Annotated in this window: 106 protein-coding genes and 1 tRNA gene (2 of these 107 cut by a window edge); 73 read left to right on the top strand and 34 right to left on the bottom strand. The window is 34.5% G+C overall.

Annotation, left to right across the window (positions count from 1 at the left end):
- From HQN85_RS14160 to HQN85_RS14145, 4 genes are all read left to right on the top strand, one after another.
- Nucleotides 1-2,263: the 3' portion of a SusC/RagA family TonB-linked outer membrane protein gene (locus HQN85_RS14160; protein ID WP_246249820.1), read on the top strand. Its footprint begins 776 nt before the window's first position; 2,263 of the gene's 3,039 nt are visible here — the last part of the coding sequence; its start codon lies beyond the left edge, outside the window; the stop codon is at nucleotides 2,261-2,263.
- A gap of 16 nt (nucleotides 2,264-2,279) precedes the next feature.
- Entirely contained in the window at nucleotides 2,280-3,575 is a 1,296-nt protein-coding gene (locus tag HQN85_RS14155) for a RagB/SusD family nutrient uptake outer membrane protein (RefSeq protein WP_173273410.1), read from the top strand.
- Nucleotides 3,576-4,210: 635 nt separating this feature from the next.
- A complete protein-coding gene (locus HQN85_RS14150) occupies nucleotides 4,211-7,636 on the top strand; it encodes a SusC/RagA family TonB-linked outer membrane protein (RefSeq protein WP_173273407.1) in 3,426 nt (1,141 codons plus the stop codon).
- 10 nt (nucleotides 7,637-7,646) lie between these two features.
- Nucleotides 7,647-9,503: a RagB/SusD family nutrient uptake outer membrane protein gene (locus HQN85_RS14145; protein ID WP_173273404.1), complete on the top strand. Its 1,857-nt coding sequence runs from the start codon at nucleotides 7,647-7,649 to the stop codon at nucleotides 9,501-9,503.
- A 63-nt stretch (nucleotides 9,504-9,566) separates the two neighbouring features.
- Here HQN85_RS14145 and HQN85_RS14140 read toward each other — a convergent pair whose 3' ends face one another.
- Nucleotides 9,567-10,313 (bottom strand): DeoR/GlpR family DNA-binding transcription regulator, encoded by a 747-nt coding sequence (locus tag HQN85_RS14140; RefSeq protein WP_173273401.1) that lies wholly within the window; start codon nucleotides 10,311-10,313, stop codon nucleotides 9,567-9,569.
- A gap of 238 nt (nucleotides 10,314-10,551) precedes the next feature.
- Here HQN85_RS14140 and HQN85_RS14135 point away from each other — a divergent pair, with 238 nt between their 5' ends.
- The 10 genes from HQN85_RS14135 (at nucleotide 10,552) to HQN85_RS14090 (ending at nucleotide 29,129) form a co-directional block, all read left to right on the top strand.
- Nucleotides 10,552-13,644, top strand: coding sequence for a SusC/RagA family TonB-linked outer membrane protein (locus tag HQN85_RS14135; RefSeq protein ID WP_173273398.1), 3,093 nt, complete (start codon nucleotides 10,552-10,554; stop codon nucleotides 13,642-13,644).
- Between the two features lie 18 nt (nucleotides 13,645-13,662).
- Nucleotides 13,663-15,243, top strand: a complete 1,581-nt coding sequence (locus HQN85_RS14130) for a SusD/RagB family nutrient-binding outer membrane lipoprotein (RefSeq protein ID WP_173273394.1) — start codon at nucleotides 13,663-13,665, stop codon at nucleotides 15,241-15,243.
- A 10-nt stretch (nucleotides 15,244-15,253) separates the two neighbouring features.
- Nucleotides 15,254-16,066, top strand: coding sequence for a hypothetical protein (locus HQN85_RS14125; RefSeq protein ID WP_173273391.1), 813 nt, complete (start codon nucleotides 15,254-15,256; stop codon nucleotides 16,064-16,066).
- 205 nt (nucleotides 16,067-16,271) lie between these two features.
- Entirely contained in the window at nucleotides 16,272-19,424 is a 3,153-nt protein-coding gene (locus HQN85_RS14120) for a SusC/RagA family TonB-linked outer membrane protein (protein ID WP_173273388.1), read from the top strand.
- Between the two features lie 18 nt (nucleotides 19,425-19,442).
- Nucleotides 19,443-21,437: a SusD/RagB family nutrient-binding outer membrane lipoprotein gene (locus HQN85_RS14115; protein WP_173273385.1), complete on the top strand. Its 1,995-nt coding sequence runs from the start codon at nucleotides 19,443-19,445 to the stop codon at nucleotides 21,435-21,437.
- Nucleotides 21,438-21,547: 110 nt separating this feature from the next.
- Complete coding sequence (locus HQN85_RS14110; protein ID WP_173273382.1) at nucleotides 21,548-21,763, top strand: hypothetical protein; 216 nt, start codon at nucleotides 21,548-21,550, stop codon at nucleotides 21,761-21,763.
- A 56-nt stretch (nucleotides 21,764-21,819) separates the two neighbouring features.
- The gene (locus tag HQN85_RS14105) at nucleotides 21,820-23,511 is read left to right on the top strand and encodes a S41 family peptidase (RefSeq protein ID WP_173273379.1); all 1,692 of its coding nucleotides are present in this window, start codon (nucleotides 21,820-21,822) and stop codon (nucleotides 23,509-23,511) included.
- A 234-nt stretch (nucleotides 23,512-23,745) separates the two neighbouring features.
- Nucleotides 23,746-26,916: a SusC/RagA family TonB-linked outer membrane protein gene (locus HQN85_RS14100; RefSeq protein WP_173273376.1), complete on the top strand. Its 3,171-nt coding sequence runs from the start codon at nucleotides 23,746-23,748 to the stop codon at nucleotides 26,914-26,916.
- A 12-nt stretch (nucleotides 26,917-26,928) separates the two neighbouring features.
- The gene (locus tag HQN85_RS14095; RefSeq protein WP_173273373.1) at nucleotides 26,929-28,380 is read left to right on the top strand and encodes a SusD/RagB family nutrient-binding outer membrane lipoprotein; all 1,452 of its coding nucleotides are present in this window, start codon (nucleotides 26,929-26,931) and stop codon (nucleotides 28,378-28,380) included.
- A gap of 77 nt (nucleotides 28,381-28,457) precedes the next feature.
- Nucleotides 28,458-29,129, top strand: coding sequence for a hypothetical protein (locus HQN85_RS14090; protein WP_173273370.1), 672 nt, complete (start codon nucleotides 28,458-28,460; stop codon nucleotides 29,127-29,129).
- 2 nt (nucleotides 29,130-29,131) lie between these two features.
- On the opposite strand, the gene HQN85_RS14085 is transcribed toward HQN85_RS14090, so the two are convergent.
- On the bottom strand, nucleotides 29,132-29,458 hold the full coding sequence (locus HQN85_RS14085; protein WP_173273367.1) for a 2Fe-2S iron-sulfur cluster-binding protein: 327 nt from the start codon (nucleotides 29,456-29,458) through the stop codon (nucleotides 29,132-29,134).
- A 2-nt stretch (nucleotides 29,459-29,460) separates the two neighbouring features.
- On the bottom strand, nucleotides 29,461-30,471 hold the full coding sequence (locus HQN85_RS14080) for an NAD(P)/FAD-dependent oxidoreductase (RefSeq protein WP_173273363.1): 1,011 nt from the start codon (nucleotides 30,469-30,471) through the stop codon (nucleotides 29,461-29,463).
- 209 nt (nucleotides 30,472-30,680) lie between these two features.
- Between HQN85_RS14080 and HQN85_RS14075 the strand changes: the two genes are divergently transcribed.
- The 3 genes from HQN85_RS14075 (at nucleotide 30,681) to HQN85_RS14065 (ending at nucleotide 32,866) form a co-directional block, all read left to right on the top strand.
- Nucleotides 30,681-31,421 carry a UDP-2,3-diacylglucosamine diphosphatase gene (locus HQN85_RS14075; protein ID WP_173273361.1) on the top strand — a complete coding sequence of 247 codons (741 nt, stop codon included), beginning with the start codon at nucleotides 30,681-30,683 and terminating at the stop codon, nucleotides 31,419-31,421.
- A gap of 203 nt (nucleotides 31,422-31,624) precedes the next feature.
- A complete protein-coding gene (gene prfA, locus HQN85_RS14070; RefSeq protein WP_173273358.1) occupies nucleotides 31,625-32,698 on the top strand; it encodes a peptide chain release factor 1 in 1,074 nt (357 codons plus the stop codon).
- Nucleotides 32,699-32,792: 94 nt separating this feature from the next.
- A tRNA-Asp gene (locus HQN85_RS14065) sits at nucleotides 32,793-32,866 on the top strand.
- Between the two features lie 202 nt (nucleotides 32,867-33,068).
- Here the strand turns inward: HQN85_RS14065 and HQN85_RS14060 are convergent.
- The 4 genes from HQN85_RS14060 to HQN85_RS14045 all read right to left on the bottom strand — a co-directional run bounded on the left by HQN85_RS14060 (nucleotide 33,069) and on the right by HQN85_RS14045 (nucleotide 34,731).
- Nucleotides 33,069-33,242 carry a hypothetical protein gene (locus tag HQN85_RS14060; RefSeq protein ID WP_173273355.1) on the bottom strand — a complete coding sequence of 58 codons (174 nt, stop codon included), beginning with the start codon at nucleotides 33,240-33,242 and terminating at the stop codon, nucleotides 33,069-33,071.
- Nucleotides 33,243-33,363: 121 nt separating this feature from the next.
- Nucleotides 33,364-33,678: a recombinase family protein gene (locus HQN85_RS14055; protein ID WP_173273352.1), complete on the bottom strand. Its 315-nt coding sequence runs from the start codon at nucleotides 33,676-33,678 to the stop codon at nucleotides 33,364-33,366.
- Between the two features lie 134 nt (nucleotides 33,679-33,812).
- A complete protein-coding gene (locus HQN85_RS14050; RefSeq protein WP_173273349.1) occupies nucleotides 33,813-34,364 on the bottom strand; it encodes an ImmA/IrrE family metallo-endopeptidase in 552 nt (183 codons plus the stop codon).
- 4 nt (nucleotides 34,365-34,368) lie between these two features.
- The gene (locus tag HQN85_RS14045) at nucleotides 34,369-34,731 is read right to left on the bottom strand and encodes a helix-turn-helix domain-containing protein (protein ID WP_173273346.1); all 363 of its coding nucleotides are present in this window, start codon (nucleotides 34,729-34,731) and stop codon (nucleotides 34,369-34,371) included.
- A 448-nt stretch (nucleotides 34,732-35,179) separates the two neighbouring features.
- On the opposite strand from HQN85_RS14045, the gene HQN85_RS14040 reads away from it, so the two are divergent.
- The 5 genes from HQN85_RS14040 to HQN85_RS14025 all read left to right on the top strand — a co-directional run bounded on the left by HQN85_RS14040 (nucleotide 35,180) and on the right by HQN85_RS14025 (nucleotide 39,935).
- On the top strand, nucleotides 35,180-36,352 hold the full coding sequence (locus HQN85_RS14040) for a multiubiquitin domain-containing protein (RefSeq protein ID WP_173273342.1): 1,173 nt from the start codon (nucleotides 35,180-35,182) through the stop codon (nucleotides 36,350-36,352).
- A 3-nt stretch (nucleotides 36,353-36,355) separates the two neighbouring features.
- Nucleotides 36,356-37,753: a HesA/MoeB/ThiF family protein gene (locus HQN85_RS14035; RefSeq protein WP_173273339.1), complete on the top strand. Its 1,398-nt coding sequence runs from the start codon at nucleotides 36,356-36,358 to the stop codon at nucleotides 37,751-37,753.
- Nucleotides 37,734-38,057: a DUF6527 family protein gene (locus HQN85_RS15940; protein ID WP_394353093.1), complete on the top strand. Its 324-nt coding sequence runs from the start codon at nucleotides 37,734-37,736 to the stop codon at nucleotides 38,055-38,057. Before HQN85_RS14035 ends, HQN85_RS15940 begins: the two co-directional genes overlap by 20 nt.
- Before the next feature lie 150 nt (nucleotides 38,058-38,207).
- On the top strand, nucleotides 38,208-38,384 hold the full coding sequence (locus tag HQN85_RS14030) for a hypothetical protein (protein ID WP_162796139.1): 177 nt from the start codon (nucleotides 38,208-38,210) through the stop codon (nucleotides 38,382-38,384).
- Nucleotides 38,385-38,393: 9 nt separating this feature from the next.
- Nucleotides 38,394-39,935, top strand: coding sequence for a hypothetical protein (locus HQN85_RS14025; protein WP_173273336.1), 1,542 nt, complete (start codon nucleotides 38,394-38,396; stop codon nucleotides 39,933-39,935).
- A gap of 290 nt (nucleotides 39,936-40,225) precedes the next feature.
- On the opposite strand, the gene HQN85_RS15935 is transcribed toward HQN85_RS14025, so the two are convergent.
- The 3 genes from HQN85_RS15935 to HQN85_RS14010 form a co-directional block, all read right to left on the bottom strand.
- The gene (locus HQN85_RS15935) at nucleotides 40,226-40,345 is read right to left on the bottom strand and encodes a helix-turn-helix domain-containing protein (protein ID WP_173273549.1); all 120 of its coding nucleotides are present in this window, start codon (nucleotides 40,343-40,345) and stop codon (nucleotides 40,226-40,228) included.
- Nucleotides 40,346-40,931: 586 nt separating this feature from the next.
- Nucleotides 40,932-41,354 (bottom strand): hypothetical protein, encoded by a 423-nt coding sequence (locus HQN85_RS14015; RefSeq protein WP_216847293.1) that lies wholly within the window; start codon nucleotides 41,352-41,354, stop codon nucleotides 40,932-40,934.
- Nucleotides 41,338-41,757 carry a DUF5655 domain-containing protein gene (locus HQN85_RS14010; protein ID WP_246249818.1) on the bottom strand — a complete coding sequence of 140 codons (420 nt, stop codon included), beginning with the start codon at nucleotides 41,755-41,757 and terminating at the stop codon, nucleotides 41,338-41,340. Before HQN85_RS14010 ends, HQN85_RS14015 begins: the two co-directional genes overlap by 17 nt.
- A 153-nt stretch (nucleotides 41,758-41,910) precedes the next feature.
- Between HQN85_RS14010 and HQN85_RS14005 the strand changes: the two genes are divergently transcribed.
- A complete protein-coding gene (locus HQN85_RS14005) occupies nucleotides 41,911-43,260 on the top strand; it encodes a Gfo/Idh/MocA family protein (RefSeq protein ID WP_173273333.1) in 1,350 nt (449 codons plus the stop codon).
- Nucleotides 43,261-43,299: 39 nt separating this feature from the next.
- Here HQN85_RS14005 and HQN85_RS14000 read toward each other — a convergent pair whose 3' ends face one another.
- Together HQN85_RS14000 and HQN85_RS13995 are read right to left on the bottom strand one after the other, a co-directional pair.
- Nucleotides 43,300-44,322 (bottom strand): LacI family DNA-binding transcriptional regulator, encoded by a 1,023-nt coding sequence (locus HQN85_RS14000; RefSeq protein WP_173273330.1) that lies wholly within the window; start codon nucleotides 44,320-44,322, stop codon nucleotides 43,300-43,302.
- A 98-nt stretch (nucleotides 44,323-44,420) separates the two neighbouring features.
- Nucleotides 44,421-44,768 (bottom strand): hypothetical protein, encoded by a 348-nt coding sequence (locus HQN85_RS13995; protein WP_173273327.1) that lies wholly within the window; start codon nucleotides 44,766-44,768, stop codon nucleotides 44,421-44,423.
- Nucleotides 44,769-44,894: 126 nt separating this feature from the next.
- Here HQN85_RS13995 and HQN85_RS13990 point away from each other — a divergent pair, with 126 nt between their 5' ends.
- Complete coding sequence (locus HQN85_RS13990; protein ID WP_173273325.1) at nucleotides 44,895-45,428, top strand: ExbD/TolR family protein; 534 nt, start codon at nucleotides 44,895-44,897, stop codon at nucleotides 45,426-45,428.
- 58 nt (nucleotides 45,429-45,486) lie between these two features.
- On the opposite strand, the gene metK is transcribed toward HQN85_RS13990, so the two are convergent.
- Nucleotides 45,487-46,737, bottom strand: a complete 1,251-nt coding sequence (metK, locus tag HQN85_RS13985) for a methionine adenosyltransferase (RefSeq protein ID WP_173273321.1) — start codon at nucleotides 46,735-46,737, stop codon at nucleotides 45,487-45,489.
- A 195-nt stretch (nucleotides 46,738-46,932) separates the two neighbouring features.
- On the opposite strand from metK, the gene HQN85_RS13980 reads away from it, so the two are divergent.
- From HQN85_RS13980 to HQN85_RS13840, 29 genes are all read left to right on the top strand, one after another.
- Nucleotides 46,933-47,853, top strand: a complete 921-nt coding sequence (locus HQN85_RS13980; protein ID WP_246249816.1) for a diacylglycerol/lipid kinase family protein — start codon at nucleotides 46,933-46,935, stop codon at nucleotides 47,851-47,853.
- A 32-nt stretch (nucleotides 47,854-47,885) separates the two neighbouring features.
- Nucleotides 47,886-48,242 (top strand): translation initiation factor, encoded by a 357-nt coding sequence (locus HQN85_RS13975; protein WP_379115079.1) that lies wholly within the window; start codon nucleotides 47,886-47,888, stop codon nucleotides 48,240-48,242.
- 144 nt (nucleotides 48,243-48,386) lie between these two features.
- Complete coding sequence (gene pckA, locus HQN85_RS13970; RefSeq protein ID WP_173273318.1) at nucleotides 48,387-49,991, top strand: phosphoenolpyruvate carboxykinase (ATP); 1,605 nt, start codon at nucleotides 48,387-48,389, stop codon at nucleotides 49,989-49,991.
- Nucleotides 49,992-50,278: 287 nt separating this feature from the next.
- Nucleotides 50,279-51,160: a MotA/TolQ/ExbB proton channel family protein gene (locus tag HQN85_RS13965; protein ID WP_173273315.1), complete on the top strand. Its 882-nt coding sequence runs from the start codon at nucleotides 50,279-50,281 to the stop codon at nucleotides 51,158-51,160.
- 84 nt (nucleotides 51,161-51,244) lie between these two features.
- The gene (locus tag HQN85_RS13960) at nucleotides 51,245-51,853 is read left to right on the top strand and encodes an ExbD/TolR family protein (protein WP_173273312.1); all 609 of its coding nucleotides are present in this window, start codon (nucleotides 51,245-51,247) and stop codon (nucleotides 51,851-51,853) included.
- Between the two features lie 21 nt (nucleotides 51,854-51,874).
- The gene (locus HQN85_RS13955) at nucleotides 51,875-52,417 is read left to right on the top strand and encodes an ExbD/TolR family protein (RefSeq protein WP_173273309.1); all 543 of its coding nucleotides are present in this window, start codon (nucleotides 51,875-51,877) and stop codon (nucleotides 52,415-52,417) included.
- Nucleotides 52,418-52,445: 28 nt separating this feature from the next.
- Nucleotides 52,446-53,264 (top strand): energy transducer TonB, encoded by an 819-nt coding sequence (locus HQN85_RS13950; RefSeq protein WP_173273306.1) that lies wholly within the window; start codon nucleotides 52,446-52,448, stop codon nucleotides 53,262-53,264.
- 235 nt (nucleotides 53,265-53,499) lie between these two features.
- A complete protein-coding gene (locus tag HQN85_RS13945) occupies nucleotides 53,500-54,411 on the top strand; it encodes a PstS family phosphate ABC transporter substrate-binding protein (RefSeq protein WP_246249814.1) in 912 nt (303 codons plus the stop codon).
- Nucleotides 54,412-54,494: 83 nt separating this feature from the next.
- Complete coding sequence (locus HQN85_RS13940; RefSeq protein WP_246249812.1) at nucleotides 54,495-56,210, top strand: tetratricopeptide repeat protein; 1,716 nt, start codon at nucleotides 54,495-54,497, stop codon at nucleotides 56,208-56,210.
- A 79-nt stretch (nucleotides 56,211-56,289) separates the two neighbouring features.
- Complete coding sequence (locus HQN85_RS13935) at nucleotides 56,290-56,661, top strand: NADH-quinone oxidoreductase subunit A (RefSeq protein ID WP_173273303.1); 372 nt, start codon at nucleotides 56,290-56,292, stop codon at nucleotides 56,659-56,661.
- A 107-nt stretch (nucleotides 56,662-56,768) separates the two neighbouring features.
- Complete coding sequence (locus HQN85_RS13930) at nucleotides 56,769-57,311, top strand: NADH-quinone oxidoreductase subunit B (protein WP_055131193.1); 543 nt, start codon at nucleotides 56,769-56,771, stop codon at nucleotides 57,309-57,311.
- The gene (locus HQN85_RS13925; protein ID WP_173273300.1) at nucleotides 57,311-57,811 is read left to right on the top strand and encodes an NADH-quinone oxidoreductase subunit C; all 501 of its coding nucleotides are present in this window, start codon (nucleotides 57,311-57,313) and stop codon (nucleotides 57,809-57,811) included. The genes HQN85_RS13930 and HQN85_RS13925 overlap by 1 nt, the downstream gene beginning before the upstream one ends.
- A gap of 3 nt (nucleotides 57,812-57,814) precedes the next feature.
- Nucleotides 57,815-59,029, top strand: coding sequence for an NADH-quinone oxidoreductase subunit D (locus HQN85_RS13920; RefSeq protein ID WP_173273297.1), 1,215 nt, complete (start codon nucleotides 57,815-57,817; stop codon nucleotides 59,027-59,029).
- Complete coding sequence (locus HQN85_RS13915) at nucleotides 59,022-59,534, top strand: NADH-quinone oxidoreductase subunit NuoE family protein (RefSeq protein ID WP_173273294.1); 513 nt, start codon at nucleotides 59,022-59,024, stop codon at nucleotides 59,532-59,534. The genes HQN85_RS13920 and HQN85_RS13915 overlap by 8 nt, the downstream gene beginning before the upstream one ends.
- Nucleotides 59,534-60,910 (top strand): NADH-quinone oxidoreductase subunit NuoF, encoded by a 1,377-nt coding sequence (nuoF, locus tag HQN85_RS13910; RefSeq protein WP_173273291.1) that lies wholly within the window; start codon nucleotides 59,534-59,536, stop codon nucleotides 60,908-60,910. Before HQN85_RS13915 ends, nuoF begins: the two co-directional genes overlap by 1 nt.
- 2 nt (nucleotides 60,911-60,912) lie before the next feature.
- Nucleotides 60,913-61,923: a 2Fe-2S iron-sulfur cluster-binding protein gene (locus HQN85_RS13905; RefSeq protein WP_173273288.1), complete on the top strand. Its 1,011-nt coding sequence runs from the start codon at nucleotides 60,913-60,915 to the stop codon at nucleotides 61,921-61,923.
- Complete coding sequence (nuoH, locus tag HQN85_RS13900) at nucleotides 61,923-62,960, top strand: NADH-quinone oxidoreductase subunit NuoH (RefSeq protein WP_173273285.1); 1,038 nt, start codon at nucleotides 61,923-61,925, stop codon at nucleotides 62,958-62,960. The genes HQN85_RS13905 and nuoH overlap by 1 nt, the downstream gene beginning before the upstream one ends.
- Nucleotides 62,961-62,969: 9 nt before the next feature.
- On the top strand, nucleotides 62,970-63,470 hold the full coding sequence (locus HQN85_RS13895; protein WP_173273282.1) for a NuoI/complex I 23 kDa subunit family protein: 501 nt from the start codon (nucleotides 62,970-62,972) through the stop codon (nucleotides 63,468-63,470).
- A gap of 120 nt (nucleotides 63,471-63,590) precedes the next feature.
- Nucleotides 63,591-64,097: an NADH-quinone oxidoreductase subunit J family protein gene (locus HQN85_RS13890; protein ID WP_131551941.1), complete on the top strand. Its 507-nt coding sequence runs from the start codon at nucleotides 63,591-63,593 to the stop codon at nucleotides 64,095-64,097.
- Nucleotides 64,090-64,419, top strand: a complete 330-nt coding sequence (gene nuoK, locus HQN85_RS13885) for an NADH-quinone oxidoreductase subunit NuoK (protein ID WP_173273279.1) — start codon at nucleotides 64,090-64,092, stop codon at nucleotides 64,417-64,419. Before HQN85_RS13890 ends, nuoK begins: the two co-directional genes overlap by 8 nt.
- Nucleotides 64,420-64,430: 11 nt before the next feature.
- On the top strand, nucleotides 64,431-66,332 hold the full coding sequence (gene nuoL / locus HQN85_RS13880) for an NADH-quinone oxidoreductase subunit L (RefSeq protein WP_173273276.1): 1,902 nt from the start codon (nucleotides 64,431-64,433) through the stop codon (nucleotides 66,330-66,332).
- Between the two features lie 19 nt (nucleotides 66,333-66,351).
- Nucleotides 66,352-67,815: a complex I subunit 4 family protein gene (locus HQN85_RS13875; RefSeq protein ID WP_173273273.1), complete on the top strand. Its 1,464-nt coding sequence runs from the start codon at nucleotides 66,352-66,354 to the stop codon at nucleotides 67,813-67,815.
- Nucleotides 67,816-67,817: 2 nt separating this feature from the next.
- Nucleotides 67,818-69,191 carry an NADH-quinone oxidoreductase subunit N gene (locus HQN85_RS13870; RefSeq protein ID WP_173273270.1) on the top strand — a complete coding sequence of 458 codons (1,374 nt, stop codon included), beginning with the start codon at nucleotides 67,818-67,820 and terminating at the stop codon, nucleotides 69,189-69,191.
- A 46-nt stretch (nucleotides 69,192-69,237) separates the two neighbouring features.
- Entirely contained in the window at nucleotides 69,238-69,912 is a 675-nt protein-coding gene (locus HQN85_RS13865) for a DedA family protein (RefSeq protein WP_173273267.1), read from the top strand.
- Entirely contained in the window at nucleotides 69,909-70,457 is a 549-nt protein-coding gene (locus tag HQN85_RS13860; protein ID WP_173273264.1) for an inorganic diphosphatase, read from the top strand. The genes HQN85_RS13865 and HQN85_RS13860 overlap by 4 nt, the downstream gene beginning before the upstream one ends.
- Nucleotides 70,457-71,770 (top strand): hemolysin family protein, encoded by a 1,314-nt coding sequence (locus HQN85_RS13855; RefSeq protein WP_173273261.1) that lies wholly within the window; start codon nucleotides 70,457-70,459, stop codon nucleotides 71,768-71,770. The genes HQN85_RS13860 and HQN85_RS13855 overlap by 1 nt, the downstream gene beginning before the upstream one ends.
- Before the next feature lie 10 nt (nucleotides 71,771-71,780).
- A complete protein-coding gene (locus HQN85_RS13850) occupies nucleotides 71,781-72,482 on the top strand; it encodes a 16S rRNA (uracil(1498)-N(3))-methyltransferase (RefSeq protein ID WP_173273259.1) in 702 nt (233 codons plus the stop codon).
- A gap of 122 nt (nucleotides 72,483-72,604) precedes the next feature.
- Nucleotides 72,605-73,189, top strand: a complete 585-nt coding sequence (locus HQN85_RS13845; RefSeq protein ID WP_246249810.1) for a DUF4159 domain-containing protein — start codon at nucleotides 72,605-72,607, stop codon at nucleotides 73,187-73,189.
- A gap of 1 nt (nucleotide 73,190) precedes the next feature.
- Nucleotides 73,191-73,691: an acetyl-CoA carboxylase biotin carboxyl carrier protein subunit gene (locus HQN85_RS13840; protein WP_173273253.1), complete on the top strand. Its 501-nt coding sequence runs from the start codon at nucleotides 73,191-73,193 to the stop codon at nucleotides 73,689-73,691.
- Nucleotides 73,692-73,736: 45 nt separating this feature from the next.
- Here HQN85_RS13840 and HQN85_RS13835 read toward each other — a convergent pair whose 3' ends face one another.
- Nucleotides 73,737-75,326, bottom strand: a complete 1,590-nt coding sequence (locus tag HQN85_RS13835; protein WP_173273250.1) for an SUMF1/EgtB/PvdO family nonheme iron enzyme — start codon at nucleotides 75,324-75,326, stop codon at nucleotides 73,737-73,739.
- Nucleotides 75,327-75,656: 330 nt separating this feature from the next.
- On the opposite strand from HQN85_RS13835, the gene porV reads away from it, so the two are divergent.
- Nucleotides 75,657-76,838, top strand: a complete 1,182-nt coding sequence (porV, locus tag HQN85_RS13830; protein ID WP_246249804.1) for a type IX secretion system outer membrane channel protein PorV — start codon at nucleotides 75,657-75,659, stop codon at nucleotides 76,836-76,838.
- On the top strand, nucleotides 76,838-77,317 hold the full coding sequence (ispF, locus tag HQN85_RS13825) for a 2-C-methyl-D-erythritol 2,4-cyclodiphosphate synthase (protein WP_173273240.1): 480 nt from the start codon (nucleotides 76,838-76,840) through the stop codon (nucleotides 77,315-77,317). The genes porV and ispF overlap by 1 nt, the downstream gene beginning before the upstream one ends.
- A gap of 47 nt (nucleotides 77,318-77,364) precedes the next feature.
- Here ispF and HQN85_RS13820 read toward each other — a convergent pair whose 3' ends face one another.
- The 9 genes from HQN85_RS13820 to HQN85_RS13780 form a co-directional block, all read right to left on the bottom strand.
- Nucleotides 77,365-78,240 carry a pirin family protein gene (locus tag HQN85_RS13820; protein WP_173273237.1) on the bottom strand — a complete coding sequence of 292 codons (876 nt, stop codon included), beginning with the start codon at nucleotides 78,238-78,240 and terminating at the stop codon, nucleotides 77,365-77,367.
- Nucleotides 78,241-78,268: 28 nt separating this feature from the next.
- Nucleotides 78,269-78,799: a YceI family protein gene (locus HQN85_RS13815; RefSeq protein ID WP_173273234.1), complete on the bottom strand. Its 531-nt coding sequence runs from the start codon at nucleotides 78,797-78,799 to the stop codon at nucleotides 78,269-78,271.
- A 111-nt stretch (nucleotides 78,800-78,910) separates the two neighbouring features.
- Complete coding sequence (locus HQN85_RS13810; RefSeq protein WP_173273231.1) at nucleotides 78,911-79,498, bottom strand: Crp/Fnr family transcriptional regulator; 588 nt, start codon at nucleotides 79,496-79,498, stop codon at nucleotides 78,911-78,913.
- Nucleotides 79,499-79,500: 2 nt separating this feature from the next.
- A complete protein-coding gene (locus tag HQN85_RS13805) occupies nucleotides 79,501-79,665 on the bottom strand; it encodes a FeoB-associated Cys-rich membrane protein (protein ID WP_173273228.1) in 165 nt (54 codons plus the stop codon).
- A 109-nt stretch (nucleotides 79,666-79,774) separates the two neighbouring features.
- Nucleotides 79,775-80,965: a hypothetical protein gene (locus HQN85_RS13800; protein WP_173273225.1), complete on the bottom strand. Its 1,191-nt coding sequence runs from the start codon at nucleotides 80,963-80,965 to the stop codon at nucleotides 79,775-79,777.
- 72 nt (nucleotides 80,966-81,037) lie between these two features.
- The gene (locus tag HQN85_RS13795; RefSeq protein WP_173273222.1) at nucleotides 81,038-81,865 is read right to left on the bottom strand and encodes a type 1 glutamine amidotransferase; all 828 of its coding nucleotides are present in this window, start codon (nucleotides 81,863-81,865) and stop codon (nucleotides 81,038-81,040) included.
- Complete coding sequence (locus tag HQN85_RS13790; protein WP_173273219.1) at nucleotides 81,866-82,969, bottom strand: carboxylate-amine ligase; 1,104 nt, start codon at nucleotides 82,967-82,969, stop codon at nucleotides 81,866-81,868.
- 27 nt (nucleotides 82,970-82,996) lie between these two features.
- Nucleotides 82,997-84,052, bottom strand: a complete 1,056-nt coding sequence (locus tag HQN85_RS13785) for an ATP-grasp domain-containing protein (RefSeq protein WP_173273217.1) — start codon at nucleotides 84,050-84,052, stop codon at nucleotides 82,997-82,999.
- A gap of 76 nt (nucleotides 84,053-84,128) precedes the next feature.
- Complete coding sequence (locus HQN85_RS13780; RefSeq protein WP_173273215.1) at nucleotides 84,129-84,833, bottom strand: esterase family protein; 705 nt, start codon at nucleotides 84,831-84,833, stop codon at nucleotides 84,129-84,131.
- Nucleotides 84,834-85,000: 167 nt separating this feature from the next.
- Between HQN85_RS13780 and HQN85_RS13775 the strand changes: the two genes are divergently transcribed.
- From HQN85_RS13775 to HQN85_RS13765, 3 genes are all read left to right on the top strand, one after another.
- Nucleotides 85,001-85,819: an alpha/beta hydrolase gene (locus HQN85_RS13775; protein WP_173273212.1), complete on the top strand. Its 819-nt coding sequence runs from the start codon at nucleotides 85,001-85,003 to the stop codon at nucleotides 85,817-85,819.
- A gap of 185 nt (nucleotides 85,820-86,004) precedes the next feature.
- Nucleotides 86,005-87,807: a translational GTPase TypA gene (typA, locus tag HQN85_RS13770; RefSeq protein WP_173273209.1), complete on the top strand. Its 1,803-nt coding sequence runs from the start codon at nucleotides 86,005-86,007 to the stop codon at nucleotides 87,805-87,807.
- Nucleotides 87,808-88,034: 227 nt separating this feature from the next.
- Nucleotides 88,035-88,961, top strand: coding sequence for a lysophospholipid acyltransferase family protein (locus tag HQN85_RS13765; RefSeq protein WP_173273206.1), 927 nt, complete (start codon nucleotides 88,035-88,037; stop codon nucleotides 88,959-88,961).
- Between the two features lie 47 nt (nucleotides 88,962-89,008).
- On the opposite strand, the gene HQN85_RS13760 is transcribed toward HQN85_RS13765, so the two are convergent.
- The 3 genes from HQN85_RS13760 to HQN85_RS13750 form a co-directional block, all read right to left on the bottom strand.
- Nucleotides 89,009-89,569 (bottom strand): type 1 glutamine amidotransferase domain-containing protein, encoded by a 561-nt coding sequence (locus HQN85_RS13760; RefSeq protein WP_173273203.1) that lies wholly within the window; start codon nucleotides 89,567-89,569, stop codon nucleotides 89,009-89,011.
- A gap of 89 nt (nucleotides 89,570-89,658) precedes the next feature.
- Entirely contained in the window at nucleotides 89,659-90,414 is a 756-nt protein-coding gene (locus HQN85_RS13755) for a glycosyltransferase family 2 protein (protein ID WP_173273200.1), read from the bottom strand.
- Complete coding sequence (locus tag HQN85_RS13750; RefSeq protein ID WP_246249801.1) at nucleotides 90,411-91,691, bottom strand: glycosyltransferase; 1,281 nt, start codon at nucleotides 91,689-91,691, stop codon at nucleotides 90,411-90,413. The genes HQN85_RS13755 and HQN85_RS13750 overlap by 4 nt, the downstream gene beginning before the upstream one ends.
- 64 nt (nucleotides 91,692-91,755) lie before the next feature.
- Here HQN85_RS13750 and HQN85_RS13745 point away from each other — a divergent pair, with 64 nt between their 5' ends.
- On the top strand, nucleotides 91,756-92,505 hold the full coding sequence (locus HQN85_RS13745) for a class I SAM-dependent methyltransferase (RefSeq protein WP_173273197.1): 750 nt from the start codon (nucleotides 91,756-91,758) through the stop codon (nucleotides 92,503-92,505).
- Here the strand turns inward: HQN85_RS13745 and HQN85_RS13740 are convergent.
- The 8 genes from HQN85_RS13740 to HQN85_RS13705 form a co-directional block, all read right to left on the bottom strand.
- A complete protein-coding gene (locus tag HQN85_RS13740; protein ID WP_173273194.1) occupies nucleotides 92,502-93,401 on the bottom strand; it encodes a glycosyltransferase family protein in 900 nt (299 codons plus the stop codon). The genes HQN85_RS13745 and HQN85_RS13740 overlap by 4 nt on opposite strands.
- A 17-nt stretch (nucleotides 93,402-93,418) precedes the next feature.
- Nucleotides 93,419-94,066: a class I SAM-dependent methyltransferase gene (locus tag HQN85_RS13735; protein WP_173273191.1), complete on the bottom strand. Its 648-nt coding sequence runs from the start codon at nucleotides 94,064-94,066 to the stop codon at nucleotides 93,419-93,421.
- A complete protein-coding gene (locus HQN85_RS13730) occupies nucleotides 94,063-95,391 on the bottom strand; it encodes a flippase (protein WP_173273188.1) in 1,329 nt (442 codons plus the stop codon). Before HQN85_RS13730 ends, HQN85_RS13735 begins: the two co-directional genes overlap by 4 nt.
- A gap of 20 nt (nucleotides 95,392-95,411) precedes the next feature.
- Nucleotides 95,412-95,936, bottom strand: coding sequence for a DUF1569 domain-containing protein (locus HQN85_RS13725; RefSeq protein WP_173273186.1), 525 nt, complete (start codon nucleotides 95,934-95,936; stop codon nucleotides 95,412-95,414).
- 14 nt (nucleotides 95,937-95,950) lie between these two features.
- Nucleotides 95,951-96,937, bottom strand: a complete 987-nt coding sequence (locus HQN85_RS13720) for a DUF4476 domain-containing protein (protein WP_173273183.1) — start codon at nucleotides 96,935-96,937, stop codon at nucleotides 95,951-95,953.
- A 62-nt stretch (nucleotides 96,938-96,999) separates the two neighbouring features.
- The gene (locus tag HQN85_RS13715; RefSeq protein WP_173273535.1) at nucleotides 97,000-97,689 is read right to left on the bottom strand and encodes a YjjG family noncanonical pyrimidine nucleotidase; all 690 of its coding nucleotides are present in this window, start codon (nucleotides 97,687-97,689) and stop codon (nucleotides 97,000-97,002) included.
- 77 nt (nucleotides 97,690-97,766) lie between these two features.
- Nucleotides 97,767-98,411, bottom strand: coding sequence for a uracil phosphoribosyltransferase (gene upp / locus HQN85_RS13710; RefSeq protein WP_173273180.1), 645 nt, complete (start codon nucleotides 98,409-98,411; stop codon nucleotides 97,767-97,769).
- Nucleotides 98,412-98,493: 82 nt separating this feature from the next.
- Nucleotides 98,494-99,801: a polysaccharide deacetylase family protein gene (locus tag HQN85_RS13705; protein ID WP_173273177.1), complete on the bottom strand. Its 1,308-nt coding sequence runs from the start codon at nucleotides 99,799-99,801 to the stop codon at nucleotides 98,494-98,496.
- 367 nt (nucleotides 99,802-100,168) lie between these two features.
- Between HQN85_RS13705 and uvrB the strand changes: the two genes are divergently transcribed.
- From uvrB to HQN85_RS13635, 14 genes are all read left to right on the top strand, one after another.
- Nucleotides 100,169-102,205: an excinuclease ABC subunit UvrB gene (gene uvrB / locus HQN85_RS13700; protein ID WP_173273174.1), complete on the top strand. Its 2,037-nt coding sequence runs from the start codon at nucleotides 100,169-100,171 to the stop codon at nucleotides 102,203-102,205.
- A gap of 100 nt (nucleotides 102,206-102,305) precedes the next feature.
- A complete protein-coding gene (locus HQN85_RS13695; RefSeq protein WP_173273171.1) occupies nucleotides 102,306-102,506 on the top strand; it encodes a YwbE family protein in 201 nt (66 codons plus the stop codon).
- A 1-nt stretch (nucleotide 102,507) separates the two neighbouring features.
- A complete protein-coding gene (locus HQN85_RS13690; protein WP_173273169.1) occupies nucleotides 102,508-103,005 on the top strand; it encodes a hypothetical protein in 498 nt (165 codons plus the stop codon).
- 102 nt (nucleotides 103,006-103,107) lie between these two features.
- Nucleotides 103,108-103,356, top strand: coding sequence for a DUF4834 family protein (locus tag HQN85_RS13685; protein WP_173273167.1), 249 nt, complete (start codon nucleotides 103,108-103,110; stop codon nucleotides 103,354-103,356).
- A gap of 127 nt (nucleotides 103,357-103,483) precedes the next feature.
- Complete coding sequence (locus tag HQN85_RS13680) at nucleotides 103,484-105,973, top strand: YfhO family protein (protein ID WP_173273165.1); 2,490 nt, start codon at nucleotides 103,484-103,486, stop codon at nucleotides 105,971-105,973.
- A 448-nt stretch (nucleotides 105,974-106,421) separates the two neighbouring features.
- Nucleotides 106,422-107,273: a UDP-2,3-diacylglucosamine diphosphatase gene (locus HQN85_RS13675; protein ID WP_173273163.1), complete on the top strand. Its 852-nt coding sequence runs from the start codon at nucleotides 106,422-106,424 to the stop codon at nucleotides 107,271-107,273.
- Nucleotides 107,274-107,335: 62 nt separating this feature from the next.
- The gene (locus HQN85_RS13670) at nucleotides 107,336-108,322 is read left to right on the top strand and encodes a glycosyltransferase family protein (RefSeq protein ID WP_173273161.1); all 987 of its coding nucleotides are present in this window, start codon (nucleotides 107,336-107,338) and stop codon (nucleotides 108,320-108,322) included.
- A 29-nt stretch (nucleotides 108,323-108,351) separates the two neighbouring features.
- Nucleotides 108,352-109,332, top strand: coding sequence for a DUF6427 family protein (locus HQN85_RS13665; RefSeq protein ID WP_173273159.1), 981 nt, complete (start codon nucleotides 108,352-108,354; stop codon nucleotides 109,330-109,332).
- Between the two features lie 80 nt (nucleotides 109,333-109,412).
- Nucleotides 109,413-110,150 carry a type III pantothenate kinase gene (locus HQN85_RS13660; RefSeq protein ID WP_173273157.1) on the top strand — a complete coding sequence of 246 codons (738 nt, stop codon included), beginning with the start codon at nucleotides 109,413-109,415 and terminating at the stop codon, nucleotides 110,148-110,150.
- Nucleotides 110,131-111,462, top strand: coding sequence for an outer membrane protein transport protein (locus HQN85_RS13655; RefSeq protein ID WP_246249799.1), 1,332 nt, complete (start codon nucleotides 110,131-110,133; stop codon nucleotides 111,460-111,462). The genes HQN85_RS13660 and HQN85_RS13655 overlap by 20 nt, the downstream gene beginning before the upstream one ends.
- A gap of 44 nt (nucleotides 111,463-111,506) precedes the next feature.
- Nucleotides 111,507-112,037 (top strand): hypothetical protein, encoded by a 531-nt coding sequence (locus HQN85_RS13650; RefSeq protein ID WP_173273154.1) that lies wholly within the window; start codon nucleotides 111,507-111,509, stop codon nucleotides 112,035-112,037.
- Nucleotides 112,038-112,177: 140 nt separating this feature from the next.
- A complete protein-coding gene (locus tag HQN85_RS13645; protein ID WP_173273152.1) occupies nucleotides 112,178-114,271 on the top strand; it encodes a peptidylprolyl isomerase in 2,094 nt (697 codons plus the stop codon).
- A 64-nt stretch (nucleotides 114,272-114,335) separates the two neighbouring features.
- Nucleotides 114,336-114,851 carry a DUF2480 family protein gene (locus HQN85_RS13640; RefSeq protein WP_173273150.1) on the top strand — a complete coding sequence of 172 codons (516 nt, stop codon included), beginning with the start codon at nucleotides 114,336-114,338 and terminating at the stop codon, nucleotides 114,849-114,851.
- A gap of 33 nt (nucleotides 114,852-114,884) precedes the next feature.
- Nucleotides 114,885-115,343, top strand: the 5' portion of a protein-coding gene (locus tag HQN85_RS13635; protein WP_173273149.1) for a DUF3108 domain-containing protein. 315 nt of this gene lie beyond the right edge of the window; only the first 459 of its 774 coding nucleotides appear in the window; it begins with the start codon at nucleotides 114,885-114,887; its stop codon lies off the right edge, out of view.

Below are 115,343 nucleotides of genomic sequence, written 5' to 3'. Positions count from 1 at the left end.
AGGTAAAGCGGGAGCTACACAAGTTAGTTTTAATACAAGTTTAATAATTAGCGAATTACGTAAACAAATAGACGTAAATCAATCTCCAACTAAGTTTGGAGGCCCCACAGATGGGTCTACAGCACAAACCCAGGATGTATTATCTCCAGCATTAACGAACACAACTCCCGTTACTAGGTATAACTATCAAGATTATATTTTTCGCACAGGTGTAGGTACCGACAATGCAGTAACTGTTGCAGGAGGAAGTGAGAATACTAAATTTTACACTTCTGCTGGCTATTTTTCTAATCAAGGTATTATACAAAATACAGATTTTAAACGAATTAACTTTAGAGCAAACCTTGATCAGGTAATTAACAAATGGGCTAAAATGACTGCCGGCTTTAATTATATCCACAGTGATGCAAATGAAAAGCCAGATGGCAATTCATTTTTCTCGCCCATGAACTCTGTAACCATCATAGGTAATTTCCACGATATTTTTGCTAGAGATGCCCTAGGCAACTTAAAAGCTATCGGCGAGCGTGGTCGTGTAAATCCAGTTTCTGTTATTGAAGATATCAAGCAACGACAATTTACAAATCGTATTATTGCAAATGCAGGATTAAAACTAACTCCAATTAAAAACTTAACCATTGATTATACAATGGGTTTGGATAACTCAATCCAAAATGGAACGACTTATATTCCTCCTTTTGCTTATAACGTAAGTACTGGTTTTTATGGTGGTGGCCCAACATTAGATCCATCGTTAAATGGTTATGCAAGTGCAGCCAATGCTACTACCACCTTGTTTAATAATGAATTAAACTTTACTTATGACACTAAAATATCTGATCTGTTAAGCTCTACTACTCAACTTGGGGGTTCTTATCAATACCAAAAAGATTTATACAGTTTAACAAACGGACGTGGCTTGGCTCCGTTCGTACAAGTTGTAAATGGTGCAAGTACAATGTTAACGGGTGCGGATAGTAGATCTGAATTTTCAATTAGCGGAGCCTATTTGCAACAGAATTTTAAATATAAAGATCATTTATTCTTAACTGGAGCAATCAGGGTAGATCAATCTACAGTATTTGGCGAGAACAATAGAACACAATTCTATCCTAAAGCTAATATTAGTTATGTATTGTCTTCAGCAGATTATTGGAAAAACTTTGGGGTTTCTTCATGGTGGAATACATTTAAGATAAGAGCGGCTTATGGTCAATCGGGTAACTTAACTGGTATTGGCGCTTATGATCGTTTTAATGTTTATTTGCCAAGCGCTCTAAACAGTAAAACTACGCTTACCTCAAGATCAGTTCTAGCAAATACAGATGTAGTGCCCGAACGTCAGGAAGAGTTAGAGATTGGTGCCGATATGTCGTTCTTTAACAATAGATTAGGCTTAACCTTTAGTTATTATAACAAAACAGTTTCAGATTTACTTTTGGAAGTTTCTGTTGCCCCTTCTACAGGTTTTTCTAGCTTGTTAGACAATATTGCAGGTACACTTAAAAATAAAGGTGTTGAACTAATGCTAACCGGTATGCCAGTTAAATCACAAGATTTTACTTGGACATCGACTTTAATTTACAACAGAAACAGGAACAAAATTGTTGGCTCTGGTGCTAGACAAACATTTTCTACAAATCCTGGAGCACCAGTATCAATTATAGATGGATCTCCAATAGGCGTGTTTTATGGAACATACTTCGAAAGAGATGCTGCAGGAAATATCGCTACAAATTCTGCAGGAATTCCTTTAACAGCTGGTCAGGCAGCAGGTAATGTGCAACGTAAGATTATAGGTGATCCTAATCCTGATTATACTGGCTCATTTGTAAATGAGTTTACCTATAAAAAATTAAGTTTACGTGTACAATTGGATGCAGTACAAGGAGGCGATGTATGGAATGCGGATTGGAGAACAAGACAAGGGGTAGGCAATGGAAAGGTTGCAGAGGCAGAGCAAAGAGGTCAATTGCCTAGAGGATATGTGGCTGGTGTTTACAACGTAGAAGAATGGCGTATTGATGATGGTTCTTTTGTTAAATTAAGAGAAATTTCTTTAAGTTATAACGTGGGACAAGTTAAGTTCATCAAAAATTTAGCTATTAATTTAAGTGGCAGAAACTTATTTTCTTGGGATAATTACAAAGGCTATGATCCAGAATTAAACTCTGGTGGCCAATCTACACTTTTAAGAAATATTGATTTCGGTCCGGTGCCTATTCCTAGAACTTTCTCTTTAGGCTTGCAAGCAAAATTCTAATTTAAAAACCTTTTTTATGAAAAATTTAAAATCAAAATATATAGGTTACACATTTCTCTTTACGGCAATCACATTTTCCGTTGCCTGTAATAAAGAGTATTTGAACCCAAATGCAGCCACGGCTGATGATGTATTAACCTCTGCAAAAGGATTAACTGGAGTAACGGTTGGTCTGCAAAAAAGTTACTCTACTACAAGGCCTAGTGTGCTTTATGCTTCTATTACTTTAAATGGGTTAACTACAAATGAGTTAATATCTATAAATACTGGTAATACTAACGAAGAAAGATTAGCTGCGGGTGGTGTACAAGTAGATGGATCAAATACGATATTAGGTAATGTATGGACTGGTGCCAATAAAATAATTTACGATGCTGATAACGTAATTAACAATGCGGCAAATTTGCCAGACAAGAACTATGCAGCTGGTTTAATTGCTCATGCTAGTATTTTTAAAGCCTTGGCGCTCGGTAATTTATCTGAATATTGGGAAAAAATTCCGGCAGGAACTGGACAGAACGTACAATTTATCAATCGTTTAGAGGGTTTTAATAAAGCCATTACAACCATAGATAATGCGTTATCAGTTATTGCCGCAAACCCAATTAGTGCATCTTTTACAGGAAACGTTCCAAATGGCATAGATATTCCAAATACTTTAAATGCATTAAAAGCTCGTTATGCTTTATTTGCAGGTAACTATGCTTTAGCATTAACCGCTGCTAATGCAGTAGATTTAACTAAAAAATCAACGTTTACCTACGATGCTTTAAACCTTAATCCACTTTTTGAAATTGCAACTTCAACAAATAACGTAATACAACCTAAAAATTTAAGTTTAGGTCAGACAGGAGTAAACGTGCCAGACGCTGGTGATTTAAGAATACCTTTTTACACAAGTGTAAATACTACAGTTCGTATCAATGGCTTTGGTGCAGGAACATTTACTCAAATTCCGGTCTATTTACCAGGAGAAATAACGCTGATTAAAGCAGAGGCTTATGCCCGTCAGGCTTCACCTAATTTATCAAGTTCATTGACAGAACTGAATAAAATTGTTACTAAAACAGCGGCTACTGATCCTTTTGGAGTAGGTGCGGCATTACCTGCTTTAACAGGCCCCTATACACAGCAGGAGCTATTAGACTTAATTTACAAACATCGTTGCATAGAGCTTTTCATGTCTGGATTAAAATTGGAGGATATGCGAAGATTTGGAAGGCCAACCTCAGAAATGAAACGAAGTTTTATGCCTTATCCATTTCAAGAACGCGATAACAATACCAACACACCTGCAAATCCAGCTTTTTAGTGCTGCGGTTCTTTAACTAAATATGCTGCTTTAAGTAGTAAAAAGGAGTAGAAAAATAATTTCTACTCCTTTTTTTGTTCAAAAATATTATCCTATTGGATAATCCAAAATGTAGCTAGTTCTGATTAGTTTTTAACTATAGATTAATAAAGCTGAAAAGGATTTAACTATAAGTTAACAAGGTAATTGACCTTGTTATGACCCTGTTTGCACCTTGTTATCACCCTGTGATCACCCTGTAAAGTTCGACTGAAAATGCCACAAAATAAATGCGGTATTAAATAATAAATTAATTTTAAGTTAATTCTTGCCTACTACTACTTAAACTTTCAAGATAGTGCATCGTTTTTCTGGTTCTGTTAATTGAACAACCTAACTCATGTTTTTATTTTTTTTAATATTTCTATAGCTTTTAGGAGTGCCGATATTAAAATTAAATTATGCTGCCGGTTTTTGCTGGTTTTTGCATAAAAACGTGTGTTTAAACATATTAAATAGTTGTTAAATTTCTTTTTTTAGTAAAAAACATTTTTGATATTTACTTGACAGTTACTGATTTGCGTGTTAGTGCGTGTTTAGTAGATGTTTAAGCAATAAATAAATAAAAAACTCATTATTAAACCAAATTCATGTTTATGAAAAAAAAATTACTCATGCTGTTTTTGGGCACGTTTTTGTTCGTTATACAAGCTATGGCGCAACAAATAACGGTTTCAGGTAAAGTAACTTCAGCAGAAGATGGATTGCCCATTCCAGGTGCTTCTGTAAAAATTAAAGGCAGCACTTCCGCTGTGCAAACAAATCCCGATGGAAAATATTCCATTCAAACTAAAGCAGGGGACGTATTACAATTTGTTTATTTGGGAATGACCACATACGAACAAACTGTTGGGTCTTCTACTACAATTAATGCAGCATTACGTTCAGACAGCAAATCTTTAGGTGAGGTTGTTGTTGTAGGTTACGGTACTCAGAAAAAGGGAAATCTAACAGGAGCAGTATCCTCAATTGACATCGACAAAACACTAAAGTCTAGGCCAATTGCTGATGTGGGTAGAGCTTTACAAGGTTCTACGCCAGGTTTAAGCATTGTTGTGCCATCGGGAGAGGTAGGTTCAGATCCAACAATTAAAATTAGAGGTCAAATTGGTTCGTTTAGAGGTACCTCTGCACCTTTAATTTTATTAGACAACGTAGAAATTCCAAGTATTCAATTAGTAAACCCAAGTGATATTGCTTCAATTACAATCCTAAAAGACGCTGCAGCATCATCTATTTATGGGGCTAAGGCTGCATTTGGTGTAGTATTGATCACGTCTAAACAAGGTTCAGGAAATAGCCAACCATCAATTAACTATAGTAATAACTTCTCTTATCAAAATCCTTCAAAGGAATATAAAATGGGAGATGTAAATACCTTGAAATACATAGTTGATGCTTACGAAAGAATAGGGACCACTACTCCAGTTGGTGCATTCTATTTTACAGACCGTGCTAGTTACGAGAAAGCTGTAGCTTGGAAGGAAAAATATGGAAATACCATTGGTGCTAATGATCCTACTGTATATGGTAGAGATTGGTATGTAAATAGTGCTGGACAGAAAATGGGTGTAAGAACTTATAATCCATACGATTATATGGTTGAAGAATGGGCTCCAACACAAACGCATAACTTATCTATTGGTGGTACAACAGGAAAAACATCTTATAATATCGGGGGCGCCTTGTTAGATCAGAGTGGTATGATGAAGCCTGCAAAAGAAGATCGTTTTACACGCTACAATGCTTCCATGAGAATAAGTAGTGAAATTAATAAATACATTACAGCTCGTGCTGGAGCAATTTTCTCAAGAAGAAATAAGGAATATGCTTATGTAACTTTACCAGCAAATGCCGATCCATGGTTGTATCTATACCGTTGGGCTCCAATCTATCCATTTGGTAAAGACGATCATGGAGATCCAATTCGTAGTCCTGCAAGTGAAGCAGCTGCTGCAAACACAGCTAATATTCTACAAAATTATATGAATATTAACTTGGGTACAACAGTAAACATTATGAAAAACTGGAAAGCTGATTTTGATTATACCTTTACTAACCAAGAGTCAATTAATAAACGTCCAGGTACTCGTTTTACAGCAAGAGATTCATGGTCTGCTCCAATTGCAAGAGTAGATGGCTCTGGTAACCCTGTATTTGTAAATGATGCAGGTGATGTTGTGCCAAGTAGTACACCTGGAGCTATAAGAGCATATGATCTAAATTATGCAACTTACACTGCTAATGGTTCAACGCCAGATCATTTCTATCGTTATTCAGAAAACTATTTTAATCACACTATCAATGCTTATACCACTTATAACTTGAATTTGAATGAAGACAATAATTTCAAATTCATTGCCGGTATAAATAGAGTGGTTTCTACAACAGAGTGGAATTCTTCACAGATTACCAATTTAACAGATATTACCAATCCACAATATGGTTTAGGCGTTGGAACAGTTACTGCTGGAGCCGATAAATATTGGGAAGGTCAGTTGGGTTATTTTGGACGTGTAAATTATGCATTCAAAAATAAATATCTATTTGAAGCCAATGTGCGTTATGATGGATCTTCTAAATTCCCTAGTCGTTTATGGTGGAGATGGTTCCCGTCAGCATCTGCTGGATGGGTTGCAAGTGAAGAGAAGTTTATGGACTGGGCAAAACCTGCCTTATCATCATTGAAATTTAGAGCTTCTTATGGAACAATTGGTGATCAAACAGTACCTAACTCGTTATACATTTCTTATGCTGACGCTCCTTTATCAACTTGGATCGGTGGTAATAATGCTAGAGTTGTTTCTGTTACTACTCCTCCATTGGTTGCAGGTGATATCGAATGGCAAAATATTACAACTGCCAATTTAGGTGTTGATGCAGGGTTTTTGAGAAATAGCTTGAACTTCACTTTCGATATTTATCAAAGAGACGCAACAAATATCATTGTTCCTAAAGAAGGTATTCCAAACACGCTTGGTATAGATGCACCTCAAAGTAATTATGGAGCATTAAGAACAAGAGGTTGGGAGTTTGGAGTAAATTACAACCATAAATTTGAAAATGGATTAGGCATTAACCTTTCGGCAAATGTTTCTGATGCAAGAACAACTATTCAAGAATATGGTACCGCAACTGGTGTTAACTCTAACTATGCAGGTAAAACTTATGGTGAAATTTGGGGATATCGTACAGATAGATTATACCAATTGGATGATTTTGAACTAGATGGTGCTGGAAAACCGCAGTTAATTACACTGACAGCTGCCGAAAGTTCATTAAATGCTGGAAAAAAAGCCTATAAGTTAAAAACTGTAAATGGTGTAAAACCTATCTATCAGCCGTTTTTACAAAATTCTACAACATTCATGTTTGGGCCTGGTGATGTTAAATTTAAGGACTTAAATGGTGATGGGGAAATTAGCAATGGGTCTGCAAATTTAAACGATCATGGTGATTTGGATAAAATTGGAAACTCTACACCTAGATATGAATATGGTTTTAGATTAGGAGCTGATTGGAAAGGCTTCGACATTAGTGCATTCTTCCAAGGCGTAGGAAGTCGTCAGATTTGGGGTGAAGGATTTTTAGCCATCGCAGGTTTTAATGCAGGTGATGGTGCAATGCCTGCTACATTTGTAGATGACTACTGGACTCCTCAAAACACTGGAGCATTCTATCCTGCAGCTTATAACAATGCTGGAAGTGGAACAACCAATAACATGCAAGTTCAAGATAGATACTTATTAAATATGGCTTACCTTCGTCTTAAAAACTTAACTTTTGGTTATACCATACCACAAGCAGTAACGAAAAGATTTGGAGTAAGTTCATTAAGAGTATATACTTCTTTAGAGAATATCATTACTTGGGATCACTTGAATGGATTACCTATAGATCCTGAAGCACTTGCAGGGAACATAAACGTATTCTCGGCAGGAAGTACTTATAATTCAGGTCGTACTGGTGTGGGTATTCCAACTTTTAAAAGTGTATCATTTGGACTTCAATTAAATTTTTAAAATTATACATATGAAATTTCATAAAATTATATATAGTGTAGCGGCAGTAACAATGCTACTAGTTTCTTGTACAAAAGATACACTAGATCGCCCGCCATTGACTAGTATAGTCGATGATAATTATTGGCGTAACGAAGATGACTTAAGGTTATTCGGGAATGGATTTTATACCAATTACTTTAACGGTTATGCAACTGGCTTCACATTAGATTACACGCCAGTTAGAGGATACACCTTTAACGACGATTTAACTGGGAAAAATGCACAATCTGCTTTTGAAAGTAGTGTTCCATCGAGTAGAGGATCTAATTCTGAAGGTGCTGCATGGCAACCACAATATGGGGGTCCAACATGGAGCTTTGCTTGGGTGCGTAAAGCAAATATTTTCTTAAATCGTATAGAAAATAAAGCCAAACCAAATCTTTCTGCGGATGCTTATAAGCATTGGACGGCAGTAGCTCGTTTTTATAGAGCGTATGAGTATAGCAGATTGGTAAGTGTTTTTGGTGATGTTCCTTATTTTGATCAAGAATTAACAACTGAAGATTTGCCAATTTTATACAAAAATCGCGATGCTAGAGGCTTAGTGATGGATAAAGTATATGATGATCTTAAATATGTAATGGCCAATATGCGTGATAACGATGGGACGCAGTATTTAAATCGATACATCGCTGCTGGTTTTATCTCTAGATTTATGTTATTTGAAGGAACTTGGGAGCACTATCATGGAATAGACGCTGCTCGTGCTAAAAAATACCTAGAATTTTCGAGAGATGCAGCCGAATACGTAATGACTAGCAATAAATGGAATTTTACAAAAGATTTCAAATCTATCTTTACATCAGAATCTTTAGCAGGACATCCAGAAGTTTTACTTTATAGAGCTTATGATGCTGCTTTAACAATTACTCACAGTATTTTATCTTATCAAAATGGTACTGAGGTTGTTGGTGTAGACGGTAATTTAAATTTGATTCGCTCATTTATTGTTAACGATGGTAAAACATTTGATAATTCTGCCGTTCCAGGTGCAAAGACATTTACATTTGCTGATTTGGCTAAGACTAGAGATCCTCGCTTTGAGGCTTCATTTATAGATAAGCCATCTAGTAACTCGGCCACTTTGTTGTATGGTTATAAATTTGCACCAAGAGAGGCGATAGCTTTTGTTGGGAAAACTTACCCATCGCAATATGGTAGCAGTACAAATACTTCTGATGCACCTGTATTACGTTTAGGAGAGATTGTGTTAAATTGGATTGAAGCTAAAGCAGTTTTGGCTCAGTATTATAGTGGAGCAGCCGTAACGCAAACTGAAATTGATAAATCTATTAATGCGCTCAGAAGCCGCCCACTTGAAGCAGCAGCAGTTGCTAAAGGTGTTCAGAAAACAGCCCCATTATTATTGTCAGATATGCCTGTTGATCCAAATCGTGATGCAGATGTTCCTGATTTGATATGGGAAATTCGTAGAGAAAGAAGAATGGAATTTGTTTTTGAACAATTCAGACTTGGAGATATCAGAAGATGGAAAAAATTGAACTATATGAATTTCAATAAACCAGAATATTTACTAGGTCCATGGGTGAATTTGCCAACAGAATTACCTACAGCTTTAACAGCAGCAGCAGCTACTGCTAAAAATGTAAAAGTGATGAAAGCAGATGCAAATGGTAACCCTAATGGAGTGGTTGTAACTTATGATGGAACAAATGCAGCATCTATGGTTGGATTTTGGATGGTAACAAATGCATCAAATAGAGCAGCTTTTACCGATAAATCTTATTTGTCACCAGTAGGACAAACTCAAATTAACCAGTATAAGGAGAAAGGATTTACCCTTAGCCAAACTACAGGTTGGTAGAAATTAGTTATAAATAGAAAAGGCCATCTTATTGATGGCCTTTTCTATTTAATGCCTTTAAACTTACAGAATTCTTAACCCTTTCACCCTATAGTTTTCTAATTTTAAGTCTTCTTGATCTAGTTCTGTAATCAAATAACTAATATTTTCTAATGATGTCACTTTAATTCTAAGTGAAATATTCAATTTCTCAGAAATGCATAAAATGGCAGATTTTCTGGATGAACTAAGCATTGTCTTTTTCAGTTGGTTAATTTCCCAATCTGTATCTGTAAGGCCATCAGTAGGATGTATAGCACTCGTGCCTAATAAACATAAATCAGCATTTATTTCAGAAAGTTGACTAATTACGTGACCGCCATATGTAATTTGTGAGTTTTTCGAAAACATTCCTCCAATCAAGATTACCTCAATTTTTCTATACTTGGCTAATTCAATGGCCACTAAGGGGCTAATGGTAAAAAAAGTAGCTGCTAAATTTTCTGGCAATTGTTTTACCAATTCAATGATAGTAGTTCCACCTCCTGTTAAAATCACCATTCCATCTTTAATTAATGGGATCGTTTTTTTTGCAATATTTATTTTAGCATCCTTGGCATATACTGTGCTGTCGTCAAAAGTAGAATTATAAGATTTAGAAAGAGCTCCTCCATGAACTTTATACAATAAATTGTCATCAGACATTTCTTGTAAATCTCTTCTTATTGTATCCTCAGAAACATTTAGCAATTGAACTAGATCTGAAGTAAGTACCCTGTTATGCAAATTAATTTGTCGCATAACAAAATCGTGCCTTTCTTTTTTTAGCATATATAGTGTTTGGAATACTAATATATAAAAAATTAAAATATTAAAAATATTATGCTGGTTTTTGCTGGTTTTTGCATTAAAAATTTCAAAAAGGTATCATTTAAGTTTAAATAATTTCTTTAAACTTAAAAATATTTATGATATTTACTTGGCAATTGCTATTTTGCGTATTAATGCGGGTTTAGCAAAAGCCAAACAATCAATAAAACAAAACTTATTTATTAACCAAATTATCTTTATGAAAAGAAAACTACTTTTACTTTTCGTAGTATGTTTTTTATGCTTAACTCAAAGTTTTGCACAACAGAAAACAATTACGGGTAAAATCCTTGACGAAGACAGGTTGCCATTGCCTGGTGCATCAGTTAAGGTTAAAGGCCTTCCGGGAGGATCAATTAGTGCTTCCGATGGTGTTTATAGCATTAAGGCCGCTCCTGGCCAAATTCTTGTATATAGTTTTATTGGAACTATTAGTCAAGAAATTACAGTGGGGACATCAAATTCAATTGATGTTGTATTAAGAACAGATGCAAATCAATTATCAGAAGTGCAAATTACGGGTGCCTTAGGTATTAAGGATGACAAAAAAGCTGCTGGAGCTTCAATTCAGTCAGTTTCTGGAGCTGTAATTGCTCAAACTCAAAGAGAAAACTTTGTGAATGGATTACAGGGTCGTATTGCGGGTCTAACTATTAACTCAACTTCTGGTGTTCCAGGAGCGTCTAGTCAGATTATTTTAAGGGGCTTTAGTTCTGTAAACAGTAATAATCAGCCTCTGATCGTAATTGATGGTATACCTTCGGATAATAGTACTATGAACACGGCAAATTTTGCTTCTAGTATGGCTAGTAATAGTTCACTAGAAAATAGAGGTACAGATTTTACCAACCGTTCATCAGATTTTAGTCCAGAAGATATTGAAGATATTACTGTATTAAAAGGACCAGAAGCAGCAGCTTTATATGGTATTGATGCAGCAAATGGAGCTATTATTATCACCACTAAAAGAGGTAAAGCTGGAGACGGTCGTATTAATTATAGCAATAGTTTCAGAATAGACCAAGTTACTTCTGTGCCAAATGTACAAGATGTATATGGCTTAGGCACTAATGGAGTGCTTGAAACTACAACAATTTCTTATTTTGGTCCAAAATATCAGGCCGGAACAAAAATTTATGATAACGTTTCTGAATTCTTTGAAACTGCCTTAACACAAAAACACAATCTTTCATTTGAAGGTGGTACTGATAAAGCAACTTACCGTGTTTCATCAACTTACACGCAGCAAAATGGTGCGATTCCTAATACAAGCTATGATCGTTTTACTTTAGGTGGTTCAACTGCAGCAACACTGAACAAATGGTTGAAAATAGATTTATCATTAAACTATAGCTACTCTAGAAATGATAAAGTTTTTAAAGGTTCTGGAGGACCACTAATAGGATTGTTAATTTGGCCAAGAACAGATGATGCTAGGGATTATTTAACACCAGCAGGTTTGAGAAGAAAGTTTTGGGATACGCTTCCTAACGAAAGTCAATTAGATAATCCATATTTTAATATCAATAAGAATAGTGCTTTTGATGTAAATAATAGGATTTTTTCGAGCACTAGTTTAATTTTAACTCCTATTAAGGATTTCACGTTTACAACCCGCGTTGGATTTGACATTGCTTCGTTCCAAAGTCAAAATGTTTACCACCCAGAGAGTTATTATGCTACTACAAGAGGAGGTGCATTTGATCAATTAACTCAAAATACACGCAACATAAACGTTAACTCTTTTGTAAATTATAAAAAAGAAGTTTTACCTAAATTTAACATCAGCGCATTAGCAGGTGGTGAGATTAAATCTGAAGATGCAAGAGCATTGAGTGCTTATGGAGAGAAGTTCTTAGAGCCTAACTTTGCTTCAATCAATAATACAGATGCATTGACAAGAAGAGCATTGAGTACTATTGTTCAAAGACGAGTTGCTTCACTTTATGGTCAAGTTCAAATGAATTATAATAAATTAGTTTATGTAACAGTAACAGGAAGAAATGACTGGACCTCTACTTTGCCAATAGCTAATAATTCATTCTTCTACCCATCTGTATCAACAAGTTTTAATTTTACAGATTTAAAAGGGTTAGAGGGACTTAAGAAAATATTAAACAGTGGTAAAATTAGAGCGAGTATTGCTCAAGTAGGTAGAGACGCACGTCCTTACAAAATTTACCCAGCATTACAATATGAAAATCTATCTGCTGGAGGTTATCGCTATGGTTTTACAGGACCAAATCCTACGTTAAAACCAGAAATAGCGACTTCATACGAATTTGGTGCTGATTTATCATTCTTAAAGAGCAGAATTAATTTAGAATTTACTTATTATAAAAAGAAAACTGACGAGCAAATTGTTAGAGATATTAGAGCTAGTTATGGTACAGGTTTCGTGTTAACTGACTTAAATGGTGGTAATACACAAAATCATGGTTATGAAGTTTTATTAACTGGTAAACCAATTTTAACTAAAGACTTTAGCTGGAATGTAATTGCTAACTTTGATTTATCTAGATCTAAATTGCTTTCATTACCTAGAGATGTGCCAGAGTCTTATAGCTCTGATACTTGGTTATATGGTAACGTTCGTGGTGGTGCGCAACCTGGACAGCCTTTAACTCAGTTTACAGGTAATTTTTATCTAAGAAATAATGCTGGGGAAATATTAATAAGTCCAGCTACAGGCCTTCCATTAAGAAGCACTGCATTTATTTCTAATGGATCAGATCGTTGGCCAGATTGGACACTTGGTTTGACTAATGAGTTTGGGTACAAAAACTTCAGATTATCTTTCTTAATTGACTTTAGAAAAGGTGGTGATGTGTTAAACGCAACAGAACATTATTTAACACAAAGAGGGTTAACTACAAGAACTTTAGATCGTGAAACACCAAGAGTGATTAAAGGTGTATTACAAGATGGATTAGAGAATTCTGCTAAACCAACACCAAATAATATTGTTGTTAATCCATACTATGATAGCAGATATTACTCTTCAATTAGTGAAGAACTATTTATAGAGAAGGATATCAATTGGATTAGAATGAGAGACATTACTTTATCTTATACACTATCATCAAAATTATTGGCTAGACAAAAATTTGTTAAATCGGCTTCATTTTTTGCAACAGCAACTGATGTATTCTTGATTACCAATTATTCTGGTGCAGATCCAATTGCTAATGGTAATAACGCGGCAACTGTGGGTGCTGGAGGTATGGCTATTGATTTTGGAAATTTCCCAACATCTTTAGGGATTAATTTCGGTGTAAGAATTGGGTTGTAAGATTAAAATCAAAAAAAAATGAAAAAATTTATATATAGTGCGGCTATACTCATCTTGATCAGTGCATCGGGATGTAAAAAGTGGTTGGATGTAAATGTTAATCCAAACAATCCACAAGTAGTATCACCCAATTTATATTTGGGTCCAATGCAAACAAACTTAGCGTTCTCACAACAATATGATGGTCGCTATATTGGTAAGTATATTCAAAACTGGGCAGAAAATACAGCTTCAGATACTTGGGATAGACATGGTTATACGTTTACTTCAGCAGATCCTGCATCTGAGCAATGGAGAACAGTGTATTTCTTATTAGGATACAATTTAATTGACATGATGCGTATTTCTGAACAAGAAGAACGCTGGGATTTATTGGGTATTGGTTATTGTTTGAAAGCTATAGGCTGGCAGCATTTAACAGATACACATGGCGAGCTAATTTTAAAGCAAGCATTTGACCAAAGTAGAAAAACTTTTGATTATGACAGCCAAGAAGACGTATATGTAGAAATACAACGCTTAGTAGACTTAGCAATCACAAATCTAAAAAGAACTGATGGTAAAGTAAACCAGGCATATTTAGCAAGTACTGATGCTATTTTTCAAGGTAACAGAGAAAAATGGTTACGTTTTGCTTATGGATTGAAAGCGTTAAATTTAAATCACCTAAGTAATAAAGGCGCAAAGTATAAACCAGATGATATTATAGCTGCTGTAGACTTGGCAATGACAGGAAATGCAGATAATGCAAAATTCAAGTTCAGTGCAGCAGGTTCTACATCTTCTAACTTCTATGGTCCGCAAAGAGGAAATCTAACTACTTTTAGACAAACTAATTTCTTTGTGAACTTAATGAATGGTACTCAATTTGGTGGTGCAGTAGACCCTAGATTAAAACGTCTACTTTTCCCATCTACAGATGGTAATGTGTACGGTATTGACCCTACTTTTGGTTACGGAACTAGTACAACAACCCAGAGACCTTTGTTGACATTTTGGGGTACAACTGCTTCTGGAGCAAATTTATCTGGAAACTACGTTTTTAATGACAAATCTAGCTACCCAATTATGACTTATTCAGAGCTACAGTTTATTAAAGCTGAAGCTGCATTTAGAAAAGGTGATAAAGTGACGGCTTTAGATGCGTATAAAAAAGGTATAGATGCACATATTGATTTTGTTAATCAAGCTAATGCGGAATCTGCAAATTCTACAGTAACACAAATTACTGCAGCAGAAAAAACAGCTTTTCTGGCGTCAGCTGCTGTGCCAACAGATCCAGCTAATTTGAAATTAGGAGATATTATGTTGCAAAAATACATTGCGCTTTGGGGTTGGGGTATTAACGAAACTTGGGCTGATTTAAGAAGGTATCATTATATTGATGCAGATCCATCTGCTCCTGCTGCTACTCAAGTTTATAGAGGTTTTGCAATTCCAGCTCCCGATCGTCTTTTTAGTGATAACAATAACAAACCTGCCTACAGATTACGTCCAAGATATAACTCGGAATGGGTTTGGAATATTGATGCATTTGAAAAAATAGGTGGTAAAAGATTAGATTATCACACTATTCCAATTTGGATTGCAAACCCTTAATTTTTAAATTATGAAAAAGAATATATTATTATTTCCAATATATCTTCTAGCGTTAGCTATGATGTTTGCATCATGTGAGAAAAACGCAGTGGTTGATATTACTACTCCATATTCAGGAGCTCAGTTTAAATACTATAACTTTGCAATTAATGGACCAACAGTCAATTTTTATGCAAATGATGTGAAAACAACTGCCACTTTAACGGCTTCTGGGGTAGAGGCTGCCACTGGAGTTAACTTTGGAGGGTTGGTGCCATTAAGAGGTTATTCTCTATCGCCAGTAGGTAGTGTTAAGTTTTCTTCTTTAACACCAAGTACTATGGTGGTAAACGCTGCTTTAGGCCAAGGACCAAACATAGAAACATCTGCTGTAACTAAAACAGTAGAAGATGGTAAAAACTATAGTTACTACACAAGTGGTATTTATGATTATGTAACTAAAAAATCTGATGCTTTTATTATAGAAGATATTTTACCAGCTCCAGATACTTCAATTGCTTATATTAGACTAGTTAATCCTGGTCATAATACAACTGCTTTATCATTAGAATTGACACAAACATTTACAAGTACTACACCAGGCGTTCCGCCACTTGTTATTGTTACAACGCCAATTACTGGTATAGTTTATAAAACAGCTTCGCCTTATATTGCGGTTAAGCAAGGTGCTTATTCTTTAAGGCTTATTGATTCTCCAAGTGGAAAATTAGTGACTAGAACCGCAACCTCATTTCTTAAAGGTAGGTTGTACACATTTACTTTACGAGGCAATTTAATTACAAATAGCCCAGCCCCTTTCCTCGATTTTACAGAGAATCGATAAATAATTTGTTAATCAAAAAAGCCCACTTGAATTTCAGGTGGGCTTTTTTGATTCTATATCTATGATGAAGCTTTATTTATAGACTCCACATAACAGTATTTAGTTCGCAATTTTCAACTTAACATACTGTATTAGAGTTATTACATAAATATTTTATCGGTTTATTCAATTATTGTATATTAGTATATACTTAACCCAATAACATATGAAAATAAAACTACTTACGTTATTTTTCGCGATGTTTCTAATGGCTACACAAGTGCTGGCCCAACAAGTTACAATTACTGGAAAAATAACTTCCACCGAGGATGGAAATCCTATTCCTGGAGTTTCGGTGAAAATTAAAGGAACCAATAATGTGGTCCAATCCGAACCAAATGGAATGTATTCCATAAAAGCAAATAAAGGGGATGTTATTCAATTTATTTATTTAGGAATGAAAACCCAAGAGCGGGAAATAAACGGTGCTGGAGCAATAAATATAGCTTTGGTATCGGATAGCCAGTCACTTGGTGAGGTTGTTGTGACCGCTATGGGTGTTAAAAAAGAGAGAAGAGCTTTAGGCTATTCAGTTACGGAGCTGAATTCAGAAGAGCTGATGAAAAACAAAAACACGAACATCATCAACTCTCTAGCGGGTAAGGCGCCTGGCGTAAATGTTACCCAATTTAGTGGTTCGGCTGGTGCAGGAGCATCAATCACCATTCGTGGAGGTAGCTCTACTGCTGAAGGCAGACAAAATCAGCCATTGTTTGTAGTAGATGGGATAATTTATGACAACTCAACTTCGGTGACTGGTAATTCCGGCACAGATGGTTTAACACGTAGTAATACTACTTATTCTAACCGTGTAATGGATATCAACCCAGAAGATATAGAAAGTTTATCTGTTTTAAAGGGAGCTGCTGCAGCTGCGCTATATGGTTCTAGAGCTGCTGATGGAGCGATAATTATTACTACCAAAAAAGGAAGTGAAGGTGTTATTCAGATAAATGTCTCTAGCAGATTAAGTACATCGCAAGCGAATAAGTTACCAGAAGTGCAAACCACTTTTGGTCCAGGTTCTTATGCTGCTAATGGTGTTTTCAGCGATTTGAATGCTTACAGTTCATGGGGTAAACCAATTGCTGCAGGTACGCCAATTTATGACAATATTGGTACTTTCTTTCAGAATGGTGCGGTATACGATAATAATGTTAATGTTTCTGGAGGTTCAAAAACAGGAAGTTTCTTTTTATCAGCATCAAATTTTGATCAATCAGGTATTGTTCCAGGAACAGGTTATGATAAGACTACTTTCCGTTTTAACGGTCAGCAGAAATACGGAAAGCTAACTGTAGATGCAAATGCAGCATATTCTGTGGCTGACATTGATAGAACCTTAACAACTTCTGGTTTGTATAGTAGTGGAGTAGGAAGTATGCAAGCCTTATATAGTTGGCCTACTATATTTGATATCAAAAATTATGTTAATCCAGATGGTACTCAATTTCGTCCTTATGCCGGAACACTTGATTTGGCCTCTGATAGAGATAATCCTTATTGGATTATTAATAAGGATAAGTTAACCTCACAAACCAAGCGCTTCACCGGAGGAGTTAGTGCTAACTATAAAATAGCGAGCTGGTGGGATTTAACTGCCCGTGTTGGTTATGATCAATATACCACCAATGATTACACCTTCATTGCTCCAGGTTCTGCACTTATTCCATTATATCAGAATGGTCGTTTAAGCAAAAATATGGTGAACTATAGTTTCATTACCTCTACAATAATGAGTAACTGGCATAAAACATTTGGAGACTTTGATGCTCATATTATGCTAGGTGGTACTACTGAAAGTAATGAAACATTACGTCAGAACCATTGGGGATATGGTTTTAATACACCAGGTACTATCAGTTTAGCCAATATCGCCAACACTAATAAGTTCTTTACAGATGCAACTGGTAAAAAGCGCTTGGTAGGTGCCTATGGAGAAGCAGGAGTATCTTATAAAAGCATTGCTTATTTAACATTTACAGGACGCAATGACTGGTCATCATCATTACCAATTGATGCCTATTCTTATTTTTATCCATCAATAAGCGGTGCATTTGTGTTTACTGAGCTACTTCCTAAAAACAATATCCTTTCTTTCGGAAAGATCAGGGCAAGCTGGGCAAGTGTAGGTAAAGATACAGATCCATATGCAACAGCAACGAATGTAAATGCACCATATACTATTGGTTCTTATACTGCTGTTGGTAACCAATGGGCTGCTGGTAATCCCAACCTAAAACCTGAAAAGCAGGATTCGTGGGAAATTGGCGCAGAGTTCAGATTCTTGAAAGGTCGCATTGGTTTAGATTATACCTATTACCATAGTGAAACAGGAAATCAGATTGGACAACCCCGTTTAGCGCAATCTGGTGGATTTATTTTTAGTACGCTAAACAGCGGTACTGTAATTAATAAAGGTATGGAGATTGCATTAACAGGAAAGCCAATTGCGAATAAGGATTTCTCATGGGATGCAACACTTAACTTCTCTTACAATAAGGGTAGGTTAGGCAGTTTTATTCCTGGAATTGCTTATTTCTATCCAACAGACGCACAGTTTGGAACAGTAAAGGCAGCATCGGTTCCTAATGGAGGTTATTTCCTTGGATTAACTGGTTCGCCATATCTTCGTGAATTAGATGCAAACAAGGCAGAAATTCCAAATGGCCGTTATCAGGTTGATCCAACCACTGGTTTGTATAAATTAAATACCAACAATCCTGTTGTAGGTAACCGTGAGCCAGATTTTATTGGTGGTTTTAATAATACTTTCCGATACAAGAACCTTTCATTTTCTTTTTTACTCGATATTCGTAAAGGAGGGGATGTGTTTAATGGTACCGAATACGCTTTGGTTGCAAATGGCTTAAGCAAACGAACATTGTTAAATGATAGACAATCGGTTACTGTAACCGGAGTGAACAGTGTTACTGGAGCAGATTTTACACAGACCTATGAAGCTGGTAAAACCTATACCATTGGAACAACTACAGTTGCAGGAACAAACATGATTCAACGCTATTGGGATAACTATGCTGCTAATTCTTATAATTTCCTTACTTCTGTAAACTGGTTAAAGCTACGTTCTGTATCATTAACTTATGATTTTAAAGATCTTGTAAAGAAAGCCAAATTTATCAAAGGATTATCTGCTTCAGTAGTAGGAACCAATCTATTAACCTGGACGAACTATAAAGGCATGGATCCTGAAGTAAGTGCGGCGGGTGGAACAGGTGGTTCTGGATCTACAGGTATAGATTACCTTGGAGTGCCGGCAGTGAGGACTTTCACTTTTGGACTAAATGTTTCTTTTTAATCAATTGAAAAATATATCATGAAAAAATTAAAATATATTATACTCGGATGTATACTCATAGGCACGGTAACTTCGTGTAAAAAATGGTTGGATGTTAACGTAGATCCAGATAACCCAAATAACCAAACGGTATTGCTAGAGAATAGATTACCTTGGATACAACACTTTTATATGTACTCAGCAGGGGTAACTAACTTCCGTACCGCTTGCCAATCGGGTGTTTATTATGCTATTGCTGCAGCTCAAAATACGTTCTCGACGACGTGGCAAGCTTCTAATTCCAATTCTACCACTCCTTACCAGACTTGGTTCGTGGCTACCTCTTCAAATGTTGAGGATATGTACAATAGTGCTAAAAAACAAGGTGCTTATCATTATATGGCTGCCGCCGATGTTTTCCACGCATTGGGTTATATGCAAATGCTAGACCTTTATGGTGAAATGCCATACAAAGAGGCAGGAACAGGAAATCCAAGTCCTAAACCAGATAATGGCAAAACCATTTATTATGGCTGTATGGCAAAATTAAACGAAGCCATTAGCTTATTTGGCAAAGCCCAGGAAGCAGGAGCACCAGCGCTTACAAGTGGAGATATGATCAATAAAGGCAATATCGACAAATGGATAAAATTATGCTGGGGATTGAAAGCACGTTACATGCTGAAACTATCAAAAAAAGCAGATGCATATAATCCAGATTCTATTTTAATCTGCTTATCTAAAGGTCCACAATCGAATGCCGACAACATAGTTGAACAAGGCCTTAACAACAGCACAGTTACGGATTATTTACTTGGAGATCCTATTGTAACAAATGGTAACTTTAATTATGCCGCTTATGGTAACAATCAGCGTATTTCGCAGTTCTACTATAATCTGTTGACAAATATGCGTGGTTCTAGTGTAACAGATCCAAGGATGACTAAAATTGTACCTGCTGCTATGTCTAACGTTAAGCTAGATGCAAACGGAAAAGTACAATCTTATGACTGGACACGTTCAGTAGGTGTGGATTCTTACGGTCCTTCAACAAGATTACAGAAGGCAGGTAGCCCTACATCTATTGTGACACCAACTTATGCTGCTGCCAATACTAATATCAAGTATACAATTTCAATTGCTGCAGATAGGGCCGATTTTATCGCATCTTTAATTGCTAAAGGAAAAACATATACTGTTAGCGGAAACGATGTGACAGTTACCTATAAGGCTGGCTCTATGTTTATCAATAGTACTAATTATGTGTTTGCTGGTGATACTACCTATGTAAGCATGCGCAGCAATTCAATCGCCACTTCTGGAAATGCAGCTCAGCCTCAAACAGATGTAAATTGGTATGTGAATGCTACCGCTTATAATGCAGGTGTAGTTGGTTCTACAGGTTCATTCCAAACTCGTCCAGTTTCTGATTTTGAAATTTTAACCTACCATGAAATGTGCTTTATAGAAGCAGAGGTATATATGAGAAAAGGTGAGACTGCCAAAGCTTATGATGCTTATAAAAGAGGCATAACAGCGCATTTGAATATGATGCAAACAAAATTGACTGAATGGCAAGGCTCTTATGGTACAACTAATCCTGATATGAGGCCAATGAATGCAGGTGATATTGCGGCTTATCTTTCAAGCAATGCGGTTGCACAGAATGCTGGGGTTTTAACTATGCAAGATATTATGTTGCAAAAGTTCGTAGCAATGGGATGCAGCCTTGAAAACTATAACGATATGCGTCGTTTTAATTTCAGCGCAGGTAATGTAGGGAACTTTGGAGTAGTTTATCCTGGTTATGATAGAGGTCCATTATTTACAGGGACTGCTCAATTAACAGGCGGTAGTAAAACTGATCCAAGATATTGGATGCGCCGTTGGGCATTGCCACCTGTATATGAAATACAATACAATTCTGTAAATACGCTAGCTTTAAATCCTCATGCTACTGACCCGAATATTTGGTCTATGCCTGTATGGTGGGATTGTGCTTCAGATGCAGAGTATCAAAATTACCTCAAATAATAGGTTAGGTATATTAATATTATATTTATAAGCCCCGTTAAAATTCTAGCGGGGCTTTTTATTGCTACTCTTCGATAAAATTTTATATTTTTGCAACAAAGTATTTAATAATGGCAAGCTTTACACTTACTCCTGAAACCTGGGAAAGGGTTAAAATTAAATTTTTAAGGAAATACCGAGATTTAACTCAAGCAGATCTTTCTTTTTCCTCTGGTCAAGAAGATCAATTAGTGCAGAAGTTAATGACCTTGGTTAAAAGAGACCAAAAATATATTGAATTTACTATTCGTAAAGCATTAGCAGATCCAAACGGCAATCGTTTATAAGCTAGTTTTAAATCCTACCACTTTTTTGTAAGTTTACCACTATTAATAAAAGGTAAATGAAGAAGGTTAAAATTGGTATCTTATTGTTTTCCATTGGCTTGTTATCATTAACATTTGCCTTTAAAGAAGATTTATTCCTAGTATCTAAAAACTTAGATATTTTCGCATCGCTCTACAAAGAGATCAACATTAATTATGTAGAGGAAACAAATCCTACAGACTTAATGCGAACTAGCATTGATGCAATGTTAGAGGGGTTAGATCCTTATACCGAGTATATTCCTGAATCTGAAATAGAAGATTATAAATTAAAATATGTGAGTACACAATATGGAGGTATAGGCGCAGGTACCTTATTTATTGAAGGAAAACTTTTTGTGAATGAGGTAAGTGAAGGAAACCCGGCTAATAAACAGGGAATTAAACCTGGTGATCAAATTGTAAAAATTAATGGAATTGATACAAAGGGAAAAGATAGAAGTCAGATTAGTCAATTATTACGTGGACCTAAAGGTTCCTCATTAAGCTTAGTTATTATAAGGGAGGGTACGGTACTTAATAAAACCTTAGTTAGAGAAGAGATTAAACAACCAAATGTATCTTATTCAGGTATTTTAGATAATCAGATTGGCTATATCCGATTGGATAAGTTCTTAGAAAATTCAGGGCAAGAAGTTGCAACTGCATTAGAAAACATCAACAAAGAAAAACCAAAAGGAATTATACTTGATTTACGTAATAATGGTGGGGGTATTTTACAAGAAGCAGTTAAAATTGTAAATCTATTTGTAGATAAAAACATTTTAGTAGTAACTCAAAAAGGAAGAAATCCTGAAAAGACAATTGCTTACAAAACAGTTAACCAACCAGTATCTCCACAAATACCATTAGTTGTTTTAGTGAATGGTTCATCAGCTTCTGCTTCGGAAATTGTTGCAGGTGCATTGCAAGATCTAGATAGAGCAATTATTATTGGACAACGTAGCTATGGTAAAGGGCTTGTACAACAAACTTTTAATCTTCCATATAATAGTTTAGTTAAGGTCACTGTTGCAAAGTATTATACACCATCTGGTCGATGCATTCAGGCTTTGGATTATGCACATAAAAACCAGAATGGTGAAGCAGAAAAGTTTGCAGATTCAGTAATGAAAGCTTATGATACAAAAGCAGGTAGAACAGTATATAATGGTAACGGAGTTTATCCAGATGTATTTGTGGCTCCAGTTAAATATAGTCCAATTACTATTTCGTTAATCAATAAAAATCTTTTATTCGATTATGCCAACAACTATAAAAAGGCAAACAAGGAAATAGAGAATGTTAAAACGTTTCAACTAAGCGATGCAAATTATACTCAATTTATTAATTCATTAGCTGATAAAGATTATAGTTACACCTCTCGAACAGAACGTTTGCTATCTGATTTACGAACAGAGGCAGAGAATGAAAATAAACTAGGTGCTGTAAGAACAGATTTAGAAGAATTAAAATCTAAAATGTTAAGTGCAAAAAAAACAGATTTGATTACACATAAAACCGAAATCAAAAGAGTTCTAGAAACACAAATTATTAGCCGTTATTATTTTGAGAGAGGTAAAATTGAGCAAGCATTCCAATACGATAAAGAAATATTACAAGCTAAAACACTATTTAATAATCAGCAACAAATGCTAGCCATTCTTAAAGGGGATGGACAGTATAAAAAAATTGGAACCCCAATAAAGTCCTCAATATCAGAAAATTAATTTGTCGCAAACTCTTGATTAACTATGTTTTAAGTTATCATTTTTGTTTTTATATGCTAAAACTTAATATTCTATTCCTGTAAGTGTTAAAAAGTGTTAAAATTTAAATTGTTGTAAATCAGGCATTTATAATTCTGAAATATTAATTTAACACATTAATGTTTTGATTCATACATACTTTTACTCATATTTAGGAATTAATTAACTATTAACTAACCTAAATTTTATTAATTTATGAAAAAACTTGTACTAAGTTTATTCATCTTGCTTACTGTAACTGTAAGTGCGTTTGCTCAAGAACGTACAGTATCAGGTACTATAAGATCAAGTGAAGACGGTCTGCCAATTCCCGGCGTTTCCGTAAGAGTAAAAGAGATATCTGGTTCTGGAGTTACAACTGGAGCAGATGGTAAATTCACTATTAAAGTTGCAGCAAATGGCAAAACTTTAGTAGTTTCTTCAATTGCATTTGTAACTAAAGAAATAGCAATTACTAGTAATGTTATTAATGTAACACTAGAAGGAGATTCTAAAGCATTAGCTGAAGTAATTGTTACAGGTATTGGTGGTTCTAGAGAAGGTAAGTCTATTGGTTATTCTGCAACTCAGATTAAAGCAGCAGATTTGACAGTAGCTAGAAATACTGATATTAGTACTGCTTTAACTGGTAAGGTTTCAGGAGTTCAATTAAATGGCTCGCCAAGTTCTACTTTTGATAATGCGTCAATTATTGTACGTGGTATCAATGGTTTCAGTGTTGGTTCACCTTTATTTATACTAGATGGAACACCAACTATTCAAGAAAACGTTAATATGGATAACGTAGAAAGTGTAACTGTGCTTAAAGGTGCGGCAGCAACTGCAATCTATGGTCAACGTGCATATAATGGTGTTGTTGTTATTACAAGTAAAAAAGGTGTTAAAGGTCAGAAACCATCAATTGAATTTAGTTCTACTTATAGCATGGATAAAACCTCTATTTTACCTGATTATCAGAACGAATATGGAGGTGGTTATACTGCTGATTGGATTAAATTTGTGTATAATCCAGCAATCCATCCAGCTTCTTGGGCTGCTTTCAATGGTCAGAACATGTTAGATTATGGTGCTGATTCAAGTTTCGGTCCAAAAATTGATGGAACGCAATATAGATCTTGGTCAAGTTGGTATCCTGAAAGAGCTAACTTTGGTAAAACTGAAGCTATAACAGCTCATCCAGACAATGTGAAGGATTTCTTGCAAACTGGAGGTAATTTTATTAATAACCTAGCATTTGCTACTGCTGGAGAAAACTCTGCTATAAGAATAGGTTATACAAACCAAAATAGAACATTAGTTCAGATTAACTCTAAACAGATTAAGAATACTATCAATGCGGCTGGAAGTATCGATTTTAATGACCATTTCAGTGCTTCAACTGATATTCAGTTCATGAAGGAATACAGAAAAGGACAGCCATACGAAACTTATCGTAATGATGGATTAAATATTGTGCAAGGTTTCAACCAGTGGTTCCAAAGACAATTGGATATGAATGAATTGAAAGAATTTCAAACTACAGCAGCTGGTACTCCAACTTCATGGAATATCGGAAACCCTAATGGTACTGGAAACATAGCATCTATCACACATCCTCAATACTGGGATAATCCATTTTGGGTAGCGAAAAGCAATTACCAAACCTATTCTAGAAATCGTATTGTTGGTAATGTTAGCTTAAAATATAAAATCAATTCTGCCTTTGCAATTAATGGAGCTGTTCGTACTGATATTAATAATGGACAGAGCGATGAAAGAATGGCTACTGGTGGTTTACAGTTAGATTATTATAAAATAAATCAATTTATAAATAATGAGTTTAACTATGAAGCAAACGCTACATATAAAAAAGTGTTTGGTGATTTTAGCGTTGATGCGTTATTAGGAGTTAACTTAAGACAAAATCATAACGAAGGTTTAAATATGAGTACTGAGGGTGGTCTAACCTTCCCTAATTATTTTAACATTGCTGCTTCATTGTCTAGACCAACTACAACAAATACGGTTTATGAGAAAATGGTAAGAAGTGCCTTGGGTAAAGTTTCATTAGGCTATAAAGGCTTCCTTTATGTGGATGTAACAGGTAGAAATGATTGGTCGTCTGTATTTGCGCCTGATTTAAATTCTTACTTCTATCCATCAGTTTCAGGATCATTTATTGCATCTGAATTCTTCCCAGCATCTTGGAAAAACACTTTCTCATTTGCGAAAATCCGTGCATCATACGCTAGAGTAGGTAATGATTTAGATCCTTATCAATTAGATCCTGCATACAATAGAAATAATCCTTATGGTACTAATGCATCATTAAATATTGGTGATCAATTACGTGATGGTAGAATTAGACCAGCATTAACAGGTACTTTTGAAGTAGGTACAGAATTGAAGTTCTTTAAAGATCGTTTGAGTTTCGATTTTGCTTACTATAAGTCAACTAACGAGGATCAGATTTTAAATGTTACTGTAAATAACGCAACAGGTTATAGCACAAGTTTAATTAACGCAGGAAAATTAACAAACAGAGGTTTTGAGTTGTCAATGAATGTAACTCCTATTGCATCTAAAAATGTAACTTGGAATTTAACAGCAAACTTAGGCTACACAAAAACTATTGTAAATAAGATTACTGATAACCAACAAAATGCTATCTATCAAACTTCAACTTTCTTTGGTAATACACTTAACTTAAGAGAAGGTAAAGAATGGGGATATGTATTAGGTCGTAAATTCAATAGAGATGCTAATGGAAATGTAATCATTAGCGCATCTGGCTTCCCTACTTTTACTACTAATCAAGAAATTGGTTATGCCCGTCCTAAATATTCAGGAGGTGGTTACAGTAGTTTAAGAGTATTCAACTTTGATTTAGGACTTTCATTCGATTGGCAAAAAGGTGGTTTATTTAACTCTACTACAAGAGCATTTAACATGGGTAGCGGTTTATCACAAGAAACTGTTGGCTTAAATGATAAAGGCATTGATTGGAGATTATCACCATCAGTAGGTGGTGGTTACAAATTTGCAGGTGTATTAGCTAATGGAACACCTAATACTAAATATGTAGAGGCAAGTGATGCCTTTTATACTGGTATGCAAAACGGCGCCGGTGAAATGTTCATGATTAACGCTTCTTATTTTAAATTAAGAGAGGTTCGTTTAGGCTATAGCATTCCACAAAGCTTCTTAAGCAAAATTAAAGGTGTTAAAGGTGCTAATGTAGCATTTACAGTAAGCAATGCTTGGTTGATTTCTGCACCTGGCAAGAAATATGGTGTTGATCCATCAGAAATAGAAAACTTCTGGCAAGAAGGTGGTCAGTTGCCTGCTTCTAGAAGTTACGGTATCAACTTAAGATTAACTTTTTAACGACAAATACAGATGAGAATTTTTAAATATCTTTCACTAATAGCAATTGGCGGTGTTGTTATGAGTAGTTGCTCAAAATTAGAAGATTTTGGCGACATGAATGTTAACCCTACTGTAGTGGCAGTACCTACTACAAGAGCTTTATTAACAAATGCTGAACAAAATATTCCCGGATTGTTTTCTGGATCGGATATTAATAGCGTAATGTTAGCTCAATACCTTTCTGAAGGTCCTTACCTTACCAATTCTAACTATGCTCCAATAAATACTGGTATAGCGTATGGTGGGTTTTATACCTCTCCCTTAATTCAGTTAAAAACTATTATTGATTACAATAATAGCGGTAGTGTTTCAGCTGCTCCTGGTGCTAACGGTTCTAAAAATAATCAGTTAGCAGTTGCTAGAATCCTAAAAGCATTTATCTTTTGGAAGTTAACCGATAGATGGGGAGATTTACCTTATGAAGAGAGTTTGCAAGGAAATGCAAATATTACACCAAGTTTCCAAAAGCAAGAATTAATTTATAAAGACATCTTTAAGGAACTTAAAGAAGCTGCTGCACAGATTGATAATGCTGGAAACGTTACTGGTGATATTATCTTGAATGGTGATATGGCGGCTTGGAAAAGATTTGCGGCAACTCAACGTTTAATAATGGCGTTGCGTATGTCTAAAGTTTACCCTGGAGCTTCAGAATTAGCAGCTCAAGAGTTTAACGCTGCTTTACCAGATGTAATTGGTTCTAACGCACAGAATATCACTTACAAATATATTGCTGGAGATCCAAATAATTATAACCCTTGGTATAGTAACTATACAGTTAGCAATAGAAATGATTATGCCATTTCGACAACACTTGTTAATATAATGAAAAACAATGGTTCTGGCACAGATCCTCGTTTACCGAAATATGGCGAGGTTTTAGCTGGCGGAGTTGTTGGTTTACAGTATGGTCGTACCACTGCTATTAACATTCCTAATGCTTTTAGTAGAGTTGGAGATGCATATAGAACTCAAAGTGCTCCATCACCTATTTTCACTTATGCACAAGTACTTTTTGCAAAAGCTGAAGCAGCAAAAAGAGGTTGGATAGCTGGTGGTGATGCAAGTGCTGCTACTTATTATAATGATGGTATAGATGCTTCTTTAGCTCAAAATGGAGTAGCGGATGCAACATTCAAAACCCAAACAGGTATAGTATATAACCCACTTACTGGTTATGAGCAAATTGCTACTCAGAGATATGTAGCTACCTATTTGGATGGTTTCGAAGGATGGGCTGAATGGAGAAGAACTGGTTACCCTACATTGGCTCCGGGACCGAATAGTACATTACCAGCCATTCCAAGAAGAATCGTTTATCCAGCTAGTGATAAAACAACAAATAAAGTAAACTACGATAAAGCAGTTGCACAACAAGGACCAGATAGTCCTGCAACTAGAGTTTGGTGGGATAAACCATAATTTAAACTTTATAATAATTTAAAAAAAGACCAGCAATTGCTGGTCTTTTTTGTTAAATTTACTTTAAAAGTACTGCTATGAAAATATTAAAATTAAGTTTAGTTAGCCTGTTTATTATAATTTCTCATTTATGCATTGCCCAAAATGCCATAATTGCTAGAATAAAAGGAACCCCTTTCTTAAATGAAAACAAGAATATTGTTGAGGGATCCCCCTATTTGTTTGATGACTTTAAAGAAGGAATTTTTTTTGTTGAGAATGGCAGAACACCGGTTAATAATCTGCAGATTAAAATTAATTTAGTTACTAATCAGGTTTCTTATAACACTGATAAAGGTGAATTTAAGCCTGATGATCCAATCAAAAAATTCATTATCAAGGAAGGTGATGAGAGTCATACTTTTCAGAAAGGCTTTCCAGAGATAGATAAGGGAGGCACTGAAACGTACTATGAGGTAATATATGATGTATCATTGCCTATAGTTCTCAAAAAATATGTTAAAACAGTATTAATGGCTAAACAATATAATTCTTCAAAAACTACTGAAACTTATTTAAATAGCATAAAATATTATGTTTTTAATTCAAATTCAGAAATGACCAGGTTTTCAACTGATAAAAAAGCATTTTCAACGTATTTCCCAAATAAAGAAAATGAGATGTTGATGTTTTTAAAGGAAAAAAAGATAAACGTTAAGTCAGATAGTGGATTAAAAGAACTATTTGAGCATTATTCAAAGATCAAATAGTATTATACTGCGTGTAACCTTACTTTAAGCCCATCCATAGATGGGTTTAATTGTAATTGGCAAGCTAACCTAGAATTGGGTAATAAATCAGGTAGCGTATCTAACATCGCATATTCATCATCGCTCATTTCATTAAGCTTTTCTTCGCCTTCCATAACATCTACACAACAGGTTGCACATAAAGCCATGCCACCACAAGTGGCTAAAATATCATATTCACTAGCTTTCAAAAACTCCATTAGGCTTAAACCCATATCTGTAGGGGCAGTTAATGTGCTAACATTACCTTCGCGGTCCTCAACTTGTATTGAAATATCGTTTGTTTCCATTCTTAAAATTCAGTTACGCCATTAACAGTAGTATATTTCATTGTGTATTTAATTCCTGGGTTCATATACTGATAAGCGCTATGGCTCATCAAAGCGGCTTCATGGAAACCACATAGAATCAACTTTAATTTATTAGTATATGTATTAATATCGCCAATGGCATAAATACCAGGTATATTAGTGGAGTAGTCGTCGGTATTTACTTCAATGGCACTTTTACTTATGTTTAAATTCCATTGCTCTATAGGGCCTAATTTAGGGCTTAAACCAAATAAAGGAATTAGATGGTCAGCTTCAAAAGAAGTAGTTTCCATGGTTCTATTATGAATCACTTCGACTTTCTCTAATTTACCTTCCCCGGTAACTGAATTCAAATTGCTATTCAATACTAGGTTTATTTTTCCGCTTTCTGCTAGTTCCATTACTTTAGCAACCGAATCGGGCGCCCCACGGAAGCTTTCACTTCTATGTACTAATGTTAACTCAGAACAAATGTCAGCTAAGAAAATAGTCCAATCTAAAGCAGAATCACCACCACCTGCAATTACCATTTTTTGATCACGAAATTTTTCAGGATCTAAAATCATGTAATTAACACCTCTTCCATTTTCGAACTGTTCTAAGCCAGCTACAGCAGGTTTACGAGGCTCAAAACAACCTAATCCGCCAGCTATAACAACTACTTTAGCTTCGATAATAGTGCCCATGTTAGTGGTTAACACAAAATCAGCTTCTCCGCGTTTTTCTAAACCTTCAATTCTTTCACCCAATGTATAACCTGGATGAAAAGGTTTGGCCTGCTCTACTAAGTTGTCAATTAATTCTTGAGCCAACACTGTTGGATATCCTGGGATATCATATATAGGTTTTTTAGGATAAATTTCTGAAAGTTGACCACCAACTTGAGGTAAGTAATCAATAAGATGGCAACGCATTTTTAATAATCCGGCTTCAAAAATGGCAAATAAACCCACAGGTCCGGCGCCAATAATGGCTATATCAGTAGAAATCATGTGTTAAAATTTGAGGCAAAGTTACAAAATCGTGAACACTATTTAGATATGTTCCAAATTATTTTAAATAATATCTATTAATTCAGTAGTTTTTATTTTATAAAAATGATATTATTTAACTGGACAGAACTATATTTTGTGTTAGTATATCATACTCAAAATAGTAAGATGCTAAAAATTAACCATTTTCCGCTACCTTTGATTTATACATGGACAAAAACATTTATTTCGCCTCTGATTTTCATTTAGGGGCACCTAATTATGATGAAAGTCGCAAACGTGAAGAACGTATTGTAAGTTGGTTAAATTTTATTGAACCAACTTGTGCGGAACTCTTTTTAATGGGTGATGTTTTTGATTTTTGGTTTGAATACGGTAAGGTTATCCCAAAAGGGTTTGTTCGTTTGCAAGGTAAATTGGCACAAATGGCTGATGCTGGGATTAAAATCTATTTCTTTAAGGGAAACCACGACATGTGGGTGAATGATTATTTTACCAAAGAAATAGGAATCGAAATTATTAGCGACCAATTAATTATTGAACGAAATGGGAAGAAATTTTATTTACATCATGGAGATGGATTAGGTCCAGGAGATGCCAAATATAAATTTTTAAGAAAGATATTTAGGAACCGATTTTGTCAGTGGTTATTTGCGGTTTTACCCCCACGTATTGGGTTATTTATTGCTAATGGATGGTCAGGGAGTAGTAGAGTTGCCAGTAATAAAAAAGAAGTATTTTTGGGGAATGAAAATGAGTGGCTAGCCATTTTTGCTAAAGAGCAACTAGAAAAGGAACACTTTGATTATTTTATTTTCGGTCATCGACACCTGCCTCTTGATATTCAATTGAATGCAAATAGTCGTTATGTAAATATTGGCGAGTGGATTAACTATAATTCTTATGGAGTTTTTGATGGAGTGAATTTAAGATTGGAATATTTTAAGTAATGGATAAAATATTTAAACTTAATAGTTACTCTTAACAGAAAACTGAAACTGAGATTTTTTCCTTATTTTTGCATCTTATTGCACAGGCTTGTGTTTAATAAACCCGATTGAAGTGGAATTTTCTTTTTCTGAAAATTTTAAACGTAAAGCGGGACTTGCTTTGTTTTTTGTAACGAAGCGTATTTTCAAAAGAATTTAAAACTATGTTAGAGAAATTAGAAGCGATAAAGGTGCGTTGGGAAGATGTAGAGGAGCAATTGAGCAATCCTGATACAATACAGGATATGAAGCGTTTTGCTGCTTTGAATAAAGAATATAAGGACTTAGGCAAGATTGTAGATGGGTATAAAATCTACAAAAATGTGATGAGTAATATTGAGGCAAACAAAGAGATTTTGAGCACGGAAAAGGATCCAGAAATGCGTGAGATGGCAAAAGAGGAGTTGGATTTATTGTTGGCACAACAAGAGAAAATGGAAGAGGATATCCGTTTGATGTTGATACCAAAAGATCCAGAAGATGCTAAGAATGCCGTTTTTGAGATTAGAGGTGGAACTGGTGGTGATGAAGCAGCGTTATTTGCGGGTGATTTATATCGTATGTACAGCCGTTATTTTGATCAAAAGGGTTGGAAGGTTGAAACGGTTGATGTAACTGAAGGGACCGCTGGTGGATATAAAGAGGTAATTTTAAAGGTAAGTGGAGAGGATGTTTACGGCCAATTGAAATATGAATCGGGTGTGCATCGTGTACAACGTGTTCCTGATACAGAAACGCAAGGTCGTGTGCATACATCGGCGGCATCTGTGGCTGTTTTGCCAGAAGCTGAAGAAATTGATTTGTACATTAATCCAGCAGATATCGAATTGCACACTTCTCGTTCTGGAGGTGCTGGTGGTCAAAATGTAAACAAAGTTGAAACTAAAGTTCAGCTAACACATAAACCATCTGGAATTGTAGTAGTTTGTCAGCAAGATAGATCGCAATTAGGTAACCGTATTATAGCAATGGAAATGTTGCGTAGTAAGCTATATGATATTGAATTGCAGAAAAAGAATGGTGATGTTGCGGCTAGACGTAAGACTATGGTGTCAACTGGGGATAGATCTGCTAAGATTAGAACTTACAATTATCCGCAAGGAAGAGTAACTGATCATCGCATTGGTTTAACTTTATATAACTTAAGTGGTGTAATGGATGGTGGCGTACAAGAGTTGATTGATGCCCTACAATTTGCAGAGAATGCAGAAAAGATGAAAGAAGGTGCTGTCATTTAATGACTTACAATTATTTTAACTTTTTTGTTGTAAAATAAATTAAAGACACTATATTTGCAATCCCAATCCGAAAGTGATTTTGTTTTGGGAAAACGGGCCGGTAGTTCAGCTGGTTAGAATGCCGCCCTGTCACGGCGGAGGTCGCGGGTTCGAGTCCCGTCCGGCCCGCTGAGCGGGAGAATTGAAAAGTTCTCCCGCTTTTTTATGCGATATTATTTTGCAAATAGTTGATTTTCATGATTTTATGTTTCGAAATCCCTGAACCATTAGGGGTTCGATGAGGAAAAAATACAATTAGCTGATTTTCAATTGATTGAAGCTTTAAGTGAAGAGAGGGTAAACGGGACTCGAACCAAGTATCTATACTTATCTAATTTTCTAGGTTTTCAAGTTCATTTTCTTTCCCATAACATTCTTCAAAAGTCATTCTAACTATTATGTTAGAAATTAACTTTATGAGTGCATCCCGTTTTTGTTTTTTGGTTTTCAATGATGAAAATTCATCATCAACCTTCTTTTTATTACTAGCTGATTTTACCTTCATAGGCAGGAAATAATAATAAATATGCGGAATAGTCTTGAAGCTAATGTTAACCCATTATTACTTTTAAGTAAGTGTTTGGCTGCTTGTCTATTGTAGTAAAACCACTATGAAAAATCAGTGGCTATTCTCCTGCGCTCCTAAAAATATCAGCAAATTCTAAAAGTTCCTTGGTGCTTCTGGCAAGGCAGGAAAGCTTAGAAAAGACAACCCTGTTGATCTTCCCGTTTCTAATGTCATTTAACATTCGTTGAGACTCGAGAAGCTTTATTACAGTCTTACCGCTTATACCGTCAAGGCGGTATATTTTAACTAAGTCCCATCCTTTACCCTTAATATATTGCCTAGCACGTAATTCGTGGTGTTCAGGGCTTTCGTCCTTGACCTGCATGTCGGTGGATACGCGAATCCAAATCCCAACTTTAATCAGTTTTTCCATTTAGGCCAAGTTATCGAATATTATGGGCCAAAAGGAATTGGTCTGGGCCTGTTCAATATCAAACTATTTTCCAATATTGGAATAACAATATTATTTGGGGAAGCGTACACACAAAGAAATGAGCTTCTAGAAATCTAACCAAATCTTAACAGGCCTGAATTTAAAATGCGATAGTACATGGCTTGTGAGGAAACATCAAAAATCTTCGCCAGGTTTTTGATATCATCTTCGCTTCCCAAATCAAAATCAATTTTTTCGATAGCTTCTTTAAGCAGATGATCCGGCATAAGAATATATGCGGCAAATGTATTTGCCTCTCGTTCCAAAATTTGTGTCTGTTCTGAAAGGCCAGAATGTGTACTTCTGAAAATTGCATTGAAACCCTTGTCCATGAACATTGATGATTGTTCTCTATGCAGCACGAAATGTCCAAATTCATGTGCAATCGTGAAACGTCTCCTCACCCGTGATTCACTTTGGTTGTATCCAATTACTCCCTTGCCATCTTGGATAACCAAAACCCCAGATATGTCATCTTCAAAATCGAAAGGAGAAACGGTCAGTCCAGCTCTTTTGGCAACATCTTCAATTTTAATAGGGAGACTATATAATTTCATTCCCTGTAAAATATCATCTACTTGCTTTTTTATAAACTGTATGGATCTGCTATGGGTGCGAGTATTCATGTAGTTATTTATTAATTTGGCTTAAGAACTGCTGCATAGAGTTTTTAACACGCTCATTAAGATTAAGCATAGAGTCCGCAACTACCGCCGAAAAGTCCACTTCTGGAACCTCAACATTTTCTTCGAGCCTTTCAATATTCAATTCAACAGGGATTAAGTCAATATAGTCTACTTTCAGAATCCTGGCAATGGTAACCAGTAAAAATATGGATGGACGTTGTCGACCCTTTTCTATATTAACAACCGAAGCCCTTGTCATGTTTAACAATTCTGAGAATACTTCCTGACTGATATTTGCATTCAGTCGAAAATTTCTAATCCTTTCGCCGATTTGTTCGTAAAAAGATTCTTCTGAGATAGCACTCATAACTTGTTGATTTTAAATATCATAATACAAAGATGATTATTATTTAGAAAATATCCAAATAATTTTGCAATATTTAACAAATAAATAATTTTATAAAATTTTACATTTTATTTGGTTTTGTAAAATTTCGGCCTATATTTGTAAAGAAATAAAAAAAGCCAAGAGCAGAGCTCTCAGCTTTGTAAATTTTTAAGGTAGTCAATTAGGCTTTGCCAGCCTCATTAAAAACCTCCTTTGATCCGTGGTTGTTTCAAAGATAGTGACTACCTTTCATATTTACAAGCAAATAGGATAAAAACCTATTGAGAAGCAATCTTGGTCAGTCATGCAAATTAAAATTTAATTCAGGCAATACTACATTTTTAATTCCGCTGCAGCAGTTGCTGCCCCAGTCTCCATGGGAGGCTCAATTAATAGTATTCTAATTAAAATTTAATTTGTTAAAAAAATGGAAGATAAATCTTTCTCGGCTGAAAAGCCCCAAGTCTATAAAGCTACAGTTAATGATAAGAAAATAACTGTAAAAACACCAAAAATTACCGGTGCTGAACTATTAAAGGAAGCTGGAATCAAAGATCCAGAATGCCATACGCTATACCAAAAGCTAAAGGGCGACTTCAAAAGAATATCAATGGATGAGATTGTTGATCTTGGTAACCAAGGTACAGAGCATTTTGTTACCAAAGAAGCTGAAGTATTCAATTACCTGGTGGATGGAGAACCAGAAACAACGGACAAGAAGACTCTGACACCAGTTCAGATCATGGAGCTGAATGCTGTCGACACCAAACAGTTCTATCTTGTGCAGCTGAGGGACAAAGATGCAGAGATCAATTATGCATTCTCACCAGAAGAGTCGATCAAGATGCACTGCAGGGGTATGAGGTTCGTTACCCGCAAATGGCTTGACCTAGTCGATATAGAATCTTACGGTAAGGAATGTAAAGAAGTTCCCCCTGCTAGAATTTATAGGATCAAGGTGGATAAACGCTACCACGATTGGAACAGAAGGTTTATTACCGTTGCTGAACTTATCCAGTTGGAGTACCCGAACAGCTCGGCCCAGTTTGAGGTTTACAAGTTTGTGAACACTAGCCCAAAGCCGATTAAGCTTGGTTTATCGGAACAGGTAGATTTGACAGAAAGATGCCTGGTCAGGTTTACCATACAGCCAAAGGAACAGACTGATGGTTTGCAGTCTGTTGAGGAAGACGTCGTTCTTCGCAGGGAATTTAACCTGCCAGAAGAGGATGTCGATTTTTTAAATGGTCTTGGCCTCCCTTGGGAGGCCATTGGCAATCGTACCACTGGCGGAGGAATGTGGATATTGCTCCATGAATTTGTGATACCTGAGGGTTATCACCAAAAACATGCCACCGTTGCGCTCATGATTGCCCCTTCTTATCCTGCCACGGAAATAGACATGGCATATTTCTTTCCAGCTTTGACTAAAATTTCAGGGAAGGGCATAAATGCGTTGGCGGCTCAGCCTATAGACGGGAAAACCTATCAGCGTTGGTCCAGGCACCGTGCTCCAGGCCAATGGCGTCCGGGGGTCGATAACATTGCTAGCCATCTATGTCTGGTTGAGAACTGGTTGATTAAAGATTTGGGGAGATAGGAAATGAACACACTTAGGATTTCAGGTCATCATTATGGCCAACTAAAGGAGCATTTGTTCCCTGGAGACAACAAGGAGGCCGTTGCAATAGCTCTTTGCGGCAGAGGAACATTCAACAGCAACGAGCAGTTTCTGATTCAGGAACTTTTGCTCGTACCATATGAAGTCTGTGACAGGAAGCACGATTATATTAATTGGCCAACCGACATTATCAATCCATTCCTAGAGAGAGCTGCAAAACGTGATTTGGCAATCGTAAAGTTTCATTGCCATCCAGGACCTGGAATACACGAGTATTTTTCAGATTTGGATGATGTTGCGGACGACACGTTGTTTAAGAGTATCCAATCTTGGCTCGACAACGAGCATAGCCACGCAAGTTGTATTATGCTTCCTGACGGTCGCATTTTTGGCAGAGTATTCAAAGGAGAGATGCAGAGCGAACCTATGCACAAAGTCCTGATTGCCGGAAGCGACGTACTGATTTGGCGCTATACAGAAGACGGATCGAAAATTGCGGAGGATGCGCAGCTACGTAATAGACAGGCCTTCGGAGAAAAAACAGTTTCCGAGCTTAACAAGATGAAGGTAGGAATAGTTGGTTGTTCAGGAACAGGCAGTATTACTATTGAGCAGTTAAAAAGACTGGGGGTAGGCGAACTGGTGCTGGTCGATCCCGACTATATCGACGGCCTTAATTTAAACAGGATAATCGGGTCTAAACGTTCAGATGCTGAAAGCAACGTGCCTAAGACCGAAGTGATGAAGAGAGAAATAGATGCTTTGGGCATAGGCACTAAAGTAACTGTTTTCTATTCGGACATATCAAAAAGAGAAGTAGTCAAAGAGCTTGCTGATTGCGACTTTCTGTTCAGCTGTGTGGATGGTGCGGAGGGAAGGCATATTCTGAACCTTATATCATCCTTTTATGTTTTGCCTTTGATTGACATGGGCGTCAAATTGAACGCAGATGGGCAAGGAGGAATCAACAACATCTTCGGACAGGTGCATTTTGTCCAGCCCGGAGGATCAAGTCTATTGAATAGGCACCAGTATGGCTTGGACAGACTCCTTTCGGAATCTATCAAAAGGATTGATGGGGAAGAACATGCAAGGAACCAGTATCTGGCAAGTGTTTCGGAAAGCAGTCCAGCAGTTATAAGTATAAACATGCAGGTTTCAGCAACGGCTGTAAACGATTTTTTGGCTCGCATCCATCCATTCAGGAACATGCCGAATTCTGAGGTAGACGTAATAAAGATAGACTATACCGATTGCGTTTCCTATTCCGAACAGATGAAAGAACCATGTGCCTTCTTCAATAAATGGATTGGGAAAGGTGATATTGAGCCGTTATTGAACAGTCCAGAATTGAGCAGGCATGTTGAGAAAGTTTATTAGTTGGATAAAAGCGTTATTCAGGAAGAAGACGCTATACGGATATAAAACGGTAGAAGATGTCCCGGATAGGATGAAAGATAAGATGGTCTACCTCATAAGCAATCAGGGATATGTCTGGCAGTGTGTTCTGCTATGCCCATGTGGGTGCGGTAAAAAGCTCTACACAAATCTGATGGATGACTTCGACCCATGTTGGAAATATGTGATAGAAGATAAAACGATTTCTCTTAAACCATCGATTGACCGATTGGTAGGTTGCAAAAGCCATTTCTTTCTCAAGCACGGAAAGATCATCTGGTGCTAATCGCGCCTTTCCGACAAAAAACAAACAATCTAGAAAAACTTTTCTGGATTGTTTGTTTTTATAGAAATTGATATTTAGATTAGTATAGCAATTTCAATCTAACGTTAGTATCTTTGCCGTCCCAAAAACGGCATGAATTAATTTTTTATTATGGAAAAACTTCAAGCATCACAGATTTTAGTGCCAGGCGCTGAAATCAAGGCTATTAGGCTAAAGCAGTCTAAAGCCGTGAAAGACGCTATCGCTGCTACCATTAAATTGCAAGAAGAAATCCTCAAGTTAAAAGATGTAGATCAAGAAACGCTAAAACTTGTAGTACAGTTATAATATAGTGTTTTGAAGATTCTCGCTTTCAATGAGGATAATCTAGCGTCCTCACTCTCAAATAAATATACAACACCGGAACAGGTTAAGATCAAGCAGCACTATAAGTATTTCTGGAAATACTTAAGCAGTAAGGAACTTGGCGCAAAAACCATCTTGATAGAAGAAGGTTATGTAAGCCGTGATTATCTCCACGACTATGCCTCCTATTATGCACTATGTTTCGAAAACTATGACAAGGTATGCCGTAGGGTACATTTTTTTGATACCAAGTTTACAAAAAAGACGTTTCAGGAAAACATCCTGAAAACAAAAGAAAATGCAAAGGAATTCTGGAGTCATTATGTAGGTTTCATTGTAATAAAGCCTATTCCCGTTAAAATGATAGGCTATTCCGTTCTGAAGACCTACTCCAATGGTGAAAACCTAAGTGACCGCAATTTTTGGGGGTTAAGAACATATAGGATCAACTTGTACGGCACCGAATTAAAACTCAGATCCCTAGCCTTTCAGGAACAGGATTCCGTTATCGCAGCCTGTGCCACAACCGCCATCTGGTCTATGTTGAACAAGGCGGCGGTAGATTTTCACACCATCCTAAAATCTCCGAGTCAGATAACTTTGGATGCGGACAATGTTTCACCAGATGGGAGCCGCCTTTTTCCGAACAAAGGCCTTAGCATCCTGCAGATTTCACAGGCCATATTGAATTCTGGCCTTGTATCCGAAATTAAGGAGGCTGACCTCCGGACCGCAGTCCATCCTTTCAAGGTTGTCAGCAACCATTATCTCAAAAAAATAATTAATGCGTATTCTGGAATAGGTATTCCAATAATTCTCGTTATCAGGGTTCCGAATGGAGGACAGCATGGTCTCCATGCCATAACGGTATCTGGTTTCAAATCTCTTGCTCCACAGCCGATAGTTCCTCAAAAGAAAATGAGCTACATGTCGGATAACATCGATAAGATATATGCTCACGACGATCAATGGGGACCTTTCGTGAGGATAAATTTTGATGGGGACCATAATCTGATAACTCCATGGACAGAAGGACATAAGCAAAAAGAACCTACTCTTGTTAAAAGTATCGTATTGCCCATATATCCTAAAGTTCGCATTTCATTTCAGGATCTTGAGGTTATTGTTGCTGGCCTAGATACCATATTGACCTTTTTCTTCGATGGCGTTATTGTAGCCGACCTTGTGTGGGATATCAAGATAGAATACAGTGAAAAATACAAGAAAATAATTAAAGGGTCCGGTCTTGAAGCCTCAAAGAAAATTGAACTACTTACTACCAGTTTGCCGAAGTACGTTTGGATCGCATCTTGTCACATTGGTGAACATAAGTTGATGTGCTTTACCTTTGACGCTACCAATATCAACCATGCGATGATTGGCCTAAGCGTAATATCTTACCTACCAGATAATATACAGGGCGAGCTGATAAAATTCTTGGAATTAAACAGAGATAATCTACAATACCTATTCAAGCATATGGCAAGTGAACGGTACTATGAATTTCTGATTAAGGAACTTTCCAAAAAATAATTGACAAGAGAGCTAGTCAACGGTCGTTTTAAACATGGCCTTTAATTGTCATTACCTGCATACGCCCAAGAATAGATTATAGGTCTAGTTTTGACAAACCTGGAGGATATTCGACAGTAATTCTAGGACGAGACAAAGTGTAATAAGAGGCTTTGGCGTAGCAAAAGGCGGCATTCATATCAAGTTGATCGAAGCTAAAAATCAGTCAACTGGACACTTTCAAGCGAAAGGGACTGCACACTTTGAAGCGGAAAAAAGTGACCACTTTGAAAGAAAACAGGTGGCCACTTTTAGGATATCCTCCATTTATTTGCCTTATCCAACAAAATTTCGAGTTTTAGCAGATGTTTAGGAGCTGGAATTCGTTTCCCATTTTCCCACTCTGTTACTGTTGACGGGTCAACTTTCAGGAGGTTCCCAAGCGCATCCTAGAAGTGGTTCCATTTCTATGTTTGTAAGCCTTTATCCTTCCTGATCGACATTGAAATACAGTTGGCCAAACAGGAAGAGATCGAAGAGTAAAACTTAATCTTGTACTGACATCGCAGGAAATCCTCGGCTTGTTTATGGTATTAACTCCATAAAGTTGCTGATTTTTAAACTTGGATTATTACAAATAATAGGTTCAATTATTTCTAAAATTAGCAATAGATATTCAAAGAGTCTCTTGAACACAATAGACCTTGTATATTTGCATTCTTGGTTAGTGAGCAGATCCAAAATCGAAGTCGCTGTAGTTAAATATAGAGGTTAGTTATACCTAACTGTTAAATTCTATTCCCGTATTTTCTTTTGGTTTTAGGTTTTGTTCTGCCTAACGGATTGGTAAGTAGTATAGAGTTCCCAACTCTATTTCCAATTGATTTATCTAACTCTATATTACCAATGAATGTTAAAAGGGGTACAAGGGGTTCGATTGTAGCCCCGTTCAGCCCGCAAAAAAAGCCTTAACGAAAGTTGAGGCTTTTTCTGTTTATGGCTTTTTGGATTCTACGATTATTTCAATCGCTTAGGTAAAAAGGTTAAAATAATACTTTTAAATTTCGCCAATACATCCCAAAACTTTCTATTGCTATCTACATCACTTTCCCCACAATCAATAATATCACTTCTATTAATAATAAAATCTGCAGCTTCCTCAACCAATTTTAAGCTGATTAGATTTTTCATCGCTTTAGCAAAATAACTAGCGTATGCGTGTGCCCATATTTCTATGATAAAGGAATCATTGTCAATTGCTAGTTCTTTCCCGAAATAGCTCAGGTAATCTGTTTTAATGCTATTTACCAATACTTCAGAACGCTGCTCGATATCGGTAGTCAAAAATTTTTGTAATGCTTTAGGTCTTTTAATTCTGATGAGTTTATTTTCAAAAAAGACAACTAATTTGCAATCATTTAGCTCATATATCTTTTCCATTTATATAAGCTTTTTTCATGTAGGTTAACACTTCATCATTTACATCTTCTGGCAAATAAATTCTTAAATGGTGGTTGTAATCATTACTTCCTGGAACTGCTGCTATTTTGCGGAAGCAATAATTATCTTCAAAGGGTTCTTTAAAAGGAAATACAATATCAATAAAATCTTTTCCTAGTTTAATAATATAAGCAAATCGTTTATTAGCCGATAGCGCTATCATCGTTTTTGTCGCGTGTAATTTTATATCTCCTACTTCTTTGTATTTAGTAATAAAATGATTGAACAAATCAATTGTTTTATCACTTTTTCCAATAAGGAAGTCATCAATTGTTTTATCTCCACAATAATGGATTTGATTAGGATTCTGAAAAGTTTGATTGCATAAAACGCAAGTCCACATATTGAATGAGCAAATAAAGTTATGCTAAGTTAAATATTTGGAAAGATTATCAAACGTTTGCGTTGCATAAAACATAACATCTGTATCGCTTAAAAGGTTAATTTTTATAATTTACAATTGAATTAAGAATAACCTGAAACCAAAAAACACAAAATGGAAAGAAGAGATTTTATTAAAAATGGTGCTGTTGCAGCAGCAGGTATAAGCATTTTACCTACCGGAACTTTATTTGCAAAGGATAATGGTAGAGTAAGATTAGGCTATATTGGCGTTGGCGCCAGAGGAATGAGTCACATTAGCGAAGGTGTATTAAGAGATGATGTAGAAATTGTGGCGATTTGCGATACTCAAGAAAGTTCGTTAAAAATATGTAGGTCATTTATTGCTAAATCTGGAAGACCGGCAGCTAAAGAATACACCGGCAGTCTTGATGCTTATAAGGCACTATTAGATAGAAAAGATATTGATGCAGTAATTATAGCTACACCCTGGCAATTTCATCATCCACAGGCTATTTATGCAATGAAAGCTGAAAAATACGTGGGTTGCGAGGTAATAGCTGGTTTAACAGTAGAGGAGCATTGGGATATTGTTAAAACCTCAGAAAAAACTGGAATGCCATATTCTACCTTAGAAAATGTTTGCTATCGCAGAGATGTAATGGCGGTTTTAAATATGGTTAGACAAGGAGTTTTTGGAGAACTAATTCATTTAGAAGGTGGTTATCAGCATAATTTAAGAAATGTGCTTTTTAACAACGGTAAAAATTATTATGGTGGAGGCGTAGAATATGGGCCTAATGCATTAAGTGAAGCGCAATGGCGTACTCAGTTTAATATTGATCAAGATGGGGACTTGTACCCAACCCATGGTGCTGGCCCAATAATGCAATATGCAAATATTAACAGAGGAAACCGATTTACAAACTTGGTTTCTTTTAGCTCTAAAGCACGTGGTCTAGCGAGCTATGTAAATGATCTTTCACCAGGCCACCCTAATTCAAAAATCAATTATAAAAACGGTGATGTAACTACTACATTAATTAATTGTGCTAACGGGGAAACGGTATTGCTATCCCATGATACACATTTGCCAAGACCATATTCTTTAGGATTTAGAGTGCAAGGAACTGAAGGTATCTGGATGGATGTAGCTAAATCTATATATATTGAAAAACAAGCCAAGAGAAATGATGCTTGGGAACCGGTAAAAGAATGGTTTGATAAATATGATCATCCGGTTTGGAAAAAATACGCAAAAGATGCTGAAGGCGCAGGACATGGTGGAATGGACTGGTTTGTATTTAATGGCTTTATTCAGGCTGTAAAAGCTAAAAAACAAACACCAATTGATGTTTATGATTCTGTAACAATGAGCGTAATTACACCTCTATCTACAAAATCCTTAAAAGAAGGGAATAAACCACAAGAGTTTCCAGATTTTACAAAAGGAGCTTGGAAAGATAGAAAAAATGTATTCGCACTTGATGATAGTGGATTTTAAGATTTAAAGTGGGCTGAAAGAAATTTCAGCCTTTTTTATTTAATCTTTATGGGTTTCAATAAGCTGCGATTCAATTATTGTTTTATAATATCCTTGGGTTTCTTCGTTCACATCGCTATTTAATAAATCTAATAAAGTATCAATAGCTTTTTGTCCTTGTATAGTAGGAAATTGCTCAACCGAAGCTACTGGAGGATGCTCCATAAAACCTATAATTGAAGAATTTGCATAACTAACAAATTCAATTTCCTGATCCGTATTTAAGTTAAAGCGTCTTAAAGATTTAATCGCAAAAGCAGATACATAATCATTGAATGTTACTATAGCTGTGGGTTTGCGTTTATGATTTAATAGGGTCTCTAATGCTGTTTTGGTACCGGCTTCTGTTAAATCACAATCTACAATTAAAGTAGGATCATATTTTAATCTATTTTTATAGAGTGCTTTTATATAGCCTTCTTTTCTTTGTCCGCTAGCAACAAGCGTGTTTGGTCCGTTAATTAAGCCAATGCTACGATGACCTCTTTTTAATAAATAATTAACAGCCTCAATACTTCCTGTTTCTATATTGCAAGCCACATAGTGAATGTTTTTAATTGGAGGAATTCTATCAAAAAATACAACAGGAATTTGATGTTTTCTTAACAATTCAAAATGATCAAAATTAGAAGTTGTTTTAGCTACAGAAACCAGTAAGCCATCAATTCTATGGTTTTTCATTTTTTCTACTAATTGTTTTTCTCTTCCTTCCTCATCATGAGATTGAGCCAATAAAACAGTATAATTTTTTTTATAGGCAATATCTTCAATTGCACTAATTGCAGAAGCAAAAAATGCTTCTGCAAGCTCTGGTAAAATTACACCTATTGTATACGTTCTCCCTTTTTGAAAAAAAATAGCAGTTTGATTAGGCTCATATTCCATTTCTTTAGCCATAAGTTTCACTTTTTGTTGTGTACTTAAGCTAATGCTTGGATGGCCATGTAATGCTCTAGAAACTGTAGAAATAGACAAATTTAGTTTCTTCGCGATTTCTTTAATGGTAATTGGTTTCTTAATCATCTGTCTGTTGCGCCAAACGGCTTTCGAAGATAACTATTTTATACTACATATTGATATCAAACGTTTGTGCTAAATTAATTATTATCTGGTCATTTAACCTAGCTAAATAGCTCTTGCTCATCACGATCTGCTACAGGTATCTTCTTTAAAAAATCGTCGAAAGTAGGGCCATCGTTATCGGAATAAATGCCATAAGCATCTAAAATGTAACCTATGTTTTTTTCGTTATCCTCTACTATATAAAGAACAGAATTATCTGCAGGGTCAGACATTCCTTCAAATCGATATGTTTTTACAATTGTTAATTCCTCAGGTGTATATATTTTATTGAAATTAACCGATTGCATTTTTCCATGATCTGACATTCTAATTTCATTGTCTTTTCCTTTAAGTCTTAGTTTCTCTAATATTTGGCTCAAAGTGTTCATTTCTACTGGCTGTTCCATGATTTTTAATGTTTATGTAACGTAAAAACAACGACAAATGAAATTGGTTTTTTATTTTAAATAGATAATTTAAAACAGATTATGAAATATGTGATCAAATGTCATCCTATTAAAAACTAAGCAAGTATGGCATCACTTAACATTCCACAAAACGGCAAGGCTGTAAATGGGAGAACCAAAAAACCTCTACCAAGTGTAGATTTAACTGCAATGGTAGATTTAGCATTTTTGTTAATTACATTTTTTATGCTAACAACTTCTTTAGCTAAAATGAAGGCTCTAGAAATTGCTAAACCAGTCCCCTCAAAACCAATTGATTATGCCGATTATCCAGCATCTCGAACAATGACTATCCTTTTAGGAAAAAATAACCAGGCAGTTTATTATACGGGAGAAGCGAAAAATGCTGCAATGCAAATGATTAATTTGACTTCTATCAAAAAAGTGATCCTCCTGAATAAACTAAGAGTTGCTAAGAATCACACCACTGATCGAGAAAAGGAAATGTTGGTAATTATTAAACCAACTAATACTTCAACCTATAAAAACTTTGTAGATATAATTGATGAAATGAATATTTCGAATATTAAATCTTACGCTATAGATGATAAATATATTGCTGATCAAGAAAAAGTGTTTTTAAAAGAAAAGGGAATATAATAACAAAAAAGCCTTCTAGTATAACTGGAAGGCTTTAATATATTTAATGTACTAATGATTATAAACCAAATGCAGCCTTTACTTTATCTACGAAATCAAGTTTTTCCCAAGTAAATAATTCAACAGTTACTGCTCTTTCTTCACCATTTGGTGTTTTAAAAGTTTTTGTAACCGTTTCAGGTGTACGCCCCATGTGCCCGTAAGCTGCAGTTTCACTATAAATTGGGTTTCTTAATTTTAAGCGTTGCTCGATGAAATAAGGGCGCATATCGAAAATCGTTTCTACTTTTTTACTGATTTCACCATCAGTTAAATTCACTTTAGAAGTGCCATAAGTAACTACATTTATTGAAGTTGGTTTTGCAACTCCAATGGCATAACTAACTTGAACTAAAATCTCATCAGCAATGCCTGCAGCAACTAAGTTTTTAGCAATATGACGAGTCGCATAAGCCGCACTTCTATCTACTTTACTTGGATCTTTTCCAGAAAATGCACCACCACCATGAGCGCCTTTTCCTCCGTAAGTGTCAACAATAATTTTTCTTCCCGTTAGGCCAGTATCGCCATGTGGACCACCAATTACAAATTTTCCAGTTGGATTAATGTGATAGGTGATTTGATCATTAAATAAATGAGCGTACTGAGGATATTTTGCTTTAATTCTAGGAATTAAAATAGAAATTAAATCAGATTTAATTTTTGAAAGCATTGCCGATTCCTCATCAAAATCATCATGTTGAGTTGAAATTACGATTGCATCAATTCTTTGTGGTTTATTATCATCAGAATATTCTAAAGTTACCTGAGATTTTGCATCTGGACGTAAATATGTAATTTCAGAATTTTCTCTTCTTAAATTAGCTAATTCGATTAATAATGCATGAGATAAATCAAGTGCCAAAGGCATATAGTTTTCAGTTTCGTTAGTTGCATAACCAAACATCATTCCTTGATCTCCTGCACCTTGCTCTTCTTTTGTAGTTCTATCTACACCTTGATTAATATCTTGTGATTGTTCATGAATAGCTGATAAAATTCCACAAGAATTTGCCTCAAACATGTATTCACTTTTCGTGTAACCAATTTTTTTGATTACATCTCTAGCAATTTGTTGTACATCTAAATAAGTTTTAGATTTAACTTCACCTGCTAAAATAACTTGGCCTGTTGTAACTAAAGTTTCACACGCCACCTTAGATTCACTATCGAATGCTAAAAAGTTATCAATTAATGCGTCTGAAATTTGATCTGCAATTTTATCTGGATGACCTTCAGATACAGATTCTGATGTAAATAAATATGACATTTTAAATAATTAATCTTTAATAAACTTATTATGTAAAATGGATTTTGATCCTGTAAACAGGCAGTAAAAGGAAGTGTGATATTGGTTAGCACTTTTTTTTACGTGGTTGCAATCCCGCTAATATTTCATAGCATCGCAAATCAGTCCACTTTTAACACCGCAAAATTACTATAATATTATTAATAGTCAAAAATTATGAAGTATTTTGTGCAACCAAATCTTTATAAATTGTCAAAAGAAAATATTTTATTTATTATTAATCCAATATCTGGAGGTAAAAAAAAACAAAAAATACCCGGATTAATTGATACTTATTTAGATAAAACTAAATTTAATCCAAATTATAGCTTTACCGAATATGTTGGTCATGCAGCAGAATTAGCAGAAGAAGCAGCTAATAAAAATTATGATGTTATTGTTGCAGTGGGGGGAGATGGAACAATAAATGAGATTGCGCCTAAGGTAATGCAGCTGAATAAAACTTTAGGCATAATCCCTTTTGGTTCTGGTAATGGCTTAGCTCGTTTCTTGAAAATCCCTATGGATTCTAAGAAAGCAATTCAGTTAATTAATGCGTTTAACACACAAGTTATAGACGCAGCCAAATTAAATGATAAGTACTTTTTTAATATGGCAGGGATGGGCTTTGATGCTCATATAAGTTCAGTATTTGCAGGAAACAAGAGCAGAGGACTAAAAGGATACATAGAAATGGGGTTAAAAGAAATGATTAATTACAAACCTCAAAACTATCAAATTGAAATTGACGGAAAGAGCTACACAAGAGATGCTTTTGTAATTAGTATTGCGAATTCATCTCAATACGGTAACAATGTTTATATTTCGCCTAAATCCTCTTTAACTGATGGATTATTAGATGTTTGCATTGTTAAACCATTTCCTCTATATAAAATTACACTTTTAGCTTATCAAATGATAAAAGCAACAACAGATAGATCTCGATTAGTGGAAATTATTAGAGGTAAAAATATTAAAATTACCAGAGTAAAAGAAGATTCTATTCATTTAGATGGTGAACCTTATTTTATGGGAGAAAATTTAGAAATCGAAGTGATTCCAGCAGCTTTAAAAATAATTACTGGAACAAGTAAATAAAATTGAACATTCGAGAAATTAAATACAATATAGTGGCAAAAGAGAAAAAAAAGATTATTAACGATTTTGGTGGAATTATGTATTCAACAGACCCTTCATTTGTTTACGAAGAAGAAACAATTGCAAATGATGAACCAATTTCAAATGCGCAACAAGATTTAAGAGTAACTTTAGACAAAAAGAATAGAGGAGGTAAAGCAGTAACATTAATTACTGGGTTTAGAGGAGGTGATGAAAAATTAATGGATTTAGCAAAAATGCTAAAAACAAAATGCGGAGTTGGTGGAGCAGCCAAAGATGGAGAAATATTAATACAAGGAGATTTTAGAGATAAGGTGATTTTAATCCTCCAAAAAGAAGAGTTTAAGGTAAAAAAATCTGGAGGTTAATATAGTGTTAATTTTTATATTAAACATCTGATTTCAAACACTTTACGCGTTAGTGTATTTGCCACAATAAGTAAAATTTTTCCTGAAAAAGCATGTTTTTTGCGTTAATATCTGCTTAGCTTTGCCTGATATTAAACCAAACACATGAGCAATAAAAATGTAAAGCAACCTAATTTAGGCTATCTAAATTTAAGTGCCAAAACAATTAAATATCAATTAAGTGTAGCAGAATTAGTTGAAGAAGCTTTAAAAAATGCAGAAGGAACTTTAGCTGATAATGGTGCACTAGCAGTTGATACAGGTAAATTTACTGGACGTTCACCTAAAGACCGTTTTATAGTTTGCGATGAGGTAACCGAAAATACAGTTTGGTGGGGTGATATTAATATTAAAATTAGCCCAGAACACTTCAATCAATTGTTTGATAAAATAACGAATCATTTAAATTCTAAACAGGTTTATGTTCGCGATGCATATGCATGCGCAGATGAAAATTATAAAACGACTATTCGAGTAGTTACAGAAAACGCATTTCAAAACCTATTTGCAAATAACTTATTTTTAAGATTTCCACAGGAGGAGCTCCCAGAACAACCAGAATGGACAATTATTGCGGCACCTTCATTTTTAGCCGATCCGTCAACAGATGGAACCCGGCAGTCTAATTTTTCTATTCTAAATTTTTCAAAAAAGATAATTCTAATAGGCGGTACAGCTTATACTGGCGAAATTAAAAAGGGCATTTTCTCTGTATTAAACTTTGTATTGCCAGAACAAAAAAATACCTTATCAATGCATTGTTCTGCTAATGTTGGCGAAGATGGGGATACCGCTATATTTTTTGGATTATCAGGAACAGGAAAAACAACCTTATCTGCAGATCCAAAAAGAGCTTTAATTGGTGATGATGAACATGGTTGGGGAGAAAATTCAGTTTTTAATTTTGAAGGGGGTTGCTATGCAAAATGTATAGACTTAACACCTCAAAATGAACCTCAAATTTACAGTGCGATTAAATTTGGCTCTTTATTAGAAAACACTAACTATTTTCCAGATACTCGCAATGTAGATTTTTCGAATATCGATAAAACAGAAAATACTAGAGTTGCTTATCCTATAAACTATATAGATAATGCAATAGAACCTTCGGTTGCGCCCATTCCAAAAAACATTTTTTTCTTAACAGCCGATGCATTTGGGGTATTACCTCCAATTTCTAAGCTTACTCCAGGTCAAGCAATGTTTCACTTTATATCTGGTTACACCGCAAAAGTTGCAGGTACAGAAGCTGGCGTTACAGAACCTCAATTAACATTCTCTGCTTGTTTTGGCAAAGCATTTTTACCCTTACATCCTGTGAAGTACGCAAAATTATTGGGAGAAAAAATGGAAAAAAACCAAGTAAATGTATGGTTAGTCAATACTGGATGGAGCGGAGGACCTTACGGAATAGGAAGCAGAATGAAGTTGAGCTATACTCGAGCAATGATTAGCGCAGCCTTAAATGGTAGTTTAGCAAAAGCTGATTTTATAGCACATCCTGTATTTGGTTTGTTAATGCCTACAAATTGCCCGGATGTTCCCACGGAAATTTTAAATCCTAGAAATACATGGTCAAATCAACAAAATTATGATAGCAAGGCTAATGAATTAGCAACTGCATTTTTAAAAAATTTTAAGCAATTTGAAGATTTTACAAATGAAGAAATACAAAATGCACTTCCAAAAGTGGTTGAAAACGTACATTAGTGTATTTTTTTTGCGTAAAATTTGTTTTTAATTAAATTTTTAGTTTTAATTGTGGAAGATTGTCTCGAACAAAGACAATCTTTTTTGGTTATACACTTAGCTCAAAAAGAAAAGGGGCTAGCGTAACGAATTAATTGTATAACGATTATTTAATTTGTAATTTAAAATCAATTTATAAATTTGCTAAACGCAACAATTGATTTCATTAAACGTTGTGTGTATTACTATATTATTTAAATAATTTTTTAAATTAAAAACAAGTACTAAAACTAAAAAACTAAAAAAAAATGGCAAACGCACCAAAACCAACAACAGTTAAAAAAGAGAGCTCAACTGCATCTAATTTATTTGCAACTCTTGTAATTCCAATTTGTATCCTTATTGGGATATCACTTTTCATCTTTGTTTTAGGTAAACCATCAAACTTCACAATTGATGATTCTATTGCAAAGGCAAATAGTCAAGTTTCATTGGCTTTCTTTAATGATGATACAACTCACATTTTACCTAAAGTTGGTAATTATGGTGGTATGGCTTACAAAGGTGGATTTATCGTGCCAATTTTGATGGGTATGCTTTTAATGGTGTTCGTATTCTCAATTGAGCGTTTAATTGTAATCGGTAAAGCAACAGGTAAAGGAAGCTTAGATGCTTTTGTTAAAAAAATTCAATCACTTTTAAGTTCAGGTAATATTTCAGGAGCTGCTGCAGAATGCGATAAACAAGAAGGTTCAGTTGCAAACGTAATTAAATCTGGTCTTAAAAAGTATGGCGAGATGGAAGATGAGAAAAACATGGATACTGACCAAAAATGTTTAGCTATTCAAAAAGACATAGAAGAAGCTACTTCATTAGAAATGCCAATGTTAGAGCAAAATTTAACAATCATTGCTACTTTAGTATCAGTAGGTACATTAATGGGTCTATTAGGAACAGTAACAGGTATGATTAAAGCGTTTGGTGGTTTGGCTAACTCTGGAGCTCCGGATCAAGCGGCATTGGCAACTGGTATTTCTGAGGCTTTGATTAACACAGCTACAGGTATTGGTACTTCTACTTTAGCGATTATCATGTATAACATCTTGACTTCGAAAATCGATAAATTAACTTATGCTATTGATGAAGCAGGTTTTAGCATCATCCAAACTTACGCTTCTACACATAAATAGAAATTATTTTAATTTTTTTTTACCGGCTTTATGGAAAACCGGAAGAATTAACATCATTAATTAAAATATTATAATTTTTATATTATGCCTAGAGTAAAAGTTCCAAGAAAGAGTACCTCAGTAGACATGACCGCAATGTGCGATGTGGCCTTCTTGTTGTTAACTTTCTTTATTTTAACGGCAACTTCACGTCAACCAGATCCGTTGGATATCAAAACTCCATCGTCTACGGTTCAATTTAAAGTGCCTGATAAAGATTTGGCAATATTGAGTATCGGTAAAGGAAAAGTTTTTATGGAGATCATTGGTCAAGACGTAAAAAAACTGACTTTACAGAAAATGGCTACATTATATGGTACGTCATTTACTGAAGATGAAGCAAAACGTTTTGGTGTAATTTCATCATTTGGCGTTCCATTTGGTAACCTAAAGCAGTTTATTAATTTAAATGGCGACGATCGTGCAAAATTTGAAGCGAAGCTTAATGGGATACCAACAGATTCTACCACTAATGGAGAACTATATAGATGGATAGAGCAATCTCGTAGAGCTACTGCAGAATTGCACAATACTGAAATGAGAGTAAGTATTAAAGGAGACTCAAAAGAAGAATATCCTACAATAAGAAAAATTGTAGATGTACTTCAAAAACAACAAGTTAATAAATTTAGTTTAATTACAACAGCCGAATAAGCTGCTAAATAAAATATAGATATGGCAGAATTAAATACAGGCGGGGACGGTGGCAAAGGCGGCAAAGTAAGGAGTAAGAAACAATCAACACGCGTAGATTTAACGGCAATGGTTGATTTAGCATTCTTATTGATTACATTCTTTATGCTAACTACTTCCTTATCAAAACCCTTAGCAATGGATATTGCTAAGCCAGATAAAGATGTTAAAGATTTAAATAAACTGGAGTTAAAGGCATCTCAAACGATGACAATTTTATTAGGTAAAAATAATAAAATTGCATGGTACATGGGAGAAGCTGGTAAATCAACTCCAACTATTGAAGGCTTTGGAGATATAGAAAAATCGCTCTTGAAAAACAAACAAGAAGTAAAGGAGAAAATGGGGAAGGACATCATTATTGTGGTGAAACCTACCGATGCATCTACTTACAAAAACTTTGTTGATATCATGGACGAGTTAAACATTACTAAAACTAATGTTAATGCACCAGCTATTGATGATGACCCCAAACACCTAATGGATAGCGAAAGAGAAGCTATGAAAGCGGGTGGAATTTTATAGAAATAATAACAAATTAAAATATTAAGCAATGTTTGGATCTAAAATAGATTTATTTAACAAAGAGTGGCTTGATGTAGTATTTGCCAAAAAGAATAAAAATTATGGAGCTTACGAGCTTCGTCAGACTAATGCGGCAAATACATCTAAATCACTATTGATTGCATCGGCAATATTTATATTACTGTTCTTAGCGCCGAAAATTTACGCTTTAATTGCAGGAATATTGCCTGAGCCACCTAAAGAGAAAGTGGTTGAAATGGTGATGCAAGCACCTCCACCAATTAATCCAGATGTGAAAACACCACCTCCAGTTGAGCCACCTCCACCAAAGCAGGATCAAATTAAATTTCCTCCTCCAATTGTGAAACCGGACAACGAAGTGCGTGATGAAGAACCGCCTAAAGCAGAAGATTTGAAAAAGGCTGATCCTGGACAGAAGACTATTGAAGGTGATCCATCTGCAGATATCGTGCAAATTGCACCTGCTGGTGAAGGACCAAAGCAAGCAGCACAAGTAGAAGATAATACGGTGTATAATTTCATCAGTATGGAGAATCCTCCTAGTTATCCAGGCGGTATTCAAAAATTCTACGATTATTTAGGGACTATTAAGTATCCAGCAATGGCAACTGAAGCTGGAATTTCTGGAACACTATACTTATCATTTACTATCGAAAAAGATGGTTCTGTAACTGATGCTAAAGTGGATAGAAAGGTTGGCTACGGAATGGATGAAGAAGCACTTAAGGTTTTAAGAGCTAGTAAGAGATGGAATCCAGGTATGCAAAATGGTAAACCAGTACGTGTTAAATATAATATTCCAATTAAATTTAACTTGCAACAATAAACATCAACATGTTTAATCTGAATTACTTTAAACAGAAATCGCCTCAACAGCGATTTCTGTTTATTTTAGGGCTTACGATGTTTCTATTTTATTTGGTATTAGGCTCAATTCTAATTTTCTGGAAAGACCTTATTCCATTAGAGATGGAAGCTAAATATAGAATCATATTTGGAATCGGATTAATTGCATATGCTTTGATCAGATTTTATCGTATAATTAATCAAAAAGATACGATATGAAAATGAAAATTATAGGTTTTGTATTCGTATTAATAACTATATTTTCTTGTAACAGAGCCGCAAAAAAAGGCGGAGTGCAGGAAACTAGAACATCAGGAACAACTGAGTTATTGGTTGATGAATCTTTTGCTCGTATTTTAGATCGTCAAATAGAAGTTTTTAGAAGCGATTATCCTAATGCAAAAGTTACAACTGTATTAGGCAATGAAAATAAGATTTTACCAGATTTTTTAAATGGAAAAGTTAAAATGATGGTACTATCTAGAATGCTAAAGCCAGAAGAAGAACGTTATTATAAACAAAAACAGATCGCTATTTTTACAGACAGGTTTGCTATTGATGGAATTGCGTTAATAACTAATTCAGCTAACATAGATACAAACATTACAGTAAATGATGTATTTAATGTTTTAAAAGGTAATGCTACCAATAATAAAAAGTTAGTTTTTGATAATGCCTATTCTAGTACAATAAGGTACTTTATAGATTCTGCAAAGGTTAAAGAGTTACCTAAAACTGGAGTTTATACTTTACAATCAAATAATGATGTAATTAAATATATTGCTGAAAATAAAGACTACATTGGTGTTGTAGGTGTCAATTGGCTTTTAGAAAACAATGATGACATTTTGACATACTTACCGAAGATTAAAGTAATGGGTGTTAAGAATGTAGCTGGTAAAAAAGGTGGTGATGCTTATTATAAACCTACCCAGAATAACTTAATTAAAGGTATTTATCCTTTTTTAAGAAATGTATATATCATAAATGCCGAAGGTAGAGATGGTTTAGGCACAGGATTTGCAAATTGGTTAACTAGCCCTCGTGGACAGTTAATTGTACTCAAATCAGGACTAGGTCCTCATAAGATGGTATCAAGAGATTTTAACATAAGGAACACGAACTAAATTAATATTAAAACTAATGAAATGAACGTTGCTGTAGTGGAACCAAATAAAGATTACAGAAAAAGTTATTTCAATTAAAACAAATGATGACGATGAAAATGATTAAGAAAGCAATAACCTTAAGTTTAGGTTTGGTAATGATGGGTGGTGCCTCATTTGCTCAAAGTTTAGCTGATGCAAAGAAGGCAATAGATGCAGAGCAGTATCAAAAAGCTAGCGCTATGCTTAAAACCTTAGTGAATTCACAAGCTAGCAAAGGTGAAAATTATTTTAGCCTTGGAGAAGTATATTTGCGTACTGATGATATCGATTCTGCAAGAGCAATATTTTTAAAAGGAATCACTGCAGAACCAAAATATGCATTAAACTATGTTGGTTTAGGTCATGCTGATTTAAAATCAAATAATGCAACCTCTGCAAAAACAAATTTTGATAAAGCGTTGTCTTTTGGTGCTAAAGACTATTTAACTTACTTAGCTATAGGTAGAGCTTATTTAGATCAAAAAACTCCAGATTATGCCGCTGCACTTCCAAATTTGCAAAAAGCAGATGAGTTAGACTCAAAAGATAAAGATCCTGAAACATTCGTTGCTTTAGGAGATTATTATGCGATGCAAAAAAAGAATAGTGAAGCATATAATATTTATTTAAGAGCAACAGATATTAACCCAGCTTTGTATCGTGTTAATGTGCAAATAGGTAAAATGTATAAGGAAGCTTATGCATTTGCAGAAGCAGAGGCACAATTAAAAAAGGCGGTAGCTGGAGATCCTAATTATGGTCCTGCTTATCGTGAATTAGCAGAATTATATTTACAATGGTCTTATCAAGATCCAAAAAATGGTGAGGCTAAACGAGCTGAAGCTTCAACTAACATGAAAAAGTATTTAGATTTAACTGATAAATCTTTTGATTCAAGATTGCGTTATGCTCAGTTTTTAGTTTATGCAGAAGATTTTGCAACATTATCAAATGAAGTTGCAACTTTAAACGCTCCAGATGCAAATAATCCTAAAACATTTGTAGTAATACGTATGCGTGGATATTCTGCTATTGAGAATAAAAATTATCCTCAAGGTGTGCAATTTATGAATGAATTGTTTGCCAGAAAACAAGATACTTCACGTATTCTTGGATCAGATTATCTTTATTTAGGTAAAGCTTTGCAAGGTACTGGTAATGATAGTTTAGCTGTATTAAATATTACAAAGGGAATTGAATTAGATACTACTAAGGTAGAAGAGTTGGCTGAGATTGGTAAGAAATACTACGCAGCAAAAAGCTATGATAAAGCTATTCCCGTTTTCAAAAAAGTAATTGCATTAAACTCTAAAAATCCTAACATGGCGATGAATTATTACTATTTAGGATTAGCAGAATATGTAAAATCAGGAGCTAAGGATAGAGCTTTACTTGTTGAGAGTGATTCTGCATTAGCTAAAGTAATTACATTAGCTCCAGAATACGATCCAGCTTTTTTATATAGAGCTCGTATCAATAAGGCAATTGATGCAATTGATAACCCAGAAACTCAAAAAGGGTTAGCAGTTCCTTTTTATGAAAAGTATATAACACTTCTTACAGTAACTAAACCAGAAAAAGCTGCTGCAAATGTTAAAAACTTGGCTGACTCTTACAATTACTTAGGTTTTTACTATTCAGGTGTTGATAAAGAAAAAGCTAAAGAATACTTTAATAAAACTTTATCAATAGATCCTGCAAATGCATATGCAGCTGACAACTTGAAGTTATTAAATGCTCCAGCAGCGCAACCAAAAAAAGCACCAATTAAGAAATAATAATTCTTAATAGTAATAAAGAAAAAGGCAGGGTTTGTAATCCTGCCTTTTTCTTTTAATTTTGCCTAAAATAATAGAAATGGAAACTACAAGCACAGCACACGATTTTTTACCTATCATATTTCAAGTTATTGTCGCTTTAGGATTTGTCGTAGTGACTTTATTTGCCACGCACTTTTTAGGCCCTAAGCGTAAAACAAACGATAAACTCTCTACTTTTGAAGCTGGAGTAAAGTCTATTGGTAATGCTCGTCAACCATTTTCTATTAAATATTTTTTGGTTGCCATTCTTTTCGTATTATTTGATGTTGAGGTAATCTTCATGTACCCTTGGGCAGTAAACTTTAGAGAATTGGGCTGGAACGGAATTATTGAAATGTTTATTTTTATGGGTACACTTTTATTAGGGTTTATCTACATTTTAAAGAAAAAAGCGCTAGACTGGAATTAATTATTTAGATTAATTCTAAATGCCAATACCTTAATCTATTTGCTTTTAAAATATTGTAAATTTGTTGCTTATTCTCTATTAGGAATAAGCATTTTTTGTTTAGAAACATGAGTGAAATCAATATAGTAGATGCGCCACCAGGTATAGAAGGCTCAGGCTTTTTTGCTACTTCCTTAGATAAGGTAATTGGGTTGGCCCGTTCACATTCGTTATGGCCTTTACCATTTGCTACTTCTTGTTGCGGAATTGAATTTATGGCAACAATGGGTTCTCATTACGATTTTGGACGTTTTGGTGCAGAAAGATTAAGTTTTTCTCCCCGTCAGGCAGATTTGTTAATGGTTATGGGAACTATTGCTAAGAAAATGGCACCAGTTTTAAAACAAGTATATTTACAAATGGCAGAACCTCGTTGGGTAATTGCTGTTGGTGCTTGTGCATCTAGCGGAGGTATCTTTGATACTTATTCTGTTTTGCAGGGAATTGACGAAATTATTCCTGTAGATGTATACGTTCCAGGTTGTCCACCACGTCCAGAGGCTATTTTGGATGGTTTTGGAAAAATCCAAGAGCTAGTTAAAAACGAATCAGGCAGAAGAAGATATTCAGATCAGTACAAACAAATGTTAGCTTCATACGGAATAGAATAATGGCTAAAGCAACAAATACAGAAATTATTGATTTGCTAGGCGAGAAATTCGGTGAGCAACTCTTTGATGTGACAGAACCTTATGGATTGTTAACTTTTTCTACTACTAAAGATAAAATTGTAAATGTTTTGTCTTTCTTAAAGGAAAACGGAAAAATCAATTTTAATTTCTTGACCGATTTAACTGCAGTTCACTATCCAGAGAAAAACCAAATAGCAGTGGTTTACCATTTACATAGCATGGTTAGTGGCATAAGAATTCGTATTAAGGTTTTCCTTCATGAAAATGATACAACTATTCCAACCGCATCCACATTATGGAATTCGGCTAATTGGATGGAAAGAGAAACGTATGATTTTTTTGGGGTTAAGTTTGAAGGTCACCCTGATTTAAGAAGGATTTTAAATATGGATGATTTAGGTGTGCACCCTATGCTTAAACAATACCCCTTAGAAGATCCAAATAGAGTTGATAAAAAAGACGAATACTTTGGTAGATAACACATGAAGCACAATCAACCAGTATATACAGATAATGATCCGCAGAGTGAATTGGTAACCTTAAATTTGGGCCCAACTCACCCTGCTACACACGGTGTTTTTCAAAACGTATTGCAATTAGATGGCGAACGCATTGTGAGTGGTGTTTCTACTATAGGATACATTCACAGAGCATTTGAGAAAATTGCAGAGCACCGTCCATTCTATCAGATTACACCATTAACTGACCGTTTAAATTATTGTTCATCCCCAATTAATAATATGGGATGGCACATGACGGTTGAAAAGTTATTGAATATCCAAATTCCTAAGCGTGTAGATTATTTGCGTGTAATAATCATGGAATTGGCAAGGATCTCAGACCATATCATTTGCAATACTATTATTGCTCAGGATACAGGCGCAACCACAACTTTCCTTTATTTATTCCAATTTAGAGAGCATATTTATGAAATTTACGAAGAGATTTGTGGCGCTCGTTTAACAACTAATATTGGTCGTATTGGAGGTTTGGAAAGAGATTTTAATGATATCGCCTTTGCGAAGATTAATAAATTTTTAAAAGAATTTCCAGTCGCATTAAAAGAGTTTGAAAGCCTATTAAATCGTAACCGTATCTTTATTGATCGTACTGCTGGCGTTGCCGAAGTGACTCAGGAAAATGCATTAAGTTTCGGTTGGACTGGCCCATTGTTACGTGCAACAGGTGTAGATTATGATGTTCGTGTAAGCGAGCCTTATTCATCTTATCAAGATTTTGATTTTGAGATTCCGGTAGGTACAAGTGGCGATATTTATGATCGCTATTTAGTGCGTAATGAAGAAATGTGGCAAAGTGTTAGAATTATCGAACAGGCTATGGAGAAGTTAAAATCTGAGCCTAAAGGTATTTTCCATGCTGATGTGCCAGAATTTTATCTCCCAGGAAAAGAAGAAGTTTATAATAATATGGAAGCATTAATCTATCACTTTAAAATTGTGATGGGCGAAATTGATGCACCAAAAGCAGAAGTTTATCACGCTGTTGAAGGTGGTAATGGAGAGCTTGGTTTTTATTTGATTAACGATGGAGGTAGAACCCCTTATCGTTTGCATTTTAGAAGACCTAGTTTTATTAATTATTCAATGTTTGCAAAAATGAGCGAAGGCATGCTATTATCAGATGCTATCATTAACATGAGTAGCATGAACATTATTGCAGGAGAATTAGATGCTTAAAGTAGAGGAACAACAACCTGTAGAATTTTCATCAACTTTAATTGAAAAGTTTGATGAGATCGTTAAACGTTATCCTGCTGGAAAACAAAAATCAGCTTTGCTACCCTTATTACATTTGGTACAAGCAGAATTTGGTTGGACAAGTGTTGCTGCAATGGATAAAGTTGCTGAATATTTGAATATAGAACCTATTGAAGTGTATGAAGTTGCATCTTTTTACAGTATGTACTTTTTACAACCAAAAGGAAAATATGTATTAGAAGTTTGCCGTACTGGGCCATGTTGTTTAGTTGGTGCAGAAAAAATAATGGATCATATTGAAAGTAAACTTGGTGTTAAAGAAGGCGAAGTTACAGCTGATGGTCTATTTAGCTGGAGGGGCGTAGAATGTTTAGCAGCTTGTGGTTTTGCACCAGTATTACAAATTGGCCCTGAATATACTTTCTACGAAAACTTGACTGAACAATCAGTTGATACATTAATAGACAATTTACGCAATAAATAATGGGACGTAAACTATTATTAGAACATATTAACGTACCAGGCATTAACACACTAGAAGTTTATCGCCAAAAAGGTGGTTACCGTGCTGTGGAGAAAGCTTTGAAAACTTTAACACCTGATGAAGTGGTGGAAGAAGTTAAAAAATCTGGCTTACGTGGCCGTGGTGGTGCAGGTTTCCCAACAGGGATGAAATGGAGTTTCTTGGCTAAGCCAGAAGGTGTTGCTCGTTATTTGGTATGCAATGCTGATGAATCTGAACCTGGAACATTTAAAGACAGATATTTGATGACTTACATTCCTCATGCATTAATTGAAGGAATGATTGTATCGAGTTTTGCTCTTGGTGCAAACACATCTTATATCTACGTACGTGGAGAAATGATGCCTCAAATCCGCATTTTAGAAAAAGCAATTGCTGAAGCTAAGGCTGCCGGATTTTTAGGTAAAAACATATTAGGAACGGGATACGATTTAGAACTTTATGTTCAACCTGGTGGTGGTGCTTACATTTGTGGTGAAGAAACTGCTTTGTTAGAATCATTAGAAGGAAAAAGAGGAAATCCTCGTATTAAACCTCCATTTCCAGCAATTGCTGGTTTATACGGTTGTCCAACAGTAGTAAACAATGTTGAATCGATTGCTGCTGTTGTACCAATTATTAATGATGGTGGCGATGAATATGCGAAAGTAGGTATCGGTAGAAGTACAGGTACGAAATTAATATCAGCCTCTGGAAACTTAGTAAAACCAGGTGTTTATGAAATTGAGTTAGGCTTACCAGTGGAAGAATTTATCTATTCTGATGAATATTGCGGTGGTATTGCTAATGGTAAAAGATTAAAAGCAACTGTTGCTGGGGGTTCTTCAGTGCCAATTTTACCCGCAAATTTAACGCTTAAATATGCCAATGGCGAACCTCGTTTGATGAGTTATGAATCGCTTTCTGAAGGTGGTTTTGCAACAGGAACGATGATGGGTTCAGGTGGTTTCATCGCATTTGATGAGGATCAATGTATCGTAAGGAATACTTGGAATTTTGCTCGTTTTTATCATCACGAAAGCTGTGGACAATGCTCTCCTTGTCGCGAAGGTACCGGTTGGTTAGAAAAAGTATTACATAGATTGGAATACGGACACGGAAAAATGAGCGATATCGACTTATTGGTTGATGTTTCTAAAAAAATAGAAGGAAATACAATTTGTCCGTTGGGCGATGCAGCGGCTTGGCCAGTTGCAAGTGCGATAAGACATTTTAGGGATGAGTTTGAGTGGCATGTAAAAGAGCCAGTTAAAAGCTTAAGCAGCAATTATGGTTTAGCCAATTATGCTGTTCCGATAGAGAGAAAAGTTGAAGAAGTTAAACAGGATAATCTTTAACCATGAGTGATTTAATGAAAGTTACCATTGATGGTATAACTGTAGAAGTAGCACCAGGTACGAGTATTCTCAATGCTGCAAGGCAAATTGGGGGCGACATTGTTCCACCTGCAATGTGCTATTACTCTAAGTTAGAAGGAAGTGGTGGTAAATGCCGTACATGTATTGTTAAAGTAACTAAAGGTTCTGAAAAAGATCCTCGTCCAATGCCAAAATTAGTTGCATCGTGCCGTACAACCGTAATGGATGGTATGGAAGTGCAAAATATTACTTCTCCAGAAGTTTTGGAAGCTAGAAATGGTGTTGTGGAGATGCTGTTGATTAATCACCCATTGGATTGCCCAATTTGCGACCAAGCTGGTGAATGCGATTTGCAAAATCTTGGTTATGAAAATGGATTACAACGTACTCGTTATGAATTTGAGCGTCGTACTTTCGAAAGAATTGATATTGGGGATAAAATCCAATTACACATGAATCGTTGCATTTTATGCTATCGTTGTGTGTTTACAGCAGATCAAATTACCAATAAACGTGTTCACGGTATTTTAAATCGTGGGGATCACTCTGAAATTTCTACTTACATTCAAACTGCTGTTGATAATGATTTCTCTGGAAATGTAATTGATGTTTGTCCAGTTGGAGCGTTAACAGATAGAACTTTCAGATTTAAAAATAGAGTTTGGTTTACTAAACCTGTTGATGCACATCGTGATTGCAACCATGAAAAATGTAATGGTAAAGTAACGCTTTGGTATAAAGGAGCAGATGTTTTACGTGTTACCGCTCGTAAGGATCAATTTGGGGAAGTGGAAGAATTTATATGTAATGAATGTCGTTTTGAGAAAAAAGCGACTGCAGATTGGACAATTGAACACCCAACTCATATTCCTGATACTTCGGTAATTTCATCAAATCATTACGAAACATTTAAACCATTACCGGTAATTAAAGAAAATTTGGCTTTGCAAGAAGCTAATAAAGTTGAACTAGAAAAAACCAGTAAATTCTAATGGATATAAATTTTGTAATCGAAAAATTTGCACTGGTAACTATTTTGTTTTCCATTAGTTTGGTTATAGCGATGTATTCTACCTATGCAGAAAGAAAAGTTGCTGCTTTTTTACAAGATCGTTTAGGTCCGGATAGAGCTGGTCCTTTTGGTATTTTACAACCTTTAGCTGACGGTTTAAAAATGTTTATGAAGGAAGAGATTATTCCTTCAAACGCAAGTAAGTGGTTATTTATGGTTGGTCCAGGGTTGGCCATGCTTTGTGCTTGTATTGGTACGGCGGTTATTCCTTGGGGTCAAGATTTGAACATTAATGGAAGAGTAGTTCCTTTACAAGTTACAGATATTAATGTTGGTGTACTTTACCTTTTTGGGGTGGTTTCATTAGGTGTTTATGGTGTAATGATTGGTGGTTGGGCATCTAACAATAAGTATTCATTGTTAAGTGCAATTAGGGCAGCATCTCAAAATATCAGTTATGAGGTGGCGATGGGCTTATCTATCATTGCTTTGCTTTTAATGACCAACACGCTTAGTTTAAAAGAAATTGTAGCTCAGCAGCATGGTTGGCACTGGAATGTTATTTATCAACCATTAGGATTTATCATTTTTATGGTATGTTCTTTTGCAGAAACTAATCGTGCTCCATTCGATTTACCTGAGTGTGAAACTGAACTAATTGGGGGTTACCACACAGAATACTCATCAATGAAATTAGGGTTTTACCTGTTTGCTGAGTATATCAATATGTTTGTTTCATCTGCCGTGATGGCAACATTATACTTTGGTGGTTACAATTACCCATGGATGGATACTGTTGCAGGTCATGTTAGTCCTAATGTTGCTGCATTAATTGGAACAGTTGTTTTATTTGCTAAAATATTTGCATTCATCTTTTTCTTCATGTGGGTACGTTGGACAATCCCTCGTTTCCGTTATGATCAGTTGATGAATTTAGGATGGAAAGCATTAATTCCATTGGCTATTGCAAATATCATTATCACAGGGATTGTTATTGCTGTTGTAAATAAGTTTTAAGAGAGAGATATGGAATCATTAAGTAATAAGAAAAAAGTACTAGAGCAAAAGCCTCTTAACCTTGCAGAACGAATGTACTTGCCTGCAATTGTTAAAGGTTTAGGTACTACAATGAGCCACTTTTTTAAGAAAAGTTCAACGATTAGATATCCGGAACAAGTGCGTGAATTTTCAATTAACTGGAGAGGAATGCATTCTCTGAAAAGAGATGAAGAAGGCAGAGAGCGTTGTACTGCTTGTGGATTATGTGCCTTATCATGTCCTGCAGAAGCAATCACTATGATTGCAGCAGAACGTAAGCCTGAAGAGAAAGCATTATACCGTGAAGAAAAATATGCTGCAGTTTATGAAATCAACATGTTACGTTGCATTTTTTGCGGTTTATGTGAAGAAGCTTGCCCTAAAGAGGCTATTTATTTAGATGGACCAATTGTTCCATCTGATTATTTACGTAAAGATTTTATTTACGGAAAAGATAAATTGGTTGAAGCTCCTTTGGAGGCGAAATAAAAATATACAAGTCGTCATTGCGAGGAACGAAGCAATCCTAAAGCGATGGACTTTAACAAAATAGATTGCTTCGTGCCTCGCAATGACGAGACGGTTAATAACTAAACAAAAAGAAAATTAATGGGTACATCAGTATTCTATTTCGTAGCAACATTGAGCATCATCTTTTCACTGATGGTTATCTTTTCGAAGAATCCAATTCACAGTGTTTTATATTTGATTCTAACTTTCTTCACTTTTACAGTCCACTATGTGTTATTAAACGCACAATTTTTAGCGGTTGTAAATTTTATTGTTTACATGGGTGCAATTATGGTTTTATTCCTATTTGTGCTGATGCTTTTAAACTTGAATAAGGAAAATGAACCCAATAAATCAGCTTTGGTTAAAATTTTAGGCGTAATAGCCGGAGGATGTTTATTAGTAACCCTAGTTGGTTCATTTAAAGCGGTTTCAATTAATAGCCCATTAGTTTTACAAAATCCAAATTTGGGATTGGTAAAAAACCTAGGTAAAGAATTATTTGGCCCGTTTATGTTGCCATTTGAATTGTCATCAATTTTATTGCTTACAGCAATGGTTGGCGCAGTATTATTAACTAAAAAAGAAGAAAAAGCAAATGGATAATTTAGCTTCAACCATGCAAACCGTTCCACTTGACCATTACATTTGGTTATGTGCTATTATCTTCACTATCGGGGTAATGGGCGTGTTAACACGTAGAAATGCTATTGTTATTTTTATGTCGGTAGAATTGATGTTAAACTCTGTTAACTTGTTGCTAACAGCTTTTTCTGTTCATCATAACGATCCATCAGGGCAAGTTTTTGTGTTTTTTATTATGGCTTTGGCAGCTGCCGAAGTAGCCGTTGGACTTGCAATTATTGTAATGGTTTACAGAAATACGCAGTCGATAGATATTAATGTGTTAAATCGCCTTAAGTGGTAATTATATAGAAGATGATAAATAGTTTACTTTGGTTAATTCCTTTGCTTCCGCTTTTAGGCTTTGTAATTAATGGCCTAGGCAGAAATACATTTAGCAAAAGCCTTGTTGGTATTATTGGCAGTGGCGCTGTATTAGCTTCTTTTGTATTAAGCGTTATTTTGTTTTTTGATTTAAGTGGTAGCACACAAAAACAGTTTCCAGTTGAGCTTTTCGATTGGATTAGCGCTGGTAATTTACACATCCCACTTTCGTTTTTATACGATCCATTGAGCTCAATAATGTTATTAATTATAACAGGAATTGGGTTTTTAATTCATCTATATTCAGTTGGATACATGCATGATGATGCTGGATTTGGTAAATTCTTCGCTTACTTAAACCTATTTATCTTCTTTATGTTGATATTGGTCTTAGGCTCAAACTACATTGTGATGTTTATTGGATGGGAAGGTGTAGGATTATGTTCTTATCTATTAATTGGGTTTTGGTATACCAACAGTAATTATGCAAGTGCAGCAAAAAAAGCATTCGTAATGAATAGAATTGGAGATTTGGGTTTCCTTTTAGGTGTATTCTTAATCTTTAATACTTTTGGAAGTGTAGAATTTGCTAAGGTATTTCCACAGGCTGCTTCAATGATGCCAGGTGCAGGAACAATTACTTTAATTACGATTTTATTATTTATAGGTGCTTGTGGTAAATCTGCTCAATTACCTTTATTTACTTGGTTACCAGACGCAATGGCGGGCCCAACACCAGTTTCTGCTTTAATACATGCTGCAACAATGGTAACTGCTGGTATTTATATGATTGCCCGTTCGAGCGTATTATTTGATTTAGCGCCAACTACGCAAATGATCATTGCAATTATTGGAACAGCAACTGCTTTAGTTGCCGCAATTATTGCTTTAACACAAACAGATATTAAAAAGGTATTGGCTTATTCAACTGTATCTCAATTGGGTTACATGTTTTTAGGTTTAGGTGTTGGTGCATATACAGGTTCATTTTTCCATGTTTTAACTCATGCTTTCTTTAAAGCATTGTTGTTCTTAGGAGCAGGTTCTGTAATACATGCAATGCACCATGAGCAAGATATGCGCCACATGGGTGGATTAAAAGGAAAGCTTAAAATTACGTTTGCTACCATGATGATCGGTACAATCGCAATCGCTGGTTTACCACCCTTCTCTGGTTTCTTTTCTAAGGATGAAATTTTAGCCCACGCTTTTGAATACAATAAAGTACTTTGGGCAATTGGATTGTTCACAGCGTTTTTGACTGCTTTTTATATGTTCAGAATGATGTTTTTAACTTTTTCTGGCAAATATCGTGGAACGCATCATGCAGAAGAATACATTCACGAATCTCCAAAAATCATGACATATCCATTAATTGTATTAGCTATTTTGGCGGCAATTGGTGGGTTGATAAATATTCCTGCAGTATTTGGTGGTAATGAATGGTTGGCGCATTGGCTAACTGGAGCTGGTATTGCTCATCATGAATTAACACTAGACCACACTACAGAATTTGCTTTAATGGCTGTCTCTGTTTTGGCGGCGTTAATTGCCTTGTTTTATGCTTATACTAAATATGTTAAAAATGCTCATGTTCCAGTTTCGGATGAAAATAAACGCTCAATTTTAGCCAAAATATCATACAACAAATTCTATTTGGATGAAATTTACGATGCCATCATCACTAAACCTTTAGATGCATTTTCGAGATTTTTCTATCGCATTATCGATAAAAAAGTAATCGATGGTTTGGTAAATGGCTTTGGCTGGTCTGCAACTGAGGGAAGTAAAGGTTTACGTCTTTTACAATCTGGTAATGTTGGCTTTTATATATTTATGATGGTATTCGGTATCATCGCATTGTTATTGTATACTTATTTATCAATCGCTTAATTCGGTTCAACACATATAAATGGAACTATTAATACTCATATTTTTACCACTTGTTGGTGCATTAATTACCTCACTACTTAAAGGCGGTTCTGCTAAAGTAAGTGCATTAGGTTTTGCACTAATATCGCTTTGTGTAACTATTGGTTTATTAACCCAATTTACTCCAGATGCGACTACACAATTCGCAGTAAACTATCCTTGGATACAGCAATTAGGAATTAATTTCCATGCAGGTATTGATGGAATTAGCATGATTACGGTTATTTTAACAAATGTTTTAATGCCATTAATCATTCTTTCGAGCTTTAAACATGAATACAAAAATGCCAATGCTTTTTATGCGTTAATTTTATTTATGCAAAGCGGATTATTGTTGGTATTTACAGCATTAGATGGATTTTTATTTTATATCGGTTGGGAAGCGGCTTTAATTCCAATTTACTTTATTTGCGCCATGTGGGGCGGAAAAGATCGTATTAAAGTAAACATGAAGTTTTTTGTTTACACGATTGCAGGTTCACTCTTCATGTTATTGGGTATCATTTATTTATATCTTCAAAATCCTGCTAAGAATTTCGATATCAATGCATTTTACGCCTTAAACTTAGATTCATATCAACAAGGTTGGATTTTCTGGGCATTCTTTATTGCTTTTGCTATTAAGATGCCAATATTCCCATTCCATACTTGGCAACCGGATACCTATACAGAAGCTCCTGCTCCAGGAACTATGTTATTATCTGGTATTATGCTTAAAATGGGTATTTATGGTGTAATTAGATGGTTATTGCCAATTGTACCACAAGGCGTTAACGACTGGGTTTGTGTAGCAATGATACTTTCTGTAATTGGAATTGTTTATGCTTCGCTAATTGCATTTACTCAAAAAGATGCTAAACGTCTAGTTGCTTATTCGTCAATTGCTCACGTTGGTTTAATATCAGCAGGTATTTTTGCATTAAGTACACAAGGTTTACAAGGTGTAATGGTACAAATGTTAAGTCATGGTATTAATGTAATAGGTTTGTTTTTCGTATTGGATATCATATCATCTCGTTTACACACCAATAAAATTGAAGAGTTAGGTGGATTAGCTAAAGTTGCTCCAAAATTGGCTATTACTTTTTTAATTATCCTTTTAGGAACTGTTGCTTTACCAGGAACTAACGGTTTTATTGGCGAGTTTTTATTGCTATTTAGCGTATACAATTACAACTCATGGTTAGGTTTAATTGCTGGCTTGACTATCATTTTTGGTGCAGTATATATGCTGAGAATGTATCAAAAAGTAATGTTAGGCGAAACCAATACACTAACCATCAGTTTTACTGATATTAAAGGAACAGAAAAAGGGGTATTGTACACTATTTGCGTATTGATAATTGTAATGGGTGTTTATCCAAAACCAATTTTGCACTTATCTGAAGCTTCAGTACAACATTTATTAGAACAAGTAAATCAAAAATTAACAGGGGTAAACTAAACATGAACATTATTATAACCATTGCCGCTACGGCTTTAATAGTACTTTATGCGGGTTTGTTTAAGGCAAAAAAAGCCTTGTTGCCTCTAACGTTAATTGGTTTATTGGTTGCATTAGGTTTTGTAGCTTGCTCATGGAATAATCCAACAACGTATTACGGTATGATGCGTATGGATAATTTCGCTTTAGCATTTTCGGCCATTGCTATAATTGGTACTTTCTTTATATTTCTATTAACCCAAAATTATTTTGCTGAAGGGAGCGATAATATTGCAGAGTATTTTACTTTGATTTTGTTTGCTCTTTCAGGAATGATTATCATGGTTTCTTATCAGAATATGTCTATGCTATTTATTGGCTTAGAAATTATGTCAGTAAGTTTATATATCCTAGCGGGAATACGAAAACTGAATTTTGCCTCAAATGAAGCATCATTGAAATACTTTTTAATGGGTGCTTTTTCTACAGGGTTTTTATTATTCGGTATTACTTTAATATACGGAGCAACAGGTTCGTTTGATATTGCTATTATTCAGAATTATTTAGTGAATAATGTAAAAGCAGTTTCACCTTTATTTTATCCAGGTGTTATTTTAATGATGATTGGTTTGTGTTTTAAAGTTGGTGCAGCTCCATTCCATTTCTGGGTTCCAGATGTGTATGAAGGCTCTCCATCGTTAATAACTACCTTTATGTCGACAGTGGTTAAAACAGCTGGTTTTGCTGCATTTTTAAGGTTATTTGCTGGAGCTTTTGAACCATTACATGATTTTTGGATGCCAGCATTAATGATCATTACGATCATCACATTGTGTATAGGAAACATTACTGCCCTTTACCAAAAAAACTTCAAGCGCATGCTAACATATTCGAGTGTATCGCATGCAGGTTATATGTTGTTTTCTTTAATTGTACTTACCGCTAATTCTGCAAGTAATGTATTAGTTTATGCTGCAGCTTATACGTTTGCAACGATCATTGCCTTTGCAATTTTGATAGTTGTTAAGCAAAAAACAGGTAATGATAACTTCGAGAATTTTAATGGTTTGGGTAAAAGAAATCCATTAACAGCTTTCGCACTAACCATTGCAATGCTTTCTTTAGCAGGTATTCCATTAACTGCTGGCTTTATTGGTAAATATGTGATGTTTTTAAACGTAATGGAAAATTATCAAACTGTTTTAGTTGTTATTGCTATTGTAAATGCATTAATAGGTTTCTATTACTATTTTAAAGTGATTATAGCTATGTGGTTTAAAGATGGTTCAGACATTATTTTAGATACTCCATTGCAATACAAAATAGTATTAGTACTATCGGTAATAGTTACCTTATTTTTAGGGGTTTATCCATCTCTTATTTTAAATTTGATATAGCCTAACGATATAGATTATTATTTGTAGTTTTACGAATAATTCAACTATGCAAGAATTCTGGAATTCATTACAGCATTTTATTGATCCCGAAAAATTACTTAAAGAGGGTGGTTTTTATGTTGTTTTGTTTGTAATTTTTGCTGAAACCGGTTTATTTTTTGGTTTCTTTTTACCAGGCGATTATCTTTTGTTTTTAGCGGGCATGTTTGTGGCAACGGGTAGGTTAGATGTAAATATATATGTCTTAGTGCTAGGTTTATGCATTGCTGCTATTTCTGGAAATTTCACAGGATATTGGTTCGGAAGAAAAACGGGCCCTTTGTTGTATAAGAGAAAAGATAGTATTTTTTTTAAAAAGAGATATCTTTTGGCTGCAGAACGATATTACAGAAAACAAGGTGCCTTTGCTTTAATAATGGGTAGGTTTGTGCCAATTGTTAGAACTTTTGCCCCTATTTTTGCTGGGGTAGTAAAATTAGACATTAAAAAATTTGCATTTTATAACATTGTAGGTGCAATATTATGGATAGCATCATTAACTTTGCTTGGATATTTTTTGGGTAAAAGATTTGCCCAACAAATTGAAGAGTATTTGGTTTATATAATAATAGGTTTCATTGTAATCACCACTATACCATTGGTTATCACGTTTGTGAAAAAACGGGTAAATAAAAGTGATGATGAAGATGAGACAGAGATTGAAGAAGAAGAAAAAAAATGAGTAAAGAAGATCATCATCCGTGGCACAGTGTTTCTCCTGGAGAGAACCTGCCAGCTGTTGTAAATGCAATAATTGAAATCCCTAAAGGTTCAAAAGCAAAATATGAAATAGATAAAGAATCGAACCTAATTAAATTAGATAGAGTTCTTTTCTCGTCTGTAATGTATCCAGCAAATTATGGTTTTATCCCACAGACATATTGTGATGATAATGACCCATTGGATATCTTAGTATTATGTTCTGTTGACGTTTACCCAATGACAATTATTGAAGCTAAAGTAATTGGTGTAATGCACATGGTGGATAATGGAGAGCAGGATGATAAAATTATTGCGGTAGCAAAAAATGATATGTCTGTAAATTACATTAACGATTTACACGAATTGCCACCGCATACTATGAAAGAAATTGTTAAATTCTTTCAAGATTACAAAGCATTAGAAGAGAAAAAAGTAACTATTGAACACTTGCTTGGTGTACGTTATGCACACAAAGTGATACAAGAAAGCATAGAGCTTTACGATAAGAAATTTAGAAATATATAATGGGCTGGGATTTATTCTGGACTTTCTTTTTAGTTGCACTTAACGGATTTTTTGTAGCCGCCGAATTTGCTATTGTAAAAGTTCGCGGGTCTCAAATTGAAATTAAAGCAAAAACTGGTAGCCGAGTTGGTAAAATTGCAAAGCATATTATCCATAATTTAGATGGATTTTTAGCAGCAACACAGTTAGGAATCACCTTGGCATCGCTAGGTTTGGGCTGGGTAGGTGAACGTGTTATGCATGAAATTATTCATGATGGACTAATTAAGTTCGGAATAAGCGAAAACGTAATTAATTCAGCTTCTACAATTATTGCATTTTCAATCATTACCATTATGCATATTGTTTTTGGAGAGTTAGCTCCGAAATCAATTGCAATACAAAGACCTGTCGCTACAACATTATTTATTGCATTACCACTAAGAGCATTTTATTTTGTAGGTAGACCAGTAATTTGGTTATTGAATGGATTTGCATCTTTAGTGTTAAAATTATTTGGAATTAACTCTGCTGGCGGACATGAATCATTACATAGCAATGAAGAGCTTCAATACTTACTAGATCAAGGTAAAGAAAGTGGTGCATTAGAAGATAATGAACATGAGTTAATCAAAAATGTGTTCGATTTTAACGAGCGTGTGGTTAAAAATATCATGGTACCTCGTACAAAAATTTCTGGTATAGAACTCAACACCTCAAAAGAGGAAGTAGTGCAAACTATCATTGGCGAAGGTTATTCTCGCATGCCAGTTTACGATGATATTATTGATAAAATTATCGGTATTGTACATGCTAAAGACGTATTGCCACTTTTAGCTGGCAATAAAGAATGGGCATTGGCCGATATAATCAGAAAACCATATTTCGTTCCAGAAACAAAGAAAATTAACGATCTGCTTAGCGAATTACAACAAAAACGTATTCAAATTGCTATTGTAATTGATGAGTTTGGTGGTACAGCAGGGATGGTTACTTTAGAAGATATTGTAGAGGAAATTGTTGGTGAAATTCAGGATGAATATGATGAAGAGAAGCCAACAGTAGAGAAAATTTCAGATACAGAATTTGTCATTAACGCTTATGCTACCGTTTATGACGTGAATGAACACTTACCACATGATTTACCAGAAGATGAAGATTATGATACTGTAGGTGGATTAGTTTCTCATGCTTTTGGTAAAATTCCTGAAGTTGGCGATAGTGAAGAGTGCTACGGTTATTTATTTACTATTTTAAAGAAAACTGAACAAAATATAGAAACCATAAAACTTGAGTTGGTAATTAATAAAAGTGATATGGTAGATACGCATTAAACTCAAGCTAATGCATATTTTTTACACACCCGATATTACATCAAATCAGTACACATTAAACGAAGAAGAAAGTAGGCATTGTAGTAAAGTGCTCCGTTTAACTGTTGGTGATATCATCCATTTAATTGATGGAAAGGGTGGTTTATATGAAGCTGAAATTACGGGGATGAGCAAAAAAAATGTTCAGCTGACAGTAATTAGAAAGCAAACAGAATTTGGGAAGCGTAATCATTATTTACACATTGCTATTGCGCCGACAAAAAACATAGATCGTATAGAGTGGTTTTTAGAGAAAGCCACAGAAATAGGAATTGACGAAATAACGCCGATCATTTGCGATCGTTCAGAGCGTAAAATCGTAAAGGAAGAAAGGTTAGAAAAAGTGATTACCTCAGCTGTAAAGCAATCATTAACAGCTTATCATCCTAAATTAAATACTGCTATTTCTTTTATGGAGCTGATGAAACAAAATTCAAATGGAGAGAAGTTCATTGCACATTGCATTGAAGGAGAAAAACCATTTATCAATCAACTTACTCAAACATATCAATCGTATTTAATTTTAATTGGGCCCGAAGGTGATTTTACTCAAACAGAGGTTGATATCGCTTTGCAAAATGGCTATAAAGCAGTAACTTTAGGTAGCACGCGACTGAGAACTGAAACTGCTGCCTTAGCCGCTTGTTTTGAAGTTAATTATATAAATAGATGATTAAGTTACGAATTTTCAATTATAAATTATCAGTTTGGAACTTAAAGCATGTCGTTTTAGTATTCAGCCTTTGTTCATTAATCCTTGTTCTTTGCCCTAGTTTTACTGTGCCAACTTATAAGATGGGTAAATTAAAGTATAATGGAGGTGGGGACTGGTATGGAAATAGGACGGCATTGCCTAACCTTATTGACTTCTGCAATAAAAATCTAGGTACTAATTTTTCTTCTGATGAAGGTATTGTAGAAGTTGGGAGTGCTGAATTATATAATTTTCCTTTTGTATATATGACAGGACATGGAAATGTGGTTTTTAATGATCAGGAAGCGGCTAATTTGAGAAAATATTTGATTGGAGGTGGTTTTTTGCACATCGATGATAACTATGGGTTAGATAAGTTTATCAGAGTAGAAATGAAGAAAGTATTTCCGGAACTTAGTTTTGTAGAACTACCATCAAATCATAAAATATACAATCAGAAATTTAAATTTCCTGGAGGTTTACCAAAAATACATGAACACGATGGGAAAAGACCTCAAGGTTTTGCTCTAATATGGAAAGGGAGAGTCGTTTGCTATTATACGTATGAATGCGATTTAGGCAATGGTTGGGAAGATTTTGGAACGTACCCTTCAGACACACAAGAAACTCGTAGTAAAGCGCTTAAAATGGGTGCAAATTTAATTCAGTATGCTTTAACACAGTAACATGTATCAAATAAAAGTAAACGATAAATATAACTTTGATATCACAGCTGATTATAACCAGCTAGAAGTTAATAATGAAACGATCGAATTAGATAGACTTGCGTTAAACGCGACTGCTACTCATGTATTGTATAAAAATAAATCTTATACTATCGAAATAGTAGAACTAAATAAAGAAGAAAAAACAGCAGTTATCAAGGTAAATAACAATACTTATAACCTTACGATAAAAGATCAGTTTGATCAGTTATTAAAACAGTTGGGTATGGATAATTTAGCAGTAAATAAAATACAGCAAATTAAAGCGCCAATGCCTGGTTTAGTTTTAAGTGTCTTGGCCACCGAAGGGGCTGAAGTAAAGAAAGGAGATAATCTTTTAGTGCTAGAAGCGATGAAAATGGAAAATATGATTAAATCGCCAACAGATGGGATAATTAAGAAAATAGAAATTAAACAGGGGGATAAGGTAGAGAAGAACGAAATACTGATTAGTTTTCATTAAAAAGAAAAGGGGAGCAATTTGCTCCCCTTTTCTTTTTAATTTTATCTATTTGCCTTTAACCTTAAACTGGGGCTTACCAACAGATTTGATTTCTGATGAACCTAACATTGTCATTGCGCATCTGAAGCCAATATCAGCAGTTGATTCGTCTTCTTGTAAATATCGTCTAGCAGCAGGATTTAACCATTGTGCCTGATCATCCCAAGAACCACCTTTATACACTCTGGATTTATTATTAACTAAAGTAGTTATGCCATATAAAGAACTTTCCTCATCACGGTATCCACGTTGATCAGGATTATAAGCCCCTGTTCCTGTACTTCCAGCAGCCTTTCTAGCTTGTAATTCTGCCCAAGTTTGTTTAACCCCAGAATTAGCATTTACCATTTGTGGTTTGCCATATTTATCCTGTTTAAGTTTACCTGTAATTGGGTCTCTATCTTTATTTTGATATTGGTTACCTCTAAATGCATTTAGCGCATCTGCTTGTTCAAAAGTTGAAGCACGATAAATGTCACGTGTCCATTCGTTTACATTACCTGCCATGTTATACAATCCAAAATCATTAGGTTCATAACTTCTCACATCTTGTGTAAATGCAGCTTTATCGTTTAATGATCCGCCAACACCCATGTAATCACCTTTTCCTCTTTTAAAGTTAGCTAGAATTAAACCTCTGGTACTTTTCTTAGCAGAAGTTATTCCTAAGCCATTCCATGGATATATTTTCTTATCGCCAATGTTTTCGTATTGTGTATTTCCAATTAACCCTAAAGCCGCATATTCCCATTCTAATTCTGATGGCAATCTAAATGGTTGTAAAATTACTCCGTCTTCTAACCTTACATTTCTTGTTGCTGTCGGTGCACCTCTCCCTGTAGTTGCAGCAGTTCCATTAGCTGTCGCAGCAGGATTAAGATCTGCTTTTGCTTTTGGTCCTTTATCATCATACTGTCCGTTCAAATAAATTTCTGTATTGAAAGGTGTTGTTGGTCTTGTAACTGTAGGTGTAGCTGCTGCATTCCTTCCAGTAGCTGTTCCATTTACTGTGGCGAAAGAACTCATAAATCCTTTATCTCTTAATAATTTTTCATTCACCATATCAGTTCTCCAAGCACAATATCTTTCTGCTTGTAAAGCGCTAACGCCAACAACGGGGTAATTCTGATAAGCCGGGTGCCTCAAATAATTATTTACATAGGGCTCATTGAATGATAATGGTCTACGCCAAACTAATGTATCCGGTAATTCTTCGTAATAGTATTGTGCATCTGTTGGATAACTACGTTTAATCCAATTTAAGTATTCTAGCCAGTTAGTGTTCGAAACTTCGGTTTCATCCATATAGAAGGAGCTTACACTAACCTCTCTTTTATAATTATAGTTGCTTAAATCTTGTCCTGGAATATCAACAGCGCTACCTCCCATAATAAATACACCGCCTTCTATCTCTACTAAACCAGTTCCTGCTGGACCACGTTTGTATTTACTAGCAACTTCAAAACCGCCATTCTCCTTTTTGTTATAGGCATAACCAGTTTTGCTCGAAACGTCTTTTCCAGAGTTTTTATTACACGAAGTAAAAATTGTAATACTAACTAAGAATATAAATAATTGTAAATATGTTTTTTTCATAATTGTGTCTATGTAACACCTAGGTGATAAAATTACATAAAAAAAGAGCTATCCGCCAAAAAAATAATTTTTAATTTAAGAGCCAGTTTGTCAACTAAATAAGTGTTTTAGCTCATTATGCAACAAATGATATTTTGAAACGTAATCGTTCTTTATTTATTATAACTTGTTTTTTATTTACAAAATGGCTTTCTCTATTCTCATACATTTTTCTTTTATTTTACGTTGTATCATTTAACAAGAAATCAAGATAAATGAAAGGTGTTATTACTTTGAAATTAGTAAACACTATGTTAACTTGCATACCTGTTATATGTCTATATTTAACTAATGAATCTGAAGTACTTTAGCGCAGCAGCCTTAGGCATGTTTTCTTTAGCGATGTTTTGTAGTAGCGAGCTATTTGCGCAAGTGGTACAGCCAGGTACTCAAACAAACGGTAGCCAATCTAATAACATTAATACTGCAGTTCCTTTTTTATTAATTACTCCAGACGCAAGAACAGGTAGTATGGGTGAAGCGGGCGTAGCAACCCAACCAGATGCGAATGCGATGAGTATTAATCCTGCTAAATTGGCTTTCTTAGATAGGCCTTATGGTTTTTCAGCATCATATAGTCCTTGGTTAAAGAACCTAGTGCCTGATATTAATTTAGCCTACTTAAGTGGTTTTTACAAAGTGAATGATAGAAGTACAATAGGTGGTGCATTACGTTATTTTTCTTTAGGGCAAATTCAACTTACAGATGCAAATCAACAAGATTTAGGGATTTATAGCCCTAATGAATTTTCGTTTGATGCCACGTATTCACGAAGATTTGGGAATGAATTTTCGTTGGGAACTACGGCTCGATTTATTTATTCTAATTTAACTTCTGGTCAATTTTCTGCTGGACAACAAACTAAGGCAGGCACAGCATTCGCATTAGATGTATCAGCGTATTATAGAAAGCAAACTGTACTATTTGGTAAAGATGCTATTGTATCGACAGGGGTTAATTTTTCTAATATTGGCACGAAAATAAGCTATGTAGATGGTGGTGATAAATATTTTCTGCCTACAAATATGAAATTAGGTGGAGCTACTACCTTAATTATCGATGATTATAATCAGTTTACATTTGCTTTAGATTTCAATAAATTGATGGTGCCAACGCAACCAATACGAGATTCTAATGGAACTATAATTTCCGGGAAAGATCCAGATCGTTCTGTGCCTGCTGGTATTTTTGGTTCATTTAGTGATGCGCCAGGAGGATTTAGTGAAGAATTAAAAGAAGTAAGCATTGCTACTGGTGTAGAATATTGGTACAATCAACAATTTGCATTAAGAGCTGGATATTTTTATGAAGCGCCTGAAAAAGGAGATAGACGATATTTCACAGTTGGCGCAGGTTTAAAGTATAATATTTTTAATATAGACTTTTCTTATTTATTAGCTGATCCACAAAAAAGTCCATTGGCTAATACGTTGAGGTTTAGTTTGCTATTTAATTTCGGGGATACCAAATAATGAGGATTAAAGTAGGGTTCGGGTTCGATGTACATCAATTAAAAGATAATCATTCATTTATAGTTGGCGGCGTAAATTTAGAGCATCATAAAGGTGCTTTTGGTCATTCTGATGCTGATGTTTTGTTGCACGCCATTTGCGATGCACTTTTAGGCGCAGCCAATTTAAGAGATATTGGATTTCATTTTAAAAATACCGACCCGCAGTGGAAAGGAATAAGTAGTATAATATTATTGCAAGAAACTGTAAAATTACTTGCAGAGAAAGGATACGAGATTGGGAATATTGATGCCATGTTATGTCTTGAAGCACCAAAAATAAATCCTCACATTCCACAAATGCAAGAAAATATCGCGGAAGCAATTGGAATGTCAATAGAAGACATTTCTATTAAGGCTACTACAAATGAGCAAATGGGTTTTATTGGTAGAGAAGAAGGAGTAGTTGCCTATGCGGTTTGCTTAATTCAGAAAAACTAAAAAACCGATAATTATCATAATCATCGGCCTTTAAAATTAATTAGTCGTTACTCTTCTAGATAACCAAATTTACCTTCGTTATAATCAGCTATGGCTTGTTGTATTTCTTCTGGTTTATTCATTAAAAATGGCCCGTAAGATGCAATAGGTTCATTAATTGGTTCGCCACTTAATACAAGAATTACACTATTTTCTAATGCTTCGATTTCAATAGTTTCACCTTCATTTTTGAAGTGAACCATTTGATCTGTTTTCGCATTTTCTGAACCATTAACTTTTATATTTCCTTCTATAATTACGAATCCTGTATTAAAATTTGCTGGGAAGTTAAAACTAGTTTTTGCTCCTTTATTTAAGCGAACATTGTACATTTCTATCGGACTAAATGTAGAAACGCTTCCTTTAGTTCCCTGATAATTTCCTGCAATTACCTCAATTACACCTCCCTTATCTGGCAAGTTAAACTTTTGTATTTCATTGTGTTTAACACCTTGATATTTAGGTTTACTCATTTTATCCTTAGCAGGAAGGTTTACCCAAAGTTGAACCATTTGAAAAGAACCACCTTTTTTGCTGAAATTTTCTTCATGATATTCTTTGTGTAGAATACCACTTGCTGCGGTCATCCATTGAATATCGCCTGGAAAAATAACGCCACTGTTACCAGCACTATCGTGATGTGCAACTGCTCCATGATATGCAATGGTTACAGTTTCAAATCCGCGATGCGGATGAACGCCAACTCCACGAGGTTCATTGCGAGCAGAAAATTCAATCTTCGCATTGTAGTCGAGCATGAAAAACGGGCTCATGTTTAATCTATATCCGCTAGGAAAGAAATTGTGTACCCTAAAACCATCGCCAACCATGTGTGGTGCAGGCGGATTTAATATTGCTGCAACTTTTTTTACATTTGCTTCCATTGTATTTTCCTCTTTTCTTATTTAAAAATTAAGCTTGCTTTACAAACTGTAATTCTCCTAAAATTCTTACTTCTTCACTTACCATTACTCCACCAGTTTCTAAAGCAGCATTCCATGTTAATCCAAAATCTGCACGGTTAATTTTTCCGCTCAGTGTGAAACCTGCTTTTGTATTTCCCCAAGGATCTGTTGCAATACCACCAAATTCTGCAATTAACTTAACCGATTTGGTTGTGTCTTTAATGGTCAAATCACCTTTTACAGTATAATCATCATCATCTTTTTCTACTGATGTAGATTTAAATGAGATACTTTCAAATTTTTCAGCATCAAAGAAATCTGCACTTTTTAAGTGATTATCACGATCTGTGTTGCCTGTATCGATAGAACTAATATCACCTTTAAATGAAATATCAGCATTTGTAAAATCATCATCGTTTGAAGTCAATTCTGCAGAAAAGGATTTTAAATTACCTGTTACTGTGGTAATCATTAAGTGTTTTACTTTAAACTGTAATTCGCTGTGGGTTGGATCTAATGTCCATTTAGTAGTTGCCATAATTTTATGTTTTTAAGTTTCTTTTAAATTAATAACACAAAGGTAAGGCAAGAGGTTTCGCTACACATTGATGTAGGATAAGAAAAAATAATTGCTAATGAAAACTACGTCTTATCTGAAATGCTTATTGGCTAAGTCTTTACGCACTCTGCTTAGAGATTCGGGAGTAATGCCTAAATAAGAAGCAATCATCCATTGTGGTACGCGTAAAGTAAGATTTGGGTAGAGCTTAATAAAGTCTAAATATCTTTCTTCCGCAGTTGCGGATAATAACATATTTAATCTTTTTTGCATAAAGCGTATGGAATTATGCAGCATTAAAATGTTCAATTCTAATATTTCTGGAACGATATTCTTAATAGCAGGGAAGAAATCCTTTTTAACAATAAGAACTTCGGTGTCTTCAATGGCGTCGATATAAAAAAAAGCTGGCTCATTGAAAACAAAAGTATCTCTATCCGATAACATCCAATCTTCTGGGGCAAATTGAATAATGTGTTCTTTACCCTTTTCATCTATTGAAAAATAACGCAATAAACCACTATTCACAAAATAAGATTCAGATTTTAAATCGCCAGGGCTTAAAAGTACTTGACCTTTTTTTATTGTTTTGGTAGCTAGACAACTTACAGCTTCGGCAGCTTGTTCTTCTGTAATCGCCAATCGTTTTTGCAGATAAGCTGCGAATTTGCCTAGCATTGTTATTTGGTTTTAGGTTCAGGAATATTATCGAAATTAGCAGCACATTTACCACAACCCGAAGCGCAACCATCACTTTTTGGAGAAACGGAACGATAAATGATTCGCCCAACATAAAATAATGCTCCGACAAAAATGATAATCATTAAGATGAATTGAATATCCATACTGCAAATTTACGATTTATTAAATAGGAGAGTTCAGATTACTGTCAAAATTATAGTTAGCTAAGTGATCGAGAAGCACTAAAGCAATATTCCCAATTGTTAATGTAAACTATTGATTTTCCATCAGACCAACAGTTCCTCCAACCCAATCAAAATCAGCATTATAACGAACGCCAATCATTTTGCCACGACTTAAACGGCCTAAATTGATGCAAAGTTGAGGCTCTTCGCCGTCTGGCCATAAATACATCATTCTAATTTCGGCTTTTACACCATCATCTGGAACTTGAATAACGGGTTCATAAGTCACTTTTCGTTGTAAAATCCAATTTTCCCGATCTTTAATGGCTTTTACATCTGCCTCAGTTAAGTCTATAATTACACCCATACCGGCAAAACTGAATAATGGTTTTAACACGTAATTTTCCAAATCTGTTGGGATGGTTTTTAAGGTGTTTAAAAAGTGCGTTTCTGGAACAAATTCACTTTTTAAAAAAGGCATAGTATACTTACTAATGCGATAAAACCAATTTGGATGAGTTATCCATTCCACATCCAGTTCTTCTCTTGGATCAAAACTGTTTTTGAAAATGTCTGTATTCTCTGCAATTTCATCGAAAATTAGACGATTATAAATACGTTTCAATTGAATTTTTTGACTATTTTCTTCATAAAACAATTGTTTTCCTTCTTTTATAATGTCTTCCAACGCTAAAATTTTTATGCCTAAATGTTTAGCAGTCACAAAAAAATCAATTGCTGTTTTCTGGTTAGGAGCATCTACATCCATTAGCGCAACTTCGTGAGGAGCATAATTTCCTACTACTACTTTTTTAAATAACTCGAAATAGGAAGTTTCATCTAAACCATTAAAATAAGGACTAAGGTTATCATCTAAATTAAAAACCTCTTTGTAAGTATGAGCTAAATGTGATTGGAATCCATATAAGGATGGAAAACCTTGCATTTCAATTAGCATTGGGGTAACTTCTCCTTTTTCATTTTTGCATAATCCATAATCGAAGGTTAAAAAATGAGGATGAGCAGTTTCATTTGGGACATTCCATTGTGATGGAATGGCATTTTGAGTTAATTCTTTAAAATTATCTTGTTTAATTAGTGAAATAATTTCTTCGCCAGCGGCAATTAATTTTTCTTTTAATTCCTGAGAGATAAAAATGGGAGTTTCGGCCACTCTAAATGGAATTGGGGGAAAACCCTTTTCCAGCTTTTTAAGTAGTTGATGATATTTTTCCTCTGTAAAATTAGCATTAAATTGATGGCGATATTTTTCAATCATGGCGATGAATTAAATAAATTTACCACAGATACTAGAAAAGAAAAGTTGTATTCTATATAGTATATTTAAAAATTAAACTTCTTGCAAAGTATGAATAGCTTGAGTTAAAAAATTAGGTAAAATTACACTTTGTGTAAGCGTAATTCTATTTGGGTCATCAAGACTATTTAGCATATCATAGTATTTAGCTTCTCCATGGTTTTCAATAATTGCTGTTTTCTTTTCCTCTTGAAGTAAATACATTTTCATTCCAATAGGATCTGCTTCGGGGTGAAATTGAGTTCCAATAATCTCATCAGAAAAACGAATAGCCATAATGCAACGTTCTAAATTTACATGCGGACGTTCTTTTTCTAAAGCTAGAATAGATGCTCCTTTTGCAGAAAAATCTGTCAAATCTGGCTGTACTACTTGCCAATCGCGGTTATCAACAGAGTAAAAAGGATTATGAAGTCCATTAAATACGACTTCACCTTTTCCGATTTCAGTAAGACTAATGGGGAAAATGCCGAAAGAATTTGATTTTCGTCTAGTAACCTTACCCAATCCATATTTTCTGCAAGCCAATTGAAAAGAATGACAAATTAAAAAAACATGTTTTTTGTGCTCATTTTGTTTGTTAAAATCTTCAATTACATCTAATAAAGTAAAAAAATCATCCTCCCATTTTTCTCCCTCCCCATCAAACGGACTTCCAGGACCACCGCTAGAAATATAGATATTATATGTTGTGTCCGGTATTTCTCCTTTTCGCCTTAGATCGAAAATATCGTAGGTTAAATTAAGTCGTGTTTCTTTTTGGAAACTTTGTATAAGTTCCTGTATTCCCCTCATTCCCTGATTCGGGAAGCCATTGTTCATGTCTATAATGGCAATCTTAATATGATTTTTCTCACTCATTTATCCTGCACCTATTAATGTTTGCGTAGTAATATAGTCTACCACCGATTCAAAGCTACCAGTTTTCTCATAAACTGCAAGCTGTCTATCAGCTCCTGTACCATTAGCTAGTATTTTATGCACATAATTGATTTCATTTCTGCTTCCTAAATCATCTACAACATCATCAATAAAATCTAATAATTCTAAAATTAAGTTTCGGCAATTTACTTCCATTTCTTTGCCAAAATCGATTAAATTTCCATCAATACCATAACGAGCAGCCCTCCATTTGTTTTCATTAATTAATGCTCTAGAATAACTAATGAATTCCATATTTTGTAAACGTAACTTGTACAGTTTTGCGCATAAAGCCTGAAATAAAGCCGTAAAAGCCATCGTTTCATCAATTAACATTGGGCAATCGCAAATACGGAACTCTACTGTATCAAAAAATGGATGCACACGAATATCCCACCAAATTTTCTTGGCGTTATCCATGCAGTTGGTTTTAATTAATAGCTTTACATAGTTATCGTAATCTTCTATGCTATTAAAAATATCTGGAATTCCTGTACGAGGAAATTTATCAAAAACCTTTGTTCTAAATGATTTATAGCCAGTATTTCTGCTTTCCCAGAAGGGAGAATTTGTTGAAAGTGCAAAAACGTGAGGCAAGAAATAACGTACCTGATTTGCAATATGTATAGCTAGCTCACGCGATTGAAAACCAACATGTACATGTAAGCCAAAAATTAAATTCGAACGAGCAGCCTCTTGAAGTTCATTTACAATTTCGCTATAACGTGGATGTTCGGTAATTAGTTGTTTTTCCCAATGGGAAAAAGGATGTGTTCCAGCTGCGCCAATACGTAAACCTTGTTCGCCAGCTAATTGAGAAACAGTATAACGCAACTGTGAGATTTCTTTTCTAGCCTGATCGGTGTTGTGGCAAATTCCTGTTCCCACCTCAACTACAGCTTGATGCATTTCTGCTTTAACCTGATCCTTATGTATTTTTTGTGCAGATTCTACAATTTTTTGGTCGTGTGAAGTTAATTCTCGGGTAACAGGGTCAACTACCATGTATTCTTCTTCAATGCCGAGCGTAAATTCATTCATCATTTTAATTCCCTTTTAATCAAAATCGCATTATTTTTTGGTTACTGGAGTCTTTTTAGTTTTTGGAGCCGAAGATTTAGTAGGTGCTTTTGGTTTTGCTGCAGTTTTTGATTTTATAACAGATGCTTTGCCAATTAATGGTATACCTGCGGCAGATGTTTTTACATATTCTCCCCACGTTAAATTATCCTGGCCAAACTTTTGGGCTTTCGCTTTTTCAATTGCATACGTTGCCGCAGTTTCTACTACCCATTCAAAATTTTCTGCTCCCACACTTTCTAGGCCAGCATCTGGGGCAGGATTACAAAAATCAATCGCTATTGGAATACCATTTCGAACTGCAAATTCAACTGTGTTAAAGTCATAGCCTAAATATTTGTTCAGTTTAAGCGTATACTCCTCAATTGTTTTTAAAAGTTTTGCGCTTGGTTTTGGGCCATCAATCACATAACGTAAATGATGAGGATTTCGAGGTTCGTATTGCATAATGCGTACATATTTTCCGCCAATACAATAGCATCTATAATACTCTTCAAACATAATTTCTTCTTGCAACATCATTACCGTTTGCTTTGTCTGACTATGTTTATCAAAGAAATCTTCTTTATCATGCAATTTATAAACCTCTTTCCAACCACCGCCGTCAAATGGTTTCATATATGCTGGAAAACCTGTATATTCAAAAATAGCATCCCAATCCATTGGCATAGTTAAATTTTCAAAGGATTTTTCGGTGGTATCATCTGGATGTTCTCGGGATGGAATTAATGCGGTTTTAGGTACTGGAACGCCAATATTTTCTGCCAATGCGTTATTAAAAAACTTTTCATCAGCGCTCCACCAAAATGGATTATTAATTACCGCAGTTCCGCCCATTGCAGCATTTTTTAAATATGCCCGATAAAAAGGTACATCCTGAGAAATACGATCAATAATTACTGCATATTCAGGTTCTTTTGCTTGAAATACTTTACTAATTTTTACAAACTCAGCAGTAATTCCTTTTTCACCTTTTTGATTCACTCTATCCACAAATGCTTGTGGAAATGATCTTTCCTGGCCGAATAAAATTCCTATTTTCTTCATTAGTTTATTGTTATAGGTTGAAATGTTTATTGATCTTTCTCTTCAGACTTATTTAACTTGTCAACTCGCTGATTGATTATAATTGAGCTATATATTCTGGAAACATTTGTCGCCAAGTAGGCCAGTCATGATCTGCATTTTGTCTAATGTCTAACCAATGATTAATTCCTTTTTGATGTAAAATGCCTGATAATCTTTCATTATCTCCTTTGCACATATCACGATCTGATGTACCTAAAACAATTTTCATGTGCCAAAGTTCTGGATTCATGTCATTTGGCAAAAAATCTACAGGATTATTGAAATAGGCATCATCATTATAGAAGCCATCTAGCTGACTAGTAATATCAAAAGCTCCACTCATACTGAACATATGGCTTACCACCCAGGGATGACGAAAAGCGAAATTAGCAGCATGATAGCCCCCAAAACTACAGCCTGCAGTAATCACTTTTTGATATCCAGTTTCATTTTTTGCCAAAGGAACTAACTCCTCCAGTATAAACTTATCATACCAAATATGGTTTTTAACCCGTTCTGCAGGATGAATGCCTTTATTATACCAACTTAACTTATCAATGCCATCTGGACAATAAATTTTTATTTTACCCTCATCAATAAAGTGCTGAACGGCATCAATCAACTTGAAGTCTTTATTTTCGTAATAGCTTCCCATACTAGTAGGAAAAAGTAGAATAGGGTATCCACTATGGCCAAATATGAGCGTTTCTATATCTCTATTTAGGTTGGGGCTATACCATTTTTTTAGCTCTTCTTTCATGGTAAATTATTTAGATACCTTAAGGTAGAAAAATATAGCCAAACACAAAAGATAAATCTATTAAATCCTATAAATCTTGTGCTTATGTAAAAAAAACAACTCCTTAATCTATTTTTTAACAAGAAGTGTACCTTTGTAAAGATTAGTGAGAAAGCTATTTATTGACTATGTACACCACATTAACGTTGCCTACTGTTATTAAAACAATCCATCAGATAAAATCTGTTTATTTAAAGAAAGAAATTGAAGTAGAAATTTTCTGTCCCGATAATTTATTGGGAAACGAGCGTGTTAACCTTTTGTTAATAAACGATGGTCAAGATTTAGCTCAAATGGATATGGAGAACACTTTAAATTCTCTATATGAAAAATGGAAAATTGAACCAACAGTTGTTATTGGAATTAAGGCATCTGCAGATCGGTTATTAGAATACGGAGTTGCAGGTAAACCTGATTTTAAAAAAAGAGGTTCAAAAGCTCTAGCATATACCGATTTCATTATTAAAGAATTGTTACCATATGTACAAAGTGAAGTTGATGTAACGATAAATGGTAAACGAGCTTTTGCAGGATTTTCTTTAGGCGGTTTAACTGCTTTTGATATCGCGTGGAATAATGATAATTATTTTGATGCAGTTGGAGTGTTCTCTGGCTCTTTTTGGTGGAGAAAAAAAGATTTGAATGCTGGTTATACTGATGATGATCGCATTTTGCACCAAATGATTCGCGATACTAAAACTAACCCGGCGGTTAAGTTTTGGTTAATGACTGGTACAAATGATGAAACGGCAGATCGTAACCATAACTTTATTATTGATTCTATTGATGACACGATTGATGTGGTTAAGGAATTAATGAAAAAAGGTTATCAAAGACCGAATGATATTTTTTATTTTGAAATGGTTGGGGGCAAACACGATGTGCCCACTTGGGGCAAAGCAATGCCAAAATTTTTAGAGTGGGCTTTTGGAGAAAAAAGCATTTAATTTTAACATAATCTTTTTCCCATTTAAGTTTCATAGCTCAGTTCTCAGATGTTGCTTAACCACAATCTGTTGATTTTCAAATTTTAACAACACTAAATATTTATATCGGAGTTTTTAAATCCTGACTAACTCCTTAAAAATTCAATAAAAAACCTTATCTTTGCGCCAAATTACAGGCGCATTTTATGCAAAAAATTAGAAATATAGCTATTATAGCACACGTTGACCATGGTAAAACTACATTGGTTGATAAGATTTTACACTCTTGTTCTGTTTTTCGTGATAACGAACAAAAGGGAGAATTGATATTAGATAACAACGATTTAGAGCGTGAACGTGGGATCACAATCGTTTCTAAAAACGTATCAGTACAATATAAAGACGTAAAAATTAACATCATTGATACTCCTGGTCACGCGGATTTTGGCGGTGAAGTTGAGCGTGTATTAAAAATGGCAGATGGCGTTTTGTTATTATGTGATGCTTTTGAAGGTGCAATGCCTCAAACACGTTTCGTAACGCAAAAAGCTTTATCATTAGGTTTAAAACCAATTGTGGTTGTAAATAAAGTTGATAAAGAAAACTGTCGCCCAGAAGAAGTTTATGAGCAAATTTTTGAATTGTTCTTTAACTTAGAAGCAACTGAAGAGCAGTTAGATTTCCCTGTAATTTACGGTTCATCTAAACAAGGATGGATGAGTACGGATTGGAAAAAACCAACTACAGATATTTTTGCTTTATTAGATGCTGTGGTAGAAAATATTCCACCAGCACCTGTAAACGAAGGGAACTTACAAATGCAAATTACTTCGTTAGATTATTCTTCTTTCGTTGGTCGTATTGCAATTGGACGTGTACATCGTGGTACAATTAAAGAAAACCAACCAGTAACGTTAATTAAACGTGATGGTAAGTTGGTAAAATCTAGGGTAAAAGAATTATATACTTTCGAAGGTTTAGGTAAAATTAGAACTACAGAAGTAGGTTCTGGAGATATTTGTGCTGTTGTAGGTATTGACGGTTTTGATATTGGTGATACTATCGCTGATTTCGAAAATCCAGAGCAATTGCCAGTAATTAGCATTGATGAGCCTACCATGAATATGTTATTTACCATTAACAACTCGCCATTTTTTGGTAAAGAAGGTAAATTGGTGACTTCACAACGTATCAAAGATCGTTTGATGAAGGAAATGGAGAAAAACTTGGCACTTAAAGTTGTTGAAACTCAAGGTGCTGATTCATGGTTGGTTTACGGTCGTGGTATTCTTCACTTATCTGTATTAATCGAGACCATGCGTCGCGAAGGTTACGAATTGCAAGTAGGCCAGCCACAAGTTATCGTTAAAGAAATTGATGGCAAAAAACATGAGCCAGTTGAGACTTTAATCGTTGACGTACCTGGTGATGTTGCTGGTAAGGTAATTGAATTGGTAACTCAGCGTAAAGGTGAGTTGTTGATTATGGAACCAAAAGGCGATTTACAACACTTAGAGTTCGAAATCCCATCTCGTGGTATCATCGGTTTACGTAACAACGTATTAACTGCTACTGCTGGTGAGGCGATTATGGCACACCGTTTTAAAGCTTATGAGCCTTGGAAAGGTAATATCCCTGGTCGTTTAAATGGGGTATTAATTTCTATGGATAAAGGTACAACTACTGCTTATTCTATCGATAAATTACAAGATAGAGGTCGTTTCTTTGTAGATCCAGGAGTTGATATTTACGAAGGACAGATTTTAGGTGAGCACATCCGTGATAACGATTTAGTAATTAACATTGTAAAAGGAAAAGCGTTAACTAACATGCGTGCTTCTGGTACTGATGATAACACACGTATTGCACCAGCTATTAAATTCTCGTTGGAGGAGTGTATGGAGTATATCCAAGCTGATGAGTATATCGAAGTTACACCTCAAAGTATGCGTTTACGTAAGATTTTCTTAACAGAGCAATTACGTAAAGCAAACGGTAGCAAAAACTAAGATAGAAAACCTTATTCCCTAAAGGGAAATAAGATAATATAAGAAGCCTGTAAGCGAAAGTTTGCAGGCTTTTCTTTTAGGTAATAAAAACTAATAATTAGTTTAATTTTTAAACTGCCAAAGACTTTTGTCATCTAAATCTCAAAACTTATAGCTCTAAAGAAAAAATCATAATACGATGATAATTATATAGTTATACCTATTTAATTTTGTAAAAAAGTATTAAAATGTTTCAAAAACGACTCTCATATTTAGGTGTATTTTTTTTAACTACATTATCTTTAATGCCATTACGTTTTCTATACCTCTTGGCAGACATTTCTTATGTCTTAATCTATCATGTTTTTGGCTATCGTAGAAAAGTAGTTAGACAGAATTTATTGAATTCTTTTCCAGAGAAAAATTTAAAAGAGATTATTGCCATTGAAAAGGAGTTTTTTAAATATTTAACTTCTTTGATATTTGAGGTAATCAAGATGAGAAGTATCTCGACAAAGGAATTAAATAAACGCGTAAAATTTAAAAATGTAGATTTAGTAGAAGCGTATTTAAAAAACAATGAGAGTGTAATTTTTTGTTCATCTCATTATGGTAATTACGAATGGGTGTGTATGGCAATTGGAATGACTTTTTCTGGCCAACATCATCCTATCTATAAGCCATTAAATAATGAAATTTTTGATGATTGGTTTTTAAAAATGCGGAGTAGATATGGAAATCAGATGGTGTCAATGCGCCAAACAATAAGGGTAATTCAATCTACTAAGCATTATCCAACTATGTTCACTTTTGGAAGTGATCAAGCTCCATCAAAAGAAGATTCTCAATACTGGACTACACTTTTAAATCAGCAAGCTTCAATACAATTGGGAGTAGAAAAAATCGCAAAGAAAACAAATAGACCTGTATTTTATTTAAAAATAAGTTATTTAAAAAGAGGTTATTACGAAGTCGACTGCGTGCCAATTTGCTTAGATCCAAGAAATACTGCTGAATTTGAAATAACTGAACTGCATACCCGGTTTTTAGAGGATTTCATTAAAGAAGAACCGGCGTACTGGCTATGGAGTCACCGTAGATGGAAATATAAACCTGAAAAGCAAGTTCGTAAAGGTTTGTCAAAAGATCATGTTGCCGAACCTATAGACTGTTAAGGTTAATGCCACAGATTCACAAGTTATCCGTAAATCTGCGGCTAATTTTATGCATGCTGACCATCATGAACACCTTCAGCAAATTCCTCTACAAGCTTATCGTTAAAAGCAGGTAAATCTTTTGGTGTTCTACTCGTTACCAAACCTTGATCTACAACAACCTCTTCGTCAGACCAATTTGCTCCAGCATTAATTAAGTCTTGTGAAATATTTTTAACAGACGTTAATTTTCTGCCTTCAGCAACACCTGCGTTTATTAAAACTTGCGGTCCATGACAAATTGCTGCCACTGGTTTGCCAGCCTCAAAAAATGCTTTTACGAAAGCTAAAGCATTGTCATTTACCCTCAATTGATCTGGATTAATTACTCCGCCAGGTAAAACCAAGCCATTATAGTCATCGGCGTTAACATCACTTAATGTTTTATCTACATCAACTTCAATCGACCAATGGTCGTGGTTCCAAGCTTTTATTTTACCTGATTTAGATGAAATTATATGTACAGTTGCACCTTCTTCCTTTAGTCTTTTTACTGGCTCAGTTAACTCAACTTCTTCAAAACCATTTTCTGATAGCACTGCGATTGTGCGATTACTTAATTGTCCCATATTTATGTTTTTAATAGAATGATATATTAAAAGACATTAATGAGAAATTATTGTTTTTAAAAATTTAGATTAGCTATAATAACTGCCACCTAATCATTAGTCCTCCTATGTCTTAAAAAATATTGCGCTAAGTTTAATGCAATAAAAATATGATTAACAACATTCGGGATAAATCCATAATAATGGCTTAAAATTCTAAATCGTTCTTTTAAGCTGGCTAAGTGTTTTTGTTTGCTCATACCTCCAACCAAATACTTAGCAACGTACATATGCGTATTTACAATATTTGATGATTTTTTGGCTGCTTTGATAATCCAATCAATATCTGAACTGTACTTGTATTGCAAGTCATAAGGTTCGGTTAAGCTACGCTTGATATAAATTGCTTGATGGCTAATATTCATGCCGAACTTAAAACTATGCCAATCGAAATGTTCAGGAGCTCGGTGGCGACGTTGACCTAAACTTTTCCAATTCGCATCATACATTTCTGTTTCGCCATAATAGATATCACCTGATGGTGCCGACGCAAAAACATCTTTAACGGTATCTGGTGCATAAATTTCATCGCCAGAATTCATAAAAAGCACATAATCGCCTGTGGCTAATTTTAGCCCTTTGTTCATGGCATCGTAAATACCCTGGTCTTGCTCAGATACAAAAACAGCTAATCTATCTTTGTATTTATTTATGATATCACTTGTGCCGTCATTCGAAGCGCCATCAATTACAATGTATTCTATATTAGCATAAGTTTGGTTTAGCACCGAAAGCATAGTACGTTCGATATCAACTGCATTATTATAAACTATTGTAATTACACTGAGTTTTGGATTTCTGGTCATTTAGGCAAAGCATTTAGTAAACTCTGGTATAATTCTTCATGTTTATTTGCAATTAGCGAAGGTGCAAAATGATTTAAAATAGTTCTTCTGGCTTCTTTTTGAACCGCTTCTTTATCCTCATGTAAAAAAAGCCATTCAATTCCATCCGCTAAATCGGTAGCTGATTTGTAATTTGCTAAATAGCCATTTTGTAAATGTGCTACCATGTCGGGAATTCCACCAGTTTTAAAGGCAATTACAGGTGTTGCACAAGCTAAACTTTCCATTACTGTATTAGGTAAGTTATCTTCTAACGATGGAGTGATAAATGCATCCGCAGCTGCGTAACATTTTGCTAAATGATCATCTTTGGAAATGGATCCTAAAAAGGTTGTTTTAAAAGGAAAATTAGGCACATTTTTTTCATCCTTATTTCCAAAAATAACCAACTCTATTTTCTCATTTGGTATTTCTGCTCGAGCAGCTAAATCATTTAGTGCATCAATTAAATAGTCTGTTCCTTTATGTTTATCATTTTTTGAGGGCATAAAACCACTCATTAATACAAAGTGATGCGCAGGTATTTTGAGGATTTTTTTTGCTTCAGCCTTTACATAAGGTTTAAAAACATCAATTTCTAGCGTGTTCGGGATTACAGAAATTTTCCTTACACCCAATAAACTACTTTGTTTAATCGAATTTGCCATCCAGGTGCTTGGTGCTACAATGTGAAAATTTAATTCTGAATACGCTTTTTGTTTACGCAACCAGTTTTTATGCGAAATATCATTTTTTCCACTAAAACGTAAAATTGGACAATCTCCACATTGTCTATGAAAATGTTCACAATTGTAACGCACATGACAACCACCTGTAAAGGCATTACTATCATGGAAAGTCCACACAATCGGTTTCCCTAATTCATCTAGCTCTGCTAAAAATTTAGGAGATAAAAACCCATGATTAATCCAATGCAAATGAATGATATCGGCAGATTTTAATTCTGGATGATGAATAATTGATTTGCCAAACCATTGCAAAGAAAAGGGAGTTTTTACTGCTTTTACGAATAATTTAGCTAAATAACGCTCTGCTATAATATTAATAATGGCCTTAGCTTTAGTAAAAATGTTTCTACTAAAAGTATCAATATTAGTGTTGTGACCAAACTTGTAATACACCAAAACTTTCGAATCCACACCACTAACTTTTAGCGCATCACTTAAACGCAAGCAAGCTCTGCCAGCGCCTCCATTTCCATCGTAGGTATTTAAGTGTACAACTTTCAAATCAATCAAAAATACATTTTATTGTTTAGGCTTTGCAAAGCATGGCAGATTTTTTCTTTTCTTTGTCAAACATATGACGAACCTTTTAACCGACAGAGATTTTTGGGTAAAATATTGGGAAAGTAAAACTGATTTATCTTTTGCTATTCCTTCAACTTATTTATTTCATCGCCAACTGGCAGATATTGTAGCAAGCAACAACGTAAAAACTGCAATTGAATTAGGTGGTTTCCCAGGTTATTATGCAGTGTTTTTAAAGAAATATCTAAAACTTGATGTTACGTTATTGGATTACTTTGTTCATCCACCAATTACGCAACAATTGCTAAAAACGAACGGATTAGCCGCTAATGATATTCAAATTATTGAAACAGATTTGTTTAATTACACTCCAGAAAAGCAATACGATTTAGTGTTAAGCTGCGGCTTAATTGAACATTTTAACGATACTGCAGATATTATAAATCGACATATTGCTTTTGTAAAACCTGGCGGAAGTTTATTTATTACACTGCCAAATTTTAAAGCTTTAAATGGTTGGTTTCAAAAGAATTTTGATAAAGAAAATTACGATAAGCACAATATCAATTGCATGGACCCAGATTTGTTGGCTAAAATTTGCAAAGATGCAGGTTTAGTAGTAGTTCAATCTCGTTATTTTGGTAAATTTAGTTTGTGGCTGGAGAATGAAAAACAAAAATCTTTACCTATCCGGTTACTTAAAAAAACAATGTGGTTAGGAGGGAAATTATTTACAAAAGTTTTCGCGTTTGATTCCAAACAATTATCGCCTTACATAATTTTGGAAGCCAAAAAACCTTAAGCTAATTTCTCTTTCAAAAATCTTTTTACTCTTGCCCACAAACTACCTTTTCTATTAGCTAAAAAGTGTTTGATTGCTTGATAAGCCTCTTTGTTTTCTTCAACAACAGTTGGAAATTCTTTAATAGGTTGCGGGTTGATAATCACGTTATAAATATCGCTCATACCAGAATGTATTCCCGTGCCATCGTGGCCAATATTATTGACTAAAGATTGTGAAGGATTTAAGGTTAATCCACCTTTTAAAAAAATAGAGGCATACCAACGAATAGCCCATGAATTGTTTTTGCCATTCTTAAAATCTTGCATTTGTTTCCAAAAATTCATGGTATTTTCAATAGAAAAATCATGTTTCTTTTTGCTGTCAAATTGCTGAAGAAGTGTATCAATATTTGGTTCGAAATTTTGCCAAGCTCTTGCCCAAGTTGCCCATCCCCAGCTAGTTGCAGCTCTGTAGAAGAAGCTTTGCGGTAAATGCTCATCTTTCAATGTGTACATATAAGCACCAATATGCATCACTTTTTCTTCATCACGATATCGATTTAAAGCTTCGTTAAAATAGGTTAATGTGTAGGGCGAAGAGATTAAATCATCTTCAAAAACAATAACTTGTCCGTAAGTTGCAGTTAAACGGTTAACGCCTGCAATTACCGAATTTGCTAAGCCCATATTGGTTTTACTTTCTATAATTTCTACAGATTTAAAACCATCAATTTTTTTAATAAAATCTCTAACTTCTTTTACTTTATCTTCATCTGCACTTGTTTTTGCTCCATCAGAAAAAATAAATAAACGACTTTCGGTTGCTAACTCATTTTGCTGCAAAAATTTAACGGTACGTGCAGTATGTTTTGGACGATTATAAACAAATAGCGCTATTGGAGCAAAATTCTGCATGATAAAGGGTTATAATTTTAAATACCCAAACAGTTATCGGCTTTGTAAAAAACAGATGTAGCTTTGTTATAGAACAATCCGGGTGAAATTCCTGTGAATGGCAATTCTTTAAACCCATTTGAGGTTAAGAATGTTCTAGCTTCTTCATAAATTTCTCTTTCAGAATCATCTAAAACTAAAACGCCATTTGGAGTTAATGCATTTACACTGTTTTTACAGCAATTTACACGATCTCTACCATCAACAATAATTACATTAAATTTTTCTCCCAATAAGGCAGCTTTTTTACTGTACTCACCACCTTTTTCTAACTGTGTAAAAATCATTTCAGCATTTTGTGCTTTTTCTTTTACAATTTTATTGAACCAGGCTTCATCGTGCTCTACCGAAACTACACGCTTAACTCTCTTAGCATAAAATAAGGTTGAATTACCAGAACCATACTCGAAAATTGAAAGCTCTTTTGTTAAACGAGTTTTAATGAAATCGATAAAAGAATAAGTTACCCAAGGGAGAGGTAAACCATTATGATCTACTGCTTGGTGAGTATCAAATGCAGTAAACCAACCAATTGTGGCTAAATAGCCTTTATGTCCGTAAGATAATAATGCATTTAGCCTTTTCGGCTTACTAATTAGGGTTGCTAGTGCTTTGAATTTGCTCAACGTTTAACTATTTTTTGGAATACAGAGACCAAAAATAATGATTTTAACATCATTATTCCCTGCTGACGAGTTTTAGGAATGAATATAATTAAGAAAGTGGCAGAAAAATAGGCAATCACTGTTGCAATTGCGGTTCCCATCATCCCCATTGATGGAATTAATAGGAAGTTTAATATGATATTAATGGCTGCTCCTACACCCGTGCGCACAAAAGTCAGCTTATTAAAACCTTCTGTAATTAAAAATTGACTGCTTGCTACACCCAAGAAAACAAACATACTTCCCCAAACATGTACTGAAAGAATGGGAGCTGCTGAGGCATATTCAGGTTTAAAAAGTTTATAAATTAGTGGAGAACCTATGCTAATAACAATTGCGAATGATAGGCTTATCCAAACCATTAAATCGAACAAATTTTGTAAACGTTTTTGGTACCGTTCTGGACTATCCCTTTTAGCATTTAAAATTGCCGGAAAAAGAGAACTTACAATTACAACCGGAACAAAGTTTAAGGCTTCACTAAACATCACAACTGTCGCATAAGCACCAGAAGCTGCGTTTCCCTTTTCCCCTAAAATTTGCTTTAGCATAATTACATCGATCTTCATGTAAACAGAAACCATTATTCCAGATATAATTAATGGCCAAGATAAGAGCAATAGTTTTTTAGCTAGTTGCGTATCGAAATTCCACTTAAAAACACTTAAGCCTTGATTTTTGTAAACCACTAAATAACCTAAAGAGAGTAGCAGAATATCAAAAATGTAGGCGTAAATAAAATAGATAAGCGGTGCCGAAAAAACATAGATTAAAGCCAGTTTAACCAAAGCAGAAACAATGTTTCCTACAATTTGCACCTGCATGATGTATTTCGATTTTACTTCCGATTGGAAATAAGAGTCGATAATAGTTAGAGATTGAAATATGCCGGAGAAAGATAAAATAAAAATAAAGAGGTAAGGAATGTCTGAAAGTGGAAAATAAAGCCAAAAAATATAAACTAATGGTAAACCTAATAAACCTGCTGAGAATTTAAGAAAGAAAGCAGTTCCTAAAATGGTATCTCTCTTTTTTGGAAATTGATGCAGTTCCTTAACAATAAAGGTGTCTAAACCTAAAGTTGCTAAAGCAGCAAAAAGAAAAATATATGCAGTGGAGGCACTTAAAAGCCCATTTTTTACAGGTAATAAATAACTGGCCACTAATATGCTTGTTGCCATTTTAATTACCATGCTACCCATCCTTCCAAGCATTAACCAACCTGTATTTTTAAAATACTTGTTAAATGCTTCTTCGTCAAAACCTTTTATGGCGGGTAATTTCATTTACGCAAAGATGTAAAAATTTATGCGCTCTGCTGAAAACTCTTTTCTATTCTGGCTAGTTGCTTTAAATGATGGTTTAAGTGAATTTCGATAAACTTTAACCATTGTTTTGCATTTAAATAACCTAACCTAGGATGCTGGACTTTAATTTTTAGATCAGCATTACCTATTAATGGATAAACTTTTGCCAATTGCAATTCAAAGTCTACGATAAATTGCTCTGCCGCCATAAGGTTAATTTTTTTAACTCTTTCAGCCAATCTTTTAGGAACCTTATACTTTTTTCCTGGAGGTAAAGCTCCGAAGAACAAAATCATTTTAACTGTAAAATATGTTGGTTTAATTTCTCCTTCGCCTTTTATGCAATTATTCAGTGCAATTAAAGAAAGTAAACTCGAATCGAAGATATGTGAATAAACTTCACTATAGGTCCAGCCACCAATTGGAGGTGCAATGACGAAGCCCTCTTCGTTCATATTAGCCAATTTAGCCTTATAATCAGTAACTATTTTAATAATCGATTGATATACTTTGCCTGTATTCATTTGATAAATATAGCTTATTTCTGACCTAAAAATTCTAACAACGAATCCTGATTGCTTCTAAATTTGAAAATATCTTTTAAGGTAAAGTATCGCTGTTGATCAGATACAAAATTATAGGCCATTTTTGCACAAACGAGTGCTTTGTCTTCAAAACTATAAAGCTTTAATAGTTCACCAATTTGAATTGTTGATGGCACTGAATTTTGAATACTTGCCTGAATAACTTTTGTTTTATCATCATCAAATGCCTCACGTTTTACACTTTGTTTTAACTGTTCAAAAGTTGTTGCACTCATTCCTCTTTTTCTTCCTGATGATTTACTATCATTTAAAAAAATCAAAAATTCATCCTTGCTACTTAAAAAAGTGAATTCTTCTTTTAATGTATAGTAATTCTGCAAATCTGAAATTATAGGTGCAAGACTTTTAGCAAGGAATAATTTCTTATCATCTTGACTAAAATTTTTCAATAGAATAGCAACTTGAGCAGTTGATAAATAAGAATTTACTGTATAGGCTTGTATTAATTTAATTTTGCCATCATCGAAAGGTTCCTTTTTAACTAAAAGAAGTAAAGTGTTAAATTGATTCCCAGTATTGCCATTAGGAATTGTTGGAGGAACTACTCCTGTATTGTATGAGCTCGTATAATTATCAAAATCATTTAAAGCATATTGTCCATTTCTGTAGATTTTCAATTCTTTTATTGTCTTTAATCCACTACGCAAAGTATACGTTAAAACTAATCTTTGCTCTGGGCGAACGTTAATTCTTCCATTAAATATTCTTCTGTTACCTTGTAAAATTGTTAAGGAAGGAGAGGTATTATCCACATCATAAAATCTAAATCTTCCTTTAGAAGATCCAATTAATTCATTATCAAGGTAAACTGTAAAATTACCTCGATCTTCGATTTGCAAAAATACTTCAGCATTGTTGGTCTGAGAAAAACTTAGGTGCGCACTCAGCAGTGCCATACCTAAAAGAATATAAGTTTTCATAATAGTTTATTTGTGTGTGTTTGAATTAATCCAAACATCAAACCGAAAATTGTTAAGAAATGTTAAAAGTGTTGAAGCAAATCTTCTAGGCTAGAAATTTGCCAACTTACATCAGTTGGTTTTTCAATATTTAACGGATTAAAGAAAATCGCTTTTAAACCAAAATCTTGTGCACCACGAATATCTGCTTCTAAACTATCGCCAATCATAATGCTCTCTTCTTTTTTTGCAGATGCTTTTGTTAAGGCATGTTCAAATATTAATCTGTTGGGTTTGTTTACACCCACATCTTCAGAAATTATTACCTGATTGAAATAAGGATTTAACCCTGAAAGTTCCATTTTAGTTAATGTAGTTTCCTTAAATCCGTTTGAGATAATATGCAATTGATATTTCTGTTTAAGGTAAGCTAGAACTTTCTCAGCGCCAGCAAACAAATTGGTTTTTGTAGGGCTAATTCGTACATAATCATCTTCAAATTGATGAGGAACATGCTCTGGTTTTACACCTAATTCTAAAAAAGTACTTCTAAATCGTTCTTCGCGGAGTGTTTCTTTTGTAATCTCTCCTAAGTGATATTTTGCCCAAAGGCGATGATTGTTTTCTGTGTACCGATCAATAAATTCTTGTGCAGAATGTAAGCCTAAAGATTTAAGTGCATAAACCTCATATAGTTCTAATAAAGTTTCCTGTGCATTACGGTCAAAATCCCAAATGGTATGGTCAAGATCGAAGAAAATATGTTTAATCATAGTATGGTTAAAGCCTAAAGGTCGCAAAGATTTCTTCAAAGAGAGTAATTTCATCTTTTCTTTACACAAAAAGAATATTAAGCTTTAGCTCCATAAGCTAAATCACCAGCATCGCCCAAACCTGGTACGATATAAGATTTGCTTGTCATTTCATCATCAATTGCGCCCAACCATAAATCTGCCTTTGGTAAATTTGCACGTACATGTTTTACGCCTTCGGTACTAGCAATTGCGGCAACGATATGCAGTTTTTTTATTTTGTATCTATTTATTAATTCTTTCGCACATAAAACCATGCTTAAACCTGTTGCCAACATCGGATCAGCAAGAATAACAACCTTCCCTTCTAAATCTGGCGAAGAAATATGTTCCATTTGGATTACAAAATCACCGTTCTTTTTTGTTTTGCGATAAGCAGTAATAAAAGCACAATCAGCCCGGTCAAAAATACTTAACATGCCTTCTTGCATTGGTAAACCGGCTCTTAAAATTGTGGTTAAAACGGGTTGATTTGCTAATACTTTGCTCTTGGCAATACCAAGAGGTGTTTGCGTATCAATCTCAGCGTAAGTGAGTGATTTACTAATTTCTAAGGCGAAAAAAGCACCTAAGCGTTCCATGTTCTTGCGAAATCTCATGGAATCTTTTTGAATGTTTTCATCCCTAAGTTCGGCGATGAATGTATTGGCAATAGAATTAGTTTTACTCAAGTCGAAGATCATAACCTAAAGATAGGAAAAAGATGTTAGTCTAAACGACAGTCTTTTTTGCTAATGATTCTTCGGCAACTCAGGAATAATGTAACTACATTAATGAATTCTTCAACATCTTTTCGTAAACAGTTTTCCAACCTTTCCATTTCCCTGTTTCAGAAAGTGATTCATTATGCCACAAACTACAAAAAGTTCCATCGACTAATTTTACGCTCAACATCAGTTCTTCTATTTTAGCAATAGCTTCTTCCGGACTCAATTTTAAGTACTGTTTTAGGGTTACATCCATTACAGCGAAGGGATGGATTTTTAAATGTGTTTGTTTTTCAAGCTGTAAATCATACCAAAAAAATGGGGTACATGTGCCTGCTCTAAAACCAATTTGAGAAGCATAGCCCATAGAATAATCATGGTTAATGCCTGCTTTTATAAGCTGTAAATAGGTTTGTGGAAAGGTCAACTTTAAAAAGTGCTGACGAGAGGCATCAATTCTTTTTTGAGTGATTTCTTGTAAGCTTAACAATTCTTCACTAATCTTTTTTGTTTCACTAGTTGAGGCATAAGATGGATGAAGTCCAATTTGCGCTTCTTGGGACACATCACTAATTAAATTTTTAAAAGCTTCGTCCTCAGGATTGATATTTTGATCAAACTCTTCATGACCTTGTTTGGCTAATAAAAAAAAGAAAATAGCTCGTAAATTATATTTCTCATGAATATTAGCTAGATATCCGTAGGTGTCAAAAGGGTCACTTTGACCTAATCCGGTGCTGATTATATTTGCAATTTTTTCTGTGTTCAGTTTTAACGCAGCTTTAAAAAAGCGAACTGTGTTTTTTAATATCCCGCTAGAGCGGAAATGATAGGCTCGATCTACATCAATAGTTGGAATAAATTCAAATTTCCTTTTTCCAAATGTTAGCTTGGGGAATTTTTTAAGTAAAATATTTTTTAATAAAAGTGCCCAATTATCAATAATTGGAATTTTTAATATATCTAATTTATACTGAAGGCTTTGTACAGCGGGATAACGTTGATGTTCGTCAGCTTCAAATGGCATGTATTCTTCATACCTACTTAAAAAGTAAAAAGAAGCCGCAAAAATATCAAATGGTAAAGCACCCTTATCTACAGCAAAAGGCACTTTTTGATCGCCAAAATGAGTTTCTTCTATGTTAATTGGCGCAATGTTATGTTTAGTTAAAAAAGATGAACAAGCAAAAAATAACTCATCTCTCAATGGGATATCATTATAACTGATTTTAGGTGAATTACTAGCACTAAAATCAGCTGCTACACTGGTAAATTCGAAATCACAATATAGAATCTCTCTAAAAATAAAGTTAAATATATACTTTATTCGAGGTGTAACTTTAGGAGTATAGATTAACAACTGCATAATTGCTTAAAGATATTTCTTATTAGTTAAATATTAGAGAAGATGTGTAATAATTTGAGAAAGAATTGAGAAAATCTCCCATTCACAATCTATTGAGCGTAATTCTAGTTGATATGAACTTAAGTATTCGCTCAACTTTACTTCGGCTTTAAATCGGACTTTGGTCGGATTCAATTGTCACAAGTCCGACCAAACCCCGACCCAACTCCGACCGAACCCCGTCTAAACCCAGTTTTAAAAATTATGTTTATAATGCAATAAGAAGTAATAAAATTTTTATTAATTTCTATTACATTTTTCGGTAAACACCCAAACCAAACCCTTAATAACTTGTTCTTCCCGAGCCAACTTATTATCTTTACCTAACATGAAGTTCAAAATCATTTCGGATTATAAACCGACTGGCGATCAGCCAAATGCGATAAAACAATTAGTAGAAGGCGTTAAAAATGAGGAGCATTACCAAACTTTGCTTGGAGTTACAGGTTCTGGGAAAACATTTACCGTTGCAAACGTAATTGAGCAAACGCAAAAGCCGACGTTAATATTAAGTCACAACAAAACATTAGCAGCGCAACTTTATGGAGAATTTAAACAGTTTTTTCCGGAAAATGCGGTAAACTATTTCGTTTCGTATTACGATTATTATCAGCCAGAGGCTTACATGCCTACCACAAATACCTACATCGAAAAAGATCTTCAGATTAATGAAGAGATTGAAAAATTACGTTTACGTACCACTTCAGCATTAATGTCTGGTAGGAGAGATGTGATTGTAGTTTCCTCTATTTCCTGCATTTATGGTATGGGAAATCCTGAAGATTTTTCACGCTCGGTTTTCCGCTTTGCGGTAGGAACTAGAATAAGCAGAAACTCTTTTTTACATAGTTTGGTTGAGATTTTATATGCTCGTACCATTAATGACTTTAAGCGAGGAACTTTTCGTGTAAAAGGTGACACTGTAGATGTTTACCCCGCTTATTTAGATAATGCTTATCGTATTTCTTTTTTTGGAGACGATATTGAAGAGTTGTCTGTTATTGATCCAGTTACAGGAAAAACGATTGAAAAATTAGAAGATATGGCAATTTATCCAGCCAATCTGTTTGTTACGCCAAAGGATAGATTTAATTCTTCCATTTGGGGAATACAAGAAGAGCTGGAATTGCGTAAAAACCAATTATTAGGTGATAGGCAATTGCTCGAAGCCAAGCGCTTGGAAGAAAGAGTGAATTTTGATATCGAAATGATGAAAGAACTGGGGTATTGTTCAGGAATTGAAAATTATTCGCGATTTTTTGATGGACGTTCACCTGGTATGCGACCATTCTGTTTATTAGATTATTTTCCTGATGATTACTTAATGGTAATCGACGAAAGTCATGTTACCGTTCCGCAAATTAGAGCAATGTACGGTGGTGACCGTTCGCGTAAAATGTCGTTAGTAGAATATGGCTTCCGTTTACCATCGGCTTTAGATAATCGCCCATTAAATTTTGATGAATTTGAGCGTCTAGCCCCACAAACCATTTATGTAAGTGCAACTCCTGCAGATTATGAGTTAGAGAAAACTGGCGGTGTGGTAATTGAACAAGTTATTCGTCCAACAGGTTTATTAGATCCGATAATTGAGGTCAGGCCAGCTATAAATCAAGTTGATGATTTACTAGATGAAATCGATAAAACCATAAAAATGGGCGATCGAGTTTTGGTAACTACATTAACTAAGCGCATGGCAGAGGAGTTGACCAAATATATGGATCGATTGAATATTAAATGTCGTTATATCCACTCGGAAGTAAAAACCTTAGAGCGTGTAGAAATTTTGCGTGGTTTACGTTTAGGAGAATTTGATGTATTGGTAGGGATTAATTTATTGCGTGAAGGATTAGATTTACCAGAAGTTAGTTTAGTAGCTATTTTAGATGCGGATAAGGAAGGTTTTTTACGCTCGGATAGGGCTTTAATCCAAACTATTGGCCGTGCAGCTCGTAATGATAGAGGTAGAGTAATTATGTATGCAGATGGCATGACTCAATCTATGGAAAGAACGATTGATGAAACGAACAGGCGTAGAGAAAAGCAAGTAAATTATAATTTGGAGCATGGCATTACTCCAAAAACAGTAGGAAAAACTAGAGAAGAAATTATTGAGCAAGGATCAGTATTAGATTTTTCTGAAGGAAAAGAGCGTAAAAAAGCATATGTAGAGATTGATAAAGTTAGCATTGCTGCGGATCCGGTTATACAATACATGACTAAACCTGAAATGCAAAAAGCAATTGATAAAACACGAAAAGACATGCAGAAAGCAGCTAAAGAAATGGACTTTTTAATGGCGGCTCGTTTACGTGATGAGATGTTTGCACTAGAAAAAGTATTTGAAGAACGGTTTAGTAAGTAAAATAATTTCCGTCATTCCCGCGTAGGCGGAGCTTAGAGTGTAAATTGGGTTTACATATTAAGATCTCGAAATAAATTCGGGATGACACGATGATTAGATTATGCAAGGACAAAATAGAAAGGATATTTATCCAGGTTTAGAAGTTGGAATAATCTTAAAAAAAGACCAACGCAACGGAAATGTAACTTATGGTGTGGTTGCAGCTTTATTAACTTCATCTGCATTTCATTCCAGAGGCATAAAAGTTCGATTAGAAGATGGGCAAGTAGGGAGAGTTTGCGAAATTGTAGAAGAAGATTAACATGAAAAAATTAGTACTGTTTTGTTATTTGCTAACGGGATTTAGCCTTGTGAAAGCACAAACAGATAGTGCAAATGCTACAAAAGTAATCCATATTTGCGCTCCATCTAGATCTTCTGTAATAATCAATCCGCCTGTTTGGATTATTAATGACAAGCAAGTAATAGATAAGAAAATATTGGATTTAATAAACCCAAATGATATTGAGGATGTATCAATTTTAAGAGGATCGGAGGCAAAAGCTTATGGCGAAAGAGCAAAAAATGGTGCAATAAAAATTACCCTTAAACGGAACGTGAAACTATTAAGTTTACAACAGTTGTTTAAGCGATTTAGTGTAAAACAAACAAACAGGAAGTTAAATGTGTATGTTAATAATGAAAAACTAACACATCCTAACGAATTTTATGTAGGATCTAAATGGGTAAAAAAGGTGACTGTTATGACTACCTCAACTGCTGAAATAAGTGAAAAGAACTATATTGTATTGAGTAAATAAATAGAATTGAAATTATTTCATTTGTAATTATAGTGCAATTATCTTTTAAAAAAGTAACAAAAAATTAACTACCAAGTCTATATTTGCGTTAATACTTATATTATGGTACTTATCAAATTTCTTCTTATAACAATTATAGTGCTTTGGATTATTCGAGTTTTAATTCGAATGATATTCCCTGTGATGCTAAAAAATGTTTTTAGTAATATGCAGAACCAAGCAACTAATCAACAACAAAATTATACTAGAAAACCAGAAGGTTCTATTTCAATAGATTACATGCCTAAAAAGGAAAAGAAAGGCAATGCCGACAAACTTGGTGATTTTGTAGACTACGAAGAGGTGAAATAATTATCTGTTAGCATTTTCACATTGCGAGTTATTCAGTACCTCGCTCAATATTGCTATTGAAAAATAATACTTTTTAATCTGTATCAATTTTCTATTTTTGGGATTACTTTAATCTTAAAATAAATTAATGAACAATTGGTTTAAACAGAATGGCACACACGTAGCCATCATTGCACTATTTGTAGTTCTCTGTTTTGTGTATTTCAGTCCTGTTTTACAGGGAAAAGCTCCTGCTCAAAGTGATGTATTGCAAAGTAAAGCAATGCAAAAAGAAATTATGGAGTATAAGGACAAAGATGGTAAAGGCCCACTTTGGACTAATCAGATGTTTGGTGGGATGCCAGCATATCAAATTTGGGTACAATATGCTTACAATGGCGCTACCTATGGTATTGCGTTAATTACTAAAGCATTACCAAATCCAGTAGGAACTGTGTTATTGTTGCTAATTGGTGCTTACTTTTTATTCGTCACATTAAAAGTAAATCCTTGGTTAGCTGCTGCAGGGGCCGTAGCTTTTGCATTTACCACTTACAATTTTGTTTTAATTGCAACTGGACACAGCAACAAAGCCTTAGCAATTGGTTTCTTTGCCCCAATTATAGCAGGGCTAATTATAACTTTACGAGGTAGATATTGGGTTGGGGCTAGTTTAACTGCGCTATTTTTAGCGTTAGAAATTAGGGCAAATCACGTTCAAATGACGTATTATTTATTTCTTTCCATTCTTATTTTTGTTGGGATAGAAATTTATCAAGCGTATAAAAACAAAACATTACCTGCTTTAGGTAAAGCAATTGGCTTTTTAGGTGCTGCGGTAGTTTTAGCAGTGATGATTAATGCTAGTTTATTATGGACTACCTCAGAGTATGCTAAAGAAACTAATCGTGGAAAGTCTAATTTGACTTCTTCTTCTGCAGAAAAAGATGCGGGCATGACTAAAGAATATGCCTATGGATGGAGCCAGGGTGTAGGCGAAAGTTTTACTTTCCTTATTCCTAATTTATATGGTGGCGCAACTAGCATTGATGAGCTAATAAAACCAGAAAGCCATATGTACAAAGCAGTTGCTGAAGTTACTGGGGGCGATCCAAATCAAACTCCACAAGCTATTCAACAATTGGCCTCTCAATATAATATGCAACAATATTGGGGAGAAAAACCTGGTACTTCTGGTGGGTATTACTTCGGATCCATTGTTTGTTTCTTATTTGTATTTGGTTTATTTATTGTTCGTAGTCGCTTAAAATGGTGGGTATTAGCAACAACAGTATTATTCATTCTATTGTCCTTTGGAAAAAATTTCCCACTGGTTTCAGATTTGTTCTTCAATTATTTTCCACTATATAATAAATTTAGGGCAGTAGAATCCATTTTGGCTGTAGTAGGGTTAATGGTTCCAATATTGGCTTTTTTAGCAATTAAAGAAGCTCAAGAAGGGAATGTTGACCAAAAGATTTTAGTAAAAAAATTAACATGGTCTGCAGGAATTACTGGTGGATTTGCTTTACTAGTTGCCATAGTACCAACGTTATTTTTCAGTTTTAAAACAGAAAATCATGCACAAATTGTACAAGCATTAACTCAGGCTTTACAAAACAATGTTGGGGTAGCGCAAAAAATCGCAAATGCTTTAATAGAAGATCGTATTTCAATTGCTAGAGCTGATGCAATTCGTTCATTCTTATTTATTGTAATAGGATTTGGTATTGTATGGGCATTTATCACTAAAAAAATGAATATGCAATTGGCTTTTGGCTTGTTGGCCTTGGCGGTGTTAATTGATATGTGGCAAGTAGATAAACGTTACTTAAATAACAATAATTTCGAGAGTAAATCTGCATTGGCAAGCTATTTCCAACCTCGTGATGTGGATACATTCATTATGGCAGATAAAGATCCAAACTTTAGAGTATATGATCAATCTGTTAATACTTTTCAAGATGCAAGTATTTCCTCATTTCATAAAACCATTGGTGGTTACCATGCTGCAAAGTTGAAAAGATATGATGAATTGATACAGAATCAATTTGCAGGGAGTGTAAACCAGGATGTTTTGGATATGTTAAACGCTAAATATTTTATTACTAGAGATCAGCAAAATGGATCGTATAAAATGTCTAGAAATCCAACTGCTTTAGGTAACGCTTGGATTGTAAAAGGCGTTCAGTTTGTTAAAAATTCTGATGAGGAAATGAAAGCAATTAGCAGCTTTGATCCAAAACAAGAAGCTATTGTAGATGAGCAATACAAAAAACTATTAGATACAACACGCTTAGGAGCTGATCCAACGGCATTTATCAAATTGGAAAAATACCATCCAGATCATATCGAATATTCATACAGTGCTCCAAGAGATGTGATTGCTGTATTCTCTGAAATTTACTACGATAAAGGATGGAATATGTATGTTGATGGAAAAGAAAAACCATATTTCAGAGCAGATTATGTTTTACGTGCTGCGCAATTAGAAGCTGGTAATCATAAAGTTGAATTTAAATTTGAACCTAAATCATATTATTTGGGAGAGAAGATTTCATTAATAGGCTCGATATTATTATTAGGCTTTTTAGGTTTCGCATTTTATACAGAAAACAGGAAAAAGAAAGCAGCTTAATATTTCTCTATTAAGATAAGCCACAGATGAGCAGATATAAGCTGTTTGTCTGTGGCTTTTTTATTTCATTTATTTAGGCACCCACCATTCCCGTGAAAACGGGAATCTTAAAGCAATAAAAGATATGTTGCAACATTAGGATTCTCAATTGAGTTGGGAGTAACATTTGAATGTTAAAGTTTAATCCACACATCCGCGACTATAACCTTTAATCTATATCATAATCTATAGTTAACATCTTATTAACGTGTGCTTTGCAATTTTGTAAAATAAAATGAATCAAATGCCAGAGTTATTTTTAATCGTTTGCTTAGTTGCACTTATTGCATTCTTCTTTAGTCCTTACGATTTGACTATTGATGAAGAAGAAGACTAAAGCAAATCTTTTTATCTCATTAACCAAGGCTTATTTACTAGGCAAGGCATTTTATCCCCAAAAAATTAGGTTATGGAAAAGAGAGAAGTAGAAATCGCAGTAATTTCTGATGTTCACTTAGGCACCTATGGTTGTCATGCCAAAGAACTGTTGAAATATCTTAAAAGTATCAAACCAAAAATGATTATCCTAAATGGTGATATTATTGATATTTGGCAATTTAGTAAAAGGTACTGGCCTGAAACACACATGAAAATTATACGAAAATTAATGAAATTTGTGGTTGAAGGAGTTCCAGTATATTATTTGACAGGTAATCATGATGAACTTTTACGCAAATTCGCTGATATGCACATGGGTGCTTTTCACTTGCAAAATAAATTGGTTTTAGAGTTAGACGGTAAAAAAGCATGGTTTTTTCATGGTGATATTTTTGATGTAACCATGCAACACTCTAAATGGTTGGCCAAATTGGGGGCAGTTGGATATGATACCTTAATTCTGATTAACAGCATGGTAAATTGGTGCTTGGCGTTATTTGGCAAAGAAAAGATGAGTTTTTCTCAAAAAGTAAAGGCAAAGTTTAAGGATGCTGTAAAGTTTATCAATAGTTTTGAGCAAACTGCGGCAGATTTAGCTATAGAAAAAAGTTATGAATATGTAGTTTGTGGGCATATCCATCAGCCAGAAATGCGTAAAATTAGTACTGAAAATGGAAGTGTAATGTACTTAAATAGCGGAGACTGGGTTGAAAGTTTAACTGCTTTAGAATACAATCATAACGAATGGAGGATTTTTAAGTATGAAGCTAAAGATTTTGAAAAGGATGAAGTTGAGCAAGGCATATTGTCTGATAGTGAAGACTTACATAGTAAATTAGATATTCATACATTATTGCAAAAGATTAAATTAGAGATGGTATAAAATATAGCTTCATTTCCATTAAAATAATAAATACTGATGAAAAATACAGATATTAGGAGCTGATGAAGATACTTTATGCAATTCAAGGTACTGGTAACGGACATGTTAGCAGAGCAAGAGAAATTATTCCCCTTTTACAACAATATGGAGATTTAGATATTCTAATTTCTGGTACACAAGCTGATGTTAAACTAACGCAAGAAGTAAAATATCAGTTGCATGGTTTTAGCTTTATTTTTGGCAAAAGAGGTGGTGTAGATCATTATAAAACTTGGCTGAACATGAATTTACCCCGTTTTATAAAAGATATGAAAACGGTTCCTCTAAAAGAGTATAATCTCATTGTTAACGATTTTGAACCAGTTACAGCATGGGCTTGTAAAAAGCAAGGATTGGAAAGTGTTTCTTTAAGTCACCAAGCTGCTTTTAAATCTAAAAAAGTGCCTAGGCCTAAAACCATCGATTGGGGGAAAATCATATTAAGTCATTATGCTCCAACCACTCATCACATCGGTTTTCATTTCGAAAAATACGATGACTTTATTTATACTCCGGTTATTAGGAGCGAAATTCGAAATCTAAAATCAACCAATTTAGGCCATTATACAGTTTATCTTCCTGCGATAGATGATAGACATTTAGTTAAAATATTGAAGCAAATTCCTTCAATTAGATGGGAAGTTTTCTCTAAACATACAAAAACCACATATAATGATGGAAATGTATTTGTAGAACCAGTGAATAATGAAAAGTTTAATCAGAGCATGGCTAGTTGTGAAGGTTTATTTACAGGCGGAGGATTTGAAGGACCAGCCGAAGCATTATTTTTAGGGAAAAAATTATTGGTGGCGCCAATGAGATTTCAGTACGAACAACAATGCAATGCTTATGCTTTAAAACAATTGGGTTTGCCAGTAATTTGGGGTAGTAATAAAAATTGGTTACCCATTCTGAAAGAGTTCGTAAGTAATCCACAAGAGCATCAGTTCAATTTTCCAGATGAAACAGCTGCAATTATTGATAAAATGGTGAAGTCTTTTGCCAGATAAATTTCTTTACTTTGCCTCTAACAACAGGCATGATCAATCAATTTAGAAATTTAAACCCAGTTAACTTATTAATTTTGGCAGTATATGCCATATTTATGCGGCTAGCTATTTTTTTAAACCTACCAGATCATTTAAATTTCGAATTTTTAGAATCATACACGAAGTTTTTTATCCAAATTCCATTAACCAGCTCCTTTTCACCTGGTGTAAATATCCTTTTTGCAACAATTCTAACTTTTATTCAGGCCATATTATTTAATCGAATAATTAATAATCATGGTTTGTTAGCTAAACCAAGTTATTTGCCAGCCTTGCTTTACATTACTGCATCTAGTTTATTTTTACAGTTTTTAATTCTTAGCCCACCGCTAATTTGTAATTTTCTATTGATCTGGATCATGGATAAATTCCTGAAAATTGGAAAAACCCCAAACGCCATGATGTCGATGTTTGATGTTGGAATGATTATCGCCCTTGGCACATTAATTTATTTTCCTTTTATTGTGCTGTTAATTATGCTGTGGCTTAGCTTATTGTTATATCGTTCTTTCAATTGGAGAGAATGGATTGCTGGCTTTATTGGGTTTTTAACCTTGTTTTTCTTCGTGGCTGTATTTTATTATTGGAATGATAATATCACTCAGTTTTACAAAATTTGGAGACCATTAGTCAATAAATTCCCTTCAACATTTAAAATCAATTTTAACGATTATTTAGTGCTTATTCCTATCAGTGTAATTATGGTATTGGCTGCACTTCAATTGCGTGAAAACTTTTTTAGAAGTTTTATTAGTACAAGAAAAGCATTTCAGATGTTATTTTTCATGTTTATAGTTACGATAATCAGTTTCTATACCAAACCAGATTTTAGAGTTTATCATTTTCTGTTAAGTGTTCCGCCGGGAGCTGTGTTATTGGCCTATTATTTTTCGAATGCAAAAAAGCGCTGGTTTTATGAATCGCTGTTTGCTCTATTGGTACTTTGCATCCAGTATTTTTTGTTTGTTTAACCTTTTTTAACAATTTGACAGCTTGAAACTTGCTAAAGATTAATAGCTTTGTGGCATGAAGTCTATCCTTGGTAGCACTAATGCATAATCTGGTAATAGATATAGGGAATACAAATAGTAAGCTGGCGATTTTTAATCAGAAAGAACTAGTGCACTATGAACGATTAAATGAGTTAGATGAAACTCATTTAAAAACTTTAATTGAAAAGTACCAGATACAAAATGCCACCGTTTCAAGTGTAAATAAAGATATAAAAGAGCTGAGCGATTATTTAAAACAACTGGTAAACTATATCCCTTTCACTACAGAAATAAAAGGTAAAATAAAGAATAACTATCAAACATTAAATACTTTAGGTTTAGATAGATGGGCAAAAGTTATAGCTGCGCATTGTTTATATCCTGGTAAAAATTGTTTGATGATAGATGCAGGCACATGTATTACTTACGATGTGCTAACTGCAAAAGATGAATACTTTGGAGGAAGTATAAGTTTAGGTATAAAAATGAGGTTTGAAGCTTTAAACCATTATACAGGTAGATTGCCGCTTGTGAATTGGAAGAATGATGAAAATAATATTCCTAAAGGCACAAACACCATCAATGCAATTAAAAATGGTGTTTTACAAGGGGTTTTAAATGAAGTGGAGGGTTTTATATCCTCAGAAAATAAAAGAAATAAGGACCTTAAAGTAATTATTACAGGAGGTGATGCCGATTTTTTGAACATGCAATTAAAAAATAGCATCTTTGCCACCCAAATTATACACGAACCATATTTGGTTTTAAAAGGATTAAATGAAGTTATTACATTATAGTATGTACCATAAAATAAAATATACACTTGCTGTTTGCTTATTGTTAGTGAATATACTTGCAAATGCACAAGTTACTGTACAATCACCATATTCTAAATTTGGTGTGGGTAATATAAAAGGTTCTATGTTGCCACAATTTAGAGCAATGGGTGGCATCTCTACAGCAGTTTATAAACCTACCTTTTTTAACAGCATTAATATTCAAAATCCAGCCTCTTATGCTGGAATTAATGCAACTACGTTAGATATTGGCATGAGTGCAAACATTACGGAGTTAAAAAACAGTTCGCAAACAGAGAATAGCTTTAACGCAACTTTAAGTCATGTTGCTTTAGCATTTCCCGTAAGTAAAAAATCGGCATTGAGTTTTGGTATACTACCATACTCTGAGTTAGGTTACAACTTTAAAAACACGTTAAGCGTAGGTACTACAACAGCTAATACCAAAACGGTGGATTATAAATACAATGGCGAAGGTGGTTTAACTAAAGCCTATTTAGGTTACGGTATTCAGTTTGGAGATCATTTTAGAGTAGGTGCTAATGCAGAGTATTTGTTTGGTAATCTCTCTGAAAATAGATCTACAGAATATGTAAATGAACCTGGAAGTATTAATTCACGTATGCAGACTAAAAATAGTGTTGGCGGTATTAGTTTTTCTTATGGAGCACAGTATGATTTTAGATTAGATAACAAAACATCATTGGTATTAGGTTATTCTGGTTCTTCTTCTTCAAAAATCAATTTAAAAAACAGTCAAGTAGTTACTCAATATCTTAATGATGCATCAGGTAATGAACAAACAGCATTAGATACATTATTATTAGTAGAAAATAGTCCAACAAATTTAAAATTACCTTTGATCCATAATTTTGGGATCAGCATACAAAAAGATAACAAATGGATGGTAGGTGCAGATTATCGCATGGGTAAATGGTCTAATCTTACTATTGATAATGTAAATCAGGGCTTACAAGATACCTACGGTGTTTCTGTGGGTGGACAATTTACACCAGATGTTTCGGCTATTAATGGTTATTTTAAAAGAGTGGATTATAAATTAGGTTTTCAATATGATAAAACCTATATCCAAATGAATAATCAGGATATTAAACAAATGGCTGTTACTTTCGGTTTTGGTTTACCACTTGCATCATATAGTAGGGGTACTTTTTATAAGATGAATTTAACTGCTGAACTAGGTAAAAGAGGTACGGTAAACAATGGCTTGTTACAAGAAAAGTACATCAATATTCATTTAGGATTTACACTGAATGATAGCAGTTGGTTCCAAAGATTTAGATTTGACTAATGAAAACGTCGGGTATTAAATCTGGCATTTTAATTCTCTTTCTAATGCAATTAATAGTCTTATCATCTTGCAATGATGATGACTTAAAAAATGCAACCTCTATTTCTTCAAAAAAGATAACTTTAAGTACAGATCGATCTTACGGAGTTGAAATAATTTATAGCGATTCTGCAAAAGTAAAGGCTAAAGGTTATGCTCCAATTTTAGATAAAGTCACTCCATCTGAAGGGGCTATGTATAATGAAATGCCAAAGGGAGTTAAAATAGAATTCTTTAACGAATTTCTAAAACCTACGGGAACCATTACATCTGGCTATGCAATTAATAAGCAAACAGATAAAATCACTATTTTCAGAAAAAACGTAGTCGTAGTTAATGACCAAATCACTTTTACGACAGAAGAATTAATATGGGATGAAAATAAACGCATGTATTCATCGCCCTATGGTACTGTAACTGGAAAGGATGGGAGTGTAGCTACAGGAACTGAGTTTACAGCACCACAAGATTTTAGTACATATAAGATCATTCAGGCATCGGGGACAACCTATGTAAAAGGCGATTTAAGGCCCTAAATTAATAATTAATATAGCTTTGTAATCGCTTAGTTCTATGCAAGTTTGACTATAAATATCAAATAAAATTTAATGTTTTCTAATTAGTTGCAAATTTGTATCTTGCGCCCTCTTAAAAAAAAATATAAAATAAGAATAATATGGGATTAATGACTTTCATGCGTACCAAGATGGGGTATTTTCTAGTTGGAGGTATCGCAGTGGTATTGGCGTTATTTGTTTTAGAACCTTTGCTTCAGCACAGTTCTTCACTTTTTGGTTCATCTAGAAACACCGTTGGCTCAATTGATGGTGAGGAAATTAAATACGAAGAGTTTAATCCAAAAGTAGAGCAAAGTGTTGCGCAATTTAAGCAACAATATGGAGGTAGTGTAAATGCACAAATGCAAGCTATGGCAGTAGATAATGCATGGCAAGCAGAAGTTGCAAGCAAACTTTTAACTAAAGAATACTCACGTTTAGGTTTAAGTATTTCAGGTGATGAATTATTTGATTTATTGCAAGGTAAAAACCCAAGCCCATTAATTGTACAATATTTTGGCAATCAACAAACAGGTCAAGTAGATCGTTCGGCAGTTTTAAGCTCATTGAAAGCACAGCAGAAAGATCCAAAGCTTAAGCAACAATGGGATATGTTGCAAGCAGAAATAGAAAAACAAGCTTTGCAACAAAAATATGTTAACCTTGTTCGTAATTCTGTATATGTTACTTCTTTAGAGGCTAACGACGAATACATCAACCGTAATAAGTTAGCTAACTTTAAATATGTTAATTTAGACTACAGTTCTATTTTAGATGCTGCGGTAAAGCTTACAGATGCTGATTATCAAGCATATTATGATGCAAACAAAAAACGTTTTGATAATCCGAATGAAACTCGTGGATTTGAATATGTTCATTTTAGCATTAAACCAACAGCTGCAGATAGCGCAGTAGTAAAAACTCAAATAGAAAAATTAGCAGCAGATTTTAAAACTACACCTAATGATTCATTATTTGCAGCAAATAATTCTGATGTAAAAGTTCCTTATACTTATATCGCTAAAGGAAAATTAGATCCGGCTGTAGATTCAGTAATCTTTAATTATAGTGCTGGTAGTTATTATGGTCCTGTTCTTTCGGGTAATTCTTATAAATTAATTAAAGTAATTGATACTCGTTTCTCTCCAGATTCAGTAAAAGCAAGTCATATATTGATCGATCCTACTAAAATTGGAGAAACTGCAGCGTTTAAATTAGCAGACTCTTTAAAATCATTAGCTCAAAGTGGTAGCAATTTTGGAGAATTAGCTAAAAAATATAGTGTAGACGGCTCTAAAGATAAAGGTGGTGATTTAGGTACTTTTGCTCGTAACACAATGGTAGCTGAATTTGAGAATGCTGCTTTTAATGGTAAAACAGGTGATATCAAAGTTGTTAAATCTCAATTTGGAATTCATGTAATTAAAATTGAAAAACAAATCGGTTCTTCGAGAGTAGCTAAATTAGCTTACATAGAAAAAAGTTTAACACCAAGTTCTAAAACTAGAGACGCTGCTTATAAAAAAGCGATCAACTTCTTAAACGAAGTGAAATCTGCTAACTTTAGCGCTTTAGCTCAACAAAAAGGATATACAGTTGCAGTTGCTGATAAAATAACTCCAACTCAAGGTTACGCTCCAGGATTGGATAGTCCTCGTCCGTTAATTAGAGATGCTTATGAAGCAGAAAAAGGAGATGTATTACCGCAAGTATATACAATGGAAGATGGCTTTGTAGTAGCGCATTTAACAGATGTAAAACCAAAAGGTCAACTCTCATTAGAAGATGTTAAAAAACAAATTCAACCAATGGTAATGAATGCTGTAAAAGCTAAATTATTATCTGATAAATTTAATAAAGCCTTAGCCGGTACTAGTTCAATAGATCAGTTAGCTTCAAAAGTGGGTAAAACTGCAACCCCTGTTCAAAATATGGTATTTGCTAATCCTATTATTCCAGGTTTAGCCCAAGAAAACAAAGTTGTAGGTACCGTATTTGGATCTCAAGTTGGTAAACTATCTAAGCCAATTGAAGGTGAAAAAGGTGTGTATGTATTTGTAGTAGATGGATTTGCTAATCCAGCGCCAATCGATAACATGTTTAAACAAAAAGAAACAATGCTTTTAGGAATTACCCAACGTTCTTTAGGTGCAGCTTTTCAAGCATTACAAGATAAAAGTGACATAAAAGACAATAGAGTGAAATTCTATTAATCTTATTTACGTAATTTTGTAACCGTTCTAACATTAGTTAGAGCGGTTTTTTATTTTAGAGGCCATGAATATTCAAGAAAACATCATTAATAAAGTAGCATCAAGTGGTTTGATCACCTTAAATTTAGAGGATTATTTCCACAAAGGAGAACGATTGGTGTATGATATTAAAGACAATCTATTTCATGGATTGATCTTAAAAGAACAAGATTTTAGAGCATTTATAAAAGAACATAATTGGGAACAATATCAAAATAAAAATATTGCAATTATTTGCAGTGCTGATGCAATTGTACCCACTTGGGCTTATATGTTATTGGCAAATAGAATGAAACCTTTTGCGAATGAAGTAATTTTTGGTAGCCTAGAAACCCTAGAAACAGTACTGTACACAAAAGCATTGAGTAAAATTAACATTAATGAATTTGCTGGAGAGCGTGTGGTAATTAAAGGATGTGCAGATTTAGAGGTGCCAGTTTCTGCATATGTGGAAATTACTGCTTTATTAACCCCAGTGGTAAAAAGTATCATGTATGGAGAGCCCTGCTCTACCGTTCCAATTTACAAACGGAAGGACTAACAATTTTGGAGTGCTTTTTGTTTGCATAGTTGTATGAGAAAATTAATTTTATTTCTTGCTCTTGGTTTAATTGGATTTAACAGTTTAGCACAAGAGGAATTACCTTTAAAAAAAGACCCAATCTTTAAAGAAGGAGAGGTATTAAGCTATAAATTAAAATATGGATTTATTACTGCCGCAGAAGCTACCATAAAAGTATTGGGCTCTGATGTAAAATTTGATAATAAGCCTGTATATAGACTTGTTGTAGATGCGCAAACATCAGGCACTTTTGATATATTTTACAAAGTAAGAGATCATTATGATTCATACATTGATAAAACTGATTTAACACCTTATTTTTATCAAGAAAATATTCGCGAAGCAAGTTATCGTAGGCAAGATAAAGCAAGGTTTTATCAGGATTCTAAAAAGGTTGTAGCTAATAAAGGAACTTTCGCCACACCAACCACGCAAACTTTCGATTTAGTTTCTGCCTATTATTTTTCCCGT

Source organism: Pedobacter boryungensis (assembly GCF_013204825.1).
Lineage (GTDB): Bacteria > Bacteroidota > Bacteroidia > Sphingobacteriales > Sphingobacteriaceae > Pedobacter > Pedobacter boryungensis.
This window is presented reverse-complemented; position numbering and strand designations above follow the sequence as displayed.

What these genes read in the sequence shown, in the direction of transcription:
- HQN85_RS14145 (WP_173273404.1), top strand. Translation starts at nt 7,647, where the DNA reads ATGAAATTTCATAAAATTATATATAGTGTAGCGGCAGTAACAATGCTA.
- HQN85_RS14110 (WP_173273382.1), top strand. Translation starts at nt 21,548, where the DNA reads ATGGCAAGCTTTACACTTACTCCTGAAACCTGGGAAAGGGTTAAAATT.
- HQN85_RS14060 (WP_173273355.1), bottom strand. Translation starts at nt 33,242, where the DNA reads ATGAAGGTAAAATCAGCTAGTAATAAAAAGAAGGTTGATGATGAATTT.
- HQN85_RS13820 (WP_173273237.1), bottom strand. Translation starts at nt 78,240, where the DNA reads ATGGAAGCAAATGTAAAAAAAGTTGCAGCAATATTAAATCCGCCTGCA.
- HQN85_RS13680 (WP_173273165.1), top strand. Translation starts at nt 103,484, where the DNA reads ATGAACAATTGGTTTAAACAGAATGGCACACACGTAGCCATCATTGCA.
- HQN85_RS13845 (WP_246249810.1), top strand. Translation starts at nt 72,605, where the DNA reads ATGGGTAAATTAAAGTATAATGGAGGTGGGGACTGGTATGGAAATAGG.
- HQN85_RS14040 (WP_173273342.1), top strand. Translation starts at nt 35,180, where the DNA reads ATGGAAGATAAATCTTTCTCGGCTGAAAAGCCCCAAGTCTATAAAGCT.
- HQN85_RS13780 (WP_173273215.1), bottom strand. Translation starts at nt 84,833, where the DNA reads ATGAAAGAAGAGCTAAAAAAATGGTATAGCCCCAACCTAAATAGAGAT.
- HQN85_RS13650 (WP_173273154.1), top strand. Translation starts at nt 111,507, where the DNA reads ATGCAATTAATAGTCTTATCATCTTGCAATGATGATGACTTAAAAAAT.
- HQN85_RS13655 (WP_246249799.1), top strand. Translation starts at nt 110,131, where the DNA reads ATGAAGTTATTACATTATAGTATGTACCATAAAATAAAATATACACTT.
- HQN85_RS13815 (WP_173273234.1), bottom strand. Translation starts at nt 78,799, where the DNA reads ATGGCAACTACTAAATGGACATTAGATCCAACCCACAGCGAATTACAG.
- HQN85_RS13960 (WP_173273312.1), top strand. Translation starts at nt 51,245, where the DNA reads ATGCCTAGAGTAAAAGTTCCAAGAAAGAGTACCTCAGTAGACATGACC.
- HQN85_RS14080 (WP_173273363.1), bottom strand. Translation starts at nt 30,471, where the DNA reads ATGATTTCTACTGATATAGCCATTATTGGCGCCGGACCTGTGGGTTTA.
- HQN85_RS13995 (WP_173273327.1), bottom strand. Translation starts at nt 44,768, where the DNA reads ATGGAACAGCCAGTAGAAATGAACACTTTGAGCCAAATATTAGAGAAA.
- HQN85_RS14045 (WP_173273346.1), bottom strand. Translation starts at nt 34,731, where the DNA reads ATGAGTGCTATCTCAGAAGAATCTTTTTACGAACAAATCGGCGAAAGG.
- HQN85_RS14030 (WP_162796139.1), top strand. Translation starts at nt 38,208, where the DNA reads ATGGAAAAACTTCAAGCATCACAGATTTTAGTGCCAGGCGCTGAAATC.
- HQN85_RS13945 (WP_246249814.1), top strand. Translation starts at nt 53,500, where the DNA reads ATGAAAATGAAAATTATAGGTTTTGTATTCGTATTAATAACTATATTT.
- HQN85_RS13865 (WP_173273267.1), top strand. Translation starts at nt 69,238, where the DNA reads ATGCAAGAATTCTGGAATTCATTACAGCATTTTATTGATCCCGAAAAA.
- HQN85_RS14090 (WP_173273370.1), top strand. Translation starts at nt 28,458, where the DNA reads ATGAAAATATTAAAATTAAGTTTAGTTAGCCTGTTTATTATAATTTCT.
- prfA (WP_173273358.1), top strand. Translation starts at nt 31,625, where the DNA reads ATGTTAGAGAAATTAGAAGCGATAAAGGTGCGTTGGGAAGATGTAGAG.
- HQN85_RS13895 (WP_173273282.1), top strand. Translation starts at nt 62,970, where the DNA reads ATGGAATCATTAAGTAATAAGAAAAAAGTACTAGAGCAAAAGCCTCTT.
- HQN85_RS13925 (WP_173273300.1), top strand. Translation starts at nt 57,311, where the DNA reads ATGGCTAAAGCAACAAATACAGAAATTATTGATTTGCTAGGCGAGAAA.
- HQN85_RS14000 (WP_173273330.1), bottom strand. Translation starts at nt 44,322, where the DNA reads ATGATTAAGAAACCAATTACCATTAAAGAAATCGCGAAGAAACTAAAT.
- HQN85_RS13805 (WP_173273228.1), bottom strand. Translation starts at nt 79,665, where the DNA reads ATGGATATTCAATTCATCTTAATGATTATCATTTTTGTCGGAGCATTA.
- HQN85_RS13720 (WP_173273183.1), bottom strand. Translation starts at nt 96,937, where the DNA reads ATGAAAACTTATATTCTTTTAGGTATGGCACTGCTGAGTGCGCACCTA.
- upp (WP_173273180.1), bottom strand. Translation starts at nt 98,411, where the DNA reads ATGATCTTCGACTTGAGTAAAACTAATTCTATTGCCAATACATTCATC.
- HQN85_RS13955 (WP_173273309.1), top strand. Translation starts at nt 51,875, where the DNA reads ATGGCAGAATTAAATACAGGCGGGGACGGTGGCAAAGGCGGCAAAGTA.
- HQN85_RS14050 (WP_173273349.1), bottom strand. Translation starts at nt 34,364, where the DNA reads ATGAATACTCGCACCCATAGCAGATCCATACAGTTTATAAAAAAGCAA.
- ispF (WP_173273240.1), top strand. Translation starts at nt 76,838, where the DNA reads ATGAGGATTAAAGTAGGGTTCGGGTTCGATGTACATCAATTAAAAGAT.
- HQN85_RS13670 (WP_173273161.1), top strand. Translation starts at nt 107,336, where the DNA reads ATGAAGATACTTTATGCAATTCAAGGTACTGGTAACGGACATGTTAGC.
- HQN85_RS13795 (WP_173273222.1), bottom strand. Translation starts at nt 81,865, where the DNA reads ATGAGTGAGAAAAATCATATTAAGATTGCCATTATAGACATGAACAAT.
- uvrB (WP_173273174.1), top strand. Translation starts at nt 100,169, where the DNA reads ATGAAGTTCAAAATCATTTCGGATTATAAACCGACTGGCGATCAGCCA.
- HQN85_RS14095 (WP_173273373.1), top strand. Translation starts at nt 26,929, where the DNA reads ATGAGAATTTTTAAATATCTTTCACTAATAGCAATTGGCGGTGTTGTT.
- HQN85_RS13740 (WP_173273194.1), bottom strand. Translation starts at nt 93,401, where the DNA reads ATGCAGAATTTTGCTCCAATAGCGCTATTTGTTTATAATCGTCCAAAA.
- HQN85_RS13940 (WP_246249812.1), top strand. Translation starts at nt 54,495, where the DNA reads ATGATGACGATGAAAATGATTAAGAAAGCAATAACCTTAAGTTTAGGT.
- HQN85_RS13935 (WP_173273303.1), top strand. Translation starts at nt 56,290, where the DNA reads ATGGAAACTACAAGCACAGCACACGATTTTTTACCTATCATATTTCAA.
- HQN85_RS13810 (WP_173273231.1), bottom strand. Translation starts at nt 79,498, where the DNA reads ATGCTAGGCAAATTCGCAGCTTATCTGCAAAAACGATTGGCGATTACA.
- HQN85_RS14035 (WP_173273339.1), top strand. Translation starts at nt 36,356, where the DNA reads ATGAACACACTTAGGATTTCAGGTCATCATTATGGCCAACTAAAGGAG.
- HQN85_RS14085 (WP_173273367.1), bottom strand. Translation starts at nt 29,458, where the DNA reads ATGGAAACAAACGATATTTCAATACAAGTTGAGGACCGCGAAGGTAAT.
- HQN85_RS13860 (WP_173273264.1), top strand. Translation starts at nt 69,909, where the DNA reads ATGAGTAAAGAAGATCATCATCCGTGGCACAGTGTTTCTCCTGGAGAG.
- HQN85_RS13800 (WP_173273225.1), bottom strand. Translation starts at nt 80,965, where the DNA reads ATGATTGAAAAATATCGCCATCAATTTAATGCTAATTTTACAGAGGAA.
- typA (WP_173273209.1), top strand. Translation starts at nt 86,005, where the DNA reads ATGCAAAAAATTAGAAATATAGCTATTATAGCACACGTTGACCATGGT.
- HQN85_RS13665 (WP_173273159.1), top strand. Translation starts at nt 108,352, where the DNA reads ATGATCAATCAATTTAGAAATTTAAACCCAGTTAACTTATTAATTTTG.
- HQN85_RS13705 (WP_173273177.1), bottom strand. Translation starts at nt 99,801, where the DNA reads ATGCAGTTGTTAATCTATACTCCTAAAGTTACACCTCGAATAAAGTAT.
- metK (WP_173273321.1), bottom strand. Translation starts at nt 46,737, where the DNA reads ATGTCATATTTATTTACATCAGAATCTGTATCTGAAGGTCATCCAGAT.
- HQN85_RS13745 (WP_173273197.1), top strand. Translation starts at nt 91,756, where the DNA reads ATGACGAACCTTTTAACCGACAGAGATTTTTGGGTAAAATATTGGGAA.
- HQN85_RS13695 (WP_173273171.1), top strand. Translation starts at nt 102,306, where the DNA reads ATGCAAGGACAAAATAGAAAGGATATTTATCCAGGTTTAGAAGTTGGA.
- HQN85_RS13835 (WP_173273250.1), bottom strand. Translation starts at nt 75,326, where the DNA reads ATGAAAAAAACATATTTACAATTATTTATATTCTTAGTTAGTATTACA.
- HQN85_RS15940 (WP_394353093.1), top strand. Translation starts at nt 37,734, where the DNA reads ATGTTGAGAAAGTTTATTAGTTGGATAAAAGCGTTATTCAGGAAGAAG.
- HQN85_RS14130 (WP_173273394.1), top strand. Translation starts at nt 13,663, where the DNA reads ATGAAAAAATTTATATATAGTGCGGCTATACTCATCTTGATCAGTGCA.
- HQN85_RS13660 (WP_173273157.1), top strand. Translation starts at nt 109,413, where the DNA reads ATGCATAATCTGGTAATAGATATAGGGAATACAAATAGTAAGCTGGCG.
- HQN85_RS14005 (WP_173273333.1), top strand. Translation starts at nt 41,911, where the DNA reads ATGGAAAGAAGAGATTTTATTAAAAATGGTGCTGTTGCAGCAGCAGGT.
- HQN85_RS14120 (WP_173273388.1), top strand. Translation starts at nt 16,272, where the DNA reads ATGAAAATAAAACTACTTACGTTATTTTTCGCGATGTTTCTAATGGCT.
- HQN85_RS13765 (WP_173273206.1), top strand. Translation starts at nt 88,035, where the DNA reads ATGTTTCAAAAACGACTCTCATATTTAGGTGTATTTTTTTTAACTACA.
- nuoF (WP_173273291.1), top strand. Translation starts at nt 59,534, where the DNA reads ATGGGACGTAAACTATTATTAGAACATATTAACGTACCAGGCATTAAC.
- HQN85_RS13730 (WP_173273188.1), bottom strand. Translation starts at nt 95,391, where the DNA reads ATGAAATTACCCGCCATAAAAGGTTTTGACGAAGAAGCATTTAACAAG.
- HQN85_RS14100 (WP_173273376.1), top strand. Translation starts at nt 23,746, where the DNA reads ATGAAAAAACTTGTACTAAGTTTATTCATCTTGCTTACTGTAACTGTA.
- HQN85_RS13790 (WP_173273219.1), bottom strand. Translation starts at nt 82,969, where the DNA reads ATGATGAATGAATTTACGCTCGGCATTGAAGAAGAATACATGGTAGTT.
- HQN85_RS14155 (WP_173273410.1), top strand. Translation starts at nt 2,280, where the DNA reads ATGAAAAATTTAAAATCAAAATATATAGGTTACACATTTCTCTTTACG.
- HQN85_RS14075 (WP_173273361.1), top strand. Translation starts at nt 30,681, where the DNA reads ATGGACAAAAACATTTATTTCGCCTCTGATTTTCATTTAGGGGCACCT.
- HQN85_RS13870 (WP_173273270.1), top strand. Translation starts at nt 67,818, where the DNA reads ATGAACATTATTATAACCATTGCCGCTACGGCTTTAATAGTACTTTAT.
- HQN85_RS13965 (WP_173273315.1), top strand. Translation starts at nt 50,279, where the DNA reads ATGGCAAACGCACCAAAACCAACAACAGTTAAAAAAGAGAGCTCAACT.
- HQN85_RS13785 (WP_173273217.1), bottom strand. Translation starts at nt 84,052, where the DNA reads ATGAAGAAAATAGGAATTTTATTCGGCCAGGAAAGATCATTTCCACAA.
- HQN85_RS13915 (WP_173273294.1), top strand. Translation starts at nt 59,022, where the DNA reads ATGCTTAAAGTAGAGGAACAACAACCTGTAGAATTTTCATCAACTTTA.
- HQN85_RS13640 (WP_173273150.1), top strand. Translation starts at nt 114,336, where the DNA reads ATGAATATTCAAGAAAACATCATTAATAAAGTAGCATCAAGTGGTTTG.
- nuoK (WP_173273279.1), top strand. Translation starts at nt 64,090, where the DNA reads ATGGATAATTTAGCTTCAACCATGCAAACCGTTCCACTTGACCATTAC.
- HQN85_RS13690 (WP_173273169.1), top strand. Translation starts at nt 102,508, where the DNA reads ATGAAAAAATTAGTACTGTTTTGTTATTTGCTAACGGGATTTAGCCTT.
- HQN85_RS13760 (WP_173273203.1), bottom strand. Translation starts at nt 89,569, where the DNA reads ATGGGACAATTAAGTAATCGCACAATCGCAGTGCTATCAGAAAATGGT.
- HQN85_RS14135 (WP_173273398.1), top strand. Translation starts at nt 10,552, where the DNA reads ATGAAAAGAAAACTACTTTTACTTTTCGTAGTATGTTTTTTATGCTTA.
- HQN85_RS14115 (WP_173273385.1), top strand. Translation starts at nt 19,443, where the DNA reads ATGAAAAAATTAAAATATATTATACTCGGATGTATACTCATAGGCACG.
- HQN85_RS13775 (WP_173273212.1), top strand. Translation starts at nt 85,001, where the DNA reads ATGTACACCACATTAACGTTGCCTACTGTTATTAAAACAATCCATCAG.
- HQN85_RS13905 (WP_173273288.1), top strand. Translation starts at nt 60,913, where the DNA reads ATGAGTGATTTAATGAAAGTTACCATTGATGGTATAACTGTAGAAGTA.
- HQN85_RS13840 (WP_173273253.1), top strand. Translation starts at nt 73,191, where the DNA reads ATGTATCAAATAAAAGTAAACGATAAATATAACTTTGATATCACAGCT.
- HQN85_RS13980 (WP_246249816.1), top strand. Translation starts at nt 46,933, where the DNA reads ATGAAGTATTTTGTGCAACCAAATCTTTATAAATTGTCAAAAGAAAAT.
- HQN85_RS14055 (WP_173273352.1), bottom strand. Translation starts at nt 33,678, where the DNA reads ATGGAAAAACTGATTAAAGTTGGGATTTGGATTCGCGTATCCACCGAC.
- HQN85_RS13675 (WP_173273163.1), top strand. Translation starts at nt 106,422, where the DNA reads ATGGAAAAGAGAGAAGTAGAAATCGCAGTAATTTCTGATGTTCACTTA.
- HQN85_RS14125 (WP_173273391.1), top strand. Translation starts at nt 15,254, where the DNA reads ATGAAAAAGAATATATTATTATTTCCAATATATCTTCTAGCGTTAGCT.
- HQN85_RS13685 (WP_173273167.1), top strand. Translation starts at nt 103,108, where the DNA reads ATGGTACTTATCAAATTTCTTCTTATAACAATTATAGTGCTTTGGATT.
- HQN85_RS13850 (WP_173273259.1), top strand. Translation starts at nt 71,781, where the DNA reads ATGCATATTTTTTACACACCCGATATTACATCAAATCAGTACACATTA.
- HQN85_RS13990 (WP_173273325.1), top strand. Translation starts at nt 44,895, where the DNA reads ATGGCATCACTTAACATTCCACAAAACGGCAAGGCTGTAAATGGGAGA.
- HQN85_RS14150 (WP_173273407.1), top strand. Translation starts at nt 4,211, where the DNA reads ATGAAAAAAAAATTACTCATGCTGTTTTTGGGCACGTTTTTGTTCGTT.
- nuoH (WP_173273285.1), top strand. Translation starts at nt 61,923, where the DNA reads ATGGATATAAATTTTGTAATCGAAAAATTTGCACTGGTAACTATTTTG.
- HQN85_RS14105 (WP_173273379.1), top strand. Translation starts at nt 21,820, where the DNA reads ATGAAGAAGGTTAAAATTGGTATCTTATTGTTTTCCATTGGCTTGTTA.
- HQN85_RS13875 (WP_173273273.1), top strand. Translation starts at nt 66,352, where the DNA reads ATGGAACTATTAATACTCATATTTTTACCACTTGTTGGTGCATTAATT.
- HQN85_RS14140 (WP_173273401.1), bottom strand. Translation starts at nt 10,313, where the DNA reads ATGCTAAAAAAAGAAAGGCACGATTTTGTTATGCGACAAATTAATTTG.
- HQN85_RS14010 (WP_246249818.1), bottom strand. Translation starts at nt 41,757, where the DNA reads ATGTGGACTTGCGTTTTATGCAATCAAACTTTTCAGAATCCTAATCAA.
- HQN85_RS13645 (WP_173273152.1), top strand. Translation starts at nt 112,178, where the DNA reads ATGGGATTAATGACTTTCATGCGTACCAAGATGGGGTATTTTCTAGTT.
- HQN85_RS14015 (WP_216847293.1), bottom strand. Translation starts at nt 41,354, where the DNA reads ATGGAAAAGATATATGAGCTAAATGATTGCAAATTAGTTGTCTTTTTT.
- HQN85_RS13930 (WP_055131193.1), top strand. Translation starts at nt 56,769, where the DNA reads ATGAGTGAAATCAATATAGTAGATGCGCCACCAGGTATAGAAGGCTCA.
- HQN85_RS13920 (WP_173273297.1), top strand. Translation starts at nt 57,815, where the DNA reads ATGAAGCACAATCAACCAGTATATACAGATAATGATCCGCAGAGTGAA.
- HQN85_RS13855 (WP_173273261.1), top strand. Translation starts at nt 70,457, where the DNA reads ATGGGCTGGGATTTATTCTGGACTTTCTTTTTAGTTGCACTTAACGGA.
- nuoL (WP_173273276.1), top strand. Translation starts at nt 64,431, where the DNA reads ATGATAAATAGTTTACTTTGGTTAATTCCTTTGCTTCCGCTTTTAGGC.
- HQN85_RS13755 (WP_173273200.1), bottom strand. Translation starts at nt 90,414, where the DNA reads ATGACCAGAAATCCAAAACTCAGTGTAATTACAATAGTTTATAATAAT.
- porV (WP_246249804.1), top strand. Translation starts at nt 75,657, where the DNA reads ATGAATCTGAAGTACTTTAGCGCAGCAGCCTTAGGCATGTTTTCTTTA.
- HQN85_RS13950 (WP_173273306.1), top strand. Translation starts at nt 52,446, where the DNA reads ATGTTTGGATCTAAAATAGATTTATTTAACAAAGAGTGGCTTGATGTA.
- pckA (WP_173273318.1), top strand. Translation starts at nt 48,387, where the DNA reads ATGAGCAATAAAAATGTAAAGCAACCTAATTTAGGCTATCTAAATTTA.
- HQN85_RS13715 (WP_173273535.1), bottom strand. Translation starts at nt 97,689, where the DNA reads ATGATTAAACATATTTTCTTCGATCTTGACCATACCATTTGGGATTTT.
- HQN85_RS13890 (WP_131551941.1), top strand. Translation starts at nt 63,591, where the DNA reads ATGGGTACATCAGTATTCTATTTCGTAGCAACATTGAGCATCATCTTT.
- HQN85_RS13725 (WP_173273186.1), bottom strand. Translation starts at nt 95,936, where the DNA reads ATGAATACAGGCAAAGTATATCAATCGATTATTAAAATAGTTACTGAT.